General features: G+C 61.1%; 95 protein-coding genes, 5 tRNA genes, 5 pseudogenes, 1 CRISPR repeat array and 1 other annotated feature. Of the genes and pseudogenes, 51 read left to right on the forward strand and 54 right to left on the reverse strand.

Annotated features, from left to right (window positions below; genetic code table 11):
• Nucleotides 1–272, forward strand: a 272-nt coding sequence (locus ACN0SC_RS11340) for a tyrosine-type recombinase/integrase (RefSeq protein ID WP_417249799.1), incomplete at its 5' end; no start/stop codon positions are given.
• 94 nt (nt 273–366) lie between these two features.
• Here the strand turns inward: ACN0SC_RS11340 and ACN0SC_RS11345 are convergent.
• A pseudogene (locus ACN0SC_RS11345) lies at nt 367–534 on the reverse strand (integrase core domain-containing protein); the annotation flags it as partial.
• Between the two features lie 56 nt (nt 535–590).
• Between ACN0SC_RS11345 and ACN0SC_RS11350 the strand changes: the two are divergent.
• Nucleotides 591–836 (forward strand): annotated as a pseudogene (locus tag ACN0SC_RS11350) (transposase); the annotation flags it as partial.
• Nucleotides 837–875: 39 nt separating this feature from the next.
• On the opposite strand, the pseudogene ACN0SC_RS11355 reads toward ACN0SC_RS11350, so the two are convergent.
• Nucleotides 876–2,138 (reverse strand): annotated as a pseudogene (locus ACN0SC_RS11355) (IS3 family transposase).
• Nucleotides 1,704–1,821, reverse strand: a sequence feature (AL1L pseudoknot). (Overlaps the previous pseudogene by 118 nt.)
• 50 nt (nt 2,139–2,188) lie before the next feature.
• Here ACN0SC_RS11355 and ACN0SC_RS11360 point away from each other — a divergent pair.
• Together ACN0SC_RS11360 and ACN0SC_RS11365 are read left to right on the forward strand one after the other, a co-directional pair.
• Nucleotides 2,189–2,422, forward strand: a pseudogene (locus tag ACN0SC_RS11360) (integrase core domain-containing protein); the annotation flags it as partial.
• Between the two features lie 103 nt (nt 2,423–2,525).
• Nucleotides 2,526–4,646, forward strand: coding sequence for a hypothetical protein (locus ACN0SC_RS11365; RefSeq protein WP_417249800.1), 2,121 nt, complete (start codon nt 2,526–2,528; stop codon nt 4,644–4,646).
• A 54-nt stretch (nt 4,647–4,700) separates the two neighbouring features.
• Here the strand turns inward: ACN0SC_RS11365 and ACN0SC_RS11370 are convergent, their stop codons facing one another.
• From ACN0SC_RS11370 to ACN0SC_RS11420, 11 genes are all read right to left on the reverse strand, one after another.
• Nucleotides 4,701–5,267, reverse strand: a complete 567-nt coding sequence (locus tag ACN0SC_RS11370; RefSeq protein ID WP_417249801.1) for a hypothetical protein — start codon at nt 5,265–5,267, stop codon at nt 4,701–4,703.
• Between the two features lie 355 nt (nt 5,268–5,622).
• Nucleotides 5,623–7,542: direct repeats of the CRISPR family, unit length 29 nt; unit sequence CGGTTCATCCCCGCGTGTGCGGGGAACGG.
• 93 nt (nt 7,543–7,635) lie between these two features.
• Nucleotides 7,636–7,911, reverse strand: a complete 276-nt coding sequence (gene cas2e, locus ACN0SC_RS11375) for a type I-E CRISPR-associated endoribonuclease Cas2e (protein ID WP_417249802.1) — start codon at nt 7,909–7,911, stop codon at nt 7,636–7,638.
• On the reverse strand, nt 7,908–8,849 hold the full coding sequence (gene cas1e / locus ACN0SC_RS11380; protein ID WP_417249803.1) for a type I-E CRISPR-associated endonuclease Cas1e: 942 nt from the start codon (nt 8,847–8,849) through the stop codon (nt 7,908–7,910). Before cas1e ends, cas2e begins: the two co-directional genes overlap by 4 nt.
• Nucleotides 8,846–9,517, reverse strand: a complete 672-nt coding sequence (cas6e, locus tag ACN0SC_RS11385; RefSeq protein WP_417249804.1) for a type I-E CRISPR-associated protein Cas6/Cse3/CasE — start codon at nt 9,515–9,517, stop codon at nt 8,846–8,848. The genes cas1e and cas6e overlap by 4 nt, the downstream gene beginning before the upstream one ends.
• Nucleotides 9,514–10,194, reverse strand: coding sequence for a type I-E CRISPR-associated protein Cas5/CasD (gene cas5e / locus ACN0SC_RS11390; RefSeq protein WP_417249805.1), 681 nt, complete (start codon nt 10,192–10,194; stop codon nt 9,514–9,516). The genes cas6e and cas5e overlap by 4 nt, the downstream gene beginning before the upstream one ends.
• Nucleotides 10,194–11,258: a type I-E CRISPR-associated protein Cas7/Cse4/CasC gene (cas7e, locus tag ACN0SC_RS11395; protein WP_417249806.1), complete on the reverse strand. Its 1,065-nt coding sequence runs from the start codon at nt 11,256–11,258 to the stop codon at nt 10,194–10,196. Before cas7e ends, cas5e begins: the two co-directional genes overlap by 1 nt.
• Complete coding sequence (gene casB / locus ACN0SC_RS11400; RefSeq protein WP_417249807.1) at nt 11,255–11,758, reverse strand: type I-E CRISPR-associated protein Cse2/CasB; 504 nt, start codon at nt 11,756–11,758, stop codon at nt 11,255–11,257. The genes cas7e and casB overlap by 4 nt, the downstream gene beginning before the upstream one ends.
• Nucleotides 11,755–13,209 carry a type I-E CRISPR-associated protein Cse1/CasA gene (casA, locus tag ACN0SC_RS11405; protein WP_417249808.1) on the reverse strand — a complete coding sequence of 485 codons (1,455 nt, stop codon included), beginning with the start codon at nt 13,207–13,209 and terminating at the stop codon, nt 11,755–11,757. Before casA ends, casB begins: the two co-directional genes overlap by 4 nt.
• A 68-nt stretch (nt 13,210–13,277) precedes the next feature.
• The gene (cas3, locus tag ACN0SC_RS11410; protein WP_417249809.1) at nt 13,278–15,812 is read right to left on the reverse strand and encodes a CRISPR-associated helicase Cas3'; all 2,535 of its coding nucleotides are present in this window, start codon (nt 15,810–15,812) and stop codon (nt 13,278–13,280) included.
• A 375-nt stretch (nt 15,813–16,187) separates the two neighbouring features.
• A complete protein-coding gene (locus ACN0SC_RS11415; protein ID WP_417249810.1) occupies nt 16,188–17,801 on the reverse strand; it encodes a tyrosine-type recombinase/integrase in 1,614 nt (537 codons plus the stop codon).
• A 632-nt stretch (nt 17,802–18,433) separates the two neighbouring features.
• Nucleotides 18,434–18,523 (reverse strand) — tRNA-Ser (locus ACN0SC_RS11420).
• 243 nt (nt 18,524–18,766) lie between these two features.
• Here ACN0SC_RS11420 and ACN0SC_RS11425 point away from each other — a divergent pair.
• The 8 genes from ACN0SC_RS11425 (at nt 18,767) to ACN0SC_RS11460 (ending at nt 28,256) form a co-directional block, all read left to right on the forward strand.
• A complete protein-coding gene (locus tag ACN0SC_RS11425; protein ID WP_417249811.1) occupies nt 18,767–19,684 on the forward strand; it encodes an SPOR domain-containing protein in 918 nt (305 codons plus the stop codon).
• A gap of 99 nt (nt 19,685–19,783) precedes the next feature.
• Nucleotides 19,784–20,983 carry a D-alanyl-D-alanine carboxypeptidase family protein gene (locus tag ACN0SC_RS11430; RefSeq protein WP_417249812.1) on the forward strand — a complete coding sequence of 400 codons (1,200 nt, stop codon included), beginning with the start codon at nt 19,784–19,786 and terminating at the stop codon, nt 20,981–20,983.
• A gap of 25 nt (nt 20,984–21,008) precedes the next feature.
• On the forward strand, nt 21,009–21,629 hold the full coding sequence (gene tmk / locus ACN0SC_RS11435) for a dTMP kinase (protein WP_417250052.1): 621 nt from the start codon (nt 21,009–21,011) through the stop codon (nt 21,627–21,629).
• On the forward strand, nt 21,626–22,786 hold the full coding sequence (locus ACN0SC_RS11440; RefSeq protein WP_417249813.1) for a DNA polymerase III subunit delta': 1,161 nt from the start codon (nt 21,626–21,628) through the stop codon (nt 22,784–22,786). The genes tmk and ACN0SC_RS11440 overlap by 4 nt, the downstream gene beginning before the upstream one ends.
• 51 nt (nt 22,787–22,837) lie before the next feature.
• Nucleotides 22,838–23,647: a TatD family hydrolase gene (locus tag ACN0SC_RS11445; protein ID WP_417249814.1), complete on the forward strand. Its 810-nt coding sequence runs from the start codon at nt 22,838–22,840 to the stop codon at nt 23,645–23,647.
• Nucleotides 23,644–24,441, forward strand: coding sequence for an MBL fold metallo-hydrolase (locus tag ACN0SC_RS11450; RefSeq protein ID WP_417249815.1), 798 nt, complete (start codon nt 23,644–23,646; stop codon nt 24,439–24,441). Before ACN0SC_RS11445 ends, ACN0SC_RS11450 begins: the two co-directional genes overlap by 4 nt.
• Before the next feature lie 3 nt (nt 24,442–24,444).
• Nucleotides 24,445–25,383 (forward strand): AEC family transporter, encoded by a 939-nt coding sequence (locus tag ACN0SC_RS11455; RefSeq protein WP_417249816.1) that lies wholly within the window; start codon nt 24,445–24,447, stop codon nt 25,381–25,383.
• A 329-nt stretch (nt 25,384–25,712) separates the two neighbouring features.
• Nucleotides 25,713–28,256, forward strand: a complete 2,544-nt coding sequence (locus ACN0SC_RS11460; RefSeq protein ID WP_417249817.1) for a Hint domain-containing protein — start codon at nt 25,713–25,715, stop codon at nt 28,254–28,256.
• Between the two features lie 99 nt (nt 28,257–28,355).
• On the opposite strand, the gene ACN0SC_RS11465 is transcribed toward ACN0SC_RS11460, so the two are convergent.
• Complete coding sequence (locus ACN0SC_RS11465) at nt 28,356–29,282, reverse strand: LysR substrate-binding domain-containing protein (protein WP_417250053.1); 927 nt, start codon at nt 29,280–29,282, stop codon at nt 28,356–28,358.
• A gap of 133 nt (nt 29,283–29,415) precedes the next feature.
• Here ACN0SC_RS11465 and katG point away from each other — a divergent pair, with 133 nt between their 5' ends.
• Nucleotides 29,416–31,584 carry a catalase/peroxidase HPI gene (gene katG, locus ACN0SC_RS11470; RefSeq protein WP_417249818.1) on the forward strand — a complete coding sequence of 723 codons (2,169 nt, stop codon included), beginning with the start codon at nt 29,416–29,418 and terminating at the stop codon, nt 31,582–31,584.
• A 415-nt stretch (nt 31,585–31,999) separates the two neighbouring features.
• Here the strand turns inward: katG and ACN0SC_RS11475 are convergent.
• Together ACN0SC_RS11475 and ACN0SC_RS11480 are read right to left on the reverse strand one after the other, a co-directional pair.
• A tRNA-Leu gene (locus tag ACN0SC_RS11475) sits at nt 32,000–32,086 on the reverse strand.
• Between the two features lie 135 nt (nt 32,087–32,221).
• Complete coding sequence (locus ACN0SC_RS11480) at nt 32,222–33,541, reverse strand: peptidoglycan-binding domain-containing protein (RefSeq protein ID WP_417249819.1); 1,320 nt, start codon at nt 33,539–33,541, stop codon at nt 32,222–32,224.
• A 323-nt stretch (nt 33,542–33,864) separates the two neighbouring features.
• Here ACN0SC_RS11480 and lipB point away from each other — a divergent pair, with 323 nt between their 5' ends.
• The 5 genes from lipB to ACN0SC_RS11505 all read left to right on the forward strand — a co-directional run bounded on the left by lipB (nt 33,865) and on the right by ACN0SC_RS11505 (nt 38,327).
• Nucleotides 33,865–34,512, forward strand: coding sequence for a lipoyl(octanoyl) transferase LipB (lipB, locus tag ACN0SC_RS11485; RefSeq protein ID WP_417249820.1), 648 nt, complete (start codon nt 33,865–33,867; stop codon nt 34,510–34,512).
• A gap of 130 nt (nt 34,513–34,642) precedes the next feature.
• Complete coding sequence (locus ACN0SC_RS11490; protein ID WP_417249821.1) at nt 34,643–35,047, forward strand: c-type cytochrome; 405 nt, start codon at nt 34,643–34,645, stop codon at nt 35,045–35,047.
• Between the two features lie 328 nt (nt 35,048–35,375).
• On the forward strand, nt 35,376–37,034 hold the full coding sequence (locus tag ACN0SC_RS11495; protein WP_417249822.1) for a cytochrome c oxidase subunit 1: 1,659 nt from the start codon (nt 35,376–35,378) through the stop codon (nt 37,032–37,034).
• A 273-nt stretch (nt 37,035–37,307) separates the two neighbouring features.
• The gene (locus ACN0SC_RS11500) at nt 37,308–37,664 is read left to right on the forward strand and encodes a hypothetical protein (protein WP_417249823.1); all 357 of its coding nucleotides are present in this window, start codon (nt 37,308–37,310) and stop codon (nt 37,662–37,664) included.
• A 102-nt stretch (nt 37,665–37,766) separates the two neighbouring features.
• Nucleotides 37,767–38,327, forward strand: coding sequence for a DUF2244 domain-containing protein (locus tag ACN0SC_RS11505; RefSeq protein WP_417249824.1), 561 nt, complete (start codon nt 37,767–37,769; stop codon nt 38,325–38,327).
• Between the two features lie 60 nt (nt 38,328–38,387).
• On the opposite strand, the gene ACN0SC_RS11510 is transcribed toward ACN0SC_RS11505, so the two are convergent.
• Complete coding sequence (locus tag ACN0SC_RS11510) at nt 38,388–38,846, reverse strand: GatB/YqeY domain-containing protein (protein ID WP_417249825.1); 459 nt, start codon at nt 38,844–38,846, stop codon at nt 38,388–38,390.
• Between the two features lie 216 nt (nt 38,847–39,062).
• Here ACN0SC_RS11510 and carA point away from each other — a divergent pair, with 216 nt between their 5' ends.
• Nucleotides 39,063–40,226, forward strand: coding sequence for a glutamine-hydrolyzing carbamoyl-phosphate synthase small subunit (carA, locus tag ACN0SC_RS11515; protein ID WP_417249826.1), 1,164 nt, complete (start codon nt 39,063–39,065; stop codon nt 40,224–40,226).
• 288 nt (nt 40,227–40,514) lie between these two features.
• Nucleotides 40,515–43,316, forward strand: a complete 2,802-nt coding sequence (locus tag ACN0SC_RS11520; RefSeq protein ID WP_417249827.1) for a glycosyltransferase family 2 protein — start codon at nt 40,515–40,517, stop codon at nt 43,314–43,316.
• A gap of 20 nt (nt 43,317–43,336) precedes the next feature.
• On the opposite strand, the gene ACN0SC_RS11525 is transcribed toward ACN0SC_RS11520, so the two are convergent.
• Nucleotides 43,337–43,981: a GntR family transcriptional regulator gene (locus ACN0SC_RS11525; protein WP_417249828.1), complete on the reverse strand. Its 645-nt coding sequence runs from the start codon at nt 43,979–43,981 to the stop codon at nt 43,337–43,339.
• Nucleotides 43,982–44,128: 147 nt separating this feature from the next.
• Between ACN0SC_RS11525 and ACN0SC_RS11530 the strand changes: the two genes are divergently transcribed.
• The 3 genes from ACN0SC_RS11530 (at nt 44,129) to ACN0SC_RS11540 (ending at nt 46,554) form a co-directional block, all read left to right on the forward strand.
• Nucleotides 44,129–44,782 (forward strand): pyrimidine 5'-nucleotidase, encoded by a 654-nt coding sequence (locus tag ACN0SC_RS11530; protein WP_417250054.1) that lies wholly within the window; start codon nt 44,129–44,131, stop codon nt 44,780–44,782.
• 192 nt (nt 44,783–44,974) lie between these two features.
• Nucleotides 44,975–45,214, forward strand: coding sequence for a hypothetical protein (locus ACN0SC_RS11535; RefSeq protein WP_417249829.1), 240 nt, complete (start codon nt 44,975–44,977; stop codon nt 45,212–45,214).
• 110 nt (nt 45,215–45,324) lie between these two features.
• Nucleotides 45,325–46,554: an FAD-dependent monooxygenase gene (locus tag ACN0SC_RS11540; RefSeq protein WP_417249830.1), complete on the forward strand. Its 1,230-nt coding sequence runs from the start codon at nt 45,325–45,327 to the stop codon at nt 46,552–46,554.
• 97 nt (nt 46,555–46,651) lie between these two features.
• On the opposite strand, the gene ACN0SC_RS11545 is transcribed toward ACN0SC_RS11540, so the two are convergent.
• Together ACN0SC_RS11545 and ACN0SC_RS11550 are read right to left on the reverse strand one after the other, a co-directional pair.
• Nucleotides 46,652–47,785 (reverse strand): aminotransferase class V-fold PLP-dependent enzyme, encoded by a 1,134-nt coding sequence (locus tag ACN0SC_RS11545; RefSeq protein ID WP_417249831.1) that lies wholly within the window; start codon nt 47,783–47,785, stop codon nt 46,652–46,654.
• A gap of 113 nt (nt 47,786–47,898) precedes the next feature.
• Nucleotides 47,899–48,606 (reverse strand): transglycosylase SLT domain-containing protein, encoded by a 708-nt coding sequence (locus ACN0SC_RS11550; RefSeq protein WP_417249832.1) that lies wholly within the window; start codon nt 48,604–48,606, stop codon nt 47,899–47,901.
• A gap of 146 nt (nt 48,607–48,752) precedes the next feature.
• On the opposite strand from ACN0SC_RS11550, the gene panD reads away from it, so the two are divergent.
• From panD to ACN0SC_RS11565, 3 genes are all read left to right on the forward strand, one after another.
• On the forward strand, nt 48,753–49,196 hold the full coding sequence (gene panD / locus ACN0SC_RS11555; RefSeq protein ID WP_417249833.1) for an aspartate 1-decarboxylase: 444 nt from the start codon (nt 48,753–48,755) through the stop codon (nt 49,194–49,196).
• A 105-nt stretch (nt 49,197–49,301) separates the two neighbouring features.
• Nucleotides 49,302–50,819, forward strand: coding sequence for an Asp-tRNA(Asn)/Glu-tRNA(Gln) amidotransferase subunit GatB (gene gatB, locus ACN0SC_RS11560; protein WP_417249834.1), 1,518 nt, complete (start codon nt 49,302–49,304; stop codon nt 50,817–50,819).
• 77 nt (nt 50,820–50,896) lie between these two features.
• Nucleotides 50,897–51,307 carry a DUF4177 domain-containing protein gene (locus ACN0SC_RS11565; protein WP_417249835.1) on the forward strand — a complete coding sequence of 137 codons (411 nt, stop codon included), beginning with the start codon at nt 50,897–50,899 and terminating at the stop codon, nt 51,305–51,307.
• Between the two features lie 74 nt (nt 51,308–51,381).
• Here the strand turns inward: ACN0SC_RS11565 and ACN0SC_RS11570 are convergent, their stop codons facing one another.
• Entirely contained in the window at nt 51,382–51,639 is a 258-nt protein-coding gene (locus tag ACN0SC_RS11570; protein ID WP_417249836.1) for a BolA family protein, read from the reverse strand.
• Nucleotides 51,640–51,710: 71 nt separating this feature from the next.
• Between ACN0SC_RS11570 and ACN0SC_RS11575 the strand changes: the two genes are divergently transcribed.
• Together ACN0SC_RS11575 and ACN0SC_RS11580 are read left to right on the forward strand one after the other, a co-directional pair.
• On the forward strand, nt 51,711–52,346 hold the full coding sequence (locus ACN0SC_RS11575) for a J domain-containing protein (RefSeq protein ID WP_417249837.1): 636 nt from the start codon (nt 51,711–51,713) through the stop codon (nt 52,344–52,346).
• A gap of 126 nt (nt 52,347–52,472) precedes the next feature.
• Complete coding sequence (locus ACN0SC_RS11580; RefSeq protein ID WP_417249838.1) at nt 52,473–53,057, forward strand: hypothetical protein; 585 nt, start codon at nt 52,473–52,475, stop codon at nt 53,055–53,057.
• A 69-nt stretch (nt 53,058–53,126) separates the two neighbouring features.
• Here the strand turns inward: ACN0SC_RS11580 and ACN0SC_RS11585 are convergent, their stop codons facing one another.
• Nucleotides 53,127–54,104 (reverse strand): DUF808 domain-containing protein, encoded by a 978-nt coding sequence (locus ACN0SC_RS11585; protein ID WP_417249839.1) that lies wholly within the window; start codon nt 54,102–54,104, stop codon nt 53,127–53,129.
• 186 nt (nt 54,105–54,290) lie between these two features.
• On the reverse strand, nt 54,291–54,848 hold the full coding sequence (locus tag ACN0SC_RS11590; RefSeq protein WP_417249840.1) for a fasciclin domain-containing protein: 558 nt from the start codon (nt 54,846–54,848) through the stop codon (nt 54,291–54,293).
• 205 nt (nt 54,849–55,053) lie between these two features.
• Here ACN0SC_RS11590 and cobS point away from each other — a divergent pair, with 205 nt between their 5' ends.
• Genes cobS through ACN0SC_RS11605 form a run of 3 tightly spaced genes read left to right on the forward strand, consistent with a single transcriptional unit; the run spans nt 55,054 to nt 57,019 of the window.
• The gene (gene cobS, locus ACN0SC_RS11595) at nt 55,054–56,025 is read left to right on the forward strand and encodes a cobaltochelatase subunit CobS (protein WP_417249841.1); all 972 of its coding nucleotides are present in this window, start codon (nt 55,054–55,056) and stop codon (nt 56,023–56,025) included.
• Nucleotides 56,026–56,070: 45 nt separating this feature from the next.
• Nucleotides 56,071–56,433, forward strand: a complete 363-nt coding sequence (locus ACN0SC_RS11600; RefSeq protein ID WP_417249842.1) for a hypothetical protein — start codon at nt 56,071–56,073, stop codon at nt 56,431–56,433.
• Entirely contained in the window at nt 56,402–57,019 is a 618-nt protein-coding gene (locus ACN0SC_RS11605; RefSeq protein WP_417249843.1) for a fused DSP-PTPase phosphatase/NAD kinase-like protein, read from the forward strand. Before ACN0SC_RS11600 ends, ACN0SC_RS11605 begins: the two co-directional genes overlap by 32 nt.
• Nucleotides 57,020–57,109: 90 nt before the next feature.
• Here the strand turns inward: ACN0SC_RS11605 and ACN0SC_RS11610 are convergent, their stop codons facing one another.
• Complete coding sequence (locus ACN0SC_RS11610) at nt 57,110–57,694, reverse strand: NADPH-dependent FMN reductase (protein ID WP_417249844.1); 585 nt, start codon at nt 57,692–57,694, stop codon at nt 57,110–57,112.
• 273 nt (nt 57,695–57,967) lie between these two features.
• Between ACN0SC_RS11610 and cobT the strand changes: the two genes are divergently transcribed.
• From cobT to ACN0SC_RS11625, 3 genes are all read left to right on the forward strand, one after another.
• Nucleotides 57,968–59,842: a cobaltochelatase subunit CobT gene (gene cobT, locus ACN0SC_RS11615; RefSeq protein ID WP_417249845.1), complete on the forward strand. Its 1,875-nt coding sequence runs from the start codon at nt 57,968–57,970 to the stop codon at nt 59,840–59,842.
• A gap of 92 nt (nt 59,843–59,934) precedes the next feature.
• The gene (locus ACN0SC_RS11620) at nt 59,935–61,725 is read left to right on the forward strand and encodes an aminopeptidase P family protein (RefSeq protein WP_417249846.1); all 1,791 of its coding nucleotides are present in this window, start codon (nt 59,935–59,937) and stop codon (nt 61,723–61,725) included.
• A gap of 66 nt (nt 61,726–61,791) precedes the next feature.
• Entirely contained in the window at nt 61,792–62,133 is a 342-nt protein-coding gene (locus ACN0SC_RS11625; protein ID WP_417249847.1) for a DUF427 domain-containing protein, read from the forward strand.
• Nucleotides 62,134–62,283: 150 nt separating this feature from the next.
• On the opposite strand, the gene ACN0SC_RS11630 is transcribed toward ACN0SC_RS11625, so the two are convergent.
• Nucleotides 62,284–63,969 carry a chloride channel protein gene (locus ACN0SC_RS11630; protein WP_417249848.1) on the reverse strand — a complete coding sequence of 562 codons (1,686 nt, stop codon included), beginning with the start codon at nt 63,967–63,969 and terminating at the stop codon, nt 62,284–62,286.
• 93 nt (nt 63,970–64,062) lie between these two features.
• On the opposite strand from ACN0SC_RS11630, the gene ACN0SC_RS11635 reads away from it, so the two are divergent.
• A complete protein-coding gene (locus ACN0SC_RS11635) occupies nt 64,063–65,430 on the forward strand; it encodes an FAD-binding oxidoreductase (RefSeq protein WP_417249849.1) in 1,368 nt (455 codons plus the stop codon).
• On the opposite strand, the gene recN is transcribed toward ACN0SC_RS11635, so the two are convergent.
• From recN to ACN0SC_RS11745, 22 genes are all read right to left on the reverse strand, one after another.
• On the reverse strand, nt 65,427–67,079 hold the full coding sequence (gene recN / locus ACN0SC_RS11640) for a DNA repair protein RecN (protein WP_417249850.1): 1,653 nt from the start codon (nt 67,077–67,079) through the stop codon (nt 65,427–65,429). The genes ACN0SC_RS11635 and recN overlap by 4 nt on opposite strands.
• Nucleotides 67,080–67,098: 19 nt before the next feature.
• Entirely contained in the window at nt 67,099–67,938 is an 840-nt protein-coding gene (locus tag ACN0SC_RS11645) for an outer membrane protein assembly factor BamD (protein WP_417249851.1), read from the reverse strand.
• Between the two features lie 143 nt (nt 67,939–68,081).
• Nucleotides 68,082–69,017, reverse strand: a complete 936-nt coding sequence (lpxC, locus tag ACN0SC_RS11650) for a UDP-3-O-acyl-N-acetylglucosamine deacetylase (RefSeq protein WP_417249852.1) — start codon at nt 69,015–69,017, stop codon at nt 68,082–68,084.
• Between the two features lie 308 nt (nt 69,018–69,325).
• The gene (gene ftsZ, locus ACN0SC_RS11655) at nt 69,326–70,969 is read right to left on the reverse strand and encodes a cell division protein FtsZ (RefSeq protein ID WP_417249853.1); all 1,644 of its coding nucleotides are present in this window, start codon (nt 70,967–70,969) and stop codon (nt 69,326–69,328) included.
• Between the two features lie 449 nt (nt 70,970–71,418).
• Nucleotides 71,419–72,750: a cell division protein FtsA gene (gene ftsA, locus ACN0SC_RS11660; protein WP_417249854.1), complete on the reverse strand. Its 1,332-nt coding sequence runs from the start codon at nt 72,748–72,750 to the stop codon at nt 71,419–71,421.
• Complete coding sequence (locus tag ACN0SC_RS11665) at nt 72,747–73,745, reverse strand: cell division protein FtsQ/DivIB (RefSeq protein ID WP_417249855.1); 999 nt, start codon at nt 73,743–73,745, stop codon at nt 72,747–72,749. The genes ftsA and ACN0SC_RS11665 overlap by 4 nt, the downstream gene beginning before the upstream one ends.
• Complete coding sequence (locus ACN0SC_RS11670; protein WP_417249856.1) at nt 73,733–74,659, reverse strand: D-alanine--D-alanine ligase; 927 nt, start codon at nt 74,657–74,659, stop codon at nt 73,733–73,735. Before ACN0SC_RS11670 ends, ACN0SC_RS11665 begins: the two co-directional genes overlap by 13 nt.
• 116 nt (nt 74,660–74,775) lie before the next feature.
• On the reverse strand, nt 74,776–75,759 hold the full coding sequence (gene murB / locus ACN0SC_RS11675; protein ID WP_417249857.1) for a UDP-N-acetylmuramate dehydrogenase: 984 nt from the start codon (nt 75,757–75,759) through the stop codon (nt 74,776–74,778).
• On the reverse strand, nt 75,756–76,016 hold the full coding sequence (locus ACN0SC_RS11680; protein ID WP_417249858.1) for a DUF2484 family protein: 261 nt from the start codon (nt 76,014–76,016) through the stop codon (nt 75,756–75,758). The genes murB and ACN0SC_RS11680 overlap by 4 nt, the downstream gene beginning before the upstream one ends.
• Nucleotides 76,017–76,033: 17 nt before the next feature.
• Entirely contained in the window at nt 76,034–76,279 is a 246-nt protein-coding gene (locus tag ACN0SC_RS11685; RefSeq protein ID WP_417249859.1) for a DUF2484 family protein, read from the reverse strand.
• Nucleotides 76,280–76,322: 43 nt separating this feature from the next.
• Nucleotides 76,323–77,726 (reverse strand): UDP-N-acetylmuramate--L-alanine ligase, encoded by a 1,404-nt coding sequence (gene murC, locus ACN0SC_RS11690; protein ID WP_417249860.1) that lies wholly within the window; start codon nt 77,724–77,726, stop codon nt 76,323–76,325.
• A gap of 63 nt (nt 77,727–77,789) precedes the next feature.
• Complete coding sequence (locus tag ACN0SC_RS11695; protein ID WP_417249861.1) at nt 77,790–78,884, reverse strand: UDP-N-acetylglucosamine--N-acetylmuramyl-(pentapeptide) pyrophosphoryl-undecaprenol N-acetylglucosamine transferase; 1,095 nt, start codon at nt 78,882–78,884, stop codon at nt 77,790–77,792.
• A 16-nt stretch (nt 78,885–78,900) separates the two neighbouring features.
• Nucleotides 78,901–80,067: a peptidoglycan glycosyltransferase FtsW gene (locus ACN0SC_RS11700; protein ID WP_417249862.1), complete on the reverse strand. Its 1,167-nt coding sequence runs from the start codon at nt 80,065–80,067 to the stop codon at nt 78,901–78,903.
• A gap of 126 nt (nt 80,068–80,193) precedes the next feature.
• Complete coding sequence (murD, locus tag ACN0SC_RS11705; protein WP_417249863.1) at nt 80,194–81,588, reverse strand: UDP-N-acetylmuramoyl-L-alanine--D-glutamate ligase; 1,395 nt, start codon at nt 81,586–81,588, stop codon at nt 80,194–80,196.
• 27 nt (nt 81,589–81,615) lie between these two features.
• On the reverse strand, nt 81,616–82,698 hold the full coding sequence (gene mraY, locus ACN0SC_RS11710) for a phospho-N-acetylmuramoyl-pentapeptide-transferase (protein WP_417249864.1): 1,083 nt from the start codon (nt 82,696–82,698) through the stop codon (nt 81,616–81,618).
• Between the two features lie 6 nt (nt 82,699–82,704).
• Complete coding sequence (locus ACN0SC_RS11715) at nt 82,705–84,141, reverse strand: UDP-N-acetylmuramoyl-tripeptide--D-alanyl-D-alanine ligase (protein ID WP_417249865.1); 1,437 nt, start codon at nt 84,139–84,141, stop codon at nt 82,705–82,707.
• Nucleotides 84,138–85,610: a UDP-N-acetylmuramoyl-L-alanyl-D-glutamate--2,6-diaminopimelate ligase gene (locus ACN0SC_RS11720; RefSeq protein WP_417249866.1), complete on the reverse strand. Its 1,473-nt coding sequence runs from the start codon at nt 85,608–85,610 to the stop codon at nt 84,138–84,140. The genes ACN0SC_RS11715 and ACN0SC_RS11720 overlap by 4 nt, the downstream gene beginning before the upstream one ends.
• A 30-nt stretch (nt 85,611–85,640) precedes the next feature.
• Nucleotides 85,641–87,446, reverse strand: coding sequence for a peptidoglycan D,D-transpeptidase FtsI family protein (locus ACN0SC_RS11725; protein ID WP_417249867.1), 1,806 nt, complete (start codon nt 87,444–87,446; stop codon nt 85,641–85,643).
• Nucleotides 87,446–87,805, reverse strand: a complete 360-nt coding sequence (gene ftsL / locus ACN0SC_RS11730) for a cell division protein FtsL (RefSeq protein ID WP_417249868.1) — start codon at nt 87,803–87,805, stop codon at nt 87,446–87,448. The genes ACN0SC_RS11725 and ftsL overlap by 1 nt, the downstream gene beginning before the upstream one ends.
• Nucleotides 87,805–88,812, reverse strand: a complete 1,008-nt coding sequence (rsmH, locus tag ACN0SC_RS11735; RefSeq protein WP_417249869.1) for a 16S rRNA (cytosine(1402)-N(4))-methyltransferase RsmH — start codon at nt 88,810–88,812, stop codon at nt 87,805–87,807. The genes ftsL and rsmH overlap by 1 nt, the downstream gene beginning before the upstream one ends.
• 3 nt (nt 88,813–88,815) lie before the next feature.
• Nucleotides 88,816–89,307 (reverse strand): division/cell wall cluster transcriptional repressor MraZ, encoded by a 492-nt coding sequence (gene mraZ / locus ACN0SC_RS11740; protein ID WP_417250055.1) that lies wholly within the window; start codon nt 89,305–89,307, stop codon nt 88,816–88,818.
• A gap of 804 nt (nt 89,308–90,111) precedes the next feature.
• Nucleotides 90,112–91,212, reverse strand: a complete 1,101-nt coding sequence (locus tag ACN0SC_RS11745; RefSeq protein ID WP_417249870.1) for a P-loop NTPase — start codon at nt 91,210–91,212, stop codon at nt 90,112–90,114.
• A gap of 435 nt (nt 91,213–91,647) precedes the next feature.
• On the opposite strand from ACN0SC_RS11745, the gene ACN0SC_RS11750 reads away from it, so the two are divergent.
• A complete protein-coding gene (locus ACN0SC_RS11750) occupies nt 91,648–91,857 on the forward strand; it encodes a DUF1127 domain-containing protein (protein WP_417249871.1) in 210 nt (69 codons plus the stop codon).
• A 392-nt stretch (nt 91,858–92,249) separates the two neighbouring features.
• Here the strand turns inward: ACN0SC_RS11750 and ACN0SC_RS11755 are convergent, their stop codons facing one another.
• Complete coding sequence (locus tag ACN0SC_RS11755) at nt 92,250–94,724, reverse strand: ATP-dependent helicase (protein WP_417249872.1); 2,475 nt, start codon at nt 94,722–94,724, stop codon at nt 92,250–92,252.
• A gap of 181 nt (nt 94,725–94,905) precedes the next feature.
• Here ACN0SC_RS11755 and ACN0SC_RS11760 point away from each other — a divergent pair, with 181 nt between their 5' ends.
• Together ACN0SC_RS11760 and ACN0SC_RS11765 are read left to right on the forward strand one after the other, a co-directional pair.
• Nucleotides 94,906–95,463 (forward strand): DJ-1/PfpI family protein, encoded by a 558-nt coding sequence (locus ACN0SC_RS11760; protein ID WP_417249873.1) that lies wholly within the window; start codon nt 94,906–94,908, stop codon nt 95,461–95,463.
• Nucleotides 95,464–95,525: 62 nt separating this feature from the next.
• Nucleotides 95,526–95,906, forward strand: coding sequence for a ribbon-helix-helix domain-containing protein (locus ACN0SC_RS11765; RefSeq protein ID WP_417249874.1), 381 nt, complete (start codon nt 95,526–95,528; stop codon nt 95,904–95,906).
• On the opposite strand, the gene ACN0SC_RS11770 is transcribed toward ACN0SC_RS11765, so the two are convergent.
• The gene (locus ACN0SC_RS11770; RefSeq protein ID WP_417249875.1) at nt 95,899–96,498 is read right to left on the reverse strand and encodes a MarR family winged helix-turn-helix transcriptional regulator; all 600 of its coding nucleotides are present in this window, start codon (nt 96,496–96,498) and stop codon (nt 95,899–95,901) included. The two genes, ACN0SC_RS11765 and ACN0SC_RS11770, sit on opposite strands and share 8 nt — an antisense overlap.
• A gap of 129 nt (nt 96,499–96,627) precedes the next feature.
• Between ACN0SC_RS11770 and ACN0SC_RS11775 the strand changes: the two genes are divergently transcribed.
• The 5 genes from ACN0SC_RS11775 to ACN0SC_RS11795 all read left to right on the forward strand — a co-directional run bounded on the left by ACN0SC_RS11775 (nt 96,628) and on the right by ACN0SC_RS11795 (nt 102,779).
• On the forward strand, nt 96,628–98,172 hold the full coding sequence (locus ACN0SC_RS11775; RefSeq protein WP_417249876.1) for an MDR family MFS transporter: 1,545 nt from the start codon (nt 96,628–96,630) through the stop codon (nt 98,170–98,172).
• Between the two features lie 226 nt (nt 98,173–98,398).
• Nucleotides 98,399–101,842: a pyruvate carboxylase gene (locus ACN0SC_RS11780; RefSeq protein ID WP_417249877.1), complete on the forward strand. Its 3,444-nt coding sequence runs from the start codon at nt 98,399–98,401 to the stop codon at nt 101,840–101,842.
• 220 nt (nt 101,843–102,062) lie between these two features.
• The gene (locus ACN0SC_RS11785; RefSeq protein ID WP_417249878.1) at nt 102,063–102,446 is read left to right on the forward strand and encodes an MAPEG family protein; all 384 of its coding nucleotides are present in this window, start codon (nt 102,063–102,065) and stop codon (nt 102,444–102,446) included.
• Between the two features lie 110 nt (nt 102,447–102,556).
• A tRNA-Gly gene (locus ACN0SC_RS11790) sits at nt 102,557–102,631 on the forward strand.
• A gap of 73 nt (nt 102,632–102,704) precedes the next feature.
• Nucleotides 102,705–102,779: transfer RNA gene (locus tag ACN0SC_RS11795), tRNA-Gly, on the forward strand.
• Nucleotides 102,780–102,875: 96 nt separating this feature from the next.
• On the opposite strand, the gene ACN0SC_RS11800 is transcribed toward ACN0SC_RS11795, so the two are convergent.
• Nucleotides 102,876–103,394, reverse strand: coding sequence for a hypothetical protein (locus tag ACN0SC_RS11800; protein ID WP_417249879.1), 519 nt, complete (start codon nt 103,392–103,394; stop codon nt 102,876–102,878).
• A gap of 290 nt (nt 103,395–103,684) precedes the next feature.
• Between ACN0SC_RS11800 and hisB the strand changes: the two genes are divergently transcribed.
• Both hisB and hisH read left to right on the forward strand, forming a co-directional pair.
• Nucleotides 103,685–104,272, forward strand: coding sequence for an imidazoleglycerol-phosphate dehydratase HisB (gene hisB, locus ACN0SC_RS11805; RefSeq protein ID WP_417249880.1), 588 nt, complete (start codon nt 103,685–103,687; stop codon nt 104,270–104,272).
• A 69-nt stretch (nt 104,273–104,341) separates the two neighbouring features.
• Nucleotides 104,342–104,980 carry an imidazole glycerol phosphate synthase subunit HisH gene (gene hisH / locus ACN0SC_RS11810; RefSeq protein WP_417249881.1) on the forward strand — a complete coding sequence of 213 codons (639 nt, stop codon included), beginning with the start codon at nt 104,342–104,344 and terminating at the stop codon, nt 104,978–104,980.
• A 73-nt stretch (nt 104,981–105,053) separates the two neighbouring features.
• Here hisH and ACN0SC_RS11815 read toward each other — a convergent pair whose 3' ends face one another.
• A complete protein-coding gene (locus tag ACN0SC_RS11815; RefSeq protein ID WP_417249882.1) occupies nt 105,054–105,443 on the reverse strand; it encodes a DUF2147 domain-containing protein in 390 nt (129 codons plus the stop codon).
• Between the two features lie 167 nt (nt 105,444–105,610).
• Between ACN0SC_RS11815 and hisA the strand changes: the two genes are divergently transcribed.
• The 3 genes from hisA (at nt 105,611) to ACN0SC_RS11830 (ending at nt 107,544) form a co-directional block, all read left to right on the forward strand.
• Nucleotides 105,611–106,333, forward strand: coding sequence for a 1-(5-phosphoribosyl)-5-[(5-phosphoribosylamino)methylideneamino]imidazole-4-carboxamide isomerase (gene hisA / locus ACN0SC_RS11820; protein ID WP_417249883.1), 723 nt, complete (start codon nt 105,611–105,613; stop codon nt 106,331–106,333).
• 88 nt (nt 106,334–106,421) lie between these two features.
• Entirely contained in the window at nt 106,422–107,219 is a 798-nt protein-coding gene (gene hisF, locus ACN0SC_RS11825; RefSeq protein WP_417249884.1) for an imidazole glycerol phosphate synthase subunit HisF, read from the forward strand.
• A gap of 13 nt (nt 107,220–107,232) precedes the next feature.
• Entirely contained in the window at nt 107,233–107,544 is a 312-nt protein-coding gene (locus tag ACN0SC_RS11830; protein ID WP_417249885.1) for a phosphoribosyl-ATP diphosphatase, read from the forward strand.
• Between the two features lie 53 nt (nt 107,545–107,597).
• Here ACN0SC_RS11830 and ACN0SC_RS11835 read toward each other — a convergent pair whose 3' ends face one another.
• Nucleotides 107,598–108,053, reverse strand: a complete 456-nt coding sequence (locus tag ACN0SC_RS11835) for a CoA-binding protein (RefSeq protein WP_417249886.1) — start codon at nt 108,051–108,053, stop codon at nt 107,598–107,600.
• A gap of 217 nt (nt 108,054–108,270) precedes the next feature.
• Nucleotides 108,271–109,050 (reverse strand): 23S rRNA (guanosine(2251)-2'-O)-methyltransferase RlmB, encoded by a 780-nt coding sequence (rlmB, locus tag ACN0SC_RS11840; RefSeq protein ID WP_417250056.1) that lies wholly within the window; start codon nt 109,048–109,050, stop codon nt 108,271–108,273.
• A gap of 133 nt (nt 109,051–109,183) precedes the next feature.
• On the opposite strand from rlmB, the gene ACN0SC_RS11845 reads away from it, so the two are divergent.
• Nucleotides 109,184–109,267, forward strand: a tRNA-Tyr gene (locus ACN0SC_RS11845).
• Between the two features lie 110 nt (nt 109,268–109,377).
• Here the strand turns inward: ACN0SC_RS11845 and ACN0SC_RS11850 are convergent.
• Complete coding sequence (locus tag ACN0SC_RS11850) at nt 109,378–109,824, reverse strand: hypothetical protein (protein ID WP_417249887.1); 447 nt, start codon at nt 109,822–109,824, stop codon at nt 109,378–109,380.
• Between the two features lie 127 nt (nt 109,825–109,951).
• Here ACN0SC_RS11850 and ACN0SC_RS11855 point away from each other — a divergent pair, with 127 nt between their 5' ends.
• Together ACN0SC_RS11855 and ACN0SC_RS11860 are read left to right on the forward strand one after the other, a co-directional pair.
• The gene (locus ACN0SC_RS11855; RefSeq protein WP_417249888.1) at nt 109,952–110,974 is read left to right on the forward strand and encodes a hypothetical protein; all 1,023 of its coding nucleotides are present in this window, start codon (nt 109,952–109,954) and stop codon (nt 110,972–110,974) included.
• Nucleotides 110,975–111,107: 133 nt separating this feature from the next.
• Nucleotides 111,108–111,989: pseudogene (locus ACN0SC_RS11860) on the forward strand (hypothetical protein); the annotation flags it as partial.

The raw sequence follows: 111,989 nt of genomic DNA on the forward strand, positions 1-111,989 counted from the left end.
GACCGTTGAGCGACATGACCATGTCCAAAATTCTCCGCGATGCGCAGGTCGAAAGCGACATTCCCGGACGGACGGCAACTGTACACGGTTTCCGCTCAAGCTTTCGGGATTGGGCCTCCGAGAACGGCTACGCGCGCGACCTTGCAGAACGGGCCCTTGCTCACAGCATCAAGAACGCCACCGAAGCCGCCTATCACCGCACCGACAAACTCGAGCAAAGGCGGCCTATGATGGAAGCTTGGGGCGAATTCGTTTTGCGCCCGTCCGGATAGAATGGCGTGGAAAGCTTGTTGGGCAATGTCTAGGCTGGATGGTTGCGAGAACCACTGAGCCACTCCCCATTTGCCGGACAGGATCTGGCGTAATTTAAGCTACTCTTTGCACCTGCTGATCGGGGTTGTTCGTTTCAATTCTCTGCCAATAGACCACGGCAGGTGGCTGTCCGCCAAGGGAAGAATGTGGTCGCTTGTGATTGTAGAACTCGATCCATTTTCTAACGCCAGCCTTGGCCTCAGTCCCGGTTTCCCATGCGTGTGATCCTCCCCCACTGAAGTGGTCCGCCCGTATAGTTAGGAAACGGAGGATCAAATATGGGAATCAAACGACACAAGCCGGAAGAGATTGTCACGAAGTTGCGGCGGGTTGAGGTGCTGTGCGGCCAGGGAATGCCGCGCATTGATGCAATCAGGCAGGTTCAGATAACGGAACAGACATTCTATCGCTGGCGTAAGCAATATGGTGGGATGGGAACCGACCAACTGAAGGAACTAAAGAGGCTTCAGAAAGAGAATGATCGGCTGCGTCGCGCCGTGTCGGACCTGACGCTGGACAAGCTTTGAACCGCGCTGGGTTTGCCGGAGGCTGATTTGTCTTAGTTACGCGGCCATGTCTGATCTTTCCAGAGCTGCATAGAAGTTTGCCTCTGCTTCGGCTGGCGGGATATTCCCGATGGGCTCTAGCAGACGGCGGTTGTTGAACCAATCGACCCACTCTAGGGTGGCATATTCGACGGCTTCAAAGCTGCGCCATGGGCCACGGCGGTGAATGACCTCGGCTTTGAACAGGCCGTTGATCGTTTCAGCCAAGGCGTTGTCATATGAATCCCCGACACTGCCGACAGAAGGCGCAATTTTGGCTTCTGCAAGCCGTTCGGTGTATTTGATCGACAAATATTGCGATCCGCGATCCGAGTGATGGACCAGTTGGTCCTGCGCTGGTCTACGTTGATGAATGGCTTGTTCCAAAGCATCTAGAACAAAGCCAGCATTGGCTGTGCGGCTTGCGCGCCAACCAACGATCCGCCGCGCGAACACATCGATGACGAAGGCGACGTAGACAAACCCCTGCCATGTGGCGACATATGTGAAGTCGCTGACCCAAAGGACGTTCGGCGCGGGAGCATGGAACTGCCGGTTCACACGATCCAGCGGACAGGGTAGCGCCTTGTCAGGTATCGTCGTTCTTGGTTTCTTGCCGCGAATGACGCCTTCGATGCCAATGTCCTTCATCAAACGTGCGACGGTGCAGCGTGCGATGTCAAAGCCTTCCCTGCGCATCTGGTGCCAAACTTTGCGAACGCCATAGACCTTCAGGTTCTCTTCAAAGACGCGTTCGATCTCAGGCTTGAGTTGCTCATCACGTTTGGCGCGATCCGACAAGTGCGAAGGATCAGCCTGCTTGGCCTTGTGATCGTAGAAAGTCGCTGGGGCAATCGGCAGAACCCTGCAAATCGGCTCGACCCCATGGTCAGCGCGGTGATCATCAATGAAGCGGATCATTTCTTGAACGGGCGGTCGAGCTCCGCCTGAGCAAAGTTGAGCCCGTCACGCCACTGGTTCAAGTGGCGGGTGAAACGCGGACGCTTTGCGAAGTATCTCGTTGGCCTGTTTCAACTCACGGTTCTCGCGCTCCAGCGCCTTCATCTTCTCAGCCATCTCTGTCGTGACACCCCCGCGCTGACCAGTGTCAATCTCGACCTTCTTCACCCATTCATTCAGCGTTTGCGGCGCACAGCCGATCTTCGAAGAAATCGACAGGATCGCAGACCAGCGACTGTCATGCTGCCCTTCGCCATTCAAAACCATCCGCACGGCACGTTCGCGCACTTCAGGTGTATATTTGTTCGTTGTCTTGTTCATGATGCTCCATCCTACTCATGAGTTGGAGCCTCCGGCAAACCCGGCGCGGTTCATACATCGAGCCGGGATCACCTTGGGAGAACGGATACTGCGAAAGCTTCAATGCAAGGCTTCGGGATGAATTGCTTAACGGCGAGGTCTTCTACTCGCTAAGGGAGGCGCAAATCCTGATCGAAGAATGGAGGAAACACTACAACACGAAACGACCACACAGTGCCTTGGGCTACCGCCCACCGGCCCCGGAAACCATCGTTCCGATGGAACCCAGGCCAATAAGGCACTAACATTCAAACTGGACCACTTAGGTGGGGCTGATCAAAGCTTCTATTGTTTTACAGAACATAAGATGTAGTCTAACTACATGTAAAATTGAAGAGTTCAGGCAGTATGACAATAAGAATTGTTTCTGATTCTGAGAACCAGGAGACGCACAACGCTAAGAGGCTAAGAGACTCCCTTCTGGCTAGCGCACCTGATCTCGACCATCCCGATATTTCAGCCGAAATACACAGCAACTTATGTTTGCCGGGGCGTGAGCTCGATTTGGTATTGATTTACCATGACACTCGCCCAAAAGAATTGCAGCTCAAAACATCAGATAATACGCCGATTCACTCCTTCGTTTTGATTGTCGAGGTTAAACAACATTCGCCCGATCTTATTCGATTTGTGGGCCCAAAGGTCGAGGTGCGGTATGATCAGAAATGGCATGATGCCACGAGCCAATGCAATGAACAGACTTTTGCCCTGAAGCGGTATCAGGAGCATCCATATCAAGGGCAGAGGCGGAGAAGCTCTACATTCGTGCAACGCGCGATATGGTTGGCTCGGGCGGATGAACAAAACTTCAATGGTATTCCAGCTGAAAGTAGCATTCCTGTTCACTTTGCCGACCTTACTTGGCAGCGGTTGGTGGACTGTTTTGAAGTGAACGCCAAGTACAAATCTATTAGAACTCTGGTTGATCATGAAGCGTCTGAGAGCAAACGCTATCATAGTCTTGAAACACTGCATGGTTTGCTTACGCACAAGGTGACACCAACTCGCCTTGACCTGCGCCGTATAAATTCTTTGACGCAAACACGTTTTGATGCTGAGAAAACAACCTATATTCAAAACTTGGGCAATGGATTGCTCTTATTGAGAGGACGTGGAGGAACTGGAAAGACTTTTGCGCTCGTTCAGGTCGCATTGCATCTCGCCCGGCAGGGCAAAAGTGCCATAATACTCACCTACAATCACGGTCTTATTGCGGATATAAACCGTTCTCTGCGGTTTATTTCAGAACAAAATCCAAACCTTAACCCGATTCCAAGATTAGAGACTCGATACACTTTCCTCCAATCTGTTTTCACAAGAGCATTCGGTAGTGTTTCGGAAGCCATTGTTAGAAAGCATGTGTCTGATATTTCAGAACGCGAAAATATCAGGCTTTGGGCAATCTCCAAGCCGCAGGATTTCCTTGCTTCTACCATTCCGGGAGAGTGCACTCCGTCAGAACGTTATCCCTGTCCAATCTGCAAAGCCAAAAGAAATGGTATAAATAATCACTTGGATGCGCACACGGTAAAAATATGGAGCGATGTGGCCGAATACTCTTCCAAGCCATCCAGTGTCTATGACTTCGTGCTAATTGACGAAGGGCAGGATTGGTCGGAAGAGCAGCGAGACTTATTCTTTCATCTTTTTGAGCCGGGGAAAGTAGTTGTTGCTGACGGCGTGGACCAATTCGTTGGTCTTGATAGGTGCAACTGGGATCGTGGAGACATTCCAATTAATCGTAGGCACAGGTTACGGTCTTCTAGGAGAACAAAGGCAGCAACTTGTCAGACAATAGCGGAAGTCGCTCGAGAATTGGCGGTTCCCGACTGGGATCTTGAGCCGGACCCAAACACGCATGGTGGGCGCTTTACGGTAATAGTCGAGCCGGATGCACCTCGGGCAGTCGAGCGTGGCCTGGAAATTATCGATGCAGACCAAAGAGAACAGCGAACACTTCGGGCGGTAGACAATTTGGTTTGTTTGCCTTCCAGCAGGATGACTGGAGGCAAGAACTTCGCGGCTTTATTTGATAAAGCTATTGAAAAATCAAATCGCGACAGTTGGCGTGGATTTGATGAAAGTGACCGCAGGGTCTATCCGGTCAGAGATAGTCAGCTCCGAGCAATCCAATATCATTCTTGCAGAGGCATGGAAGGTTGGACGACCCTTTGTCTGGGATTGGACTTATTTTACGATTACCAGACAGATCAACCGCGTATCGACATAAGTAGAATAGAGGAACATGTGAGGAAGAGAGAAGGATTTCTCTTCTCTAAGGAACTCTTGGAAAAAGCCCTCGCGCAGGAAGCAAATAATTTTGCGCTAAACTGGATTATGATCCCGCTCACAAGAAGCATTGATCACCTTGTCGTGCATATCAGCGATGAAGGCTCTCCGTTAGGGCGGGTCCTGAGAGCTGTAAGCGACAAACATCCGGGTTCTATTGAGTGGCTTAGCGCGGGTTGAGTCTAGGGGCAGAACTCGGTGCGCCCGCGATTGGCTAGACGTAGGCGCTGTTCTCTAATGCAATCTTCTTTCAAAATTCGAGAATGTAATGGGGAACTGGTCTTGAAGTGAGGCAACCAGAGAATTCGCAAACCCGATGGCTTCTTGGATTTTTTCCTTCATATCTGACAGATCTGATAGGGCAGACCGTATAGCAGCGTCCGTATCTGTGTTTGCGAAATGGCTCTTGAAAAATCCGTGGCAAAGGTGATTTCTCGCTTCCAAAGCACCCTGCAAAACCTCAATCGAAGCTGATGGTCCGCCAGGCGATACATGCAGTTTGGATTCGAGGGTACGTTTCAATTCCCCCATTGAACCGGTTTGCACGAGCAAATTCACCTGTCCCATCTGTGCTTGCAGGTTCTGTTGAAACTTTTTAGTCACGGGTTTTGAGGTAATTGGGATTTGGTCTCGCCTCGCCTCAACAATCATTTTTGAAATCTCTTCAGGCGTGAAGTCCTTCTGCATTCCCGCCTCTATTATGAAAAGCATAATAATTGATAAAGCGAGAGCTTCTTCTAGAAATTGAGCAAGCTCAAGAGTTTCGCCCGCGCATCTATAAACTTCTGCTCTGGCAGTCATCTTATTCGCCCCCTCCAAGTCCTTTCTTTAGTTAAAAGCAACCTTGGTGTGTTGGCTTTACGACCCCACAGTAACCGGGAAGCGATTCATAACTATCGAAAACCGAAAATTTACAAAAACCTAAAAGGAACTGAACCGAACAGCCAATTGCAACTGAGGCAGCGCCTACAGTCGCCCGCCCCCGTTGCCCCAAAACCACACCGCTCACATCGCCCTATTTGCTTCCACGGTGCTTCCAGCGCGCATTGCCCCAAACGCAAAAAGCCACCCGAGGGCGGCTAAGGTATTGTAATTACCGTATGATTTTGGTTGCGGGAGTAGGATTTGAACCTACGACCTTCAGGTTATGAGCTTGAGGTTCATCCCCGCGTGTGCGGGGAACGGCATCACCACGGCGGGCGATAACATCGCTGGCCCGGTTCATCCCCGCGTGTGCGGGGAACGGGGCGAGCCGAACACAACGGGGTGACGAGTGGACGGTTCATCCCCGCGTGTGCGGGGAACGGGGTAACAACTCAGGGTGCGTTGTCGACAGCAACGGTTCATCCCCGCGTGTGCGGGGAACGGAACTCGAAGCCCTGAGCGAAGCGCAAGAGATGCGGTTCATCCCCGCGTGTGCGGGGAACGGCCCTTCTCCTCGTCCGTCATCTCGCCCCATGTCGGTTCATCCCCGCGTGTGCGGGGAACGGTGGTTCATCTCCTGCTCGGAAAAGCCGTAGTCCGGTTCATCCCCGCGTGTGCGGGGAACGGCGCCTTCCGAGTGTCTGGAGTTGTCTATGACGCGGTTCATCCCCGCGTGTGCGGGGAACGGGCAAGCGCGGCACGGCGTCATACTTGGAAGGCCGGTTCATCCCCGCGTGTGCGGGGAACGGACCTGCAATGCGACGAAAATGCGAATGATATACGGTTCATCCCCGCGTGTGCGGGGAACGGGGGGGTTCTAAATGGTTCAGCCTATTAATTACCGGTTCATCCCCGCGTGTGCGGGGAACGGAAAATCCTTTGATCGCCATGTTATCCCCACGCCGGTTCATCCCCGCGTGTGCGGGGAACGGATTGAATGACCGAAGTTAAGGGGCCATACCCGCGGTTCATCCCCGCGTGTGCGGGGAACGGTCGGAAGCCTGCCGCTCCATGTCGCGGATGTCCGGTTCATCCCCGCGTGTGCGGGGAACGGTTGGCGGGTTTACGCGGCGGCAGGGCGCCTGCCGGTTCATCCCCGCGTGTGCGGGGAACGGCGAGCGCAAGGCGGTCGAGATCGGCGCCGAGCCGGTTCATCCCCGCGTGTGCGGGGAACGGCATGCGCGCGCCAAACCACGCGGCGTCGAAATCGGTTCATCCCCGCGTGTGCGGGGAACGGATATTCGGCGGGGGCGTGGACCTGACGGGCGGCGGTTCATCCCCGCGTGTGCGGGGAACGGACGGTTCCAATCCAGAAGTCTGCGAAGATGACCGGTTCATCCCCGCGTGTGCGGGGAACGGACCAAGTGGGTCACTGCGAGGATTTTCAACTGCGGTTCATCCCCGCGTGTGCGGGGAACGGTCAAGCATGTGCGATGCGACTGCATCGACAATCGGTTCATCCCCGCGTGTGCGGGGAACGGTCCACACGGGCCGCAAAGGGTGACGCGCCTATCGGTTCATCCCCGCGTGTGCGGGGAACGGCGATTGACGAGCCGCGTTTCACGCACGATCCGCGGTTCATCCCCGCGTGTGCGGGGAACGGCAGACATTTGTTACGTCACTGGCCTGTCTGGGCGGTTCATCCCCGCGTGTGCGGGGAACGGTCATCTCGTCTTGCGGGGCCAGACATATACCACGGTTCATCCCCGCGTGTGCGGGGAACGGATCTGACGGTATCACAAGATCACTCGGTATCTCGGTTCATCCCCGCGTGTGCGGGGAACGGGATTGGAGGCCGTTGTGCGCCGTGGATATGAACGGTTCATCCCCGCGTGTGCGGGGAACGGCCCCCGTCCGCGTACTTGCCCGCGCCGAAGTTCGGTTCATCCCCGCGTGTGCGGGGAACGGACCAACTCCCATCCATCGGAGGAGAACTTGATCGGTTCATCCCCGCGTGTGCGGGGAACGGTTGGATTGGTGGGCGTTAAATGACGGTAGAGTCGGTTCATCCCCGCGTGTGCGGGGAACGGGGAGTGCCATCGCCGAGGTGATCCCCGACCTCCGGTTCATCCCCGCGTGTGCGGGGAACGGTTTGAAAGGGCGCGAGACAGGCCAAGGTTGGACGGTTCATCCCCGCGTGTGCGGGGAACGGTCTTCCTGTAGAGTCTTGATCTACCGAAACTTTCACAATGTCAAAAAGCCTACCAAAGAGAGGCGAGAGGTTCCCCGTCCCACCAAATCTCTTTCAGTCACGAAAAGCGACCAGTTTCAATCCGTCGAAATCCACAGGCATACGGCGATTGTGTCCAGCCGTTCTAAAGTCATAGCCCTGATCTGTTGGCGCCTTCCAGACCATGATCGCATCGCCCTGTTCAAGCCCGCCGACTACCTGCTCCCAGATCATCTCACGGGTACGGGCCGAATAGTTGCCAACGTAAACGCCAGCTCGCAACTCAACCAGCCAGGCGGCGAGGCGACCGCGCAGACGTGGCGGGGCGTTTGTTACCACGACAACCATCATCCTCGATGCCCCCTATCGCCTGAACTGGACTCTTCGAAAGCCACCGGCTGTGCCTCGGCTGGCGGATCAGGACGCGGCAAGTCTCCCGCCGACAATACTTCTTCGATGGCCGGAATGATGCGGTTCAACAAGCCTGTCTTGCGGAAGGAATCGCGGCAGGCAAGTCGCACCGCGCGGTCCGGATGCATATCCAGCTTCCCCTTCGCCGCCAGTCCGGCAATGCGAAACGCCTCGGGCACCACGGTATCCAGCTTGAAAAGGTCAGCGATGTCATAGACGAAGGAGCGCGGCTTGCCGCTGTGCAGGAAACCGATAGCAGGTGCGTATCCTGCCGCGAGAACCGCCGCCTCGCTCAACCCGTGCAGGCAGGCAGTTGCAGCCGAGAGGCAACGATTGGGAATATCGCCCGCCTCCCAATCCTTCGGATCATAAGAACGGCGCTTCCAGTCCACCCCGTGCTGCCTGGCCAGAAGAGCATAGGTTTCCCGGACGCGCACACCCTCGATCCCGCGCAATTGGTCGATGGAGCGACGAGCGGGCGCTTCATCGCCGAAGCGCATTTCATACATTTTGCGCACAACGCGAAGGCGGGCGCTGTCATCCAGCGCGATGGCGGCCTGCCACAGCAGCCTGTCCGAGCGCGCACCACCCGGCTGGCCCGCGGAATAGAGCCGCACGCCGCCCTCGCCCACCCAGGTGATCAGTGTCCCGACCCGCGCCGCCAGCGCCACCGCCGCGTGGCTGATCCGCGCGCCGGGTTCCAGCATGATGCCAGCCAGTCCGCCCACCGGGATCTGCGTGCGTGTGCCGTCGGCGTTCACCGCCACGAAGGCCCCGTCGATCACGTCCAGCCGGGCGTGTTCGACGAAAACCAGCGAGGCCCGGTCCTTCAGCGGGATGGGCCGGGGCGGCGGCAGGCCGGGAAGCGCGCCGCTCATCCCGCGCGCCGGATCAGCATCAGCCCGCAGCCGAACGCCTTGGCCCGGCCGAAGCCCTGCGCCAGCCGCGCGACGAAGGCATCCGCGTCGGTGACTTCCAGCAGGCCCGAGGTTTCGAGGATGCCGAAGCGCGGGGCGCCCTTGCGGGGGCCGCGATACTCGGGCAGCGTTTCGGTGGTGTAGCCTTCGACCTCGCAATGCAGCAGGCGAAAGCCCGCCCCCTCGCCCTGCCGCGCCAGCCAGGCCGCGCCCTCGCGCTGCGCGATCTCGTTGCGCTTGGCGGCGCGCTCGTCCTTCGGGACGGAATGCAGCGCGTCCATCACCACGTCCACCCGCCCCGCCCCCTTGCGGCTGCGCGTGGCGTTGGCGCGCAGGCGGAAGGCCAGCCGGTCGCCCTGCGCCAGTTGCGGGGCAAAGGGCTTGACCTCGGGCCGGTCGAAAAGGTCGATCGGCTGGGGCGGCCGGGCCGAGAGGGCCAGGAACTCGCCGCGCTGTTCTTCGCGCCAGAGGAAATCGCGCTGCCGGTCGGGATGGTCGGCGAAGGCGGCCCAGATCAGCCGGTGGTGCGCCCCGCGCCGGGCGCCGGCGGCCTCGGGCGAGATCAGCCGCGACAGGGCGCTGGCCGAGGGGGTCGCCGCAATGCGCAGGCGGGAGAGATAGAGCGTCATGTCCGGGCCTCCGACGGGGCGATCTCGACAGCGTCCACCCGGACCGAGCGCGCGGCGAAGTGCCATTTGCGCCGGTCGAGCGGCACGTCATGCACCACCTCGCCAGCCTCCGCGTCCCGCACCAGCCGCAGCGCCCGCGCGTCCTTCCGCCAGCCAGGCAGCTTGAGATGTTGCAGCGCGTCCTCGGGCGTTTCCGCCTCGACCACCTGCGCGCCCAGGGGAGCGGCCAGCGGGCAGGACTTGCGGCCGAGATAGAGCGTGAAGGCGGGCCGGTGCAGCGCTTCGCAGAGCGGTTGTAGGTCATGTTCCGACCACAGCGCCACGCCATGGAGCGGTCCGCAGCGATAGTCGCGCAGGGTGATGGCGGTATTGCTGCGCAGCCCGGCGGCCCTCAACGCCTCGGGGCGGGAGTTGGGCGACCTGACCACCGCCGAGGGGACGGTCTGGAAGGTGTGGTAATCGCGCAGGGCGTGGCCCTCGTCGAAGATCGCCACGGCCATGGACAGTTCGTCCAGCCGCGAGAAATCGCCGTCGCGCCGGATGCCGCAGGCCGCCCCCAGCAGCCCGAGGATGGCCGAGCGGCCGGGCCAGAGGCCGGTGCCCCGCCTCTCGTGGCCCGCCAGTTCGCCCATGGAGCCGAGCGCCGCGGTCAGCGTGAAGATCAGGTAGGGCCGCATCACAGCCCCCGGATCGTGTCGCCCACGAATTGCGCGATCTCGCCCAGCGTGCCGCCCTTACCCACCTGCATCACCCGGCTGTCGTCGCAGCCCGGCCCATAGGCGGCGTCGAGATCGGCGCGGATTTTCTCCAGAACCTCGACCGAGGCATCCAGCCACGGCTGCCGCGTGACCGGGGCAAAGAAGGCGCCGGAGAGGTCGCGCGGCGCCTGCCCACCGGCCTCTGCCAGCAGGTATTCGGCGCGGGGGTGATGGGCAAAGCTGTTCTGCTTGCCGCCGGGCGTGGCCACGGCCAGCGCCTGCACCAGCGCCTCGCCCCCCTTGGCGGCAAGCTCCTTGTCGCCGGCGAGGTTCTCGACCAGCAGGTCGGCATTCACGCAGACATACTGGTAATAGATGCCCGAGCCGAAGCCGGTTTCGCCCAGGTGGCCCGCCCCGGTTTCCTCTTTCTTGTTCAGGTCATCGACGGCGGAATACCAGTCTTCCTGGATCTGCGCCGCGTGGGTGGTGAAGGCATGGGCCACCTGCACCGCCGCGTCGCGGTTGAAATCGGCATTGTCGGCCAGCATCCGCCCGAACATGGCGATATCCACCGCGCCATCCGCCTTGCGCAGGATCATCTTGGTCAGCGCCTTCTTGTCGGGCAGGGCCTCGCCCGCGGCGGCCTTGTCGGCCAGTTCCTCGGCCGTGGCCCATTCCTCGGGCGAGATGAAGGCCAGCGTGGTGGCGGTGCGGTGGTGTTGGCCCTTGGGCGCGTTGTCGAGCTTGCCGAAGACCTCGGCCACCTGCCCGGCGATCTCCGCGGCCTTCTCCACCGGGTGCCCGGCTGCGGTCAGGCGATCCAGCAGGCCGTCATGCAGGCGCTTGGTGCGGGTGCCCCGGTTGCCGGCGAGATCCAGCGCAAAGAAGGCGCTTTCGCGCAGCGCGCGCTTGATGGATTGCGAGGACATGCGCAACCGGGGGCTGCCGCCGATCATCGCCTGTTTCGGGCGGCCCTGGTCGTCGCGGTTTGGGTTGGACAGGCCGTAACGGGTGAGAATGTGGAACTGGATGAAAGTGCTCATTCAACGATCTCCCTGGACGTTTCGGAAGAGGCCTCGGCCCCGAAATACTGGAAGCACCAGCGCTGGCGCACGGCCTCGCCCCAATAGAGGACATCCCCTCCGAAGGCGGCGACATTGCATTTGCGGTCGGCCATCAGAATCGCGCGGCGCATCAGGTCTTCGAATTCCTCGCCCTCGCTGCGCAACAGCCGCTGGAACCGCAATTCCGACAGCACCGGGTCAGCGCCACCGATGTGACGGGCCAGAGAGGTGCCTTCGTGCGTGCGCAATTCGGCCAGCAGGCGCACCATGGTGATGAAGTGGGGCAGTCGCGCGCTATTTGCGCCAATCCCCAACCTTCCGGCCAGCTCGATCACCGCGCGTTCGCCCAGCACATCGACCGTTTCCGCCCGGCGCAAGCGGGCCGATAGGGCGCGGGCATGGGCGGCCTCGCGGTTGCCGATATTCTGGCTCCACCAGCCCAGCACCATGCTGCCGGTGGTCTGCTTTTCCTCGCTCATGCGGCTTTCCCCTTCTTGCGGGCAGGCAGCTCGAACTCCAGTGCGTTGAACATGTCCTTGCCCAACTTTCCGTAGCCCCGGAAACTGCCCTGCAGATTGCCATGGGCGGTCACGATGGCCTTGATTTCATCGGTGTGACGCCGATCCAGCCCCGGGAAGGCCAGCGCGCCGAACCGTCCCAGCGCCTTGTCGCGCAGGTCGGCCAGCCAGGCCTCGCGCGGATCTTCGCCGCGGGCCAGCGCCTGCACATGGCGCAGAAAGGCGGGTTCGGTATCGAGGAAGAACCCCTCACGCTCGGCCTCGCGGCTTTCGCCCTCGGCCAGAACCGGGGCAAGCGCCGCGCGCAGAGCGACGCCCGCCGCCTCGGCCGCCCCAATCATGCCGATCAGCCGGTGGATTGCCTCTAAGGTCAACTCGAACAGGGGTTCCTCGGACCACAGGAAATCACGCGGCTTCATGTTGTCCATCGACCAGCCGGCGACGAGCACGGCTTCGGCGGCCCCACGCGTCTTGGCGTCACGCAGGCTCAGCGACAGTTCGGTGATGTCATCCCCTTCCGCCTTGACCGTGACGCCGATCCAGTTGCGATAGCCGAAGCGCCCGGCGCGGGGATGTTTCGGCAACCACTCCTGCCCGGCCTTCTGCCGGTAGTAGGGGCTGAGCGGATGCTTCCACAGCACATAGTTCGTGCCCCACGGCTTCTGGATCACGCCGGTGATCGCGCCGCCCTCTTCCACCAGCCGCAACCGGCGCGGCATTCCGAAGAACGCCTCGACCGAGAACACCCGACCCTCGGGCGGCAGGGTCTCCTGTTTCTTGTCAGAGACACGCGTGGGGCGCATCCAGGGCAAGTCCTCGGCCCGGCCCGGCGTGCCTTCGGGCACGTTGGCCCAGATAAGTTGCCAGAGGCCATCCTGCGGATCGGCCAGTGTCACCAGCGGCCCGCCCCCGCGCATCGAGGTGCGGTTGCCCGCCCCACCCGAGGGCGCATGTGCTTGGAAGGTGAACAGAGCCATGGCCGCTGTGGGCAAATCCAACCTAATGTAGCGGTCGCGATGCACCATGAGGTCGGCATTATTCTTGGCAGTATTCCCCCCCGCACTGTCGATAAACAGCAGGTCGGGCGACGAAGGCTGCCCCTCCAGATTCTCCAAATCCTGCAAGAACCGCGGACCGTCCCCCAGTAGATCAAAAGCCGGAGCGTAAGGGGTGAGCTTTTCCCTCATCCTCTCAGGGTCACCTTCCAGTCGCGCATCCCAATCCTCTATATCGGAGGGTGGATCAGCAAGATAGACAAGACCGATCAGGAATTCGAGACAGCCAAGGTTCAGATCCGCCCTTGGCCAGTCGGGGCGCAGGATGTCCGACTCAGCCATCTGCCAAGGCGCAATCGTGCGGCGTGTGCCGTCATTGCATAGAACCGGAATCCATTCACTTTCAACGAGATTCAAACCAACGCACCACATCTATACACTACACGCCTAGATGAAATCCGAAATTTAGTAACCTGTAAACCCGTTCATTTTGCTTCTGTGGCAGCTTTGGTAGCGGTAAAGATCAGGCCAGTATTACGCGAATATCTTAGCCCCTCGCAAATTTCCCCATGTTCGCCAACCGGACAAAGCCTCATCTCCCGACGCTTCCATTCAGGCCAGTCCTCGATAACGGCTTGAATTTCCGGCGCTTCCTGATCTGGCAGATCCAGTTGATCCAGAAGGGAGCGACGCGCGCTGACCTCAGAGAGCGTCCAAGCCTCGATCCCATCGCCCTTGGCCCAAGGACGCAGCACACTACCCTCGCGGCGCGCCAATACCAAAACACGCTGCTCCTCACCCAGACGAGTAGGATAGTCCACATCATCGTCGCCTCGCCCGCCATCACGATAACCGCGCGAGAAGTCCACGATGTTTTGACCTGCAAGGCCACGCTTAGCCGCCCAATCGCCTATCTGCATCACCTCGTCCTCAACCAGCACATCGGGGAGGTCAATGGCTCCATCCCCATGCACCGCTTCAATCAGCGCTCGCAGCCCCGAAGGAGCGATGATGCGGCCCGTGTCGAAAAGTACCCGCGCGGTGCGCCAGCATGTGCTGACGGGATAAACGAAAGCTCCCTTGCCCATCACCCCATGCAACCAGTACAAATCCTGAACCTCAGCGGGATCAGGCGAGACAACATGCAATAAAGGCGCAGGCACGGGGCGCGTCTCAGCAGGACGACAATCCATGTGGCGCCACAACCGGCCAGCGCGCTGCACCAGCGCGGCCATCGGGGCGAGGTCGCTCACCATCACGTCAAAATCCAGATCCAGAGAGGATTCCAGCACCTGCGTACCCACCATCACCTGGCCCGCGCGCCCTCGCCCGTCCTTGCCGAATCGCGCGCGCATAGCGGCCTCTACCCGCTTGCGGTCACACAGCGCCATCCGAGCGTGCAACAAGGCCGCGTCAATTCCCACTGCCCGCAGCGCCTCGACCGCGGCAATGGCGTCATCCACCGCGTTGCGCACCCAGACACAGGCCGCCCCCTGACCGCAAGCTTCGACTAGCAGGTGTACAGCGTCCTCCGCCGTCCCCAGCCGAGCGACGCGCACTTCTCCCCGTACGCCGGTTTCTTGCGGCAGATCGGTCGCCACCGCGCCGCCTGCAATAGTCAGCGCAGGATACGCCGGATCGTCGGACGCGCCATCATAGGTGTCAAGAAGTCGCTTCCTCTGGTTCAAAGGCAGGGTCGCCGTCAACAGGATGGCCGAACCACCTTGCGCACGGTGCGCCCTCAACAGCGCCTCCAATTGCGCCGCCATGTAAGGTTCGCCGACCTCATGCACCTCGTCCACGATCAGGATCTTCGATGACAACCCCCAACCCCGCAGTGTCTGGAACCGCACGGGCAGCGCAGCCATCAGAGCTTGGTCGATTGTGCCGACACCCACATCCGCCAAAAGCGCCCGCCGTGTCCCATTGCGCAACCATTCAGTGCAGGTCGACGCATCAGGGCTCGAGGCAACATGCGCCGAAAGATCGGGCAATGCCAAAAAATCCTTCGAAATGCCCGCTCGACCATGGGCCAGCGTCAACGTCGGAGATTCATCAAACAAGCGACCGACGACTTCAGCACTCCGCGAAAACATCGCATCCGCCGTGACCATCGTCGGCAAGGCGAAGTAGAGTCCTTTACCCTTTCCTGCGAGCAACATCCGCTGCGCCAGCAACAATGCCGCCTCGGTCTTGCCCGCACCAGTTTCGTCTTCAATGACAGCAAGTATCGGACCACTTGGCAAGGGCAATTCAGCAGCTTTCTGCTGCATCGGCCGTAGGCTGAAGTCGAACAACGGGCCATCACACGCGCGAACCCCGCCCAGCCCCGCCTCGGCCACAGCGCGGACGGCTCGGCTGCGAGCCAGTACTAGATAGTTCGCCAGAGAATGCTCCGGCGGCTCCGTCGGAAACCAATTGGTATTCGAGCCGATCCAATCCGCCACCGTGCAAAGCCCAGCCAACCACCAACTGAGCCATTTTGTATCGGCGAGAGACAGCCCCTCAAGCGATGCCTCAGGCCAAAGTGCGGCCAGTGCCTTAATGTGCTGCCGTGCAGGCTCAGTACCGCTACCAACACAAGACAGGGCACGAAAAAGATCGTTGCGTGACCTAGAACGCACGGGCAACCGTCCAAGGTCGAGATCCGACGGCCGACCATGATGCCCCGCCACGGCGCCATAAAGAACTTGGCGTCGGCGTGGCTCGCTACCTAGGGCGCGGCCGAGAAGATCATCGTTCTGATAGAGAATCGCCTCGCTCAACATCCAGTGGCGATATTTCTGAGGCACACCCCTTTGTAGCATGTTCCAAAACTCGTCACTGACCTTTCCGATATCGTGCAACGCGATTAACAGTACCATCGCTTCTCGAAAGCCTCGCCCACCTGCGTAATCGCGCAAAAGCACCTCGGCTACGGCAGCAACGTCAATCATGTGATAGGCACAGCACTGCGCGACACCGGTGGGCTCCGATGGGCTTTTCGCTGGCCATTCCGAAAGGTCTTCCAAACGCAACATGCTTCCCCCCATAGCACTGGCGCCCCATGCTCCGACTTAACCAAAAATTGCCCCATCAATGCAACCGACCGTGGGGCACAGGTTAATAGCGAACTGGAAACCAAACACCCTAACCCTGCATACCTTGCGGGAACGCCAATTGGGAAAAACCGGTCGCGGGAGAAGATACCTGACAAGTCCGCCAAAACATTGGCTGACACCAGTACCACAAGACGATGATCTGGAGGATAAAGTGTACAACTTCGACGGCCCGCCCTACATATTTCAGGCGCTACTTAGTTCTGATTAGCAACCGTTGAATTCAGCTCGTACGAGACTTCTATCCATAATACCGGCCGGAACCTAGCCTCCTGCCTGGAAGGTTCGGGCAACTTCTCACTCAATCACCTCACCCTTCTTCGTTTCATCGTTAGAGTTCAGTCCTTGCTGAAATGACAGAAAAACGTCCCAGATTTCTTTCGCGAACTCTGCCTGCAAACCATCGTAGGGCTTTAGATCTGCCGCTCCGTCAGTTTGTCCCTGTCCCGTTTGGGCCTGCCCTACGGACTGCAGTGTTGCGCCGACCTTTTTTCTGTCCATCCGTCCATAGTAGCGCTCGGTGGTGACGATTTCGTCGTGGCCAAGGTTCTGCGACCATGCCTTGTGCTCCTCGTAAGTGGTGCAAAGCTCCCCACCTAGAGCAACGAGCATATCACGTGCCGAATGGGGCGTGTAGGCCGCCCCCACCGACTTACTGGCAATGGCAAAGGCCTCTGTCGCAACCCTGGGCGTTCGGCGCACACTGAATGCGGAGGCGGCGCGCGTGCCGTCGACCAGTTGCTTCAGGTCCGCATCGAGCGGGAAGAGCGCGTCCGAGGGGCGCAGACCATGCCCATCAAGTGATCGAACGAAGGTGCTCAGGCAATCCTCAAAGACATCGGGTATGTCAAACCAATAGACAACAAAGCTCTTGCCGTTCTTGGCGCGCATGTGGCCGGCGTCCTGTCGCACTGTCTTTCTGTCGATATCCAAGTCTCTGCGCAGCAAGGAGGTCACAGCCCCCGCACGCAACCCCGTCAGACAAATGAGCGCAAAAAGCGCCTTGCGAAGCGCCTCATGGGGCTCTGCGTCTGGCATGCCCGCCAGCATCTCGACCGCCTGCTCGATCGTCGGATAGGGGCGCTCACGCTCAATACCGCGCTGCGCAAACTTTTTTGGAAGTTGCAGGGCTTTTATAATGTTGCGATTGAGGTGCTTTCCTGCGGGCTCATCCAGAAGCCACGAGAGGAATTTGGCCACCTGTGACGCCCTGTGGCGCACGCTGGAGGTCGAAAGGCGCCCAGTTTCCTGAAGCCTTTTGAGATGCTCGCGAAAGGATGCGCAATCCTCGATCTCCAGATCTCCGAAGGGTTTGCCAGATAGGAAATCCTCGAAATTCCGAATTGCGTGCAGGTAGGCGTCCACTGTCGCGCTCTCCAGATGGCCTGCGCTCACCTGCCAATCGTAGATCAGACGATCATTAGGACTGGGAGCCTTGGCGCGCAATGCCTCAAGATTTTTCCCAATATCACCCCGCGTTCCTGCTTTACCTTCGTCTGGGTACTCTGGGGTGGTATTGTTTTTAAACGCCGCCGCTACAGTGTCGTATTCCGTCTCATCCAGTATCTTGGTGACAGGACGAGTGCAATCTGGACAGCGGGCTTTCGAAGGCGTCGAGCGGTCTTCGCCAAGCACGATCGTGGACATTTCGGGGCGAACGCGCGACTTGCACACCAGGCACAACATCTCGCCGGGTCGTAGGGGCTGCCGCGAGGCGGCGTGCCGTTCCTTATGGAAGCGAAGCAATTCACTCCCGCGGAAAACGTGGGGTGTGCCACAGGGTGAGGGACGCAGTCCGTCCTTGATCCAGTTGCTCAGCGTATTCGGGTGGATGTTATACAGCTGCCGTACCTCGCTGGAGGCGTAGACTTTGTTCTCGCGGACACGTGTCGTGTGAAAGGCACGTTGCATTATTCGCTCCCCTCATCGCCTGTATTAGCTTTGCCGTCCCAGCTAAGGCTTGTCTCATAGGCGATAAGATCCACCAGGGCCCAGCGCGTCGTGCCGGGAAATATCTTTATGGGAGAGGGAAATGGTGACCGCGCATCCGCCGCGTGGCGCCATACTGTCGGAACAGAGCAACCAAAACGCGCGGCCACTTCGCGAACGGTGAGATAGGCTTGACCTGCAGGTGGCTTCTTTCGCGTCGGATCGAGAGGTGAGGACGGTGTTTGGCGGGGCAAATCCCCGTCAAGACCTGCGTTGCCGTCCTTGGGGGGCGTGGCACTGCTCTCGAACAGGCTCAACTGATCAGAGCGCGTCGCCTTCTTGGCGGATGTAGCGGAGAGAGAACGTCTGCGTTGCATAGGTGCACCCTTCCTTTCTGGAAAGATTGCAGCACATCCTATGCCTGAATTTCGAAGAGGGTCCCGCAGGACCGAAGTGATATCGCCCACGTAAGACAAAGCGATACCGAACGATGTCACCTGATTTGAAACGTGTCAACCACTCAAAAGCAAAACAGAAATGTGGGGCTGAATGTGGGGCTGGCGTTTACCGAAATCAGGAAATGTAAGTAATAACAATACGCTAACAGGAGTTTATGGCGGAGGCTCAGGGATTCGAACCCTGGGGACGCTTTCACGCCCGTCGGTTTTCAAGACCGGTGCATTCGACCACTCTGCCAAGCCTCCGCTGGGCGACACCTTTAGCGACCCTGTTTCGATTCAGCAAGAGCGGTTGCGAGGTTCGTTGCATCTGGGGCGCTTTGCTGTGGTATTGCCGAAATTCGCCCATCATTTGCAGCAGGGCTTTCCAGCCGCGCCTGCTCTCGCTAGACTGCGCGCAAGGACCGTAGGGCACTATAAGCCCGCGGGCACGAGCAGTTGACCCGTCAGGCACGATTTGAACGGGAGAGGGATCAAGGGGCATAGGCAATGGCACGCACGGGCACGGGGCAAAAACTCGCCCTTTTACTGGCAGGGACCATCACGTTAACCGCATGTGAAAGCACCCAGTTGGGCGGCTTTTTCGACAATCTCAAACCGCAAGGCGGGGCAGCAGAAGGCGCAACCTCCGCGCCTGTGGGTTCCACATCTACCAAACTGGTCGAGCGTGACGTCGAGGCTCCCGAAGTCTTTCAGGTGACGGACAAAGGGCTTTGGGACGGGCGTCCGTCGCTGGGCGGTGTCTGGGTCGCACATGCCGATGTAACCGATCCCGAACGGGTCATTATCCGCAACACGGCCAACGGCAAATTCGTGATCGGCGCGCTGTTCAAGCGCGAAGTGACCGCCCCGGGCCCTGGCATTCAGGTGTCCTCTGACGCCGCCGAAGCGCTTGGGATGCTCGCTGGATCGCCCACCGAATTGAACGTCACCGCGCTGCGCCGCGAAGAGGTCGCGCCCGCCGTGGCTCCCACAGATGCGACCGCCGCCCCTGCGCAAGCCGAGGCACTTGCCTCCGAAGGGATTTCCGCGACCACGCTGGACGGCGACCCGATTGCCGAAGCCGCCGCAGCACTTGATGCGATCGACCGCGAAGGGGCCACATCCTCAAGCGCGATCGGCGCGCAGACGGCACCAGCGCCCAAACCCGCAAAGACCGCTTCCAGCTCTTCGCTGAACAAGCCCTACCTGCAAATCGGCATCTTCTCGGTGCAGGGCAATGCCAACCGCACCAAGGAAATGCTCGCCTCCCAAGGCGTGATCGCCACGATCAAGCAGGGCGAAAGCGCGGGCAAGAAATTCTGGCGCGTTGTCGCTGGCCCCGCCAACAACACATCCGAGCTCAAGGCACTTCTCGCGAAAGTGAAGAAGGCGGGCTTCACGGATGCCTATGCGGTAACGCACTAAGGGGTGTCGGACGGCGCTCGCCGTCCTGCGCTTCGCTTTGCATTATTTGATCTGCGGCCCCAGTGCCCGCAACAGGCCAAGAAAAGGACACACCGCCCGATGATCCGCTTCCTCGCCCGCCTCGCGCCCGTCGTGACCACGCTTATCGTGCTCGCCCTGCCCGCCAGCGCCTTTGAAACCCGCGCCCGCGCCGCATGGGTCTACGACCTGTCGACGGAAACCCTACTGATGTCGAAGGAGGCGCAAACCCCGTTGCCGCCTGCGTCGATGTCGAAACTGATGACGCTCAACATGCTTTTCGAGGCGCTGCGTGACGGGCGGGTAACGCTTGATACGCAATTCTCCGTCTCGACGCGGGCAAAGAACATGGGCGGCTCGACCATGTTCCTCAACGAGACCGATCGCCCAACGGTGGAGGAACTCATTCAAGGCATCATCGTTCTGTCAGGCAATGACGCTTGTGTGGTCGTGGCCGAGGGGCTGGCGGGCACAGAGGACAATTTCGCCCGCCTGATGAATGACCGTGCTGCCGCTCTAGGAATGGACAATTCCACCTTTGCCAATGCAAGCGGCTGGCCCAACCCGAACCAGCGCATGTCGATGGAAGATCTGGGCCTTCTCGCCACGCGGCTGATCACCGAATTCCCCGAATACTACGGCTATTTCGGGCAGCTTGAATTCCCCTATGACGGGCGCGCACCGCAAAACCGTTTCAACCGCAACCCGCTTCTGAAGCTCGGCATCGGCGCGGATGGTCTGAAAACAGGCCATACACAGGAGGCGGGCTACGGTCTTGTCGGCTCCGCCACCCAAGGCACGCGCCGCATCGTGTTTGTCATCACGGGGCTGGCCTCGGAAGCCGAGCGCGCACAAGAAGCAGAACGGATCGTTAACTGGGCCTTTCGCCAGTTCGCCGAAAAGACCGTGACCGAAGAGGGTCACGAATTCGCCCGCGCGCCTGTCTGGATGGGCACGCAAACGGATGTGGGTCTTGTAGCTGGCGAAGATGTGTCGCTGCTTCTGCCTGGCTCGCAACTGGGCACTCTTACGGCGGAAGTCGTCTACACTGGCCCCTTCGTGGCGCCGATCATGCAGGGCGACGTGCTGGCCGAACTGGTCGTGGCACGCGACGATCTGCCTGTGGCGCGTATCCCGCTTGTGGCCGACCGCACCATCGAGCGCGGCGGCATCGTTCCGCGCCTGCGTACGGCGGCGTCGGTTCTGGCCGAACAGTTCAAAAACGCCGAAGCCCTTGGTGGCGCCATGAGCGACGCCCCCGCCGAGACGGCAACCCAATGAGTGAGGACAGGCGTCAGTGACCGCGATGTTCATCACGCTCGAAGGAATCGACGGATCGGGCAAATCCACCCAAGCCAAGCTGCTCGCCGAGGCCCTGCGCACGCAGGGTCATGACGTGATCCTGACCCGCGAGCCTGGAGGCTCCAAGGGGGCCGAGGAAATTCGCGCGCTGGTGCTGGAGGGTGATCCTGACCGATGGTCGCCCGAGACTGAAATTCTACTGTTTACGGCGGCGCGACGCGACCACCTCGAAAAGACCATTCGCCCTGCCCTCGCCAATGGCCAGATCGTGATCTGCGACCGTTTCGCGGATTCCACCCGCGTGTTTCAAGGCGTCACGCGCGGCGACTTACAGGACAAGGTCAACCGCCTCCACGCGGAGATGATTGCGATCGAACCCGATCTGACGCTGCTGTTTGACATGGACCCCGCCGTTGGGCTGGCCCGCGCCAAAGGACGTCAGACCGCCGAGGAACGGTTCGAGGATTTCGGCGCAGAGTTTCAGGAGAAATGCCGCGCGGCCTTTCTGGACCTCGCACGCGACAACGCCCGTTTCACAGTGATCGACGCAAGCCGCGACATCGACGCCATCGCGACCGACGCGCTGGACGCCGTGACGGCCCGCCTTAGCAAGACGCGCCCATGAGCACAAAGGTCGATACCATGGAGGCTCCGCCCGAAGCTGACCGCGCCGCAGGTGCCCCACATCCGCGCGAGACGCTTCACCTTTTCGGCCAGTCACGCGCTGAAGCCGACTTTCTCGATGCTTTCAACGCAGGTCGCCTGCATCACGCATGGCTCATTTCGGGGCCGCGTGGGGTGGGCAAAGCCACCCTGGCATGGCGCATCGCGCGCTTCCTTCTCACCCAACCCATCGACAGCGAGGCAGTAGGCGGCGGGTTATTTGGCGAGGAGGCCGCACCTCCTGCCGCAGATCGCCTAGACATCGACCCCGACAGCCCCGTCTATCGCCGTTCCGCGCAACTCGCCGAGCCGCGCCTGTGCCTGATCCGCCGCGCATGGGATGCCAAGAAGGGCAAACACGCCGCGCAGATTTCGGTCGAGGAAGTGCGCAAGCTCAACACCTTCTTCCAGATGTCCGCCGCGGATGGTGGGCGTCGCGTGGTGATCGTGGATGCCGCCGACGAGATGAACCCGTCAGCCGCAAACGCCCTTCTCAAAACGCTCGAAGAGCCCCCCAAAGGCGCCACGCTTCTGCTGGTCTCGCATCAGCCTTCGCGCCTCTTGCCGACGATCCGATCACGTTGTCGCCCGCTTCGTCTCGCCCCGCTCGGCCCCGAAGACCTCTCCGCTGCCCTTGACGCCGCAGGCTTTGATGCCGCAGATCATTCCCACGCGCTCTCCGAACTGGCGGGCGGATCGGTGGGGGAGGCATTGCGATTGTCCAATCAAGGCGGCGTAGACACCTACGGCGAGATCGTCGCGCTCATGGCGACCATGCCCGATCTCGACCGCCCTCGCCTTCTGGCACTGGCCGAAAGCTGCATCGGCGCGGCCAATGTGGACCGCTATGACCTCGTGTGCCGCCTGATCGACCGCTTTCTCACCCGTCTGGCCCGCACGGGCGCAGGACGCCCGCCCCTAATCGAAGCCGCCAAAGGCGAGATCGAGCTTATGCGCAGGCTGGCCCCAGAGGGCCACGCGGCGAAGGCTTGGGCGGAATTGCAACAGACCCTTTCAGCCAGAGCGGCCCATGCACGGGCCGTCAATCTTGACCCTGCCGCGCTGATCCTTGATATGGTATTCGAGATCAACACAATTGCGTCCCGTGTTGCGGCCTGAGGTTCTGCCTGCTGCGCGCTCCAACGGCGGCCAGCATTCGGATAGGCTCTAATGACCACGCCCCCGCGCATCACCGACAGCCATTGCCACCTCGACTTCCCCGACTTTGACGACGACCGCGATGCCGTCATCGCGCGCGCCATGGAGGCGGGTGTGCACAGGATGGTCTCGATCTGCACGCGCCTGCGTCAGGCCGATCAGGTTCGCGCCATTGCCGAAAATTACGCGCCTGTGTTCTGGGCTGCGGGAACCCATCCCATGTCCGCCGCCGAAGAGCCGCTGGCCACGGTTGAGGAAATCACCGCGCTGGCCGAGCACCCGAAATTCGTGGCCATTGGCGAAACGGGGCTGGATTACCACTACACCGCCGAGAGCAAGGACATCCAGAAAGAGAGCTTGCGCATCCACATCGAGGCGGCGCGGCAAACGGGCCTGCCCTTGATCATCCACGCGCGCGATGCCGATGCCGACATGGCGCGAATCCTCACCGAGGAGCACCGCGCAGGGGCCTATAATTGTGTGATGCACTGCTTCTCGTCGTCGCGCGAACTGGCCGAGGCGGTGCTGGACCTCGATTTCTACCTGTCGATGTCAGGGATCACGGCCTTTCCGAAATCGGAAGAGTTGCGCGAGATTTTCCGCGACGTGCCGCAAGATCGCATTCTGGTCGAAACCGACAGCCCCTATCTCGCGCCCCCGCCCCACCGAGGCAAGCGCAACGAACCCGCTTATGTGGCCAAGACCGCCGAGAAGGCCGCCGAGACCTTCTGGATGGATTACACGGATCTGGCCGAACTGACCGAGATGAACTTCGACCGCCTCTTTGCCAAGGCCGCCCGCTATAAGGCTGCTGCCGAATGAGTGCGCGATTTACCATATTGGGCTGCGGCTCGTCTGGCGGGGTGCCGCGTATCGGAGGCATCTGGGGAGCCTGCGACCCGCAGAACCCGAAAAACGCCCGCCGACGCTGCTCCGCTCTCGTCGAAAAGCTCGGGCCCGAAGGGGTCACGACGGTGCTTATCGACACAGGCCCCGACATGCGCGCGCAGCTTATCGACGCGGGTGTGACGAAACTTGACGGGGTGGTCTATACCCATTCGCACGCCGACCACGTCCACGGGATCGACGACCTGCGCCAGATCGTGCACCTGACCAAATCCCGCGTGGATGTCTGGGCCGACAAGGTCACGCAGAATGATCTGATCTCGCGCTTTGGCTATGTCTTCGTGCAGCCTGACGGGTCGAATTATCCGCCCATTCTCAACCTCCACGGGATCACGGGCCCCGTCACAGTCGAAGGTGCAGGTGGGCCATTAACGCTGACGCCTGTGGAAGTGGAACACGGCCAGATCAACGCCCTCGGCTTCCGCATTGGCGATCTGCTCTACCTGCCCGATGTCTCCGATATTCCAGACAGCGCCGCGCCGCATTTTGCGGATCTCGGCACCTTTGTGATCGACGCGCTGCGCTACGACCCGCATCCGAGCCACGCCCATCTCGACCGCGCGCTGGAATGGATCGACCGTTTCGCCCCGGCGCGCGCCGTGCTCACCAATATGCACATCGACCTCGACTACGTGACGTTGGACAACGAGACCCCCGCCCATGTCACCCCCGCCCACGACGGGATGGTGATCGAAATCGGCGGAGCCTAGAGAATGCAGGCGCTCTTCGAGGTTATCCTTCCCGTTTTTCTGGTGATCGGCTTCGGCTATCTCGCCGCATGGAGGAAGTGGATATCCGAGAACGCCATAGACGGTGTCATGCACTTTGCGCAGAACTTCGCCGTGCCCACGTTGTTATTCACGGGCATCGCAGGGATTGATCTGGGCGAGACCTTCCACCCGCCGCTTTTGCTGTCCTTCTACGCAGGCGCGTTCAGCGGGGGGCTTTTTGCCTTTCTGGGCGCGCGTTACGTGTTCAAACGCACCGCCACCGACAGTATCGCCATCGGCTTTGTCGGCCTGTTTTCCAACGGCGTCCTGCTCGGCGTCCCGATCACCGAACGGGCCTTTGGTACGGATGCGCTGGCGTGGAACTTCGCAATCATCTCGCTCCATGCACCGATACTCTACGCAGTCGGGATCACGCTGATGGAAGTGGTCCGCTCCACGGGGCAAGGGCTCTCCGCCCTCTCGCTTATCCGCCAGATCACCACCTCCGTCCTACGCAATCCGCTCATCCTCGGGATCACTGCAGGCTGGTTCGTCAATGTCACGGATACGAGCCTGCCGACAACCGTTTGGGACGCGGTGCACATGATGAACAGTGCCGCCATCCCCGCCGCGCTTTTCGGACTTGGCGGTGTGCTGCGTCGATATCGGCCCGAAGGGGATATGCGCATGATCGTCTGGGCGATTACCGCCTCTCTGATCGTGCATCCGCTGGTGACATTCAGCCTTGCGAAGTGGGTCTTCGCACTCGACACGAACGCGATGCGCTCGGCGACGGTGATGGCCGCGATGGCCCCTGGCGTCAATGCCTACCTCTTCGCCAGCATGTATGGGGTGGCCAAACGGGTCGCGGCCTCTGCTGTATTGCTTGGCACGGCGATGGCCATGGTCACGGGCTGGTTCTGGCTCAGCGTCCTGCCCTGACATAGCCCGCCACGGCGCGCCCAACCCCTCGGATAGACCAACGCCGAGGTGGGTTGCAATCTGGCGTGGCGCAATGCGCATATCGGCAGAATGCCCGCTAGGACACTTGCTTGTGCGAAACGGCTTCACACGCGGCCCGCATGCGCGCCACGTCGCAAGAAATTGCATCAGCTTTAGACCGTTTGGACAGAAATCATCTGGCAAGCGTGGATATTCCACAAAATGAACATAATTGGACGGGACAAGGCGGCCCCGCCCAGATGCGCAGAACGCGTCGAAAGGGGACCAGCAACATTCCCCGTGCTTAAGAGCAGAAGAGAGAGCAGCCCATGGCAACCCGTGTTGTCCAATTTTACAATTTCAACCCCGCAACATTCTTCGGAACAAGCGGGTCGGGCACCTATGTCTACAACGAGGAACGCAGCCCCTCGGGTGTTGCGACCATCAATGACACGGGCACGGGTGTAGACTACGACGCATTCGACGACGATAACGCGGGCGAAAACTCCACCACGGGAACGGTCACGGTGGGCGGCTCGACGTCGACCAATGTCAAGGTCGACAACGAAGCACAATGGACCATCCGCGACACGGTAACGGGCGAGACCTTTCAGGTCGCCCAACTCGACGTCGAAAGTGGCGGCGCATCTGGTCAATATGCGCTTTCCGAACGCCCCCTGATCGAAGGCCGATCCTATGAGGTTGTCGAATACGACAGCTTCGTGGTTGCTTCGAGCGGCGACACCTCCTTCACATGGTCCGATTACAGCGGCGTTTTCGACGGCACCTCGGACGATGACACAATGGCCCCTGGTGATACGGATGCGCAGGGGGACGTGCTTGACGGCACCTCGCCAACACCTTCCGTACTGAGCTGGGAAGACGTTCTCGGCTCAAGTGACATTATGGGCGGCGGTGGCTCGACAACCATTAACGGCGTCAAGGTCGATTACGCCGTGATCGACCATGGCCCCGGCCTCTACGCGGTTGAAACCTCGGAAACCGCATACGAGTCGAATATCTACACCGCCACGAACGAAGACTTCGACCCCACCAGTTCGCTCTTCCTATTGGGTGACAATACGGTCGGACAAGGCACTGGCTCGGACACTGCAACACTCACGCTCGACTTCTCCGCGGACGATCCATCAAGCGGCACCTCGGATTCGGTCCAGAACGTCTCCTTCCGCATCGCCGACATCGACGAGGCGGCCTTTACCGACGTTATCACCATCACCGCCTACGGGCCTGATGGCGTCACCGAAATTTCCGTGACCCTCACCCCCGGTTCGGCCATGTCGCAATCGGGCAATACGGTCGTAGCGGATTCAGGCGGCACTGCCCCTACGCAAGCCGCGGGCTCGCTTCTGGTCGAGATCGACGGCCCCGTTTCGCGTATCGAAGTCTACTACGGCAACCTCGCGACATCCCAACAGGGCGTGCTGATCTCCGACATCCACTTCGACGCGATCACCGAAGGTGCCGCCGATGTCGTCGAGGCAGGCGATGGCGACGATATCATTGATACGGGCCTTCAGGACGATATCGTCTACGCAGGCGCGGGCAACGACACGATCACGGGCGGCGCGGGCGACGATACGCTCTACGGCGAGGAGGGCGACGACACCTTCATCGGTGGCGAAGGCGCGGATACCCATTTCGGCTCATCGGGTCAGGACACCATCGACTATTCCGATTCCGATGCCGCCGTGAACGTGGATCTCACCAACGGCACCTATTCGGGTGGCCACGCCGAGGGCGACAGCGGCTCGGGCATCGACGGAATCATTGGCTCGGACTACGACGACACGCTGATCGGTTACGATGGTCAGGGTGAAGGTGCAGACGCCTTTACCAACGTCCTCGACGGGGGCGCGGGTGACGACTACATCGACGGGCGCGACGGCGACGACATCCTCTATGGCGGCGACGGAAACGACACCATTCTGGGTGGCGGCGGCGATGACCAGATCGACGGCGGCGCGGGCGACGACACAATCTACGGTGGCGCAGGCGCAGATAGCATCCAGGGCGGTGCTGGCGACGACACCATCTACGTCGGTGGCGGTGACAGGGCCGATGGCGGCAACGGCAACGACACCTTCATTTTCGATCCGTCGGAAATCAACGGCGACATGATCACCATCAATGGATCGGAAACCGACGACAGCGATACGGGTGACACGCTCGACCTCAACAGCCTCGGTGATCTCTTTACCCCTGGCTCGATCACCTATTACACGCCCGACCAAGAAAACGGCACGCTCACACTGACCAATGGCACGGTCGTCAACTTCTCCAATATCGAGACGATCATCTGCTTCGGACGCGGCACGCGGATCGAAACCCCCTATGGGCCCCGCAAAATCGAAGACCTACGCGCGGGTGATCTGATCCTGACCTTGGACCACGGCCCGCAACCGCTGCGCTGGATCGGCTCGCGCGAAGTGCCCGCCGAAGGCCGTTTCGCCCCCATCGAAATCGGCGCGGGTGCAATCGGAAACGATGCCGCCCTCACCGTCTCACCCCAGCACCGTATGCTTCTGAACGGGTGGCGCGCGGAAATCCTGTTCGACACGGACGAGGTCTTTGCCCCCGCGAAGTATCTGGTCAACGACAGCACGATCCGCCGCCGCACAAGGGGCACGGTCGAGTATTTCCACATGATGTTCGACACGCATGAAGTGGTCTTCTCGGAAGGCGCGCCCTCCGAAAGCCTCTACCCCTCCGAGCAGTCGCTTGGGGCGTTGACCGAAAGGGCGCGCGAGGAAATCTTCGCCCTCTTCCCCGAGTTGCGCGCCCTGCCCTATACCAACGTCCCGACCGCACGCCGCTGCCTCAAGGAACACGAGACACAGCTCCTGATAGCTTAAGAGAGCGGCGCGGGGATCTGACCAAGCGCGATGGCATCAAAAGACCGCCCGTTTGAACGGCCTGTCTCGAACGCCCGTTGGGATGGACGGGCCCGTCCATTAAGTCTCCACCATACGCGCCTCCCCCGCCGCGATTGCGGCGGCGGTGGCTTCGCGCACCAGTGGCACGATCTCGGCCAAGCGCGCGCCAAGCGGATTGGTTTTTCGCCAGACCATACCGATGGTTCGCGTGGGCCGCGGGTCCGAGAGGTGGGCGACACTGACTGGGGCCGCGCGGGTCTCGGTCGCAACGGCCATCTGCGGCACCAGCGTCACACCGATCCCCGCGCCGACCATCTGCACAAGCGTCGAAAGCGACGAGCCCTCCATCATGTCGCGCGGGCCACGGCCCCCCTTGGCGCAATAGGACAGTGCCTGATCGCGGAAACAATGCCCCTCCTCCAGTAGCAGCAACCGCATTTGGCGCAGGGTCTCGGGATTGGGTACGGCGCGGTCGGCATCGCGGGCGTGGCGCACCAGAACGAACTCCTCCTCGACAATCTCCACCTCGTGCAGCGCAGGTTCCGACACAGGCAAGGCCATAAGCGCGCAGTCGAGCCGCCCGTCGACCAGCTCCGCAATCAGGCTTTGCGTCACCGTCTCGCGCGGACGGGGATCAAGGTCGGGATAGCGCGCCGCCAGATCCGTGATCAGACGCGGCAGGATATAGGGCGCAATCGTCGGGATCACACCGATCCTGAGCGGCCCCGCAAACCCCTCACGCGCCCCGCGCACCATATCGCCCAATGCATCGACATCGCGCAGGATTGCCTCCGCCGCCTCGGCAAACCGCGCCCCCAGATCGGTGAGCCGTATCTGCCGCGCACCACGCTCGACCAGAGGCGCACCGATCAGCGCCTCCAACTCGCGGATTTGCACCGACATGGCAGGTTGCGAAATCGACACCTCGTCGGCGGCACGGCCGAAATGGCGTTGGCGGGCAAGCGCCGCAAAATAGCGCAGGTGTTTTAGGGTAAGTGCGTTCAGAACATTTCCTGTCATAACCTATGGTTATCATAGCAATTAGGTCTTTTCAATTTTCATAATGATGCACTTCCCTTACTCTCCCAGCATCAAGTCATTGCGCGGGCACGGCCCTGCGTCACACAGGAGAGATACGATGGACGGCAACGATATGGGTGGCAAATGCCCCGTCATGCACGGCGCGAACACGATGAATAAGGCCACGAACACGTCATGGTGGCCCAATGCGCTCAACCTCGACATTCTGGCCCAACACGACACACGCACGAATCCGATGGATGCGGACTTCGACTACCGCGAAGCGGTGAAAGACCTCGATTTCGACGCGCTCAAAGCCGATATGCACAAGCTCCTAACCGACAGTCAGGACTGGTGGCCTGCCGACTGGGGTCACTACGGCGGCTTGATGATCCGACTGTCTTGGCACTCGGCAGGGTCTTACCGTCTGGCCGACGGGCGCGGTGGCGGCGGCACGGGCAACATCCGTTTCGCCCCTCTGAACTCATGGCCCGACAACGCCAGCCTCGACAAGGCGCGGCGCCTGCTCTGGCCGCTCAAGAAGAAATACGGCAACAAGGTCAGCTGGGCCGACCTGATCGTTCTGGCGGGCACCATCGCCTATGAGAACATGGGGCTGAAAACCTATGGTTTCTCCTTTGGCCGCACGGACATCTGGCACCCTGAAAAGGACACTTACTGGGGCGCGGAGAAGGAATGGCTGGCCCCTTCCGACGAGCGTTACGCTGATGTGGACAAGCCCTCCACCATGGAAAACCCGCTGGCCGCCGTGCAGATGGGGCTGATCTACGTGAACCCCGAGGGCGTCAACGGCAAACCCGACCCCGCGAAAACCGCCCTGCAAGTGCGCGAGACCTTTGCGCGCATGGCGATGAACGACGAAGAAACGGCCGCACTCACGGCGGGTGGTCACACTGTGGGCAAGACCCACGGCAACGGCGATGCGGGTGCGCTGACCGCCGAACCCGAAGCCGCTGGGTTGCACGAACAAGGCTTTGGCTGGACCAACCCCGCAATGGAAGGGAAAGCAGCCAATGCGGTGACATCGGGCCTTGAGGGCGCATGGACGACCGAGCCGACGAAATTCGACATGGGCTTCTTCGAGATGCTCTTCGGCCACGAATGGGAATTGCGCAAATCGCCCGCAGGCGCGTGGCAGTGGGAACCCGTCGACATCGCTGAAGAGGACAAACCCCGCGATGCCTCCGACCCGTCAAAACGCCACAACCCGATGATGACGGACGCCGATATGGCAATGAAGGTCGACCCGATCTACAACGAGATTTGCCAGAAGTTCATGGCCGATCCCGAGTATTTCAAGGAAACCTTCGCCCGCGCGTGGTTCAAACTGACCCACCGTGATCTCGGCCCGAACACGCGCTACATCGGCCCCGATGCCCCCAAAGAGGATCTGATCTGGCAAGACCCGATTCCCGAAGGCAGCACAGGCTATGACGTGGACGCGCTGAAGGCGAAGATCGCCGCAAGCGGGTTGAGCGTGGCCGAAATGGTCGCAACCGCATGGGACAGTGCGCGGACCTTCCGCGGCTCGGACTACCGTGGCGGCGCGAATGGTGCACGTATCCGTCTGGCCCCGCAAAAGGACTGGGAAGGCAACGAGCCCGACCGTCTGGCCAAGGTGCTCTCCGTTCTGGAACCGCTGGCCGCCGAGGCGGGTGCGTCGATTGCGGACACCATCGTGCTTGCAGGCACGGTCGGTCTGGAACAGGCGCTCAAGGCGGCGGGTCATAGCATCGACGTGCCCTTCACACCTGGTCGCGGGGATGCCACCGATGAGATGACGGACGCGGAGAGCTTCGCCGCGCTGGAACCTCTGGCCGATGGCTTCCGCAACTGGTCGAAAAAGGACTACGTGGTCTCACCCGAAGAGATGATGCTCGACCGTGCGCAGCTGCTCGACCTGACCGCCCCCGAAATGACCGTTCTGGTCGGCGGGATGCGCGTGCTGGGCACCAACCACGGCGGCTCAGCGCATGGGGTCTTCACCGACCGCGTTGGTGCCCTGACGACAGACTTCTTCGTCAACCTCACCGACATGGACTACAGCTGGCATCCGCTCGACGATGGCACCTATGAAATCCGTGACCGCAAGACGGGCGCGGTGAAATGGACCGCGACCAGCGCCGATCTGGTCTTCGGCTCCAACTCGGTGCTGCGCGCCTATGCAGAGGTCTATGCCCAAGACGACAACGCGGAGAAATTCGCCCGCGATTTCGTCGCCGCATGGACCAAGGTGATGGAGGCCGACCGCTTCGACCTGCACTGATCCAAGCTGTCAGGCAAAACGATCCCGCTGGCCACGCGCTGGCGGGATTTTTCGTATGTCGGTGTTGACGACTTAACGTGCTACCGAACTGCTAAGAGAGTCTGGATCGAAAACTTCCCGATCTTCCTCGTCTGCGGAAACGCCGACGAAAGCAAAGATGATCTACCCTTATATCTGGAGGTCTACGCCCTCGTGGACACCTTCACCGCCGAGCAATTCGTGCGATGGAACGGGCTGAACGCAGTGATTTATGACTTCGGCATGGGCATTACAGGCGTAGGGTGCTTTAGCTGGGGAAAATAGGACGGCCTTTGCAACCTGCTGCCCGAGACTTTGAACACAACGACGCCCACGCAGATTTTCCCGTCAGTTGTGACGAGACATAGGGCAACCAGTGATTTCTCTAGGGAGTAAATGGTGCGGTCGAGAAGACTCGAACTTCCACGGGTGTTACCCCACAGCGACCTCAACGCTGCGCGTCTACCAATTCCGCCACGACCGCACTGTCTAGGCTTGGTGAGGGGCTATCTAACGAAGCAGTTGAGGGAAGTGAAGAGGAAAATGAAAAGAGAGGCGGTTTTTTTTCGCCTCTCTCAAGCGCCCACTAAAACGGGCGGGATCGGGACCGTGGATCAGGTCACTCGGTCACGGAAAACGCGGGCAGCGCCGTTCCCGATGCCGGCACCACGGGTGTGGGCGCAGCTTGCACTCCGCTCAGCGACATGGACGCCTTGCGCAAAAGCCCCTGACGTTCGGGCTGACCAGGTGCGAAGACCGCAGGCAGGCCCGCCTCGATGGCCTGAAGGCTGTCCTCATACCATGCCTGTGCCAGATCGGGGCGCTGCGTGGCGCCGACGCCTTGGCTCAGGTGGTGACCCAGCAACTCGCCATAGGCCCGCTCGCCAAGCGCCACCAGAAGCAGCGAGGAGGCCAGCGCGACATCCATATTGTCGGTGCGGTAGCCGACCGAAAGACAGATCTTCGCCGTGCCCGCAAGCTGCGCGGGGGACATGCCAGAACCCAGGACGAAGGCCGAGGTATCGGTCAGCACTTCCGCGCGCGGTTTGATTGACAAGGCAGCGACCTGCGCGGTCATGGTAGGCGCAAGCCCCTCACATTGCGCGGCGATCTGTTGCGGGGTGAATCCCTGCACCTTGGAGATCAACTCCTCGCCCTGCGAAATCGCGTAGGTGCGCGCGAGGCAGAATTGCTCGTTAAGCGCCTGATTGGGATCGCTCATCGATGCCTCGGTGACAAATCCGCCGTTGGTATTGGTCAGCAGCGACACCTTGTTGCAATGGGAGGCGAGCGAAATAGCCGCGCCACCGCCAAGGAAGTTCGGCATCGCCTCACCCTGTGCCGCCGCAAAGGACGGCATCGTGCCCTGCCCGCTTTCGGGCGTTGCGGCGACGGTGGTGGTTGTCGCGGTGCCTGTCGCGGGTGCGGCGGGATTGACGACGACGGTGGTTGTCGAACCGACAGCCCCCGCAGGAGAACTTGCCGCCATTTCAGCGCGGAAGGTCTTGAGCAACCCGCGCGTTCCGTCAGGGCTCGCCGCGACCAGTTGCACGGTCTGCGACCCGCCCGCCTGCGCGCGGTTATAGGACGAGATCAACAGTTCCTGCTCAAACGGCGTCAACTGCCCCGTCACAGGGTAGCCAAGGTAGGCCTGATAGGAAGAGATGGCGGTGCGGGACTTGGCTCCGAGCTGTCCGTCCACCGTGCCCGCATTGAACCCGAAGTAGTTCAGCGAGGCCTGAATTTCCTTGCCTTCCTGCGTCGAGGGCAAGCGCGGTCGGTAGGTCCGCGTGGTTTTCTTGTTCTGGTTGGCGGCCGCACCAAGCAGCCCACCGATAATGGCACCGGCAACAAAATCATTTCCCGCGTCCACCCGTGCGGTGGTTCCCATCAACATGGCTGCGGCCAAACCGGCGGAGATAAAGTGTTTCAAACGCATAGCGTCCCCCGTTTACTGTTAATGGCAAAATCCTAGCATGGGTCCGCTTACCTCCGAGCAAAAACTGCCAATATGGCAAATTTTGCGCTAACATCTGTGCCATCAAGCACAAAGGCAGCGGATCAATTATGACCCTCCATGATTACGCACAAAACACCCCGCGAATCCCCCGCGTCGCATCAGGGCGGCAGCGCTAGACAAATGCGCCCTGCCCGTGCCATGTGCTCTGCGTGAAAACGAAAGGCTGTCGATCCTCGCGCCCTTTCGATCCGCGCCAAAGTGAAGAAACGCAAGGAGGCGGGCCTTTTGCCCGCGTGACGCCCATGGTCGAGTGGAAAAATTCCGAAGGTCTCACCGATTACGACACGGCGGTTGCCACGATGGAAGCGCGCGCCGAGGCCATTGCCAAGGGTGAAGCCGAGGAGCTGATCTGGCTCGTAGAACACCCGCCGCTCTACACCGCAGGCACCTCCGCAAAGATCGCAGACCTCGTCGACCCCGACCGCTTCCCCGTCTATGAGAGCAAACGCGGCGGACAATATACCTACCACGGACCAGGTCAGCGCGTGGCCTACGCCATGCTCGACGTGGGCAAGCGCGGCAAGGACGTGCGCAAATTCGTGGCCGACATGGAAGCATGGGTCATTGCCGCTCTGGCCGAATTCAATGTGCAGGGCGAGATTCGCGAAGGCCGCGTGGGCGTCTGGGTCGTGCGCGACGACAAACCGCTCACCGCAACAGGCGCGAAGGCGGAGGACAAAATCGCCGCCATCGGATTGCGCATCCGTAAATGGGTGTCTTTTCACGGATTGTCGATCAACGTTGAGCCCGACCTGAGCCATTTCGACGGCATTGTCCCCTGTGGCATCACCGAACACGGCGTAACATCGCTTGTCGATCTTGGCCTGCCTGTGACAATGGATGACGTAGATGTTGCCCTAAAACGCGCATTTTACGAGGTTTTCGACTGATTCCTGCGGGCGCGCCGAGCCATGCATCTGGCTAAAGGCAGGTTTGCCCCTGCGACAATCCTGACCTATAAACCAACCCGAAAACCTGTATGTTCACCGCCACGAAAACAAAAGCACACGGAGACACATAATGAATAAACTTTTCGCACTGACTGCCGCAGCTCTTCTCGCCACCTCCGCAGCCGCCTCTGCGGGCGATGCAGCTGCCGGCGAGAAAGATTTCCGCAAGTGCAAAGCCTGCCACACCATCGCCTCGGCTGACGAGACCATCATCAAGGGCGGCAAGACCGGCCCCAACCTCTACGGCGTGATCGGCCGCACCGCAGGCACCGTCGAAGATTTCCGCTACGGCGACAGCATCGTAGCCGCTGGCGAAGCAGGTCTCGTGTGGACCGAGGAAAACCTCACCGAATATGTCGCCGACCCCAAGAAATTCCTCTCCGACTACCTCGGCGAGAGCGCAAAGTCGAAAATGACTTTCAAGCTGAAAAAAGGCGAGAACATCGCAACCTACCTCGCCTCCGTAGCCGAGTAAGCGACAAAACATACCCCAAAGAAACGCCGCTCCCCCGTCGGGCGGCGTTTTGCTTTTGAGGACGCTGTCTCGGATTTACGCACAGCGTTCCCCACATCTTGCCCTCCTGTCTCGGCAAAAGCGCATAGCCCACCCCCTCACACACCATTTTTCTTGCGCGTGAGACGCGTTGACACATTGCGCGGGCGCGCGGGAGCCTCTAAGACGTATTCCAATTCCGCCATCTGGACTTGGAATCCGTTCGGGTTTTTGGGAAAGATAGGGGGAGAAACGCTGATACGCACTGAACTTCGCACCACTACAACGCACTGAAAATCGGGAGGACCGCATGGCAGACGCAGCCATTCACGGCCACGAGCACGAGGATAACCGGAGCTTTTTCCAGCGCTGGTTCATGTCCACGAACCACAAGGATATCGGTATCCTCTATCTGTTCACGGCGGCTGCCGTGGGCTTTATCTCTGTTTGCTTCACCGTCTTCATGCGCCTCGAGCTCATGGAACCGGGTGTCCAATACATGTGTATGGAAGGCCTCATGGCCAACCCCTGCACGCCCAACGGCCACCTGTGGAACGTGATGATCACCTATCATGGCGTGCTGATGATGTTCTTCGTCGTCATTCCCGCGCTCTTCGGGGGTTTCGGCAACTACTTCATGCCGCTGCAAATCGGCGCGCCCGATATGGCCTTCCCGCGCCTCAACAACCTCTCCTACTGGCTCTTTGTCACGGGTGTGGCGCTTGGCGTGGCTTCGATGCTCGCCCCGGGTGGTAACGGCCAGCTTGGCTCTGGTGTTGGCTGGGTGCTCTATCCACCGCTATCGACCAATGAGGGCGGCTATTCGATGGACCTTGCGATCTTCGCGGTTCACGTCTCGGGTGCCTCCTCGATCCTCGGTGCGATCAACATGATCACCACCTTCCTCAACATGCGCGCACCGGGAATGACGCTGTTCAAAGTGCCGCTGTTTGCATGGTCGGTTTTTGTCACCTCGTGGCTGATCCTTCTGTCCCTGCCCGTTCTGGCAGGCGCGATCACCATGCTGCTGACCGACCGTAACTTCGACACGCAGTTCTTCCAGCCGGGTGGCGGTGGCGACCCGATCCTCTACCAGCACATCCTGTGGTTCTTCGGTCACCCCGAAGTCTACATCGTGATCCTGCCGGGCTTCGGTCTTGTGTCCCACATCATTGCCACCTTCTCGCGCAAACCCATCTTCGGCTACCTGCCGATGGTCTGGGCACTGATCGCGATCGGGGCTCTTGGCTTCGTCGTCTGGGCGCACCACATGTACACCGTTGGCCTGTCGCTTTCGCAGCAGTCCTACTTCATGCTGGCCACCATGGTCATCGCCGTGCCCACAGGGGTTAAGATCTTCTCGTGGATTGCGACGATGTGGGGCGGCTCCATCGAGTTCAAGACGCCGATGCTCTTCGCCTTCGGCTTCCTGATCCTCTTCACCATCGGCGGCGTGACAGGCATCGTTCTGTCGCAGGCTGGTGTGGACCGCGCTTATCACGACACCTACTACGTTGTGGCGCACTTCCACTACACCATGTCCATGGGTGCGGCCTTCACCATCTTCGCCGGTATCTACTTCTACATGGGCAAGATGTCTGGTCGCCAATACCCCGAATGGGCAGGCAAGCTGCACTTCTGGATGTTCTTCGTGGGCGTCAACCTGACCTTCTTCCCGCAGCACTTCCTGGGTCGTCAGGGTATGCCGCGTCGTTACATCGACTACCCCGAAGCCTTCGCGCACTGGAACTACGTTTCCAGCTGGGGTGCGATGCTCTCCTTCGCGTCCTTCGTGTTCTTCATCGGTGTCGTGTTCTACACGCTGATCGCAGGTAAGCGCGTGACCGAGAACAACTACTGGAACGAATATGCCGACACGCTGGAGTGGACACTGCCCTCCCCGCCGCCCGAGCATACGTTTGAAACGCTGCCCAAGCGTGAGGACTGGGACAAGGAACACGCGCACTAAGCGTCCCTACCCCATCGAGATACTGGAAAGGCCCTGCACCCGCGGGGCCTTTTCTTTTGCACCTTCGCGCATTTCATACCCCGCCTTTCGCGCCTGTTAAGACTTGCGACGCCAAAGCCCCGCGCAGGTCATTTTTTGTGCGCAATCATGTTTTAGGCTGGCGTCATAGACAGAAGCACGAGCACGGAAATGTTTGAAATCGTCGGCAGACTCTTTGACCGCGGGCAACGCCCAAAATGGCCCACCACATGGCATGACCCACAGTTTTCGCCCATGTTCGACGCCAATACAGGGCGCGATAGCGTGGCAATGCTGATCGCCGTGCGCGAACCTCTGTTCGATTTCTCTGGCCCCAAGCCGAAGGAGATCCTCGCCCACGCTCAAGCCATCGCTCACGTGGTGCGTGCAAGCTGGACAAGTCAGGAGGCGCACAGAGCGGCCAACTTCCTCAAACACACAAAAGCCGACTGGTTTCTCGCCATCCTCGAACATTCGGGGACAGGCGCCTATGCCACCCGCACCCAACAGATCCGCGCGACCTATGCCTTCGACGGAACACGGATCGGGTTGCTCCACTCGGCGGGCCACAAGTTCGAGGATCAGACCGTCTTTCAATGCGTGTCGATCTAAGAGCCCCCGCTTCCCCCCACAAGCCTGCGACCCCCTGACCCTTTCGCGCAGGCAGGTGACGCGTTAGGTTTGCGCTAAACGCACAACCACACAATGCCCTAGATGCCCTACCTATGGACCCCCGCGCATACCGCGCCCATGCCCGAGGTCGCGCCGCCCGATGGTGCGCCGCTGCTGCGCCTTGAGGTCTGGCCGCACCGTTCCCTGCCGTCAAAAGGGTTTTCGGCCACGATCCTCGGCATGTTCTTTCTCGGCCTGATCCCCGTCGTGCCCTTTATCGGGACAACGGCTTTCTGGATTCTACTGCTGTGCATGATGGGGGCGCTCGCCGCGCTCTGGGTCGCGCTGCGGCGCTCGGACCGCGACCTGCTGCACGAAGAGGTGTCCATCTGGCGCGACCGCTTGGAACTGACCCACTGGAGCGCGAAGGGCGAGCGCTTTGACTGGAAGACCAATCCTTACTGGCTGCGCCTGACCCTGCACCCCAAGGGCAAGGTCGAGCAGTACCTCACGCTCAAGGGCGGCGGCGCAGGCGAAACACGGGAGGTCGAGCTTGGCTCATTCCTGAGCCCCGAAGAGCGACAGGATTTGCACGACGAACTCGCGCAGGTCTTGCAACGGTTGCGCGAGACACCTGCGCCCAAACCGCCCCCCGCGCCATGAAAAACGCCGCGCCCTTACGGGAGCGCGGCGTGTATTCTCACGGATCAATTCCGCAGCGTGTCAGGCGAGCTTGTCTTTCACCATGCCGCCAACTTTTCCGAAATCGAGCTGACCTGTGTATTTTTCCTTGAGCGCGCCCATGACTTTGCCCATGTCGCGGATCGAGGAGGCCCCCGTCGCAGCAATGGCAGCATCAATCGCAGCGGAAGTCTCGTCGGCAGATAGCTGACGCGGCAGAAACTCCTCGATCACGTTGATCTCGGCACGTTCCTTTTCGGCCAGTTCAAGGCGTCCGCCCTCTTCGAAAGCCTTCGCGCTTTCCTGACGTTGCTTGACCATTTTGCCAAGGATCGCAAGGACTTCGGCATCGCTGATCTCGGTCTCGACGCCATTTGACCGACCAGCAATTTCGCGGTCCTTGATGGCAGCGTTAACCAGTCGAAGCGTCGCCAGACGGCTCGCTTCCTTCTCTTTCATCGCCGTTTTCAGGGCGCTGTTGATGCGGGTGCGCATATCCATAAAGTCATCATCCCATTGCTATCGCAAGCCTGCACCATAGCGAAACGGGCAGCCAAGCTCAACATGGATATAAATCGCTAAACCATTGAATTCGTTACGTTACCCAATCCTTGCCGATTCCCTCGCTTTTCATGCTGCACCTGCGGCGATCGTCCTTGACCACGGCGGTCACTTTCCATAGGTTCCCGACAATTTTGGGCACATGGGAGTCGGGTCATGACAACGGCTGAAACGTCGCAAAAACCAACCGCGTGTCTCGTTCTCGCGGACGGGACCGTTTTCTACGGGAAAGGCTTTGGCGCGACAGGCGTCACCACCGCCGAGCTGTGCTTCAACACCGCTATGACGGGCTATCAGGAAATCATGACGGACCCCTCTTACGCAGGTCAGGTCGTCACCTTCACTTTCCCGCATATCGGCAACACGGGCACCAACGCCGAGGACGACGAGACCTCCGAGCCAGTGGCCGAAGGCATGATCGTCAAATGGGATCCCACGGAGCCGTCGAACTGGCGCACCGAGATGGAGCTCTCCCCGTGGCTGGCCAAGCGCGGCCGCATCGGCATGGGCGGCGTCGATACCCGCCGCCTCACCCGCGCGATCCGTCAGCAAGGCGCGCCGCATGTAGCGCTGGCCCACGATCCCGAGGGCAACTTCGACCTTGAGGAACTGGTTGCCAAGGCCCGCGCCTTTAGCGGTCTTGTCGGCGTCGATCTGGCCAAGGACGTGACCTGCGCCCAGTCCTACAAGTGGGACGAAATGCGTTGGGCATGGCCTGACGGATACCCCAAGCGCGAAGGCAAGGGCCACAAGGTCGTCGCCATCGACTTTGGCGCGAAACGCAACATCCTGCGTTGTCTTGCCTCTGCAGGCTGTGATGTGACCGTGCTTCCCGCAACGGCCACCGCCGAAGAGGTGCTGGCACATAATCCCGACGGGGTGTTTCTCTCCAACGGTCCGGGCGATCCCGCGGCCACGGGCGAATATGCCGTTCCGATGATCAAAAGCGTGCTGGAGAAAGACCTGCCTGTCTTTGGCATTTGCCTCGGCCACCAGATGCTCGCGCTCGCCCTTGGCGGCAAGACGATCAAGATGAACCACGGCCACCACGGCGCCAACCACCCCGTCAAGGACAAGGACACGGGCAAGGTCGAGATCACCTCGATGAACCACGGTTTCGCCGTGGATGCCCAAACCCTTCCCGAAGGTGTGGTGGAGACCCATGTCTCCCTCTTCGACGGTTCCAACTGTGGTATCAAGGTCGAAGGCAAACCCGTCTTCTCGGTGCAATACCACCCCGAAGCAAGCCCGGGGCCGATGGACAGCTACTACCTCTTCGAGCGTTTCGCCGCCGCTATGGCCGAACGCGAAGTCGCCTGAGCGCACACACTCAAAGAGATTTGAAACGGGGCCACGCAGGATGCGTCGGCCCCGTTTTCATGTCCGCATGACGACTTCGCCAGACCTCTCCTGCGGAGCGCCACACACATTCCCACGCCCTCACGAACCCCCTTCGACCATGCAAGGGGTCGGCAACTTTCACCCCGTGCGTCCGCCCTATTAACCATTTTTTAACCATGCCCCTGTCCTGTGGAGAGGTGCTTTCAACCAGAGCGCGAAACGGGCGAGCAGCCCTCACCCGTGCGGCCAGTCGGCCGCGCCACTCACATGAACGCAGACCACATGGCGGAGCATTGGGATATGGATTTCGGACAGCACAAGATAGTGCTCGGTGGCGCGGATCCCGCGCCCGTCCCCGTGCCCGATCTCGACAAGGCCGCCAATTCCGTTGACCATCCCCACCCGCGCCTGCTGCCTGAACCAAAACGGCGCAAACCCGTGGGACAGGTGCTCCACGAAATGGGCGCAGTCAGCGCCGCCGACATTGCCAAAGCCGCGGCCATGCGCAAACGCGAAGATGCGCGGATCGGGGACATCCTGCTGGCGCACGGCATGGTGGACGAGGAAACGCTTTATACCGCGATTGCCACGCAATACGGCGCCTGCGTGGCCGATTTCAAAACCTACCCCGCCGATGTGCGGCTGATCGAGAAACTGGGAGCCGAACGCTGCCTGCGCGACGGGATATTGCCGTGGCGGCGCGCGGGCGGGGCGGTGCTTGTCGCCTCCTGCCGCCCCGAAGAATTCGAGAAACACCGCGCCGAATTGACCAAGCATTTCGGCGTGATGCGCATGGCCGTGGCCTCCGAAACCGCCGTCCACGATGCTCTGCTGCGCGCGCGCCAACGCAAGCTCGCCGCCTCCGCCGAAACCCGCGTCGCCGCCTCCGAAAGCTGCCGCGAGATGGATATAAAACGCCTGACGCGCCTGATCTCGGTGGTGGGCACGGTGGCGCTGGCCGCCGCTGTCTTCGCCCCGCGGATGACTTTCATCGTTCTGACACTCTGGGCAATCGTGACGCTCGTCATCAACTCGGGCCTCAAGATCGCCGCCGCCTTTGCGCAGGCGGGACGTCGCCGCGAAATCGGGCAGACCTTCGCCACCGCGCACGCGGACATGGCCATGCCGATCGTATCGGTCATGGTACCTCTCTTCCGCGAACGCGAGATCGCGGCGCGGCTCATAAAACGACTGTCGCGAATCGACTACCCGCGCGAGTTGCTCGATATCTGCCTTGTGGTTGAAGAAGACGATCAGGTCACCCAGTTTGCCATCCACAACACCAATCTGCCGCGCTGGATGCGCATGATCGTCGTGCCGCGCGGCGGGGTGAAGACCAAACCCCGCGCCCTCAACTTCGCCCTCGATTTCTGTCGCGGGTCGATCATCGGTATCTGGGACGCGGAAGACGCGCCAGAAAAGGACCAGATCAAAAAGGTCGTGCGCCACTTCGACAGCGCCGCACCCGACGTGGCCTGCCTGCAAGGGGTGCTGGATTTCTACAATTCGCGCACCAACTGGCTGGCGCGCTGTTTCACCGTCGAATACGCCTCGTGGTTCCGTGTGATCCTGCCTGGATACGAGCGCATGGGGCTGATGGTTCCCTTGGGCGGCACTACGCTGTTTTTCCGCCGCAAGGCTATCGAGGAATTGGGCGGGTGGGATGCGCATAACGTCACCGAGGACGCCGATCTGGGCATCCGTCTGGCGCGTCACGGCTACCGCACGGAGTTGATTTCCACCGTCACCGACGAGGAGGCCAACTGCCGCGCGTGGCCGTGGATCAAGCAACGCTCGCGCTGGCTCAAGGGCTATGCGATGACATGGGCGGTGCATATGCGCAGCCCGCGCAAACTGCTGAATGATCTCGGCCCGTGGCGCTTTTTTGGCGTGCAGGCGCTCTTTCTGGGCACATTGAGTCAGTTCGTCCTCGCGCCCTTCTTGTGGAGCTTCTGGGCGCTGCTCTTCGGCCTACCGCATCCGCTCAAGGGCATTCTGCCGCAAGAGGCGTTCATCGCTCTCGGCGCACTGTTTCTGGCCTCCGAGGTGATCACGGTAACGGTCGGGATGTTTGCCACCGCAACGAGCAAGCACAAGTGGCTCTGGCCGTGGGTGCCGACCCTGCACGCCTACTACCCGCTTGCCACCGCCGCCGCGATCAAGGGGCTGTGGGAAATTGTCGTGCGGCCCTATTACTGGGACAAGACCGCCCACGGCGTTGCCGATACAAGCAAAGCTAAGGCAACCGCGCTTCGCGCCAAAGGCCCCCGCCGCAAGCCCGTCAAACCCGTCGAAAAACCCGCCGCCAAAATCGGCAAGGATGGCGTGGTCGAGCTCGGGCGCGGTGTCTTCGTGGGAGACCGCACGCCGCAGCCTCGTCCGCCACAGCGCACTCCGATCCCTGTTAACGCCGCCCTTGAACAATCCCCCGAAACCGCCAGCGCCGCTGCATGGGATGACCACGACGCGGAGATGGAGGGCGGGACAGGTATCCTCACCCTCGCGCCCGCCATGCGTGTCACACCGCCCAGCGAGGCCGCCACACAGTCCGACGATCCGATTCAGGCCTTGCGGGAACTCTTAGACCACCCCCAGCCGCTATTGCCGCCCGCCCCCGACGACGAGACGCAGGACACCCCGAAGCCACCGAGCGCACGCAAGCGTATCCGCTTCAACTACTACGCCCCCGAGTGCAAAACGCCGCGCGGGATCGGCAGGGTGTTGGAAAAGATGGCACAGACGCTAACCGACCTCCCCTTCTCGAAGGCCAAGAAAGAACCGCCGCTCTTCATCTCATCGCGCGGCGCGGGCGCGCAGGCGCAGACGACCAGTTCAGTGACAGACCCCGCGCCGCAGTGCGAAGCGTTGACCTATGGACAGAACACGCCGCCCCTCGCACCACTCAAGCTCACAGGTTTCTCCGAGGCCCCAGTCGCCACGCCTCTCACCCCGCATCATGCGCCGCCGCTGAACCCTGACAGGCTCTACCTGCCCTTCGTGCCGCGAAGTACGCGCGCGCGCCTGTCGCCCTTGCTCGATCTGGCAAGGCCGAAACGGATACTCGACTGACGGCGAGACGGCAGAACGGCTTAGCGCTCCTTGCCAGCGTCGATCTTGAGCCGTGTGACAAAGGCCTTGGAAATATGCTCGCTGAGCGCGCGGTGCGCCGTGTCGCCATCCCCCGCCTCAATCGCGGTGACAATGGCATCATGCTCGGCAACGGCCTCATCCCCGCGCCCCTCCACTGCCAGCGAGGTGGTCGCCAGAAGCGCCATCGAGCGATGCACGAGGTCGAGTTGCTGCACGAGATAGCGGTTGTGCGAGGCGAGGTGGATCTGCTTGTGGAAGCGGCGGTTGGCACGCGCCAGCGCCTCGGGATCACTGACGAGCTTGCGATCCTCCTCCACCATATCACGCAACACGCGGGCCTCTTCGGGCGTGGCATGGCGGGCGGCAAGGCGCGCGGCCAGCCCCTCAAGCTCGGTGCGCACGACATAGAGATCGGCCATCTGGTTGTGATCCAGCGAGGCCACGATCAGCGACCGCCCGTCGCGTGTCAGCATGGATTGGGTCTCAAGTCGTTGCAGCGCTTCACGGATCGGCGTGCGCGAGAAACCGAACCTCTCGGCCAGTTCACTTTCCACAAGCCGGTCGCCCGGACGGTAAACGCCCGTATCAATCGCCTCCAAAATGAGTTCGTAGGCGTCTTTGTGCCCGCTGCGTTGCTCGGTCATCGGCGCATCCTTTGCAATATCCCGCGCACCTTACAGAGCGAGGCTCCGCGCGATCAAGCAACAATCCGCCGCACGGGTGGCCCGAAAGGACGAAGACGCCGTACCACCATGCTTGCCCCGACCCACAACCTCCCCTATCAACGCCCCATGGTAGCCGATGATTTCACACATGTGACGACGTGGATCTTTGATCTCGACAACACGCTCTATCCGCCCTCGGCGGGGCTGTTTGCACAGATCGAGCCGCGCATGACCGCATGGGTGGCGAAGGAATTGGGCGTCGACACGCAAGAGGCCAACCGCCTGCGCGACACCTATTGGAAGGACTACGGCACAACGCTTTCGGGCCTGATGAAACTCCACGGCACCGACCCCGCGCCCTACCTCACCTATGTCCACGACATCGACTTCACGGTGCTGGCGCGGGACGCGGAACTGCACGCAGCCATCACCGCGCTTCCCGGGCGCAAGATCGTCTATACCAACGGCTCGGAGCCCTATGCCCAACGGGTTCTTGATGCGCGCGGTCTGGCGGGGATTTTCGACGCGGTCTACGGGATCGAACACGCGGACTTTCACCCCAAACCGATGGCCGAAGCCTTTGACACGGTGGTGCGGCGCGACGGGATCGACACTGGAAAAGCGGCGATGTTCGAGGATGACCCGCGCAATCTCGAAGTGCCCCACGCGCTCGGCATGAAGACTGTGCATGTTTCCCCGATCGAGGCCCGCGCCATAGCGCCGCACATCCACCACCACACCGACGACCTCGCGCCCTTCTTGCGCCAGTTCTCCCGCTAGAGACGCGCAAAATCAACGCCTTACCCCGTGCGCGATTTTGCCGCTGCGCGCGGAGGTCGCGCGTCAAAGCGCCGCCCTGACGGGGGCGCTGTGCGTGCATAGATAAGGGCCAGATCAAACGCACATCCGCAAGTGTCGCGCGCGCCCGCGCGGGCTGACCGCGACACAGATGCTCCGAAAAGGACAACGCACATGAACGATACCACCCTGACCCAAGACATCCCCGCCGCCGAAGCACCCGTCGATGCGCATGACGAGGAAGCCTCCATCTCCCCCAAAGGCGTGGCCGCCGTCCTCGCCGTAATCGTCCTCGTTATCGCCGCCGTGGCCGTCGGGATCGCGACCTTCGGCTGGCCCGTACTCGGCCTGACCGCACTGGCCGCCGTGCCTGTGATCTACCTCTGCCTGATCCTGCTGACGGTCGGAAAATAAAGGCACAGCGCGCGGGCGGGTTGTGACCGCCTGTCGCTTGGACATTTGCCGCGCGCGGGGCTATCTGTTGTCACACGACGATTGCGCCCGCGTCCTGACCGGAGAGCCAAATGACCACAGCCGCCCGCCCCCCCTTTGAAACCGTCGATGTCCTCGTCTCGGGCGGCGGCATTGCGGGGATGATCACCGCCGCAGCTTTCGGCGCAAGCGGGTTTAAGACGGTGATGGTCGATCCGACCCCGCCCGTGACGGTGGGCGATGATGCGGGCAGCGATCTGCGCTCCACCGCCTTCCTGCGACCCGCGCGCGACCTCTTCCAACGTATCGGCATCTGGGAGGCGCTCGCGCCCCATGCCACGCCGCTGGATGCACTGCGGGTGGTGGATACAGTGACGGGGGAGACAGGCGCGCCCGAAATCCGCTCCGAGCGCCAGTTCGAAGGCGCGGAGACCGCCGACGAGCCGTTCGGCTGGAACTTCCTCAACTGGGTGATCCGCCGCGAGCTTTTCGCCATCCTGCCCTCCATTCCCAATTGCGAGATGCGTTATGGCACGGGGGTGAAATCCCTGCTCACGCGCACGGGCGAGGCCATTGTCACGCTCACCGACAAAAGCCAGATTCGCGCGAAGCTGGTGATCGCCGCTGACGGGCGAAACAGCCCCGTGCGCGAGGCGGCGGGCATCGGTGTGACGACCACGCGCTACGGTCAGAAGTCGCTCGCCTTCACCGCCTTCCACGAGGCACCGCACCACAATGTCTCCACCGAGATCTACCGCGAGGGTGGCCCCTTCACCATGGTGCCGCTGGCCGACATCGACGGGCGGCACGCCTCTGCCGTTGTCTGGATGAACCGCGGGCCACGGGCGCAGGAGCTTCTGACCATGGAGCCAGAGGCGTTCAATGCGGCGATGACCGACCGTTCGGCGGGGCTTTACGGCGCGCTCGAACTGGCCTCCCATCGTGCGGCCTTCCCGATCATCACGCAACTGGCCGACCGCCTGAGCGCCGAGCGGGTTGCACTGGTTGCCGAGGCCGCCCACGTGCTGCCACCCATCGGCGCGCAGGGGTTGAACACGTCTCTTAACGACGTCGCGCAACTTCTTGATCTTGCGCTTGAAAACCCCGCCTCTATCGGCGAACCTGCGATGCTCGAAACCTACGCTCGCGCCCGCCACCGCGACATTTCCACCCGCGCTTTCGTGGTCGATAAATTCAACCGCGTGGTGCGCAATCCCGATGGGATGCTGGGGCAAATCCGCCAGATGGGTCTGAAGGCCGTGCATGATGTCACACCGCTTCGGCGCGGGGTAATGCGGGCAGGTCTTGGGCCTCTGACCTGACCGACCAGACCTGACCTATTTTTTCCGCCCCCAGATATGCAAACGGCGCGCCCCGTAATCAGGACGCGCCGTTTCGAATATTTTGCAGCGAAGCGCCTTACGCGGGCATGACTTCATCAAGGGCCGCTTCCAGACGCGCCACCGAGGCGTCCACGTCATAGAGCTTGTCGAGGCCGAAGAGGCCGAGGCGGAAGGTCGAATAGTCTGGCCCTTCGTCACATTGCAACGGCACACCCGCCGCGATCTGCATCCCCAGCGCGCCGAAGGCACGGCCCGACTGGACCTCGGGATCGGAGGTATAGGCGACCACCACACCGGGGGCTTCGAAACCCTCGGCGGCGACAGACTTCACGCCGCGCGACTTGAGAAGGGCGCGGACGCGGTTGCCCTGCTCCCATTGTGCCTCGCAGAGTTTGGCAAAGCCATATTCCTTTGTCTCCAGCATCGTGTCGCGGAAGGCGCGCAGGGCGTCGGTGGGCATGGTGGCGTGATAGGCATGTCCCCCACCCGTATAGGCCTCCATGATCGTGAGCCACTTGCCAAGGTCCACCGCAAAGGAGGTGGACTGGCGCGCTTTTACCACTTCGACTGCGGCCTCCGAGAGCATGACCAGACCCGCCGAAGGCTGCGCCGACCACCCCTTTTGCGGGGCCGAGATCAGCACATCGACGCCCGTGGCTTTCATATCCACCCATGCGCAGCCAGAGGCGATACAGTCGAGCACCATCAAGCCACCGACCTCATGCACAGCGTCAGAGAGCGCGCGGATATAGTCGTCGGGAAGGATCATGCCCGAAGAGGTTTCGACGTGGGGGACAAAGACGACCTTGGGCTTTTCGGCCTTGATCCGCGCGACCGCTTCCTCGATGGGCGCAGGTGCGAAAGGGGCGTCCACGGCATTGCCCGTGCGCCGCGCCTTGAGCACAGTCTCGTTTGCGGGGATTTGCCCTGCCTCGAATATCTGCGTCCAGCGGTAGGAGAACCAACCGTTGCGGATGACCAGCACATCCTCACCCGTCGCCAGTTGCCGCGCCACCGCTTCCATCGCGTATGTCCCGCCACCAGGCACAACGGCTGCGGTGTCGGCGTTATAGACTTCGCAAAGCGTCGCATGGATGTCGCGCATCACGCCTTGGAAAGCGGCGGACATATGGTTGAGCGAGCGGTCGGTGAAGACGACCGAAAATTCGAGCAGGCCATCGGGATCGATATCGGGGCGCAAAGCAGGCATGGGCGGTTCCTTTGTCATAGCTGATCGTTTGGTCAAACGGCTATCACGGGTCGAGCGCGCGGCAAAGGTGGTTTGGCGCGCAAGGCCAGTGCATTTTGGCGCCCTTGTGCGCCCTAAGGTCGCGTGGAGGGGCGCGCAGGCGGCAACACCGCCTCACGCAGCATCGCTTGCGGGCGCAGGATAGGAAAGGGCGAACGTGTCATCCGCGCCTTGCAAAAGGGCTGCTTGCTGATCCAGCGCCGCATGTCCGCGCGTTTGGTGTCGGAATGAAACGGCCCCCAATCGGCAGCCACCCCCTTCATCCCCGCCGCGACCACCTGATCGCGCGGCACGGTCACGGACATGATCCGCACGGCACACGACAGGTTCGCCGCGCCGTTCTTCAACGCCTCCCCCGTCTGGGCACGGCATCTGCGCCAACGCGCGGTAGGAGGGGCGATCTGTGTCAGGCCATACCATTGCCCACCCCCTCCCACAGCATCCGCCCGCCACGTGCTTTCGTGATAGGAAAGCGCCGAGAGCAACCCCGCCCAAAAGGCCGCACGGTCGGATTTGTCCGCCTGCGCATAGCCCGGACACCACGCATCAATATCGCGCGGCACGGTATTCAAAAGCCGCGCGCCATGGGTCTGCACCGCCTCCATCGTCGCACGCGTCCACGCCTCCCCCTTGGGCTGGCTGTGCCAACGCAATTCGGGCATCCGAAGCACATAGGGACGCGGCACAGGCAGCGGGCTGCGCTCCATCGCATGAGCCTGCCCCGTCAGGAGGGCAAGGAGCAACAGGCCAAAGGCCAGATATTTCAGGTAGCAAAACGGCATGGGGGCGTGCAGCGCTCTCTCTATCGACCCCCATATAATGCGCCATCCGCGGGCGGTTGCAAAGCACCCCCCTTGCGCAATGCGGCCCTGAGCGCCATAGAGTCGCGCAAATCGCCAATCCGACACGAGAACCAAAGCCGCTATCCATGAAACAATTCGTCGCTGCCAAGTTGCATGGCATCACCGTTACCGAGGCCGATCTCGACTATCACGGCTCCATCACCCTCGACCCCGACCATTGCGAGGCCGTGGGCATCCTGCCGATGGAATTCGTGGATATCTGGAACAAACAGTCGGGCGCACGCATCTCCACCTATGTCATCTACGGCGAGCGCGGCGCGCGTCAGTGTATCCTCAACGGCGCGGCGGCACGCACCTGTCAGGTCGGCGACCAGTTGATCATCTGCTCCAGCGAATTGCGCCCCGCCGCAGATGTGACGGAAATCGCCCCGAAAGTGCTGACCTTCACCGCCGACAACGAAGCCGACGAATTGCTCACCTACAAGGCGGGCCGCGACGCGGACGGGCGGCTGACCTTCGACATTCTCAAAGAGGGCGCGCCGCAATCCATCCCCTATAAGGCAAGTTGAAACACGCCCCTCTTGCCCCGCCTCCCGCCCTGCCCTAGAAGGCTTGGGCAAGGCCAGACAGATGCCCAAATGGCCGACCAACGGCACGCGTAAGGACAAGACACCATGCTCGACCATCTCGAATACACCACCCCCAAAGTCAAAACCATCGCAGGTGCGAAGGAAGACTGGGAACTTGTGATCGGCATGGAAATCCACGCACAGGTGGCCTCGAAGGCGAAACTCTTTTCTGGCGCGTCGACTCAATTCGGCAACGAGCCGAACTCGAACGTGTCTTTCGTGGATGCGGCCATGCCGGGCATGTTGCCCGTGATCAACGAATATTGCGTCGAGCAGGCGGTGCGCACGGGGTTGGGTCTGAAGGCCGATATCAACCTCTTCTCCGCCTTCGACCGCAAGAACTACTTCTACCCCGACCTGCCGCAGGGCTACCAGATTTCGCAGCTTTACCACCCGATCGTGGGCGAAGGTGAAGTGCTTGTGGACATGGAACCCGGTGTGGCGCGTCTCGTGCGGATCGAACGCATCCACCTTGAGCAGGACGCGGGCAAGTCGATTCACGACATGGACCCCAATATGTCCTTCGTCGATCTCAACCGCACCGGTGTCGCGCTAATGGAAATCGTCTCGCGCCCCGACATCCGCGGGCCTGAAGAAGCCGCTGCCTATGTCCTCAAACTGCGCCAGATTCTGCGTTACTTGGGCACTTGCGACGGCAACATGCAAAACGGCAACCTGCGCGCGGACGTGAACGTGTCGGTCTGCCGCCCCGGTCAATACGAGAAATATCAGGAAACGCAGGACTTCTCCCATCTCGGCACGCGCTGCGAGATCAAGAACATGAACTCCACGCGCTTCATCCAGATGGCCATCGACTATGAAGCCCGCCGCCAGATCGCGATTCTGGAAGACGGTGGCGAGGTGGATCAGGAAACCCGCCTCTATGACGCGGCCAAGAACGAAACCCGCTCCATGCGCTCGAAAGAAGAGGCGCATGACTACCGCTACTTCCCCTGCCCCGACCTTCTCCCGCTGGAGATCGAACAGGAATGGGTGGACGAGATCGGCAAGACACTTCCCGAACTGCCCGACGAGAAAAAGGCACGCTTCGTGAAGGAATTCGGCCTGTCCGAATATGACGCGGGCGTGCTAACCGCCGAGACCGAGAACGCCGACTTCTTCGAGAAGGTTCAGGCCACGGGCGGCGACGGCAAACTCTCGGCCAACTGGGTGATCAACGAACTTTTCGGCCGTCTGAAGAAAGACGACAAGGAGATCACCAATAGCCCCGTTTCCCCCGAACAGCTCGGCGGTATCGTCAAGCTGATCAAGGCGGGTGACATTTCGGGCAAGATCGCCAAGGAACTCTTCGAGATCGTCTATACCGAGGGCGGTGATCCCGCGCAGATCGTCGAGGACCGCGGGATGAAGCAGGTCACGGACACGGGCGCCATCGAGGCCGCCGTGGACGAGGTGATCGCCGCCAACCCCGCACAGGTCGAGAAGGCCAAGGCCAACCCCAAACTCGCGGGCTGGTTCGTCGGTCAGGTGATGAAGGCCACGGGTGGCAAGGCCAACCCCGCCGCAGTCAACAAGATGGTGACGGAAAAACTCGGTCTGTAAGGTGCCACGGGCACGCGGGCTTGACCTGCGCGCCCGCTCAGGGACACATTGCTCGATGGACCCAAGGGAGAAAGCTCATGCCGCGCTACGAATACCTGTCTGTCCCCGCCCCCAAAAAGGGCGAGAAAGCCAAGGGCGTCAAAGGCGCGGATGGCCGCATGGCGCAAGCCCTGATGTCCCTGCTCAACAGCTACGGGGCCGACGGGTGGGAATACCTGCGCTCCGACACGCTGCCGCTTGAGCAGCGTTCGGGCCTGACCTCGAAAACCATGAGCTACTACACGGTTCTGGTCTTCCGCCGCGAATTGGAAGAGGAAGGCGCGCCTGTTCTCGGCGCCTATCCGACCGAAGAGATCGATGCCGCCGTGGCCGAAGCGGAAGCCCGCGCCGATGCCGCTGCTGCCGCGCAGGAGGCGGCAGAAGAGCCCGTCACCCCCCGTATTGAGCCCCGACTAACGGGTGAGAGCGAAGAGGCACCGCGCAGCTGAAAACGGGGGATTCCCCTCCTCCCGCACCACCTTGGGATATTTCCAAACAGGTGAAGGCAGATGCGCCGCAGCCCCTATGCGTCGAGATCAAGCGACAGCGCGTGGATTTGAGGCACCAGATCGCCAAGGGCCGTATGCACCGCACGGTGACGCGCAACACGCGACAGACCCGCCATGGCATCGGCGCGCATTTGCACATGGAAATGCGTCTCGCCATCCCCGCCAGGGTTGCCCGCATGCCCCGCATGTTTGGCACTTTCGTCAATCACCACCAGTTCACGCGGAGAAAACGCCGCCTTGAGCCGATCTTCTATCGCTTTAACCATTTTCATCGTCCGCGCCCCTTTTCCATTTCCTGTTCCTCCTCTAAAGTCTTGCGTCCGAGTCGAAAAGGTTGATGCAGATGGATAAGAACGATCCCTTCGGTTTCGATATGTCCGCAGCGAAGGACAAGAAGCGTCGTCGTGGCGGCCGTCGTGGCATGTCCGGCGCATTCGAAACATCGAAACGCAAGTGTGAGTGGGAAGGCTGTGAAGAGCTGGGCCAGTATCGTGCGCCGCGCTCTCCCGATCACCTCGACGAGTACAAGTGGTTCTGTAAGGACCACGTGCGCGAGTACAATCTCAAGTGGAACTATTTCGACAACGCCACGCCCGAAGAGATGGAAGAGCAAATCAAGGCCTCCCAAACGGGCGAGCGTCCGACAAAGCCCTTTGGCAAGAAGTCGGTGGAGCAACGCGCGTGGGAGCGTCTGGGGATTGATGATGCCCATGAGGTGCTTGGCGAGAATGCCACGCGCAACCCCGGCAAATCCGACCCCAGCGCGCCGACACGCAAGCTGCCTCCGACCGAGCGCCGCGCCGTGGAGATTCTGGAAGCCAAGGATCACTGGACCAAGGCCGAGATCAAGAAGCAGTATCGCTCCCTGATCAAAGTGCTGCACCCTGATGTCAACGGCGGTGACCGCTCGCAAGAAGAGCAGTTGCAGGAAGTTGTCTGGGCGTGGGACCAACTCAAAGAAAGCCGCTGGTTCAAGTAACGGCGGGGTATCGGCGCGTGAGGGCGTCGGGCGCGTAGCAATCAACCATTTGGTAACACTTGCACCCTAGTCTTCCGACTTGTCCGTGCATTTGTTTGCTATCCGATTGAGTTGTTCGCGCCCGCTATGTCTCTGGTTTCCCACATACCCGCCCCGCGCCCGCTGCTGCCCATGCGGCTGGCGCTTGTGGCGTTTACCGTGGGCGCGATGCTGCCGTCCTTTTTCCACACCATTGTGCGCGAAGCAGGGCTTGGAACGGCGATCTGCCTGACCGCCGCTGCGGCGGGAAGTAGCGCGTTTTTCGGGCCGATTTTTCTGCGGTGGTGGGCGGGGTCGGCGGTTGCGATGCTCACCTCGGGCTTTCTCACCATGCTGCTCAGCGCGGGCATGACCTGTCTTCTGGCTCTGGCCGCCTCGGTGCTTCTTGTGGAAGAGCCGATCACGACACTGGCCAGCGCCCCGTTGATCTTTGTCTCTGGCGCGCTCGTTGCGCCGCTGGCGGTGATTTCCGCCCCCGCCTCGATCATCCTGTGGCTGCTAGGCGTCTTGCTGGTGGGTTGCGCGGCCCGCAGGGCCGTGCGCCAGCAAAGCGGGGATGCCGGCACCCTGACGGACGGACCGTATGACAGATGTCCGACGGATCACCTGCACGAATTACGCCTCCGCAAAATCAGGCGCGCGCCGCCTCGTTCGGATGACGAGACAGGCTGACATACCGCTAGGCTTGAGCGGGACAGAGGCCTGTGGGGCTAAGCTATTGCGCGTCGAGCGCAGGGAGCCTTAGTGATGCCCCCCCGCCTCCTTGCCCGTACCCAGACGGATAAGAGGGTCGATAATCCGCGCCACGATCGGGATCAGGATCAACCCGTAGATCAATCCGAACACCCCGTCGAAGAAGGCCGTGACACCCCATGTCACCGCCGCTTCCGCCTGCATCACCGCATGGCCTGCGGCATGGGCGAGGTCGTGAATGCCCTGATAGGGTTGATGCACCCCGAACTCGTGCAGCCCGTGGATCACGATGGACCCGCCGACCCAGATCATCGCGGCGGTGCCAACCACCATCAAGACCTTCATCAGCCACGGCATCACCTTGACGATGCCCCGCCCCAGCGCGCGCGTGAATGACAGCCTGCCGACCCGCGCGAGCCAAAGCCCCACATCATCGGCCTTCACGATCAGCGCCACGGCACCATAGACCGCAACGGTGATCAAAACGCCCGCAATGGCCAGCGCCCCCGCCGTGAACCAGATGTTCGCGGTCGGATCGAGTGCGGCAAGAATGATGGTCATAATCTCGGCAGAGAGAATGAAATCCGTCTTCACCGCCCCGCGGACCTTCTCTTCTTCGAGGTGGCGCGGATCGCCCGCCCCCGTCGCCTGACCGTCGGCATAGGGTTCATGCGGTTTGAACAGGTGATAGATCTTTTCGGCACCCTCGAAACACAGATACGACCCGCCCAGCATCAGCAAAGGCGTGATCAGCCATGGCGCGAAACTCGACATCAGGAGTGCGGCAGGCAGGAGGATCAGCAGCTTGTTGCGGATGGAGCCGAAGGCGATCTTGCCCACGATGGGCAATTCACGCGCGGGCTGGAACCCTTGCACATATTTCGGCGTCACCGCCGCGTCATCAATCACCGCGCCCGCCGCCTTGGCCGAAGCCTTGACCGCTTGGCCCGCGATATCATCGACATTGGCCGCCGCGATTTTGGCGATGCCCGCCACGTCGTCGAGAAGTGCCAGAAGTCCGCTCATATCACACCCTGCGTTTGGTTTTGTCCCGACCAGATGTAGGCGGCGCGTCCGCCCGTGTCCATGCGCGAATGGAAGGACACCCTCCCTACCCCACATAGGAAAAGGTGCGCCCGAAAGCGCACCTTCCATGCCCTGCGTGCCGCACGGCGGAGCGGTCTAACCCATCCGCGCGGGCCGCAAGTGGCATTACATTGCGGGCAGAAGAACCTTGTCCACCACATGAATCACGCCGTTCGACTGTTTCACATCGGCGATGGTGACGGTGGCGGCATTGCCTTGCTCGTCCTCGATCATCACCATGCCATCGGACACGGACCCTTTGAGCGTGCATCCGCCCACGGTGGGAATATCGTGCACACCCCCGTCAGCCTCGATCATGCCGACAAGCGCCTCAGACATCACATCGGCAGCAACCACGTGGCAGGTCAGGATTTTGGTGAGCTGGTCCTTGTTCTCTTCCATCAAAAGCGTCTCGACGGTGCCATCGGGAAGGGCAGCGAAAGCGTCATTGGTCGGTGCGAAGACTGTAAACGGACCCTCGCTCGAAAGCGTCTCCACCAGACCTGCGGCCTGCACAGCCGCCACCAGCGTGGTGTGATCGGCAGAGTTTACGGCGTTTTCGACGATGGTTTTATCAGCCATCATCTCGGCACCACCCACCATCGGGTTGTCCATGTGATGGTCGGCAAATGCCGCCCCGGTGAGAAGTGCGGTTGCGGCGGCGGTTGCGAGAATGCGTTTCATGGTATGTATCCCTGTTTAGCACTCCGACACTGCGTCGAAGTTACAAGGGTTACGGGGCGGGGCGGGGTTTGGATCTTTTACCACAGATCACGCCTGATCACGCCAGCGCGAGGTGCCTGTGCGCATTTACCCCCCACCGCCCCTTGCACCCGAGCGCGCATTGGGGCACGAAGACACTCAAGCAATTCCGAGAAGGGCACGAACGATGGACGCGAACCTCAAACCAACCGAAACGATCTCTGTGCGTGATGTTTTTGGCATCGACACCGACATGACGGTAAAGGGTTTTGCCGAAGCCACCGACCGCGTTCCCGCCCTCGACCCGACCTATAAATTCGACCCCGACACCACGCTGGCGATCCTCGCGGGCTTTTCCCACAACCGCCGCGTCATGATCCAAGGCTACCACGGCACGGGCAAATCGACCCACATCGAACAGGTCGCCGCCCGCCTCAACTGGCCCTCCGTGCGCGTCAACCTCGACAGCCACATCTCCCGTATCGACCTGATCGGGAAAGACGCGATCAAATTGCGCGACGGCAAGCAGGTCACGGAATTCCACGAAGGCATCCTGCCTTGGGCGCTGCGCAATCCCGTCGCCATCGTCTTTGACGAGTATGACGCAGGCCGCGCGGACGTGATGTTCGTGATCCAGCGGGTGCTGGAGCATGACGGTAAACTCACGCTGCTTGATCAAAACGAGATCATCACGCCGAACCCCTACTTCCGCCTCTTCGCCACGGCCAACACCGTGGGCCTTGGCGACACAACGGGCCTCTACCACGGCACGCAGCAGATCAACCAAGCGCAGATGGACCGTTGGTCGCTCGTGGCAACGCTGAACTATCTCAGCCACGACGCCGAGGCCAATATCGTCCTATCCAAATGCCCGCACTACAATTCCGAGAAGGGCCGCAAGAACATCAGCCAGATGGTGACAGTGGCCGAACTGACCCGCACAGCCTTCATGAACGGCGAGCTTTCCACCGTCATGAGCCCGCGTACGGTGATCACTTGGGCCGAGAACGCCGAAATCTTCCGCGACATCGGCTATGCCTTCCGCCTCACCTTCCTCAACAAATGTGATGAGCTGGAGCGCCAGACGGTCGCCGAATTCTACCAGCGCTGCTTTGACGAAGAACTTCCCGAAAGCGCCGTAAGTGTTGCGCTGAGCTGAATTGATGCTCTAGGGTAACGCAGGGGCATCTTCGGGAGAAGAACCATGCGTTATCAAGGGGGACGCCATCGCGGCGCTGTTCGTTACAGCGCCGGGGTGGATCAAAAATATACGACAATCTGCAATCGCGACGATTGCAGACAACGCGACGGTGTATTTTCCGTCGCGTTTTTTGTGTCTTACTCCCTTCAAAATTTTCATAACGACCTGACGGAATATCGTTTTAAACCCAATACCATGGAGCATTTCTTCCGCTCCATCTCCGACTTGGAGTCTTCTGCGCGAGGCACAATGCGCAACGGGACAAAAACGATCACCGTTCACCCGTGCTGCCTCGACATTCTCAAAATGACTGCACTCCAAACGAGAGACTTGAATGACCCACCACACCGACCCACCACGCACTGAAAACCCCCCGCGCCGTCGCCGCGTCTGGCGCATCATCGGCCGCCTTGCGCTCGTGAGTGTAGTGCTTTTCTCCTCCCTGATCGGCTATCTGGCCTACCTGCAACTGAGCGGCAACTACCACGCGATTGTGGAGGGCGAAGTTTATCGCTCGGCCCAGCCCGACTACGAAATGCTGGAGCGTTTCGCGGTGGAGGATGGCGGCAAAACCGTGCTGAACCTGCGCGGCATCGCTCCTGGTTCGGATTGGTATGACACCGAACGCGCGGCCGCCGACGAGCTTGGCCTGATCCACATCGACTTCCCCATGTCCGACCGCAAGGTGATCTCGCCCGAAGTGGCCGAAGAGTTGATCGCCATCATGCGCGACGCGCCTAAACCGCTTCTGGTTCATTGCAAGGCGGGCGCTGATCGCACGGGGCTGGCGGGAGCCCTCTACCTCATCGCACACGCCGGAGCGTCCGAGGCACATGCGGAACGGCATCTTTCACTGCTTTACGGCCACGTCGGTGTGCCTATTTCCGCAGCATGGCCGATGGATCTTAGCTGGCACGCCTATGAGGCACATATCGGGCTGAACGAAGGTTAACCGCCGCCGCCTTCCGCGTCACGATGCAATACGAAAAGGCCCGCAGATGCGGGCCTTTCCTTTGTGAAATCGCCTGAGCGAGCGGAGCATTCACCCCCGCGCGGCCTTCGTGGCTTTCGCCCACCACGCCACATCCTCAAGCGTTCCTTTGAGGGAGGGCAGAATATGATCCTCGATATCGGAGATCGGACCATCGCCGCCCATCGGATGCACGGCCATGAAATCTCCGCCGCCGATATGCACAGCGTTGCGCACGGGGACCATTTGCAATTCGACCGCAATAGTGCGCAGGTGCTCAACGGCCCGCGCGGCACCAACGCCACCGTAGCCCAGAGCCGCCATCGGTTTGCGGGTCCACTCGACATAGGCCTGATCGAGCGCATTTTTCAGCGCGCCCGTGATCGAGTGATTGTATTCGGCGACGACGAAGATATAGCCGTCAAATTCCGCGATTTTCTTCTGCCACGCGACGGCGGCGGGGTCTTGCGACGGGGCAAAGAGGTTGGATGCCGCCTCGTTGAAAAGCGGCAGGTCAAAATCGCGCAGATCAACCAGTTCAAATTCCAGATCATCGCGCAGGGATTTGGCTGTCTCCAACAGCCATTGCGCGGGCTTGTCGGCAAATCGGGCGTCGCGGATGGAACCGATGATGATTGCGATACGTGGCGTGGACATATGTCTCTCCTTGTTGGTGTCACTTCAGGTCTGGGTGCGAAATGCACGGGGCTTTGGGTGATGCGAGGGACGTGCTGCTGCCCGTCCACTCGGCCGTTCCACCTATAGGTATTCGCACATGAAAACATCTCAACCCCATGAAAGGTGCGTAATTGCGCAAAACCTGTGCAAAGGCTTCCCCGCGCGGAACGCGCATTTTTGCAAGGGTTCCCGCGCTGCTGCGCGGATGCGCTTTCACTGGACGCGCGTCGCGCACGGTGGTTTAACGAGGCCATGACCAAGCCAAGCGACAACCCCGCCGATCCGTTCAAGAAAGCGCTCTCAGATGCCACGAGAGTGCTGGCCCACGACCCTGACCTGACGGTGACATTCTCGATGGACCCTGCGGGGCTGACCAACGACACCCTGCGCCTGCCGCAGGTGTCGCGCCGCATGACGAGCGAGGAAGTGTTGATCGCGCGTGGCACGGCGGATGCGTTGGCCTTGCGCCACCGCTACCACGACAACGCCACCTTCAACCGCTACGCGCCGCAAGGGCAGATGGCCTACGACATCTACGACGCACTAGAAACCGCGCGCTGCGAAGCCGTGGGGGCGCGTCACATGCCAGGCACGGCGGGCAACATCGACGCCAAGATCGCCAATGACGCCATGCGCCGTGGCTATGACGATATCACACGGCAGGAGGACGCCCCGCTGGCCGCCGCCCTCGGCTACCACCTGCGCAAAACGGCCACGGGACGCGATCTGCCGCCCGCTGCCGAAAACATTACGGGCCTGTGGCGCGACTTCATCGAAGGTCAGGCAGGCGATGCGCTGGCCGATGTCGATAGCTTCCTCGAAGACCAGAAAGCCTTCGCCCGCCTCGCCCGCCGCGTGATCGAAGACCTCGGCTACGGCGACCAGTTGGGCGACGATCCCGACGAGGTTGATCCCGAAGACGACCAGAACGCCGAGAGCCAAGAGGACGAGGAATCGCTCGAAAACGAGGGCGAGGACGAACAACAGGAAGACGAGAACGAGGCCGCCCCCGAAAGCGAGCAGGAAGAACAGCAGGACCAACAGGAGGCCTCCGTGTCCTCCGACGACATGGCCAGCGAGGAATTCACCGAGGAGATGGAACTGCCCGACGACGAGGCAGAGATCACCCCGCCGCAGCCCCAGCCTGTCTCCGAGGCCGACCCCAACTACGAGGTGTTCTCGGAAGCCAACGACGAGGAAATCCGTGCCGAAGACCTCGCGGAACCTGCCGAACTCGAACGCCTGCGCACCTATCTCGACCAGCAACTCGAACCGCTCAAAGGCGCGGTCTCGCGGCTGGCCAACAAATTGCAACGCCGCCTTCAGGCGCAGCAGAACCGCTCGTGGGAATTTGATCTCGAAGAGGGCATCCTCGACGCAGGCCGCCTTGCCCGCGTGGTGGCCAACCCGACAACACCGCTGAGCTTCAAGATCGAGAAAGACACAGAATTCCGCGACACGGTTGTGACCCTGCTGCTCGACAATTCGGGCTCCATGCGTGGCCGCCCCATCTCCATCGCCGCGATCTGTGCCGATATCCTCGCGCGCACCCTTGAGCGTTGCAGCGTGAAGGTCGAAATCCTCGGCTTCACCACCCGCGCGTGGAAAGGCGGGCTGGCCCGCGAGGAATGGCTCAACGCCGGACGCCCGCAAACCCCCGGTCGCCTTAACGACCTGCGCCATATCATCTACAAATCCGCCGATGCACCCATGCGCCGCACGCGCCAGAACCTCGGCTTGATGATGAAAGAGGGCCTGCTCAAGGAGAACATCGACGGCGAGGCGCTCGAATGGGCACACCGCCGCATGACCGCCCGCCCCGAGGCGCGCAAGATCCTGATGGTCATCTCCGACGGCGCGCCCGTCGATGACAGCACCCTTTCGGTCAACCCCGCCAACTACCTCGAAAAGCACCTGCGCGATGTGATCGCAATGGTGGAGAAACGCCGACAGGTCGAACTTCTCGCCATCGGGATTGGCCACGATGTGACCCGCTATTATGATCGCGCGGTGACGATCACCGATGTCGAGCAACTGGCGGGCGCAATTACCGAACAACTGGCCGCGCTGTTTGACAGCGATCCGCGCGCCCGCGCCCGCGTCATGGGCATCCGCAAAGCGTCATAGGACTGCACATGGGCTGGCGGCGGACGGACACCAAATGTGGTCCCCCGCGCCCTGCCCTGCCCGAATGACCCGACTGCAAGAAGGACTAGATTATGTTCCAGAGTTTTGAGGTCGCATCCCGCCCCGAACAAGCCGCACCGCGGATCACGCAGCTGCGCACGCAGATGCGCGAAACGGGTCTCGACGCCTTTCTCGTGCCGCGTGCCGACGCCCATCAGGGCGAATATGTCGCTGACTGCGATGCGCGCCTGTCTTGGCTGACGGGCTTCACAGGCTCGGCAGGCAGCGCCGCCATCCTGCACGACCGCGCCGCCCTTTTCGTGGACGGGCGCTACCGCGTCCAAGTGCGTTCACAATGCGATGCAGAGGTTTTCGACTTCATCGACTGGCCCGAAACCACCGTCGCGGCATGGTTCAAAGGCACGGAGGCCGAGAAGATCGGCTTTGACCCATGGCTGCATACCGTGACCGAGGTTCGCAAACTGCGCGAAGACCTGACACCCGTGGGCAAAACGCTGGTCGCCTCGCCCAACCTTGTCGACCGTATCTGGACCGACCGTCCCGCGCGGCCCGAAGCGCCCGTTTCCGCCCAGCCCATCGAATTGACGGGCCGTAGCTCCACCGAGAAAGTCGATGCGCTTTGCGAGGACATCAAGGCGGCGGGCGCGGATGCGCATGTGATGACCCTGCCCGACAGCATCTCGTGGCTGCTCAACATTCGCGGAGCCGACATTGCGCATAACCCCGTGGTGCAGGCCTTCGCCGTGGTCCACGCAAACGGCACAATCGCGCTTTTCGATGCGCCCGAGAAATATGCCTCCCTTGGCCCCGACCCGCGCATCACCATTGCCCCGCGCAGCGAGTTTTCAAATTATCTCAAAGGCTTGTCTGGAAAAGTCCTGATCTCTCCCACCGACGCGCCACATGCGGTGCTCTCGCTGATGCGCGATGGCGAGGCCGCCGAGATCATCGAGGGCGACGATCCCTGCGCCCTGCCGAAAGCCTGCAAGACGCAGGCCGAGATCGCAGGCTCGCGCGAGGCGCATCTGCGCGACGGGGCGGCGATGGTGGAATTTCTCGCATGGCTCGCAAGCAACGACCCTGACGGGCTGACCGAGATCGACGTGGTGAAGAAACTCGAGGGTTTCCGCGCCGCGACCAACCACCTCAAGGACATCTCCTTCGAGACCATCGCGGGCGCTGGCCCCAACGGCGCAATCGTGCATTACCGCGTGAGCGAGGACAGCAACCGCGCACTCAAAGAAGGCGAACTTCTCCTCGTGGATAGCGGCGGACAATATGTCGATGGCACCACCGATATCACCCGCACCGTCGCGCTTGGCGATGTGGCGGGCGATGCGCGGCGGGCTTTCACCGCCGTGCTGCAAGGGATGATCGCGCTTTCCACCGCCCGTTTCCCGCGTGGCGTGTCGGGCGCGCATCTCGACTCTCTGGCGCGTGCGCCTCTGTGGCGGATGGGGCGCGACTATGACCACGGCACGGGCCACGGTGTCGGTGCCTATCTCAGCGTCCACGAAGGCCCGCAACGCATCTCGCGCATCTCGCAGCTGCCTTTGCAGGAGGGCATGATCCTCTCCAACGAGCCCGGATATTATCGCACGGGCGAATATGGCATCCGCATCGAGAACCTGATCACCGTGCGTGCGGCCCCGCCCATCGGGGATGGTGACGACCGCGACCACCTTGATTTCGAGACGCTCACCTTCGTGCCCATCGACCGTTCGCTCATTCTGGCCGACGAACTGGCCCCGTGGGAACGCGACTGGCTCGACGACTACCATCAGGAGGTCTGGGAAAAGATCGCCCCGCGCGTAAGTGACGCAGCGAAAGAATGGTTGCGTCAGGCCGTTGCGCCTCTGTAAATTAGCCCCTCAACCAAATGCTTGTTATTACTCGGCCTTAACACCCTGACAAAGAGGAGACGGCCCATGGATGATCATATTACCGTCCGCGAATTGCCTGGAACCTATGTTGTGCGTGCTGGCGGCGCAGTGCTCGGGGAGACCACCCGCGCTCTCGAACTCAACGAAGGCGATCTGCCGCCCGTGATTTACTTCCCACGCGACGATCTCGCGATGGCCTTTCTCGAACAATCGCAAACCACCTCTTCCTGCCCTTTCAAAGGTGAGGCGACATATTATTCGATTCACACAAAATCGGTGGTGATCGAGAATGCGGGCTGGTCCTACGAGGACCCCAAAGAGAATGTGGCCGCGCTCAAGGGCTACCTCGCCTTCTACCCGCAGAAGGTCGCCGTGGAGCAGCTCTAAGCCGCCCCTGCGTACCTTGCCTGCCTGACAGGTGCCCGACAGTTTGCCCGACGGATGTCCGACACAAGTCCGACGCAAAGCAGACAGCCCGAAATGACAAAACGCGGACCCAATCGGGCCCGCGTTTTTCGTATCCGTTGAGGGCGCGTTTCAGGAGTGTTCTTCGGCCGCCGTGGCGGCGAGCTTCTTGTTGAAGGCGCGCAGGGCATCGACCTGAAACATCGCGCCATGCACCTCTGGAGGCTGATCCTCGCGCAGCGTCACAACGGGGATAAAGATCAGGTTGTGCTGATCAAAGAGCGGCATCACCTTCTCCAAAGTCTCGTTAGGCGTGACGTAAATTCCCTTTTGGATCAATTCCTTGCAAGCTTCCTCGGAAGCCGCGCGCGGAGCGTCGGGTGCGCGGTAGCATTGGTGAACGCGCACCGTGGACAGCAGGTAAGCCTGCGGCCCCGCCGCCAGATGGATGCCCCGCCGCTCTAGGATCGTGAGGAAATAGGAGTGGTCCACAAGCCGCGAGGCAATGGCGGTGGAGAGCGACACAGTGACCATCACCGCCAACCCCGTCTGCCAGTCGCCCGTGAGTTCAAAAACGATAAGCGTGGTGGAAATCGGCGCCCCCAGCACCGCCGCCGCCACCCCCCCCATCCCCGCCAACGCATAGAGCGTCGCAGTGCCCGAAACGGTAGGAAAAACAGCCGTTGCGATCAGTCCGAAAGACAGGCCCGTTAGCGCGCCCACCATGAGCGCAGGCGAGAACATCCCGCCGCCCATACGACCTGCTGTCGTGATGGCCACCGCAACCACCTTGATAAAGGCGTAGACGATGCCCTGCCAGATCAGTAACTCGCCCGTGAGTGCAGCAGATGTGGTCTCGTACCCCACGCCGATAATATGCGGGAAAACAATGGCCATCCCGCCGAGCATAGCCCCCGCCACCATCGGGCGGAAAACAGGCGGAAGTCCGATCCGCCCCTGCACCCACGTCCCGAAATCATCCGCCATGAAAATAGCGCGCATCATCAGGACCGCCACCACACCGCACACGAGGCCGAGCAACAGGAACGCGGGCAGTTCGACGTAGAAGGACAGCACCCCTTCCGCCACCAGAGAAAACTCGGTCACGCCGCCAAATTCGAGGCGGTTGATCACCGTGCCAGCCGCCGCCGCGATGACAATCGGCGCGAAGGCATGGACCGCGAAATGGCGCAGCACGACTTCGAGAGCAAAGAGCGCCCCCGCAATCGGCGCGTTGAAGGAGGCGGAGACAGCGGCGGCCACGGCACACCCCAACAGATCGCGCCCCGTGATTCCATCGGCATGCAGACGGTTCGAGACCCATGTCGAGATTACGCCAGCAAGGTGAACGACAGGCCCCTCGCGCCCCGTCGATCCGCCCGTCGACAATGTGACCATCGAGGCCGCCGCCGAGGCGAGACCCGCGCGCTTTTCCATGCGGCCATCGTTGAGCGCGGCCCCCTCAATCACATCGGCAACAGACCGCACCTGCCCGTCTGGCGTGAACCAGTTGAGGATGACGCCCACGACCAACCCGCCAAGAATGGGCACCAGAAGCACCCAATACCACGGCAGCCCATCAAGGTAACTGTGCAGTTGCCGCACGTCATCCGTGCCGTAGATCGTGCTTTGTAACCAGTTGATTCCTTTTCGGAAAAATAGCGCAGCCACGCCTGACGCCACACCGATCATAAGAGCGATGAACCAGAACTGGACCTGACTGGGACCGCGACGGCGCATCAGGTCAAGCGTCTCCACCAGCCCTTGGCGGATATCCACCAACAGCTTTCGCGGGTATGTTACATTTTCATTATTCATGAGACTGACATGCGCCCTTTCCGAGCCGTGACCTTTCACAGCACATTAGCATCCAGTAAGGTTCTCTGAACAAAGCAGCATTTAGGTTAACCTATGATCCCAGAGACCGCATTTGACGCGCTTTCCTCCGTTCTAGAAGGTCGCGTGTCACGTTCCAAGTCCGATCTTGATCTTCATGGTCGCTCGGAGACATGGTTTCCTCACACCCCGCCTGATGCCGTGGTCTATCCCGAGAGCACGCAAGAGGTGTCACAGATCATGGGGATCTGCCATGCCCACCACATTCCCGTCACCGCGTGGGGAGCGGGCACCTCGCTGGAAGGGCAGACCCTTGCCACATCGGGCGGGATCGTTGTCGATTTCGCACATATGAACCGCATCCTTCGGGTCAATGACGCCGATATGGATTGCCGCGTGCAGCCAGGGGTGACGCGCGAACAGCTCAACACCGAATTGCGCGCGAGCGGGCTGATGTTCCCCGTCGATCCGGGCGCGAATGCGAGCATCGGCGGGATGACCATGACACGCGCCTCGGGGACCACGGCGGTGCGTTACGGCACGATGCGTGACAATGTGATCGGTCTGACGGTCGTGCTTGCTGACGGACGGGTAATCGAGACTGGATCGCGGGCACGAAAGTCGTCGGCAGGCTATGACCTGACCGCGCTGATGGTCGGCTCGGAAGGAACGCTAGGGCTGGTCACGGAAGTGGGCCTGCGCCTGCACGGGCAACCTGAAGCCATCTCGGCGGGTGTCTGTGCCTTTGACACGATCGAAGCCGCCGTCTCCACCGTGATTGCCACGATCCAATACGGCATCCCCATGGCGCGGATCGAGTTTCTCGACACGAAAAGCGTAGAGGCGGTGAACAAATATTCGGGCGCGGACTTCCCGCTCAAACCCCATCTCTTTGTCGAATTTCACGGCTCGGACGCGGGTGTTGTGGAACAGTCGGAAGCCTTTGGCGAGTTGGTCTCCGACTTCGGCGGCTCGCCCTTCCAATGGGCGACCAAACCCGAAGACCGCACCGCCCTTTGGACCATGCGCCACAACGCCTATTACGCCTGCCTCGCGCTCAAGAAGGGGTGCAAGGGGCTGGTCACGGACATCTGCGTGCCGATCTCGAAACTGGCCGAAGCGGTCGAGGAAACGGCGGCGGATATTGCCGCCTCGACACTGGAGGGGCCGATTCTGGGCCATGTCGGTGACGGGAATTTCCACGCGATCCTGCTGCTTGATCCCGAGCAACCCGCCGATCTTGTCGAGGCGAAACGGCTAGGCGAACGCATGGCCGAACGCGCATTGGCACTTGGCGGGACGATTACAGGGGAGCACGGCATCGGCATGGGTAAACGCAGCCTGATGGCGCGTGAACACGGGGAAGGCTGGGAGGTGATGGGCGCGCTCAAAGCGGCGCTTGACCCAACCAATATCCTCAATCCGGGAAAACTGGTGCCCTAACCATCGAGTAGCGCACGGGCGGCGTCACGCGCTGCATCGGTGATCGTGTCACCCGAGAGCATCCGCGCCACCTCGTCGATCCGTGCGTCCGCGTCCAGCGTCGAGACATCCGAGAGCGTCATCCCGTCCACGACCCGCTTGGCAACGCGCCAATGATGCGCACCGCGGGCGGCGACCTGAGGCGAATGGGTGACGACGAGGATCTGCCCCTCTTGAGCCAGCGCCTGAAGGCGGCGCCCCACGGCATCGGCGGTGGCCCCGCCCACACCACGGTCAATCTCGTCAAAGATCATCGTCACGCCCGTCTGGTCGCGCGTGAGGCAGACCTTGAGCGCCAGCAGGAAGCGCGACAGCTCCCCGCCCGAGGCGATCTTGGCCAGCGGCCCTGCGGGTGCGCCAGGGTTGGTGGCAACCGTAAAGGCCACCGTATCGCGGCCATCTGGTCCCGCCTCGCCCTCATTGATTTCCGTTGTGAAAACAGCGCGTTCCATCTTGAGCGGTGCCAATTCGGCGGCCATCATCTTGTCGAGTTCGCAGGCTGCCTTCAGACGTTTTTCCGAGAGCGCCTTCGCCGCGGCGTCGTAGGTGGCAAGAGCGGCATCGCGCGCCTTGGTCAGCCCGTCGATCTGTGCTCCCGAATTGTCGATCCGCTCCAGTTTCTCGCGCAGGCCCTCGGCAAAGCTGCCCAACTCGTCGGCCAGAACGCCATGCTTGCGCGCCAGACCGCGAATGGCAAAGAGTCGCTCCTCAACCTGTTCCAATTCATGCGGATTGAAGCGCAGCGCCTCGATTGTGTCCTCGACGCCACTTTGCGCCTCGGCCAACTCGTTGAGCGCACGGTCCAAAGCATCAATGGCGGGATCAAGCTTGCCCTCAGCCTGCTCAGCGGCCCCTTCGAGCCATTTGAGCGCATCGGTCAGCATCCCCTCACCGCCATCATAAGACATGGCCTGATGGGCTTTGGCGACATCGGCGGCGATCTTTTCAGCGGCCTGCATTCGGCGGCGCTCGGCATCAAGCTGCGCCTCCTCTCCCGCTTGGGGATCAAGCGCATCCAACTCGCCAACGGCGTGGCGCAGGAATTCCTCCTCGGCAGCCAGCGCATCACGCGCGGCCTCGGCCTCGGCAAGCGCCTTACGAGCGGCAGACAGGTCTTTCCACGCGGATCGGGTCGCGGCCAAAGGTTTCGCCAGCCCGCCAAAAGCGTCGAGCATATCGCGGTGGCCGCGCGGGTTGAGCAAGCCACGATCATCATGCTGGCCGTGCAATTCCACGAGATGTTCGGACAGGCGACGCAGCACTTCCCCCGACACGCGGCGGTCGTTGACCCATGCGGTCTTGCGCCCGTCGGCTCCGTTCACACGACGCAGGATCAACTCCCCGTCCTCGGCAACGATATCAAGATCGGCCAGAACCGATTGTGCAGCATGATCATGGGGAAGATCAAATACGGCGGTCACTTCGCCCTGCTCGGCGCCCGCACGCACGAGATCCGCCCGTCCGCGCCAACCGAGAACAAACCCGAGACTGTCGAGCAGGATGGATTTTCCCGCCCCTGTCTCGCCCGTGAGCACATTGAGCCCCGCGTGGAATTCCAGCGCGAGGTGATCAATGATCAACATGTCCCGAATGTCGAGACTTCTCAGCATGGGATGGGTGCCCCGCCCCTCAGAGCCATTCGCCGCGGATCATCTGACGATAGACCGCACCGAGCCAGTTGCTGTTGAAGGCTTTTGCCTCCAGCCCCTGCCCAGTCAAAAGCGCGTAGCTGTCCTCATACCACTCGGTCGAGCGATAGTTGTGGCCGAGAATAGCGGCAGCGGTCTGCGCCTCTTCCACCAGTCCGAGCGACAGGTAGCTCTCGACCAAACGGTGCAGCGCCTCAGGCGTATGCTGGGTCGTCTGGAATTGCTCGACGACAACGCGGAAACGGTTGACGGCGGCGGAATAATGCTTGCGCTTGAGATAGTAACGCCCGATTTCCATCTCCTTGGCAGCAAGGTGATCGAAGGCGAGGTCGAATTTCAGGACCGCCGAACGCGCATATTCGCTGTCGGGGTACTTCTCGATGACGACGCGCAGGGCCTGCAACGCTTGAAAGGTCAGACCTTGATCGCGGCCAACGTCGTCGATCTGGTCATAGTAGGACAGAGCGAGGAGATACTGCGCATAGGCCGCATCCTCGTCGGTCGGGTAGAAATCAAGGAATCGCTGTGCAGCGGCACGCGCGGGCACATAGTCGCCGTCGCGGTGATAGGAGAACGCCTGCATGATCAAGGCGCGCTTGGCCCAGTCTGAATAGGGATAGAGGCGCTCGACCTCCGAGAAGTAATGCGCCGCGTCATCGAAGTCGTTCTGGCTGATCTCGTATTCCGCACGCTCGTATATCTCGGCGGCAGGATAGCCCTCGAGGTCTCGTGTCGGTGCATTGTCACCGCAGGCCACGAGGAGCAATGCCATGGACATGCCCATACCAACTTTCAATCCGCGATAGGTCTTTGCCGCCATGAAAGGTCCACCCTTTGCCAGTCTTCGGACCCTTTTAACAGGGCCTTCGGGAGGTTCCTAGCACAGAAAAATCCTGCGCAAAATGTCTTTGCACTCAATTCTCGCATTGTCGGGATCGAAGACGTGAAAAACTGCGCGTCTTATCAGGCGCAAACAGCCAGATCACGCTGCGAAACACCCGCACCAGGAAGGCGCGCGGCGGTCTCGTGATCGACCGTGACATAGGCCCACGCCCCGCGCGTCGCGAACAATTTGCGCAAAAGTTTGTTGGTGAGCGCATGGCCAGCCTTCTCGCCCGTGTAGCGCCCGAGGATGGGCGCACCCGCAAGGTAGAGATCACCAAGCGCGTCGAGCATTTTATGGCGCACGGGCTCGTCGTCGTGACGTAGACCACCTGGCGAAAGCACCGCATCGCCGTCCACGACAACCGCATTGTCATAGGTGCCACCGAGAGCCAGACCGTTTTCGCGCATCGCGTCCACGTCGGACTTGCGGCAGAAGGTGCGGCAATCGGAAAGCTCACGCACGAAAGCGCCATTGGCCATTTTAAGATGTTTGTCCTGCACCCCGATCGCCTCGTCGGCGAAATCGATGTGAAAGTTGATTTCGAGCGTATCGGCGGGATCAAGGCGCGCTTTCGCACCGTTCACATCAACCGAAACAGGCTTGAGAATTTTCAGCGCACGGGTCGGGCCGTCCTGCGTTGCGATCCCCGCATCGAGAAGCCCGCGCACGAAAGGTGCGGCAGACCCATCGAGGATCGGCACTTCTGGACCATCTACCGCGACCACTGCGTTATCAATGCCAAGACCCGCGAGGGCGGCCATGATATGTTCGACGGTCGAGATTTCCACGCCATCACCGTTGCGCATCAGGGTGCACAATTGCGAAGGAACAACGTGATCCCAGCGAGCGGGAATGTCGGCGTTTCGCGGGTCAGCGGCATCAGAGGCAATATCGGAACGACGGAAGGACACACCCGAAGAGGCGCGTGCGGGGGCGACCGTCATGTGCACGGGCGCACCAGAGTGCAGACCCACCCCGTTGAATGTCACCGTTTTTGCAACTGTTCTTTGCACGTCGTCCTAGACCCTTCAGAGGCTTGTCGCCTCCCTTGATTTGACAGCCAAGCCCGTATCGAACGGGCCTTATGGCTTGGTTGTCAGTTAGTTAAGCATCGCCTAGCAATAGCTCAACTCAATCTTTGTAACCGTTTGTAACACTGGGCAGGACGGACGGGCAGAAAACTGCGCAAATTACCGCCGCATCGCAGCAAGTCCTTCATAAAACAAGGAAAAGGCGCCCCAACGGGACGCCTCATCTCATGTTTCACTTCGTGTAAACGTGACAGGGAAAGCGCGCGGACGCGGCCCTAAATCACCCGCGATCAGTTGGCCTGACGGCGCAGGAAGGCGGGAATTTCGATCTTTTCACGTTCGGGATCGAGTTCTTGATCCTCGTCGTAAGCCTGATGCACCTGCGGCCGCGCGGCGGGCGCGGGCTGCGGTGCTGCGCCAAAGCGCGGCTGGGCTTGCTGCGGTTGCGGCGGCACAGCGCGGCCTGTCTCCTCACCCCCGTGCCCCGTCATGCGACCGATCAAAGAGTTGATGCCGAAACGGCCTTGCTTCTGCTCGGCTTCAGGTGCGGGTGCACGCTGCGGCGCGGAGGGTTGCTTGGCCACGGCTGCTTGCAGGCGTGCAAGCGTCTCGGGTGCAGGAGCACCAGGGGTTTGCGGCTGCGGAGCAACATAGGCTTCGGGTTCAGGCTCGTGCATCGTGGGCTGCGCGTGGTTCTGCGGTTGATACGCAGGCGGCGGCAGGTCGTCAGCGGCGGTCTGGCGCGGCGCGGGAGCGGCGTCGCCACCGTAGTGCTGCGGATCAAACACGTCGAGACTCGGCTGTTCGGGCTCGGCGGGAGCTTCGGCCTGTGCCTGCGGTTGCTGCTGCGCGGCAGGAGCCTGAGCGGCGGGTTGCTGCTCTTCGGCCACTTCCTCGGCGACCTCATGCGAAGCCGCGAGCGGCTCGGCCAGACGACGACGCGGCACGGGCGTTTCGGCCACATTGCCTTCCACGTCGATACCCGTGGCAACCACGGAGACGCGCATATTGCCTTCGAGGGACGGATCCATGGTGGAACCAACGATGATGTTGGCGTCAGGATCGACTTCCTCACGGATACGGTTGGCCGCCTCGTCCAGTTCGAACAGGGTCAGGTCGTCGCCACCCGTGATGTTGATAAGAACGCCTTTGGCGCCTTTGAGCGAAATCTCGTCGAGGAGCGGGTTGGCAATCGCCTTCTCGGCAGCCTGGATCGCACGATCCTCGCCTGCGGCCTCGCCCGTGCCCATCATGGCTTTGCCCATCTCGTCCATCACCGCACGCACGTCGGCGAAGTCGAGGTTGATGAGACCCGGACGCACCATAAGATCGGTCACGCCCTTCACACCTTGGTAGAGCACATCGTCGGCAAGCGAGAAGGCTTCGGTGAAGGTGGTCTTTTCATTGGCCAGACGGAACAGGTTCTGGTTGGGGATGATGATGAGCGTATCGACCATCTTTTGCAGTTGCTCAACGCCATCTTCGGCCTGCCGCATCCGCTTGGCACCTTCAAACTGGAAGGGCTTGGTCACAACGCCAACGGTCAGAACGCCAAGCTCACGCGCGGCCTGCGCGATGATCGGCGCCGCACCTGTACCCGTGCCGCCGCCCATACCCGCGGTGATGAAGCACATGTGTGCGCCCGCAAGATGATCAACGATGGTCTCGATGCTTTCTTCAGCAGCCGCGGCACCAACACTGGCTCGCGCACCTGCGCCCAGACCTTCGGTGACTTTCACACCCATCTGGATTTTCGCACCCGCCTTGGAATGCTGGAGTGCTTGTGCATCGGTATTTGCAACGACGAAGTCGACGCCCTCAAGCGCCTTTTCGATCATGTTATTGACCGCGTTGCCGCCTGCACCACCAACGCCGAAGACCGTGATCTTCGGTTTCAACTCTTCCCGCTCGGGCATTGTCAGATTCAAAGCCATAATCTACCGCCTGCTGTTTGTCCGATCGGGCGTTGTGCCTCGTGTCGGATACGTTCGTCCCCACCCCTGAATCGGAGCGCAATTTACCAGTTCCCCCTAAATCCTAAGGAATTTGAGCCGCTACGTCACCCATAAAACACAATATTGCCACAAAATGTGGGGACGAGGTTGCCCTATTTGAGCGGGATTTTGCGCAATCTGCGATATTTAGGCGCTCTCGCGCCGCACACCACAAGACAAGGCGACATATCTCACAGGCCCGCAAATCGCTATTTGCGCGCAGCCCCGTGGGGCGAATCTTGTCATTCGGTGGCACTGCTCGGTGCCTTTCGCGCGGGGTATGCCCTGCGTCGGAAACTTGATCGGTGATTGATTCACCTGCCTGTCGAGGAGTTTAGCACGGGCGCGGCGGGAGGGGAACCGTCGGGACGGCCCCGCCGCATTCCTCGTTACCAGTTCTCCTTGAACCACCGCACGGCGCGCTTGAGCGAGCGGGCGGGATAGCTGTCGACGGGCACTTCGAAATCCCAGAATTCGTCTTGTGGGTTGGCGGCAAAGACGCACAGGCCCACGGCGGAGGCGAATGCAGCACCCGTTGCGGCCTGCGGCAGACCCTGCACACGCAAGGGACGTCCGATGCGGACCTGCTGGCCGAGGATTTTCGGGGCCAGCGTGTCGAGGCCGGGGATCTGGCTGCCGCCACCCGTGAGGACGATTTGCTGGCTCGGCATATATTCGAAACCTGCGGCATCGAGGCACTCACGCACGCCTTCGAGGATTTCTTCGACGCGCGGACGCATAATGCCAATGAGTTCCGAGCGCGACACGGTGCGACGGTCTTTCTCCCAGTCACCACTGTCGCCGCCCACTTCAATCATCTCGCGGTCATCCATCCCAGTGGCTACAACACCACCGTAAAAAGTCTTGATCCGTTCGGCGGTCGCCGTTGGGATTTGCAGGCCCATTGCGATATCGGAGGTGACATGCTCGCCACCCATCCGCACGCTATCGGCATAGATCATATGTTTACGCATGAAGATCGACACATCCGTCGCCCCGCCGCCCAAATCAACACAGGCCGCGCCAAGCTCTTGCTCGTCTTCAACCAGCGCGGAGACGCCAGACGCATAGGCCGCAGAGGCAAGCCCGGCCACTTCGAGGTCACAACGCTTGATGCAGTAGAGAAGGTTCTGGATCGTCGCACTGTCGACCGTCAGCATATGGATATCGCAGGCCAGAGTCTGACCGATCTGGCCGCGCGGATCGCCAAGGCCGGAACGGTGGTCGAGCGCGAAATTGACGGGCTGGGCATGGAGAACCTCGCGGTGCGCGCCATAGTCGGGCACATCGCAAGCGGCGAGAACACGCGCCACATCCTGCTCGGAAACGGTTTGCCCCTCAATATCCACCTGCCCGTCAAGTCCGTAGCTGCGCGGCGAGCCACCCGAGAAACAGGCGATGACGTGATCTACACGGGTCTGCGCCATTTTCTGCGCGGCCTGCACGGCGGTGCGGATGGCCCGCTCGGTCTCGGCCATGGCATCGATCTCGCCGAACTTCACGCCGCGCGAACGGGTCGTGGCGGCACCGATCACGCGGAAGGCGGATTGCCCCGCCATCGTGCCCACGCCTTCGGCACCCGAAAACCTCTCGCCGTCGAACCGAAGGATGAGACAGCCGATCTTCGACGTGCCCACATCAAGAATGGCAATCACCCCGCGTTGCAGGGCAGCATTGCGCATGTTTCGCATTGCACGTTGGGTCGCATACAGGTCAGTCATCGAAACGACACTCCGAGTTCCAGTCCTTTGATGCGGCGCAATTCCTCATGCGCCGCTTCAGACAAACGAATGGTGGGCCGGCCAGGATGGCGCATGTCCACATGGGTGATGTCACGGTCGAGAAGATCTTGCGCCTGATTGAGGGCAATGACCTGCGCAACCGCGCCAAGGGGGTTCTTTTCGGGCAGCATGACGGTCTGCCCGCGATCCAGAACGAGATTCCAACGGCGCTCGCCGATGCGCACCAAACCACGCACGCGGGTTACGATGGGCTGCGCCTGTTTGAAGATCGCCAGCGCCTCGCCCACGACCTTGTCCGCGCCCTCACCCGCGATCAGCGGCAGGTCGGCGCGGCTCAGACGGCTGTCGAGCGCCCCGACGCGATGCCCTTTCGGGTCGAGCATTTCAAGCCCGTGCGGCCCGCGCCACACAACGGCGGGGGTACGTTCGGTGATATCAACCTGCAAGATCCCCCCTGCCCGCACGCGCAGACCCGCCTTTTCCACGGCATCAAGGCTTTCGATCTCGGCAAGCATTCCGTTGAGATCGAGGTCAAACGATGAGATCGGGAAATCCACGGGAACGATCTCACGGATGTCGAGAGCGACTTCTTCGGAGGCTCCGTCGATGGCCATGAGTTTGACCATGAATTCAGGGCGGTTTTGAATCTCGCGCTTCAGCTCGGCATAGGTGTCCGTCACGGCCAGACGGTTCTCGTCATCGGCGAACCAGATCGCCACCAGCCCCGCAATGAACAGAGCCGGCGCAACGCGACGCATGAAGAAACGGAAAGACGGCGTGAGCCACAGACGGTTCATGCGGTAGGCCGCACGGGAAGGAGCGGGATCGCGCGGCGCGGCGTTCTCGGCGGTCTGCTTGCGTGCACCGATGGCGCGGGCGACGGCCTCCGACACACGAGCAGAACCACCCGTTACGGGCGCACGCGGCGTGGGTGGTGGTGCGGCGCGAAACTGGCTCGGGCTTACCGGTTGCATGAGGCATCCTCCACCAAGGCTGCACAAAGCGCGCCGAAGCTCAGACCCGCATGGGCGGCTTGTTCAGGAGCAAGAGACGTCGGCGTCATGCCCGGCTGGGTGTTGGTCTCCAGAAGGATCAACCCTTCCAGCCCGCGAGCCTCATCCCAGCGGAAATCGGTGCGGCTCAACCCGCGGCACCCTAGAGCCGCATGGGCGCGGATCGCAAAATCCTCACAGGCGGCCGCAATCTCGGCGGGCACCTCGGCGGGGATCACATGGCGCGACCCGCCCTCGACGTATTTCGCGTCATAATCATACCACCCGTCGGTCAGAATATCGGTCACGGCCAGCGCACGCGGCCCCTCGGCAGTATCCAGCACAGCAGTCGTCAACTCGCGGCCAGGTGCGAAGGCTTCAACCATCACCACATCGGGCGTCTCGCGCGCCAGTTTCGGCGGGCCATTGGCGGCTTCCGAGACGATGTAGACGCCAACGGAGGAACCTTCGTTATGGGGTTTGACGACATAGGGAGGCGCCATCACGTGACGCGCCTCGACCTCTTCACGCGCAGCCAGAACGCTTTCGACAAAAGGCAGACCGTGGGCGGCATAGACCTCTTTGGTCTTTTGCTTGTCCATCGCAAGGGCGGAGGCCAGAACGCCAGAATGGGTGTAGGGAATGCGGAGCCATTCGAGAATGCCTTGGACGCAGCCATCCTCGCCCCAACGGCCATGCAGCGCATTGAACACCACATCAGGCGCACAGGCATGCAACCGCGACACGAGGTCATCCCCCGCGTCGATTTCGACAACCTCAAAGTTTTCGTCCCTCAGCGCGGCAGCGCATTCACGCCCCGACGACAGCGACACCTCGCGCTCAGCGCTCGGGCCACCCATCAATACCGCCACTTTCGGGGATTGCCTGCTCGACATACCCTCTAGCGCCTCATATGCGGGGCCTTATTGTCTGGCCCTTTGCCACCCTTTTGCGGGTGATTATCTGTCCATTTTGGACTTATCTGCCCGTTTCGGGCAAATTTCGCCCCATTTCAAGGGGCTTTCGCGCCGTGCTCGTCCTGTTCTTGTGGAACACCTGACGGGATCGCTTCCCCGTCGAACGCACCGACGCGTTTGATTTCCCATTGTAACGTCAGCCCAGCGTTTTGAAACACTTTTTTTCGAACAGTTTCGCCAAGAGTTTCAAGATCGCGTGCGGTGGCGTCGCCCGTGTTGATCATGAAGTTGGAATGCTTCTCGCTCATCTGCGCGCCGCCAATGGAAAAGCCGCGCAAACCCGCATCATCAATCACCTTCCACGCCTTGAGATCATGCACGTCATCGGCGCGCCCCGTCGAGGAGAACCCCGCAGGATTGCGGAAGGTCGATCCCGCGCTGCGATCCTTAACGGGCTGGGTCGCATCGCGTTTGGCAAGTTGATCCGCCATCCGCGCTTCTAGCTCGGCTGGATCGCCCTGCTCGGCTTTAAGCGTTGCGGACACGACCACCCATCCATCGGGCAGCTCAGATTGGCGGTAGGCAAATTTCAAATCGTCGCTCGACAGGGTTTTGACCTCCCCTGCCCGCGTCACGACCCGTGCAGAGACGAAATGATCGGCCACGTAGGAGCCGTAGCACCCCGCGTTCATCCTCACCGCGCCACCAATCGCTCCGGGGATGGTGCGCAGGAAGGTGAGGTCCAGACCTGCAGCGGCGGCCTTGCGTGCGACATGTGCGTCCAGTGCGGCAGCGCCCGCCGTGACCGTGCCCGCGTCTGCGTCAATCTCGATGCCGTTGAACCCGCGCCCCATGCGGATCACGACAGCCCGCAAGCCCCCGTCACGCACGATCAGGTTGGAGCCCACGCCCATCGGGAAGACCGCGACATCTTCATGGAGTGCCGCGAGAAAGTCGCACAGGTCCGCCTCATCGGCGGGCATGAACAGCGCATCCGCAGGTCCTCCAACGCGCAACCAAGTCAGATCGGCAAGCGGTCGGTTCTCCACCAAAGTGCCACGCACGGGCGGGTAAGTCATTTCGCAACATCTCCAATGGTCATACGTTTGAGCCAACGGCCCAAATAGACAAGCGGCCAGCGCAGGACCGAAATCCCCGCGGCCAGAACAACCAGCCCGATCCACGGACCGTTTTCATAGGTGACATACCCCACGAGCGGCACCCCAAGCGCAAAGAGCACATAGGCCTGCGGCCAGTGATTGCGTTTGGACGGAAACAGCGCCAGCACATTTGCCAAGATCGCCCAAAGGCAGGCAAGGATAAGAGAGTTAGACATGGCGTTCTCCTGTCAGATCAGATCGAAGTGATCCGGCCCAACACCGCACGTCCCAGTGCGGCGAGTGGTTTTCGAAACAACGACACGGCAGCGGCGAGACAAACAACAACTGGCAGGGTTCCGAAATCGCGACCGAGCCAGACCAGAAGCGGCGGCAGGGTGACGAGCGAAATCGGCCCCAGACGCATCTGATAGCGCATTGGTAGCGGGGCAAGCGCCATCGTGGCAAGCGCCCAGATGCAGATTGCGGCGAGCGAGTTCATTGAAACGCTCCCTCAAACAAACGACCACGCCCCACGCGCGACATCAGTCTTTCGCGGCAAGGCGCGCAGGAAGCGCCTGTGCCCATGCGGAAATCGTCCCTGCCCCGAGGCAGACGACCATATCACCATCGCGCGCCTGTTCGCGCACGAGGCGTTCCAAATCTTCCTCCGAAGTCACAGCGCGCGCATGGCGGTGGCCGTGGCGGATCAGGCCAGCGACAAGATCATCACGGCTCGCCCCCTCAATCGGCTCTTCGCCTGCGGCGTAGATATCGGCAATGCCCACCACATCGGCTTCGTTGAAACAGGTGCAGAAATCCTCGAACAGGGAATGCAGACGCGAATAGCGATGCGGCTGGTGCACGGCGATCACACGGCCGTCACAAGCCTGCCGCGCGGCCTTGAGCACGGCGGCGATCTCGACGGGATGGTGGCCGTAGTCGTCAATGATGGTCACACCACCAACTTCGCCCACACGGGTAAAGCGGCGGTTAACACCACCGAACTCTGCCAGCGCCTGTTTGATCTGGTCGGGCGACATGCCGAGGTGACGCGCGACAGCCACAGCGGAAAGCGCGTTGGAGACGTTGTGATCCCCGGGCATCGGCAGGGTGCAGCCCTCGATGGTGATCCCGTCGGCGGCCAGCACGATATCGAAATGCGCCACGCCCTTCTTATAGGTCAAGTTTACCGCGCGCACATCTGCCTGCGCGTTGAAACCGTAGGTGACAACACGGCGGTCGGTGATCTTGCCCACGAGGCTTTGCACTTCGGGATGGTCGGTGCAGCATACGGCAAGGCCATAGAAGGGGATGTTGGACACGAAGTCGTAGAACCCCTGACGCAGCTTGTCGAAATCGCCCCAATGTTCCATGTGCTCGGGGTCGATGTTGGTCACGATCGCAATGGTCGCGGGCAAGCGATTGAAGGTGCCGTCGCTCTCGTCGGCCTCCACCACCATCCAGTCGCTCTCACCCACTCGCGCATTCGAGCCGTAAGCATGGATAATTCCGCCGTTGATCACGGTCGGGTCAATCCCGCCCTGATCGAGCAGAGCAGCCACCATCGTGGTTGTGGTCGTCTTGCCGTGCGTGCCGCCGATTGCGATATTCGACTTAAGCCGCATGAGTTCCGCCAACATCTCCGCGCGGCGCACGACAGGCAGACCTTTGGCCCGCGCAGCGTCCAACTCGGGGTTGCCCGGTTTGATCGCCGAGGAGATCACGACAACTTCCGCGTCCTCAAGGTTCTCGGCCTTCTGGCCCACGAAAATCTTGGCACCAAGATCCGCCAGACGGTCGGTGATTTTTGACGCTTTCAGGTCAGAGCCCTGCACCGTGTAACCGAAGTTGAGCAGCACCTCCGCGATCCCAGACATGCCGATACCGCCGATACCGACAAAATGGATCGGTCCGATTTCGGTGGGGAGTTTGGTGGCTGCGCTCATCGTCGTCTCTTTCTATATTCTCTTACTGGGCCATCCATGACCCGCACCGTTAACCGCGCCCTCTTAGCGCCCTGCGAGCTGCTCCACCAGCCCTGCCAATTCTGCCGCCGCGTGGGGCTTGCCGAGGGCAAGCGCGGCATGCGCCATTTGCACCGCCCCTTGGGGATTGGACAGCACCAACATGATCTGTTCGGTCAGGGATTGCGACGTCAACTGGCTTTCAGGGACCATAATCGCAGCACCTCCATCGACCAACCCACGCGCATTTGCGGTTTGGTGGTCGCCCGTGGCTGCCGCGTAGGGCACAAGGATCGAGGGCCGTCCAATCACCGAGATATCCGCAACCGTCGAAGCACCCGCACGGGCGATCACCAGTTGCGCCTCAGACATGCGCTTGGGCACATCGTTGAAGAAGGTTTTGACCTCCGCAGCGATGCCTGCCTGTTCATAGAACATCTCGACGCGGGCGACGTCTTCGGGGCGGGCCTGCTGGCTCACCCGCAAGTGGGACTTGATCGCATCGGGAAGGCCAGCCACTGCTTGCGGCACTACGTCGGAGGTGATCCGCGCGCCCTGCGAGCCCCCCAGAACCAAAAGCTCCATCGGATAATCACCTGGCGCGATATAGGGCGCGGCGGCTTTTTCCAGAACGGCGGCGCGGACAGGATTGCCGACATGCACCCCCTCCACCCCTTCGGGCAAGGTCGTCGGCCATGTGCCACAGGCGACAAGGCCCACACGGGAGGCAAAGACCTCATTGACGCGCCCCAGCACGCCATTTTGTTCATGGATCATTCGCGGCAGTTTCATCAGGGTGGCCGCCGCCACAGCGGGGATCGCGGGATAGCCGCCGAACCCCACAACGACAGCAGGACGATCACGGCGGAACTTGCGCATCGCGGCAAAGACACCACCCGCAATTTTGAACGGCACGGCGAGTTTGGCCAGCACGCCACCGCGCGCGAAGGTCGCCGAAGGAATTTCCTCGATCTCCACCGCCATCGGGAAACCGCCCGTATAGCGCGCACCGCGTGCGTCGGTGGAAAGTTTCACCCGCCAGCCACGCGAAAGCATGACCTCGGCCAAGGACTGCGCGGGGAACATATGCCCGCCCGTGCCGCCTGCTGCGATGACAAGAAGGGGTGCTGTTTCGGACATATCCGTCCTCCTTCCTCTATCGCTTGTTACGGATCAGGATGTCGCCGATCTCGCCCTGCGGACGTGACCGCGTGAAGGCAAGGAGCGCGCCGAGCGCGATGCCCGAGGCAATCACCGAGGACCCGCCATAAGACACGAACGGCAACGTCATCCCCTTTGCGGGCAAGAGGCGCACGGCCACGCCCATATTGATGAACGCCTGAACACCGAAGGCACAGGCCAGCCCCGTTCCCGCAAGGCGGATAAACGGATCGCGCTCTTTCAGCAGGCGCCAAAGAGAGCGCACGGTAATGAGCGCGTAGAGCGAGAGGATGACCAGCACGAGGACAAGCCCGTATTCTTCCGCCGCAACCGCGATGATGAAATCGGTATGCGCGTCGGGCAGCGACCATTTCACCGTGCCCTCACCCACACCAACACCGAAGAAACCACCCTCGCGGATCGCGTTGGTGGCGTAGCCGATCTGGGTTGTGGGGTCGATGTCGGGGCTCAGAAACCCGTCGATGCGCCGCGCGAAGTGTTCGGAATTGTGATAGGCCAGCGAGCCGCCTGCCACCACAAGCCCCACCACGCCAAGCAGGATCACAATCGGCGCGCCGCCGACAAAATACATCACGCACCAGCTGAACAGCAGCAGTGAGGCCTGACCAAAATCAGGTTGCAGCGCGAGAAGCACCACCAGAATGCAGGCCATGAAAAAGGAATAGAGCCGCCCTGGAGGGCCACCAATTTCATGCGCGGCGGCCATCATCCATGCGGCGGTGATGACGAAAGCGGGTTTGAGAAACTCGGAGGGCTGGAAGGAGCCGAAGCCCAGCGAATACCACCGCGTCGCGCCCTTGCCGAAATCAGTGCCGAAAAACGGCAACAGCGCCAGCGCGATAAAGGTGGCGATAAAGGCCAGAACACCCAAACGGCGCACGCGATGCGGATCCATCATCGTGACAAGCACCATCGTGATCAGTGCGGTTCCGCCGAAAACGGCCTGTCTCTGAACGTAGTAGAAATCCGCGAAATTGTTCTTTTGCGCAAGCGGCGGAGAGGCCGCCAGCCCGAGCAGAAGCCCGATCCCGAACAGGACAAACACGCTCGACAACGACCACTTGTCGATCGTGCGCCACCAACGCGGAAGAATCGGCTCGCCGTCCCGCCTCGGGATGGAGCCATACACCATTTCTGTCATGGGACCGCCTACTGCCTCATCTGCGATTGCCCGATTTTTCGGGTCTATGTGATGAATCTAGCGGGTTTTGTCAGGCAAATCCACCACAGATTCCCTGCGCCACACGCCCACGCGGAAACGCGCCGCTTACAGGAGAGCTTCGACCTGAGCGGTGAAGTCCTCGCCGCGCTTCTCGAAATTGGGATACTGATCGAAAGAAGCGGCGGCGGGCGCCAGAAGCACCGTATCACCCGCCTGCGCCTCGGATGCCGCTTTGGTCACGGCCGCCTCCATCGTCTCGCAAATCTCATAGGGTGTGTCGCCCAGTTGCAGAGCGAAATCACGCGCCGAGAAGCCGATCAGATAGGCCTTGGCCACAGAGCCGAGATGGGGCGCGAGGTCGGCGATACCGCCATCCTTGCCCATGCCGCCCGCAATCCAGCGGATCGACTTGAAGGCCTGAAGCGCCTTGGCGGCGGCGTCCACATTGGTTGCCTTGCTGTCGTTGACGAAACGCACGCCGTCCTTCTCACCCACCAGTTGCGAGCGGTGCGGCAGGCCCGCGAAGGTTTCAAACGCCGCGCCGATGACCTTGGGCGGGATGTTGATCGCGCGACACGCAGCATAAGCGGCGCAGGCGTTCTGATGGTTGTGCGCACCAGGAAGCCCCGCGATCTCGCGCAGGTCGAAAGATGCCATCTGACGCCCTTTGCGCCATTCGGACAGAAACCCCTTACGCGCAAAAACAGACCAACCGTCGGTGAGTTTGCGATCTACGGAGACGCGGATCAGGCGTGTATCGCTCAAACCCTCGACCAATTGGTTGGCCAGATACTGCCCTTCTGCTTCATCCACCCCAATCACCGCGCGGTCGGGACCACCCTCCGAAAACAGGCGCCGCTTGGCCGCGAAATAGCCGCCCATCCCGCCGTGACGGTCGAGATGATCGGGTGAGAGGTTGGTAAAGACAGCCACGTCAGGTGTGAGCGCACGGGCCAGATCGGTCTGGTAGCTCGACAGTTCCAGCACCACGACTTCGCCATCTTCAGGCGGTTCGATATCCAGCACCCCGCGCCCGATGTTACCCGCCAACTGACTCGGCGTGCCGTTCTCGGTCAGGATATGGTGGATCAGCGCGGACGTTGTCGATTTCCCATTCGATCCTGTAACCGCGATCACGCGCGGAGGAGTGTCATGGTCCATCCATTCCCCCTGCCCCAGCGAGCGGAAAAACAGACCGATGTCATTGTCCACGGGCACGCCTGCGTCCCACGCCGCCGCAATCACCTTGTTCGGTTCGGGATAGAGATGGGGGATGCCAGGAGACACAACCAGACAGGCCACATCCTCGAAGGCCCCCTGCTTGGTAAGATCGTGGATGGTGAAACCTTCCGCCTCCGCCGCCGCACGAGCCTCAACACTGTCGTCCCAGCATAGGGCCTGCGCCCCGCCCGCCTTCAGACTGCGCGCCGTGGCAAGCCCCGAACGCCCAAGCCCCAGAACGGCCACCTTGCGATCTTCATATCCGAGAACGGGGATCATGTGCGGCCTCCTTGGCCAAAGGGGAAGTTAGCGCAGCTTCAGTGTCGCCAGACCGATAAGCGCCAACACCAGCGAGATGATCCAGAAGCGGATCACGATGGTGGGTTCGGCCCAGCCTTTCTTCTCGTAGTGGTGGTGTATCGGCGCCATCAGGAAGACGCGCTTTCCTGTGCGCTTAAAGTAGAGAACTTGAATGATGACCGAGAGCGCCTCGACCACAAAGAGCCCGCCGACGATGCCCAGCACCAGCTCGTGCTTGGTCGCCACAGCAATCGCGCCCAGAGCGCCGCCCAGAGCCAAAGACCCTGTGTCGCCCATGAACACCGCCGCAGGCGGCGCGTTGTACCAAAGAAAGCCCAAACCTCCGCCGATGAGCGCGGCCACGAAGATGAGCAATTCCCCCGTGCCAGGCACGTAGTGAAGGCCGAGGTAGTCGGTGAAGTCGACGCGCCCCACCACATAGGCAATCGCACCCAGCGTGCCCGCCGCAATCATCACGGGCATGATCGCCAGCCCGTCGAGACCATCGGTGAGGTTCACCGCATTGGCCGCGCCCACGATTACGAACATCGCAAAAGGCAGGAAGAACCAGCCGAAATCGATCAGCACATCCTTGAAAATCGGCATGGCAAGCTGGTTGGACAATTCTGGCGGATGCACGAGAGCGGCCCAAGTGGCGGCAATCGCGGCAATGATGAAGCCCAAAAGCAGCCGCATCCGTCCCGACACGCCCGCCGTATTGGCCTTGGACACCTTGGCATAGTCATCAGCAAAACCAATCGCGCCATAAGCAAAGGTCACGAACATCACGATCCAGACGTAGTGATTATCCCACCGTGCCCACAAGAGCGTTGAGGTCAACAGCGCCGTAAGGATGAGAAGCCCGCCCATGGTCGGCGTGCCAGCCTTGGCGAAATGCCCCTCAGGTCCGTCCTCGCGGATGGGTTGCCCCTTCCCCTGACGACGGCGCAGCGCATTGATCAAGGGACGTCCAAAGATGAAGCCGAAGATCAGGGCGGTAAAAAACGCCCCGCCTGCGCGCATCGTGATGTAGCGGAACAGGTTGAACACCCCGCCCCCGTCCGACAACTCCGATAACCAGAAAAACATCGCGCGTTACCCCTTTGCGTCTTCGGTGGGCAGCGGATGCCCCAACTTGCGGATCGCGTCAACCAGCAGGCTGACTTTTGATCCCTTCGATCCTTTGACAAGCACCACGTCGCCCGCGTCATAGAGCGACGTGATTTCGTCGCGCGCGGCCTCTGCTGTCTCGTATAGACGCCCCCGCTTTTGCAGCGGCAAAGCCTCGTAAAGCGCAGCCATCAAGGGGCCGATGCAATGAACAAGGTCGATCGCCTCTATATATTCCAATTCGGCCAGCGCGGCGTGATCCTCACGCTCGGTCGCGCCCAATTCGAGCATATCACCCAAAACCGCGACACGGCGCCCCTTTTCAACCCGCCCCAAACCATCGCGCGGTTGGGCGGCGGCCAGAACTTCGAGGCTGGCGGCAATGGAGGTCGGGTTGGCGTTGAAGGCATCGTCAAGAAGCACGATGGATTGCTCTGTCTCGATGGGGTCAAGCGCGATGATCTCGCGTGCGCCGCGTCCCAAGGGGGGCGCCCAGCGGGACAGATCAGCCGCACCAAGCGTGACATCAAGGCCAAGCGCATCCAGCACGGCAAGGCAGCCAACCGCATTGGTCGCAAAATGTCGCCCCGCGCTGGACAGGCGGAAAAGCACCGAACTTCCGTCGACCTCGGCCTCGGCCACGGTCACATCATCCATCAGGCGCAAGGCGGTCAAACGCGCATCACAGGCCTCGCTTTCCCCGAAATGGAGAACCCTGCCGTCCCAAGCGGCGTCGAGGACGGGCGTGACCGAGAGATCACCGTTAAACACCGCGACACCGCCCACAACCAGCCCCGCGCAGATCGACGCCTTTTCGCGCGCAATCGCTTCCAGAGAGGTAAACGCCGCCATATGCGCGGCAGCAACGGTGGTGATCATTGCCACATGCGGGCGCGCCATTTCGGCCAGCGGGGCGATCTCGCCTGGATGGTTCATGCCGATCTCGATCACGGCGAAATCCGCATCACGCGGCATCCGCGCGAGCGTCAGAGGCACACCCCAATGGTTGTTATAAGAGGCTTCAGCGGCATGGACCGTACCCTGCCCGCGCAAAATCGTGCGGAGCATTTCCTTGGTCGAGGTCTTGCCCACCGAGCCAGTGACCGCCACGACCCGTCCCGTAAACCGCTCGCGGGCGGCTTCACCGAGCCGCTCCAATCCGCCAAGCACATCATCAACGATCAACAGCGGCGCATCTTCACCCACCCCGTCGGGCACGCGCGACACGAGCGCCGCCGCGGCCCCCTTTTCAAGAGCCTGCGCCACGAAGTGATGCCCGTCGCGCGCCGCCGTGAGGGCGACGAAGAGATCGCCCTCTTGAATGGTGCGCGTGTCAATGGAAACGCCCGTGACCTCGAAGCCCTGTGTCGCGCGACCACCCGTAGCCGCAATCGCCTCCGCCGCCGCCCAAAGCACGCTCACAGCGCACCATCCAGCGCGGCCACGGCCATTGAGGCCTGCTCCACGTCATCGAAAGGAAAAACATCCTCGCCCACGATCTGCCCCGTCTCGTGCCCCTTGCCGCAAATCAGCAGCGCATCACCAGGTTGCAAGGCATCCACCCCGCGCAGGATCGCCTCGGCACGGTCGGCCACCTCAATAGCCTCGCCCGCCCCCAGCATCACTTCGGCACGGATCGCGGCGGGATCTTCGGAGCGCGGATTGTCATCGGTGACGATCACAACATCCGCATGATCCGCCGCCGCCTTGCCCATCAGGGGCCGCTTTGTCTTGTCCCGATCTCCGCCCGCGCCGATCACTGCGATCACGCGGCCCATCACGTGCGGACGCAGCGCCTGAATGGCGGTGGCCACGGCGTCGGGCGTATGGGCGTAATCGACAAAGACCGCGGCACCATTCTCGCGCGTCGCGGCATGTTCCATCCGCCCGCGCACGCCAGACAGCTCGCTCAGACAGGAGAAGACCTCGTCAGGCTCGCCGCCCGCCGCGATCACCAGACCAGCGGCCACAACGACATTCTCGGCCTGAAACCCGCCGATCAGATCAAGGCGCACCTGAGAGATATTGCCCAGAAAATCGAGACGCAAATCCTGCCCCGTGGCATCAAACCTCTGCCCCATCACGCGCAGGTCGGCGGCATCCGATTGCCCTACGCGCATCACGTCAATGCCCCGCTCGGCGCACAGGCCCTCAAGTTCGACACCTTTCGGGTCATCAATATTAAGAACAGCCACCGCATCCTCAGGCAAAACCCGCGTGAACAGCCCCGCCTTAGCGGCGAAATAGGCCTCGAAGGTCTCGTGGTAATCGAGATGGTCCTGCGTGAAATTTGTGAATGCCGCCGCAACAAGCCGCACACCATCCAGACGGCGCTGCGCCAAGCCATGTGAGGAAGCCTCCATCGCGGCGTAATCCACCCCCGCCTGCGCGGCCTCCGACAAAATCCTGTGCAGGGTGATCGGCTCTGGCGTCGTGTGTCCGCTCTCGCCCTGCCAGTCGCCTTCGACACCCGTAGTGCCGATGTTGATCGCGCGCTGGCCCATGAGTTGCCAGATGTTGCGCGTGAAGCTGGCCACGGAGGTTTTGCCATTGGTCCCCGTCACCGCGACCATGCGTTCGGGCTGGCGGCCATAGAAGAGCGCCGCAGCATAGGCCAGTGCCTGCCTCGGATCTTCGGCCACGATCACGGCGGGGTTGTGCTCGGCAATGGCGTCGGCGGCAATCTTGACCCCCTCGCGGTCAGTCAGGATCGCACCCGCCCCCATCCTGAGTGCATAGGTGACAAACTCGGCGCCGTGGCTTCGCGTACCGGGAAGCGCGGCAAAGAGATGACCCTCTTGCGTCAGGCGACTGTCCACCGACAACCCCGTGACATTGGCCTCGCGACCTCCTAGCGCGGTCAACCCCAACTCGGAAAGTGCTCTTACCATGCCGCGCCTGCCTCTTGCTCTTCTGGTTATCTACTGCGTTGCGGTAAGTGTTACCCTAGCTTGCTCGGCGGATTCAATCTCTGGTCTCAACCCGAGAAGCGGTGCCGTGCGACGGATGATTTCCGCAGCAACAGGCACGGCTGTCCAACCCGCCGTGCGGCGTGGCTTCGGCCCCGAAGTCTCCACGGCCTCGTCAAGCGCGACGACCAACACGTATTTCGGGTCATCCGCTGGGAAAACCGAAGCAAATGTCGTGATGGTCTTGTCGTCGTAGTAGCCACGCCCATTCTCGCGCGGTTTATCAGCGGTGCCTGTCTTGCCCGCCACTTTGTAACCTGCAACCTGTGCAAAGCTCGCTGTGCCTTTGGGATCATGAACCACCCCGTAGAGCATCGAACGCGCCGCCGCCGAGACTTCCTCACGCGCCACGCGGGGGCCTTTAGCGACCACGCCATCCTTCTTGATCAGCGTCGGCGTCACCCGCGTCCCGCCATTGAGTAGCGAAGCATAGGCCGTTGCCAGATGCAGCGGCGAGGCCGAAAGCCCGTGACCGAAGGAAATTGTCAGCGTTGAAAGCTCCGACCATTTGGGCGGCAGGAGCGGCTTGGCCGATTTCGCCTCCGACAACTCAACGGGGGTGGCCTCGAAAAAGCCGAGCGATTTCAGGAACGCCTGCTGGCGCGTCACGCCGATTTCCTTGGCCACATGAGCGGTGGCCACATTCGACGATTTCACGATCATATCACGCAGAGAAAGCGTCGGACCGTAGTTATGACCCTCGAATTCGCCGATCCTGTGCTTGCCCCAGCGGAACGGTGGCGTCGCGGGAATTTGGGTGTTGGGATTGGCCAGCCCCAACTCCATCGCCTGCGCGGCGGCAAAAATCTTGAAGGTCGAGCCAAGCTCGTAAACGCCCTGCACCGCGCGGTTGAACCGCGGGTTGTCCTCCTGCTTGCGACCCTCGACATAATCGGGACGCGAGTTGGGATCGAAATCGGGAAGCGACGCCATGGCGACGATCTCGCCAGTATGCGCATCCATCATCACCGCAGCCGCGCCTTTGGCGTCGAGCATCCGCATCCCGCCGTAGAGCACTTCGCGCACGGTGGATTGCACGGTCAGGTCAATCGACAATTGCAGCGGCGCATCGCCATTGGCGGGATCGCGCAGGTAGTCATCGGCATATTTCTCGATCCCCGACTGGCCCACGATCTCCGCGCTCATCACGCCTTCGCGGCCGAATTTCGTGCCGCCGAGCACATGCGCGGCGAGTTTGCCGTTAGGATAAAGACGCTCCTCGCGCGGCCCGAATAGCAGCCCCGGCTCGCCAATGTCATGCACGGCCTGCTGCTGCTCGGGTGCGATTTTCTTTTTGATCCACAGGAATTTACGCTTTCCCGTGAATTTCTTGATCAGATCTTCTTCATCCAGATCGGGAAAAATGCGCACCAATTCCTTTGCAGCGTGGAGCGGATCAACCATCTGGTGCGGTTGGGCATAGAGCGAATGGGTCGTGCGGTTGGTCGCCAGAATGCGCCCGTTGCGATCCACGATATCAGCACGCTGCGCGAGGATCGGTGTGCCCGATGTCACCGCACGCGGCTCTTCGGGAACCGTGGCGGCGACCTGCCCCATGCGCAGGCCGACAACCGCGAAAGCCGACAGAAAGCCAAGCCCGAGGATCAGTAACCGCCCTTCCGCGCGCAGGCGCGAACGGTCGTTCATCTCTTCGTGGCGCAGGCGCAGGTTCTCGCGTTCAATGGCGTCGGGGTTTTCCCCCGCCTGACGCGCGCGCAGGATGCGGGCAAGCGGGCGTAGCGGCGTGCGTCCAGCCATTATTCGCCCTCCCCGTCAATGCGTCCGACCACGTCGATGGCCCCTTCGATTTCGAACAAGATGCTGGTGTCGTCGGAAGGGAACGCGACCTGATCCACCCGCCCGAATTGCTCGGGCAGGAAGGGCAGAAGGCCCAAACGGTCGAAGTTGATCGTAGCAAGATCGCGCAGCCGCTCGGGGCGGTTGAGATAGGCCCATTCGGCTTTCAACACGGCAAGCTCTTCACGCTGATGGCCTATTTGACGTTGCAGGCTCGACATCTCGCGCAGCACCTCTTGAGTGCGGTAGTTTTCTCTATAGGCCCAGAAGGCCAATCCCATAACCATCGCAGCGGAAACGAAAAAGTAGAATGCCCGCATTATCCTGCCCCTCGTGACACTTGCCTCAAAACAGGTTTCGGCAGACCAAGTGCGGCGCGATCAGCAGGAGCGGCGGGCGCATCCGTGCGCCGCCCGACCCGCAGGCGCGAGGATCGCGCGCGGGGGTTTCGCTCCAGCTCGTCCTCATCGGGACCAATGGCTTTGCTGAGCTGCTCGAAGCCGGGTGTTTTCACCTCTTGCACAGGAGCGTAGCGCGATCCGCCGCCACCTGTCGAGGCCCGTTGTTGAAAGAACCGTTTAACCACACGGTCTTCCAGCGAATGAAAGGTCACAACCGACAACTGCCCGCCCGGCTTCAGCGCGCGCTCGGCGGCCTCAAGCCCTGCGACCAACTCGCCGAACTCGTCGTTGATATGAATGCGAATGGCCTGAAAAGTGCGTGTCGCGGGATGGCTCTGACCTGGCTTCTTGCGCGGCAGGAGCCGCTCGATCAGGCCTGCCAGTTGCAAGGTTGTCTCAAAGGGCGCTTTCTTCTCGCGATCCATCACGATGGCGGCGGCAATTTTGCGTGACTGGCGCTCCTCGCCGTAGTGGAACAGCACATCCGCGATCTCATCGGCGGAAGCCGTGTTGACGAAATCGGCGGCCGTCGGCCCGTCCTGCCCCATCCGCATATCGAGCGGCCCGTCGCGCATGAAGGAAAAACCGCGCTCGGCCAGATCAAGTTGCATGGAGGATACGCCGAGATCGAGCACGACCCCGTCGAGATCGCTTGCATAGTCGTCGAGTTTGGAAAACGTGCCTTCAACCAACGAAATACGTCCGTCGAAATCCGCCACCCATTCGGCGGCCATCTCATGAGCCAGCGGATCGCGATCAACGCCCGTGACGTGTTCCGCGCCAGCCTCGATCAGCCCACGCGTATAGCCGCCCGCGCCAAAAGTGCCGTCAAGCCAGCGCCCCATGATCGGTGCGCACTCGCGCAAAAGCGGACGCAGAAGAACGGGAATGTGGGGCGCATCGGGAGAGGTGGCAGCCTCGGACATGGATCAAGACCCCATATCGTCGAGCAAGGACAGCGGATCGAAATCCTCGCCCTGATCAGCCAGAAGATCGCCCGTAATCTTGGCGTCCTCGATCTCGAAGGTTTCGGGCTTCCAAATTTCGAAGGTCTCACCCATGCCCGCGAAATAGGCCGTGCCATCAAGGCCGATCTTGTCACGCAAAAGCTGCGGCAGGACCAGACGGCCATCGTTATCGACTTCTGTGGGGCGGGCGCGATTGAGGATCATGCGCTGCATGATCTTGCGGCGCTCGGAGCCACGCGGAAGGGCGGCGATGTCAGCAGCCAACGCCTTGTAGCCCTCATATGTATGGACGATCAGTTGTTTCTGGGCGTCGTGACCGTAGACGATCACCATGCGGGGGCGGCCTGTTTGGGAGGCGAGCGGATCGCCCTCTTCGAGTTCACGACGAAAATCGGCAGGGATCGACACGCGTCCCTTCCCGTCCACCTTAAAGGTGTGTTCGCCTATGAACATGCCGGCCAAATCGCGGCTCCCGTTCCTGTCCCAAGGCCCTGCGGCCCCAAATTCGCGCACCTCACGGCGCGCACTCATCTCTTCGGATCGCGTCCGATCCCTGAATTCTCGCGCCGCCTTGCGGCACCCGCCGGGGGCATTTCGCCCCCCTAAGAAGGGAAACGGCGGACCGAGCCGCTGCCACTGCTCAATCCGCCGCCCTCGTCCCATTTCTGGGGTGTCCGACTGCGCGCGCCACCTGGGGGGATGTCTGCTCGCTCGCGCGCCGGATCTCGTTGTTCTGGTGAGAGAGGCGCCTGTATGAAACCTGACTTAATGGTTCTTTGTTCGCGGTTCTTAATGTGCCGCTCATTCCCGTCTCACCGGATGCCTTAAGATGTCACGGGATTTCATGGTAATCAATGGTGAATTTACCCACAGGCCACGAAATAAGGGATTTCCACCCCTTCGAAAACAAGATGTAGTATCGAGGAGTCACTGAAAATTTACCACAAATTGACATACCTGCAAACAGACACACAACATATAGATAAATCTAAACACCCCATCTAGAGAACCATGAACTCCCAGAAAGTCCATCAATCGCGTCAAATTTCAGAGAAATCCACCAAGTTATCCACAGGAAGTGATTCGCATTCAGGGCATTTGAGGCCTCAACTCCCACAAATTCCCACCAGTCCCGTGAATTCCCGTAAGCACTCCCATAAAGTCCCATACACCCCTCATCCACACAATCGCGCCGTATCAAAACGCGAAAAGCGCCCACATCGGGGCGCTTTCCTTAGGAGAGATGGAGGTGGCGGTTTAGGCGATACCGCCCTTTATCAACCGGTCGGCCAGTTGCAGGAACGGCTCGGCAAGCGGGCTGTCGGTCGCGGCAATCGGCGTGCCCCCGTCGCCGCTGGTGCGCGTTTCCAGCGCCAGCGGCAGCGATGCGAGGAAAGGCACATCAATGCGCGCAGCCTCCTCCGCCACACCACCATGGCCGAAGAGATGCGCCTCATGCCCACAGTTGGGGCAGACATAGGTGGACATGTTCTCGATCAACCCCAGCACGGGGACGTTCAACTTCTCGAACATTGAAATCCCACGCCGCGCGTCGATCAGCGCCACATCCTGCGGCGTGGAAACCACAATCGCACCTGTCAGCGCCGTTTTCTGGCCCAAAGTAAGCTGCACATCACCCGTACCTGGCGGCATATCAATAAGCAGAACGTCCAATTCGCCCCACGCGACCTGACCCAACATCTGCTGCATCGCGCCCATAAGCATCGGCCCGCGCCAGACCACGGCCTCACCATCCTTGATCATCAGACCGATGGACATCATCGTGACGCCATGCGCGTGCAGCGGCTCGATGGTCTCCCCATCGGGGCTGGCGGGACGCTTGGTCACGCCCATCATGCGAGGCTGGCTCGGCCCGTAGATATCCGCGTCCAGAAGACCGACCTTGCGCCCCTGTCGCGCAAGAGCCACGGCGAGGTTGGCGGAGACAGTGGACTTCCCCACCCCGCCCTTGCCCGAGGCGATCGCGATAATGCTTTTGACCCCCGCGGGCTTGGTCTTGCCCTGCTGCGGCGTCGGGTGGCGTCCGATCTTGAGCGCAGGCGGCTCTCCCCCTTGGGCTGCGGGCGCGGGGCGTGCGGGTTGAGGGTTGCCCGAATGCGCAGTCATGACGATAGAGACACCCGTCACCCCATCGAGCGCCTCGATCCGCGCCTGCGCCGCGTCGCGTGCGCCACCCCATGCCTGAGCCGCGGCGGCATCGGGCGCTTCGATCACGAAACGCACCATACCACCCTCGATGGTCAACGCGCGCAAGCAGTCGGCCTTGGTCAGCGCCCTGCCATCGGGAAGGGTCACGTCAGCGAGCGCAGCCATAATATCGTCGCGGGTCAAACTCATTGGGGCACCTGTCTGTTGCGGGATCAATTCCTGTCCTCCGACATAAGACGTCACGCGCCCCTTGGCCACCACCCGATCTCAGTCGATTGCGCGCACCCCGCTGTGCCATCTCTATAAGGGAGATAGGCACGGGCCGTGCCTACAACCCGAGCCGCACACCTCCATCCCAAATGCTGCGCCGCAGCACCCTCACATCAACCACTGAAAAAGCCGCGGGGATAGCGCAACCGTTAGCGCAATCCAAAGCGCCTTAAAATTATGTCAGTATGTGACATGCATTTTCTGCATGGCGGCATTGTCGATCTGTCCATTGTGCAAATGCAGCAATTGCACCATCTTGAGGTCAACAAGGCAGCGACAGAGCAAAACGCCTCCGCAGCCAAACCGAAACGCACGGCTCCGCGCCGACAACCGAATAGACCAAGGTAGAGCAAAATGGCTTATGTAAACAACATCTCCACGACCGCACACGGCGCTGGCTTCTCGGGCCTCTTTGCACGCATCGCCGAGCGCGTTGCACGCTACCGCGTTTACCGTGAGACACAGCTTGAGCTGAACCAACTCACAGACCGCGAACTGGCCGATCTGGGCATCTCGCGCTCCACCATCCCCGCAGTGGCTCACGAAGCCGCCTACGGCGTATAAGAATTCGATATCAGACCCTTCTCCTCCTCCCTAGGGTCCTGATCGAAGCGGCAACGTCTCTCCTCCTCCCTGGCGTTGCCGCGCTAATTCCGGAATTCGGGGCTTCCTCCTCCCTTTGGCCCCGGAGACCAGAGCAGCGGTGCTCTCCTCCTCCCTGCACCGCTGCACATATCGGCCCCTCCCTCCTCCTCCCTGAGGGTCCGTACCAAAGAAGCGGTGATGTCTCTCCTCCTCCCTGACATCACCGCTTTTTCTTTGTCTGGCGCATCGCCACTCCACACCCACGCAAAATACCCGCGCCCCGCTATGCGGCACGCGCCAAAAGGCCACCCGCGCGGCGGATGGCCTTTCAGATTCGTTTTCCAGAGATCTAGAAGGGAACGTCGCCCGCGTTATTCGCCCGCTTTATCGGCAGCCATGACGAAACTCGCCACAAGACGCTTCTCACCCGAATGATCGAAGTTAATGGTGAGCTTGTCGCCTTCAGTGTCGACCACATTTCCGTAGCCGAATTTCTTGTGGAACACGCGCTCCCCTACCCCGAAGACAGGCGTGGCGGTCGAATCAACCACCATATTGCGCGCCTTTTTAGGTTGTCGCAGATTGGTTTTCGCCGTTCCGAGTCGTTGGCTGCGCTCTTGCAGCCGTTTCCAGCCAGGCGAATTGTAGGCATCCGCCTTCGACACAGCATCAGAGAAGGATGCCTCTCTGCCGCTTCCGAAAGCATCGCCTCCGAATCCCCCTGCCGCGCCGCCGCCACCATAGAGGCCAGGCGGGGTCAGGATATCGACGTGTTCGGGAGCCAGTTCGTCGATGAAGCGCGAAGGCAGTTGCGATTGCCACTGTCCATAGACGCGACGGTTGCCCGCAAAGGAGATCGTGCACACCTCTTCGGCGCGGGTGATTCCCACATAGGCCAGCCGCCGCTCCTCTTCGAGCCCCTTCAGGCCGCTCTCATCCATTGATCGTTGCGAGGGAAAAAGCCCCTCTTCCCAACCAGGCAGGAACACCACGGGGAACTCCAGCCCCTTGGCGCCGTGGAGCGTCATGATGGTGACTTTCTCCTCCTGCTCGTCGCTCTCATTGTCCATGATCAGCGCGACGTGTTCGAGAAAGCCGCCGAGATTGTCGAACTGTTCCAGTGCCTTGATAAGCTCTTTGAGGTTTTCAAGCCGACCTGGCGCCTCGGGCGTCTTGTCGTTCTGCCACATCGTTGTGTAGCCGCTCTCGTCGAGAATCATCTCGGCCAGTTCGATATGGCTGATCTCGGCGGGATCGTGGTCGGGGCGTTCGACCACCTCATCCTCGTCGGCCACACCGTCGTAACGGATTTGCTGTATGGCGAGCGAGGACCAGCGGTCGAGTTGCTCAATCAACTGCGCCACCGCGCCCCGCGCCTTGCCTTTGAGAATCCCCTCCTGCGCCGCGATCCGCGCACCCTCTTTGAGCGCCACACCGTTTTCACGGGCCACCGACTGGATGTCCTGCATGGCCTTATTACCCACGCCGCGCTTGGGCGTATTCACGATCCGCTCGAAGGCGAGATCGTCCTCGGGCGAGATCACCACGCGGAAATAGGCCATCGCGTCGCGAATCTCCAACCGCTCGTAAAAGCGCGGGCCGCCGATGACGCGATAGGGCAAACCGATGGTCAGGAAGCGATCCTCGAAGGCACGCATCTGATGCGAGGCACGCACGAGAATCGCCTGCTCTTCGAGCGAATAGCGCCGCAGACGTGCGCGCGACCCGCTGGCCATCGCCTCGATTTCCTCGCCGACCCAACGTGCCTCTTCCTCGCCGTCCCAATGACCGATGAGACGCACCAATTCGCCCTCGGTCTCCTCGGTCCAAAGCTCCTTGCCAAGGCGGTCACGGTTCCCCGCAATCACGGAACTTGCAGCGGCAAGAATATGGGGGGTGGAGCGGTAGTTCTGCTCCAGACGCACGACCTTCGCGCCAGGAAAATCCTTTTCAAACCGTAGGATATTACCCACTTCCGCACCGCGCCAACCGTAGATCGACTGGTCGTCATCGCCCACGCAGCAAATGTTGCGATGCCCCTGTGCAAGCAGACGCAGCCACATATATTGCGCCACGTTCGTGTCCTGATACTCGTCCACGAGGATATATTTGTAGCGGCTCTGATATTGCTCCAAAAGGTCGGGATGGTTCTGGAATATCGTGACCATATGGAGCAGCAAATCCCCGAAGTCACAGGCATTGAGGTCTTTGAGGCGCGCCTGATACTGCGCGTATAGCACCTTGCCGCGATCGTTGAACGCAGCCTCATCCGCCGCGCCGAGTTTCGCGGGCGTCAGCGCCTTATTCTTCCAATTATCGATCAGCCCCGCCAGTTGTCGCGCAGGCCAACGTTTCTCGTCGATTCCTGCCGCATTGATTAGCTGTTTGAGCAACCTGATCTGGTCGTCGGTATCGAGAATAGTGAAGTTCGACTTCAACCCGACCAGTTCCGCGTGGCGCCGCAACTGCTTGACACAGATCGCGTGGAAAGTGCCAAGCCACGGCATCCCGACGCCATGGCCGCCAACCAAGCCCTCGACGCGGTTTTTCATCTCGCGGGCGGCCTTGTTGGTGAAGGTTACGGCGAGGATGTCATTGGGCCGCGCGTTGCCAGTGTTCACCAGATGCGCAATGCGGGCGGTCAGCGCCTTCGTCTTCCCCGTGCCCGCGCCCGCGAGCATCAGAACGGGACCGTCAAGCGTCTCGACCGCTTCGCGCTGCGCAGGGTTCAACCCGTCAAGATAGTCCGCGCCGCGCGCGGAGGCGGCGGCGCTCATGGCCATCTGGCTCAGGGAAGGTCGCGCGGCGGCGGCCTCAAATGCATCATCGTCGGAATAACTGCTCATGACGGCCACGTTACTCAAATGCGGTCAGGAGGAAAAGTGTGTTCTGCAATTGTTCACACAAATCAGGCAAACACTTCGCCACCCCCATTAGGGACGTTTGTGGACGTAGTATCTGGCTAACACCCGCAATGCCCCGCCTGACGCTAGGCTCGTCCCCACCATTGCGACAAGGGAGGAAACAATGGCGAAAATTCTGATGATCACAGGTGACTTCACCGAGGATTACGAAACCATGGTGCCGTTCCAGTGCCTCTTGGCCTGCGGACATAGCGTCGATGCGGTCTGCCCCGAGAAGGCCGCGGGCGATACGGTCAAAACGGCGATCCACGATTTCGAGGGCGACCAAACCTATTCCGAAAAACCCGGCCACAACTTCGCGCTCACGGGCACCTTCGCCGACACCGATCCCGCCGCCTATGACGCGCTAGTTATCCCTGGTGGACGTGCGCCCGAATACCTGCGCCTCAACGCCGATGTGCTTGCCATGGTGCGCCATTTCTTCGACGCGGACAAACCTGTGGCCGCGATCTGTCACGGAGCGCAACTACTTGCTGCGGCTGGCGTTCTGGAGGGCAAGACATGCTCGGCCTACCCTGCATGTGCGCCCGAAGTGACCGCAGCGGGCGGCAGTTTCGCCGACATCGAGGTGACTGACGCCGTGACCGATGGCAAACTCGTCACCGCCCCCGCATGGCCCGCACACCCCGCATGGCTCGCACAATTCATGGAATTGCTGTAAGCCTACACTAACGGCAGCGGGCGCCTTGACGTCCCCTGCCCTCATATCGGAGGGAGACCCCCATGTGTGAACTCTTTATCAAGGCCGACCCACATCTTTGGGAAAGCCGTACGCGCAGTTTGCGCATCGACGGTGTGGTGACATCTATTCGTATCGAAAACCACTTCTGGGTCACTCTGGAGGAAATCGGCGCGCGTGACGGGATGTCGGTGGCACAACTGGTCACGCGACTTTGGCACGAAGCAATGGATGCCAACCACGATCTAGGCAATTTCACTTCGTTTCTACGCGTGTGCTGCACCCGATATCATGCACTCATCGCAAGCGGTGACATATCGCACGACCTAGAACGCCCGATCGCCAGTCATCCGGCCCGCGACATCCTGCGCGCGGAAACAGAACGACGGGAAAAGGCAAAACGGAGCAGCGCGACCGTTAACTAGGTGTGTCTGTTTTTCCGCCCGCGGGCTGCGCGGAGACTTGCGAGGAAAGCGCGGTGACGTAGCGGACGAACAGCCGCGAGAACACCACGACTTCCTCCTCGTCCCATCCGTCGAAAACCTGCGAAATCAACTGCCATTTCTTGGCCGTAAAATCTCCCAGCAACTTGTAGGCTTTCGGCGTAAGCGCGAGCACGGATTTGCGCGCGTCCTCCTGCACGGCGCGGCGCTCGACGAAGCCACGCTCCACCAGTCCCGACACGATCCGCGAAGCCCGCGACGGGTCCACCGACATCGCTTCCGCCACCAAACCGATAGTCGGCTCCTGAGGTTCGCGGCGCCCGACACCCGCCGTGATCTGCGCCACAGACAACAATCCCTGCAACAGAGCTGGCTCAATTTTTTCCTCAAGGCTCGCGAGCATCTTGCCCTTGAATTCGCCTTTCTCGGAAATGCGCCGCCACTGGAACAGCGAGAGGTCGAACCCTAAGAGAGCCTCGATGGACTCCTGAGAAAAACCTTTTTCCTCAAGGAGTTCAGGTACCCCCTTATGGATGCGCGAGTGTAGGTTTTTGGCAGCGTCATTTTCTTTCATGCGCCCTGTTATGCAAAGATTTGTGCCACTGTCAACAATATGCGAAAGACAAATACATGCTATTGACACATATTTACAGACACCCTAAATCCACGCAACGCACATCTCCGCACAATCAGGATTCGACATATGACCGACCCGAAAAATCACCCCGCCACCGCGTCGGATGATCCCGAAGCCAGAAGCGCTGTACGCCTCGTGATTGCCTCGGTCGGTGTGCTCTTGTTGTTGGCTTCACTCGATCAGACCATCGTCTCGACCGCCCTGCCGACCATCGTGGCGGACCTTGGCGGGCTGGAGCATCTGTCGTGGGTCGTCACCGCCTATATCCTCGCCTCGACCATCGTCGCCCCGCTCTATGGCAAGATCGGCGACCTTTACGGGCGTCGAAACACTGTCTTCTTCGCCGTTACCGTCTTCCTGCTCGGATCGGCGCTTTGCGGCATGGCCAATTCGATGACCTTCCTGATCGCCGCCCGAGCACTGCAAGGGCTCGGCGGCGGCGGACTGTTCGTGCTGGCGCTGTCGATCATCGCCGACGTGATCCCGCCACAGGAACGCGGCAAGATCCAGGGCGTCTTCGCTGGCGTCTTCGGCATCTCCTCCGTCGCAGGTCCACTTCTGGGCGGGTGGTTCGTCGATGCTTTTAGCTGGCACTGGATCTTTTACGTGAACCTGCCCTTCGGCCTTCTCGCGCTTGCAGGGTTCTTCTACGGCTTCAAAGCCAATCCCGAACGCGTGTCCCACAAGATCGACTACGCAGGCGCGGTGACGCTGACGCTGGCCTTGGGCGCGACGGTTCTCGTGACTTCTCTGGGCGGGCGCGAGTTTGCATGGACCGACCCGCGCGCACTGGCTCTGATCACGCTGTCCGTTGCGGCCCTCGCAGGTTTCATCGCAATCGAGCGCCGCGCCGCCGAACCGATTATCCCGCTAGACCTGTTCAAAATGAATGTGTTTTGGACCACCTCTCTGGTCTCTTTCGTCTCGGGCGCGATGATGTTCGGGTCGCTCACATTTATGCCTGCTTTTCTGCAACTCGCCAAAGGTGCCTCCGCTACAGGGTCAGGGCTACAACTCATCCCGATGACCATCGGCATTCTGTCCACATCCACGCTGTCTGGCCGCTACATGGCGCGCACAGGGCGCTACCGCCACCTTCCAGTCATGGGGCTTTCGGTGGCGGCGGTCGGCATGTTGATCCTGTCTCGCCTGTCGCCCGACTTGCCTTCGGTGGCGATCTGGGCCGCATTGATCATGGTCGGCGCTGGCATGGGGACAGTGTTCCCCGTCGTGACCACCGCCGTGCAAAACGCCGTCCCGCGCACGCAGATCGGCACTGCGACAGCAGCGGGCCTGATGTTCCGACAGGTGGGCGGCTCGATCGCCGTCGCTCTTTTCGGCGCCATCTTCGCCGCACGTCTGGGATCTTTGATGGTTGGGGTGGACCTTGAGGGCGTGGCATCGGTCGCCGAACTCGGACCGCAAACCCTCGCGCACCTGCCGCAAGAAACGCAAGCCATGGTGGGGCAATCCGTCGGCCATGCGCTCCAACCCGTCTACCTGATCGCGGCAGGTCTTGCGATTAGCGGGGTTCTGTTTTCGCTGCTGCTCAAGGAAGTGCCTCTGAGCGCGCACAGAGCCGACGAAGTTCGCGAAACAGCCGCGTCATAACCGCATCTTGAGCGAGATTTTCACTCCACTTAAGGGGCGCAGTTTTTCCACTGTGCCCCTTTTTCATGCGTTTCGTGGTCAAACAGGGGATTTACACACCCCGCTTCCCTTTCGTTTGCGCCAACAGTATGAAGCTGGCATATCAGGCCGAATGGGGATTTACTGCAGTGCAGAAAAACCACTAACCTGATGCAAATTTAAGCAGCCTGAAGGGGAGACTGCCACTATGCCCGAATTCAAAAAGGTTCTAATCGCCAACCGCGGCGAGATTGCCATTCGTATCATGCGCGCGGCCAACGAACTCGGGAAACGCACAGTCGCGATCTACGCGGAAGAGGACAAGCTGTCGCTGCACCGCTTCAAGGCGGACGAGGCTTACAAGATCGGCGAGGGCATGGGGCCGGTTGCGGCTTACCTTTCGATCGACGAGATCATCCGCGTGGCCAAGTCCTGTGGCGCCGATGCGATCCACCCCGGTTACGGCCTTCTGTCGGAGAACCCCGACTTCGTCGACGCCTGCACCGAAAACGGCATCACCTTTATCGGGCCGAAAGCTGAGACCATGCGCCAGTTGGGCGACAAGGCCTCCGCGCGCCGTGTGGCCATTGAGGCTGGCGTCCCCGTCGTGCCCGCCACCGAAGTCCTGGCCGACGATTTCGACAAGATCCGCGAAGAGGCCGAGGAAGTCGGCTTCCCGCTCATGCTCAAGGCGAGCTGGGGCGGTGGCGGCCGCGGCATGCGTCCGATCATGAATGCCGAGGAGTTGGAAGAAAAGGTCAAGGAAGGTCGCCGCGAGGCCGAAGCTGCCTTCGGCAACGGCGAGGGCTACCTTGAGAAGATGATCATCAAGGCGCGCCACGTCGAGGTGCAGATCCTTGGTGACAGCCACGGCAACATTTACCACCTCTACGAGCGCGACTGCTCGGTCCAGCGCCGCAACCAGAAAGTTGTCGAGCGCGCGCCTGCCCCCTTCCTGTCCTCCGCGCAACGCGAAGAGCTTTGCGCGCTTGGCAAGCGTATCTGCGAGCACGTGAATTACGAATGCGCGGGTACCGTCGAATTCCTCATGGATATGGAAACGGGCAAGTTCTACTTCATCGAGGTGAACCCCCGCGTTCAGGTGGAGCATACCGTCACCGAGGAAGTCACGGGCATCGACATCGTGCGCGCGCAAATCCTGATCGCCGAGGGCAAGAGCCTTATGGAAGCGACAGGTGTTGCCAGCCAGTATGACGTGAAACTCGACGGCCACGCGCTGCAAACCCGCGTGACGACGGAAGACCCGTCCAACAACTTCATCCCCGATTATGGCCGCATCACCACATACCGTTCGGCCACGGGCATGGGCATCCGTCTCGATGGCGGGACGGCCTATTCGGGCGCGGTGATCACGCGCTATTACGACAGCCTTCTGACGAAGGTGACGGCATGGGCGCGCACACCAGAGGCTGCGATCAAGCGGATGGACCGAGCGCTCCGCGAATTCCGTATTCGCGGCGTGTCGACCAACATCGACTTTGTGATCAACCTGCTCAAACACCCTGTGTTCCTGTCGAATGAATACACCACGAAATTCATCGACACGACGCCTGACCTGTTCAACTTCAAGCCCCGCCGCGACCGCGCGACGAAGCTTCTGACCTATCTCGCCGACATCACGGTGAACGGCCACCCCGAAACCGCAGGCCGCCCCAAACCCGCCGCCGATGCACGCAAGCCCGTGCCACCCAAGCTCCACACCGAAACGCCCCCAGCAGGGACGCGGCAGCTTTTGGAGGAAAAAGGTGCGCAGGCCGTGGCCGACTGGATGCTGGCGCAAAAGCAGCTTCTGATCACCGACACCACCATGCGTGACGGGCACCAGTCGCTTCTGGCGACGCGGATGCGGTCGTTCGACATGATCAACGCCGCGCCGGCCTATGCTCACAACCTCTCGCCACTCTTCTCCGTGGAGTGCTGGGGCGGTGCGACCTTTGATGTGGCCTATCGCTTCTTGCAGGAATGCCCGTGGCAGCGCCTGCGTGACATTCGCGAGAAGATGCCCAACATCATGACGCAGATGCTCCTGCGCGCCTCCAACGGGGTGGGCTACACCAACTACCCCGACAACGTGGTGCAAAGCTTCGTGGCGCAGGCCGCCGAGACGGGCGTCGATGTGTTCCGTGTCTTCGACAGTCTCAACTGGGTCGAGAACATGCGCGTGGCTATGGATGCGGTCATCGAGAGTGGCAAGGTCTGCGAAGGCACGATCTGCTACACGGGCGACCTGCTCGATCCCACGCGGCCCAAGTATGACCTGAAGTATTACGTCCGGATGGGCAAAGACCTGAAGGCCGCAGGCGCGCATGTGCTGGGCCTCAAGGACATGGCGGGCCTGCTCAAGCCGACACAGGCGGCCATGCTGATCAAGGCGCTCAAGGAAGAGGTCGGCCTGCCGATCCACTTCCACACCCATGACACCAGCGGCATCGCAGGGGCGACGATCCTTGCCGCTGCCGAGGCTGGCGTGGATGCTGTGGACGCGGCGATGGATGCCTTCTCTGGTGGCACCTCGCAGCCCTGCCTCGGCTCCATCGTTGAGTCCCTGCGCTTCACCGACCGCAACCCTGGCCTCGATATCGCCGCGATCCGCGAGATGTCGAACTACTGGGAGGCTGTGCGCCACCAATACGCCGCCTTCGAAGCGGGCCTCGAAGCGCCCGCCTCCGAGGTCTATCTCCACGAGATGCCCGGCGGTCAGTTCACCAACCTCAAGGCACAGGCACGCTCGCTCGGTCTGGAAGAGCGCTGGCACGAAGTGGCGCAAGCCTATGCCGATGTGAACATGATGTTCGGCGATATCGTCAAGGTGACGCCTTCCTCCAAGGTTGTAGGCGACATGGCCCTGATGATGGTGTCGCAAAACCTCACCCGCGAAGAGGTGGAAGACCCGAAATCAGAGGTCTCCTTCCCCGACAGCGTCATCGACATGATGCGCGGCAACCTCGGCCAGCCTCCGGGTGGCTTCCCCACCGGCATCGTCAAGAAGGTGCTCAAAGGCGAAAAACCCAACACCGAGCGTCCGGGCAAGCATCTGGATCCGGTCGATCTCGAAGCAACCCGCGCCGAGATCGCCGAGAAACTGCCCTTGCAGGCGGTCGATAACGAGGATCTCAACGGCTACCTGATGTACCCCAAGGTCTTCACCGACTACATCACACGCCACGAGAAATACGGCCCCGTGCGCGCCCTTCCGACGCCGAACTTCTTCTACGGCATGGACGCGGGTGACGAGGTCTCCGTCTCGATCGACGAGGGTGTCACGCTTGAAATCCGTTGTCAGGCCATTGGCGAGACCAACGAGGAAGGCGAGGCCAAGGTCTTCTTCGAACTCAACGGCCAGCCGCGCACCGTGCGTATCGCCGACCGTTCCGCCACCGCCACCATCGCCGCGCGCCCCAAGGCCGAAGCGGGCAACGCCGCCCATGTCGGCGCACCGATGCCTGGCGTCGTGGCAACAGTGGCGATCGCGGCGGGCCAAGAGGTCAAACAGGGTGACGTTCTGCTCACCATCGAGGCGATGAAAATGGAAACCTCGATCAACGCCGAACGGGATGGCACGATCAAGGCGCTCCATGTCGGACCAGGCAGCCAGATCGACGCAAAAGACCTCCTCGTCGAGTTCGAGTAAGCACCCGAGGCACGCGCCACATGCGTGCCCGTTCAGATCATCAAAAGACGGCCGCGCGACCCTCGCGTGGCCGTTTTCTTTGCCGCAACACTGCGGAATGTCTAGCGCGAACAGCGGGTAAACCAATCGGTTTACTTACGTGAAGACCTCGGGCAGGTTGCGGCGTAATGCGCCGCCCGACACCGGGCTCGGATCACACGCCGCACAGAGAGGTTGACCAATGTTCGAAATCACTGCCCTTTACGTGGGGCTGGCGGGGATCGCCTATGCCGCACTCTCACTCTACGTCTCGCTCGGCCGCAAGGCGCGGAACCAATACAAGGGGGATGGCGGCGATACTGTGATGCAGACACGCATCCGCCAGCACGGCAATTTCATCGAATACACGCCGATCACTCTCCTCCTCATCGCAATGCTAGAAAGTCAGGGGGCAACCGCGGGTGTGATCCATGCTGCGGGGATCATGCTTCTCGCCACACGCGCGGGCCATTTCTTCGGCTTCGGGCATCCAACAGGCTACCGAATGCGCTGTTGGTCTATGGTGGGATGCTACGCGCTTTTGCTGCTTCTGGGCGTGAGTGTTGTGGTGCGGGCGTTACTCTAGGGCGCGTCATCGGGCAACTATCGGCTCGCGGTAAAGAAAATCCGCATTTCGACGAATTTTCCACTTGCAGCGACCCCGATGATTGCCTATTTCACGCCTCACCCAAGGAAGCGGGCGTAGCTCAGGGGTAGAGCATAACCTTGCCAAGGTTAGGGTCGGGCGTTCGAATCGCCTCGCCCGCTCCAATTTTCCCGCTGACCGCAAGGTCAGACACCCCACGGGAGACGTAAGACACCAACGTTACAGGTGACACGCCGAGCGGGCGTAGCTCAGGGGTAGAGCATAACCTTGCCAAGGTTAGGGTCGGGCGTTCGAATCGCCTCGCCCGCTCCATTTTCCTCCACTTTCGGAAATCAGCTTCTCTCCGCGTCCGCGGATTGAGTCGCATTATGCCGAGGCAAGCCGTCGCCACTTCGTGCCCCTTTCGTCTCAGACCTTATGGGCCAGCGCCGTCCCCTCATGAACCAACTCAGGAAGATAGGCGCGCTCACACGCTTCAGAGACTTGCGCCTCGGGGCAGATGTCATTGATCGTGCATGTGTCGCAGATGTTAGGCACCTGTTCACGCATCGTGGCGCAAGATGTGCTGTTAGGGTTCACAACGCTTTCGGCAATCGCGACGAGATCCTCGGGCGTGGTCGATGCCCCCTGCACCGCGCGCAGATTACCCAGCCGTGAAAAAAGGTCATGCTGCATGACGGGATCATGCTCGGAAACAAGGATGGCCACCGCTTGCGGCTGATGAAACTCCGCCAGCAACGCCACAGCCAAGCCACTCTCGCCGCCCACAACCAGATCGAAAATCAACAGATCAAAGGGCTCGGAGCGCAAAAGCTCCATCGCTTCCTCTTCGCTGCGCGCGCGACGGACATAATGCCCGCGCGTGCCAAAGGCGGTCTGCCATCGCGTCGAGATCTCTACAGAGCCATGCCACATCAAAAGGCGCATTCAAGTATCCATGGAGGGTTGTCAAAGGCACGCACCGGGCGCGCAGGTTTACGGTTTCGTAAGAATATGCCGTCGAAGAAATTAATTTCTTGTTAATGCCCGGCTAAACAATCGCCCCTTCGCGCAGGAAATCCGCGCGGAAGGTCGCGGCCTGTCTCTTATTTTTGCCCCTCGCCCCTACCCTTTTGGGCGCGGTGCGAAAGCCACAGGGCGGAAGCCTTGCACAAAGCCCCATTGGCAAGCCTGCCTCCCCCTCGCTATAAGCGGCGCGAAACCAAGAGGATACGCCGATGCGCACAGCCAAGGTCACGCGAAAAACCGCCGAAACCGCTATTTCTGTCGAGATCAATCTCGACGGGACGGGGCGGTATGACAACGCCACGGGTGTGGGCTTCTTCGATCACATGCTCGATCAACTGGCCCGCCACGCGCTCATCGACATGACAATCCGCGCCGAGGGTGATCTGCACATCGACGACCACCACACGGTCGAAGACACGGGCATCGCAATCGGTCAGGCGCTCACGCAGGCCGTGGGCGACAAGAAGGGCATCAACCGCTACGGTCATTTCGCGCTGGCCATGGACGACACGCAGGTGGCCTGCGCGCTGGATCTTTCCGCGCGCCCCTTCCTCGTTTGGAACGTCGACTTCCCGACGGCCAAGATAGGCACTTTCGACACCGAGCTGGTGCGTGAGTTCTTTCAGGCGCTCTCGACCCACGGCGGCATCACCCTGCACGTCGATTTGGTCCACGGGATCAACTCCCACCACATCGCCGAGGCTGCCTTCAAATCCGTAGCGCGTGCGCTGCGGATGGCGGTGGAGACCGATCCGCGCATGGCCGACAGCCTGCCATCGACCAAGGGTGCGCTCTAGGCGCCCCTTGGCAAGCGCGCCCATCTCGCCTAATCCACGGCTGACAGCACAAAGCGCGAGGACCATGCGATGCTCACGGCATTGGTAGACTACGACAGCGGCAACCTGCACTCGGCACAAAAAGCGTTCGAGCGGATGGCCCGCGAGCGCGGCGAAGGCACCATCGTGGTCACATCCGAACCCGATGTCGTGGCCAAGGCCGACCGCATTGTGCTTCCTGGTGACGGAGCTTTCCCCGCCTGCAAACGCCACCTCTTCGACCACACGGGGCTTTTCGAGGCCATCGAGGAAGCTGTGACCAACCGTGCGCGTCCCTTCATGGGGATTTGCATCGGGATGCAGATGATGGCCACACGTGGTCTGGAATACGAAGAAACCGCGGGCTTTGACTGGATCGGCGGCGAGGTGGACCTGATCCGTCCCTCCGATCCTACCCTGAAGGTGCCGCACATGGGCTGGAACGATCTGGTCGTGGAACAGGCGCACCCCGTGCTTGAGGGCATCGAGACGGGCGATCACGCCTATTTCGTCCACAGCTACCACGTCAAAGTCACCGATCCCGCGCACCGTCTGGCATATGTCGACTACGGCGAGGACGTCACCGCGATCATCGCGCGTGATAATATGATCGGCTGCCAATTCCACCCTGAGAAGAGCCAGCGCGCGGGCCTGCGCATCATCTCCAACTTTCTCGGCTGGGCGCCCTGAGCGGACGGCACCACCGGCCAGACACGAAAAGGGGCCCCGCGGGGCCCCTATTGCTTTGCGATCGGCTCTAAAATCAGTTGATACGCGCCCAGATTTGCGACGAACAGATCAACCCGCCCGCAACACAACCTTTGAGCGTAAGTCTGTCGCCGTTCATCTCCATCTTGCCGATGTAGATCTTGTTATTGGACGGACGCCAGACCTTGCCCTCGTATGCGCCGCCACCCTTGGGCGCCATGTCGATGACAAGCGCCTTTCCGATGTTGGGCGACTTATACTCTCCCTCGGCATTGAAGGTGCGGGTGATATTCCCGCAAATTGCCGGCCCACACGGCGCAAGTTTGACATAGGCATAGGAGCCATCGTCCACCTGTGTCTGCCACGTGCCCTCAACGGGATCAGCAGCGAATGCAGGGGTGGCAAGACCGAGCGCAAGCACGGCGGTAGCAATTAACGACTTCATGGATTTCTCCTCCCTCTTAACTGCCCACATCCTGACGCCGCACGCCCGAACGGGGCAAGAATTACGTTGGGGCACGGGCCTCATGCGGGGCAAGAGCGCGCGCGTCTTGCCATTGCGCGCAGTTCCATGCCAAAGGAAGCGGGACTTTTGACGAAAGGGCCGCTGCCATGATCCTCTACCCCGCCATCGACCTCAAAGACGGCAACGCCGTGCGCCTCTACAAAGGCGAGATGGAGAAGGCCACGGTCTTCAACGACAACCCCGCCGCGCAGGCGCTGGAATTTGTCGAAGCGGGTTGCGAATGGCTGCACCTTGTTGATCTGAACGGCGCTTTCGCGGGTGAGCCCGTCAACGCCGCCCCCGTCGAGGAAATCCTCAAACAGTGCAAAGTCCCCGCCCAGCTTGGTGGCGGCATCCGCGATATGGCCACCATCGAGCGCTGGCTGGAGCGCGGCCTTGCCCGCGTGATCCTCGGCACGGTCGCAGTGGAAAACCCCGATCTGGTGCGCGAGGCGGCGAAAGCCTTCCCTGGGCAGGTCGCTGTGGGCATCGACGCACGCAAAGGGATGGTCGCCACCAAGGGCTGGGCCGAAGAAACCGATGTGACCGCCACCGACCTTGCCCGCTCCTTCGAGGACGCTGGCGTGGCCGCGATCATCTACACCGACATCAACCGTGACGGCGCGATGCAGGGACCGAACATCGAGGAAACCGCCGCGCTGGCCAATGCTGTCTCGATCCCCGTGATCGCATCGGGTGGGGTCTCCTCCATCGCCGACCTGCAAGCCCTCAAGGACTGCGGCGCGCCGCTCAACGGCGCAATCTCCGGCCGTGCGCTTTATGACGGGGCGATTGATTTGGCCGAAGCACTCAAGGTGATGAAGGCATAAGCCGCGCCTCCGAGCCAAGACCAGCCCGATTGCATCACAAGCGCTGGCGCAGTAAAGCCTAAGGGAACGCGTATCCGAGGGAGCCACCATGCTCAAAACCCGCATCATTCCCTGCCTCGACGTGGCCGAGGGCCGCACCGTCAAGGGCGTCAATTTCGTCGATCTGGTAGACGCAGGCGACCCCGTGGAACAGGCCCGCGCCTATGACGCGGCGGGGGCCGACGAGCTGTGCTTCCTCGACATTAAGGCCACGCACGAGAACCGTGGCACCATGTATGATCTGGCGACCCGCACGGCGGAGCAATGCTTCATGCCCCTGACCATCGGTGGCGGGGTGCGGACCACCGAGGATGTGCGCAACCTGCTGCTCGCAGGGGCCGACAAGGTCTCCTTCAACTCCGCTGCGGTCGCCGACCCAGACGTGATTTCCCGTGCCGCCGACCGTTTCGGCAGCCAGTGCATTGTCTGCGCCATCGACGCGAAAACCATCGAAACGGATGAGAACGGCACCCCGACCAAATGGGCGATCTTTACCCACGGCGGGCGCAAGGCGGCGCTCGACAAGGACGGCAACCCCATCGACGCGGTGGAATTTGCCAAGCTGATCGCCTCCAAGGGCGCGGGAGAAATTCTACTCACCTCCATGGACCGTGACGGCACACGGGCGGGTTTCAATCTCGCCATGACCCGCGCAATCGCCGATGCAGTCTCCATTCCCGTGATCGCGAGCGGAGGCGTGGGCAATCTTGACCACCTCGTCGAAGGCGTCACCGAAGGTCATGCCTCCGCCGTGCTTGCCGCTTCCATCTTCCACTTCGGGGACTACTCCATTCAGGAAGCCAAGGAATACATGGCCTCCAAAGGCATCCCCATGCGGCTCAACTGAGGAGCAACCGCCCATGTCCGACATTCTCAAAGAGCTCGCCGCCACCATCGAGGCCCGCAAATCCGCCGATCCCGAAAGCTCGTGGACCGCGAAACTGCTCTCCAAAGGCCCCGAGAAATGCGCCGAGAAATTTGGCGAAGAGGCCGTGGAAGCAATCATCGCCTGCGCCAAAGATGACCGCGAGAACCTCACCTACGAGGCTGCGGACGTGCTCTATCACCTCACGGTGATGCTCGCCTCGCGGGACGTGGCGCTCGACGATGTTCTGACCGAGCTCGCACGGCGTCAGGGCGTGTCGGGGATTGCCGAAAAGGCAGCGCGTTAAGCCCGACCATCGCGCATCACAGCGCACCAATCATCTTGAAGAGCCCAGATGGCTCACGACACAGGGGCAATCCCAAGGCGTGGGATCTCGATCTTCGGACAGCGATCCATGGCCACTTCAGCACCATGCGCAACCGCGAGAGCTGCGGCTTTCTCGTTAACCACGCCGATCTGCATCCAGACATATTTGAGGTTTTTCAGTTCCCTGAGGGCTTCCTCGACCACGGGCTCCACCGCTTCTGAGCGGCGAAAGATATCCACCATGTCCACGGGCTCGTCGATCTCGGAGAGCGAAGCCACGACCCTCTGGCCGAAAAGCTCCTTGCCCGCCTGGCCCGGGTTCACGGGGATGACCTTATAGCCCTGTTGTGCGAGGAAATGCCCAACCTGGTTTGAGGGGCGATCCGCGCGCGGCGATGCACCCACCATGGCAATGACACGAGTGTCGGTGAGGATGCGGGTGATATCTTCGTCAGTCAGTCGATCAAGCATGATGTGAGTGTAGCGCATCTGTGTAACAAAAAAAGCCCGGACACGATGGCCCGGGCTTAAGTGTCGGAACGAGGGACAGTGAGAGTGACGCGCGGGTTCCGTCCGCGGCGTCTTGTTAAAGAGATAGGATTGCCCCCTGCCTGCGAAAAGGGCAGGCACGGTAAAGGTTTCGTGACCGCAGCGCGGGGAACCATTTTCGTGGGCGGCACCTAGGCACGCTCGGATGGCAGGTGCCTTAGCGCTTTGCAGCGGCGTAAAGAGCGACAGCGGCTGCGTTCGAGACATTGAGCGAGCCGAAATCGCGCGCAAAGGGGATTTTGACCAGCGCGTCGACAGTCTCCTTGGTTTTCTCGCGCAGCCCCGGCCCCTCGGCCCCGCACACAAGTGCGACCGCACGGCCCGCGCAGCCCTCAAGCGCGCCATCCAAGGTCTGCTCCGCCTCGCCATCAAGGCCGAAGACGAGGAAGCCCATCTGTTGCAACTCGGTGATCGTATCGGCCAGATTGCGCACCTTGAGATAAGGCTGACGCTCCAACGCGCCTGATGCGGTTTTGGCCAGCGCCCCTGTTTCGGGCGCGGAATTGCGGGCGGTGGCAATCACAGCCTCGGCACCAAATACCTCCGCCGAGCGTAGAATCGCGCCGACGTTATGCGGATCCGTCACACGGTCCAGAAGCACGACCAGCGGCGCACCTTCGCCCGCCCCCAAACAGACATCGCGCACCGATCCCCATTCGAGCGGTTTGACCTCAAGGGCAGCCCCCTGATGCACCGACTGCGGATCAATCGGCACGTTGAATTTGCGCGGATCGACCAGTTCGGGTTCGATTCCCGCAGCAGCAATATCGCTTTCAAGTTTGTTGAAGGCGTTCTGCGTCACCACGAGGCGCAACTTTTCACGCGCGGGGTTGGCCAGCGCATCGCGCACCGCGTGAAGGCCGAAAAGCCAAACGGTCTGGGCCGCAGCTTTGCGCTTGGCCTGTTCTTTTTCGACAACCCATTTCGGCTTTTTCATCGCGTCGGTCTTCCTCGTAATACGGCTTGCGTTCTCCATGCCGAAGGCTTTGAGCGCGCGCAAGTCATTTTCCTGTTGACGCCCCCGCTCGTCTTTCGTATCCCCCGCTCCACACGAGGTTTTACACCTCTGTGGGCGACGGGCTGCAAGGTGCGGCAGCGGACTGTAACTCCGCCGAGGAGACTCATGCCTGGTTCGATTCCAGGGTCGCCCACCACTTCCTTCCCTTTTCAATCTCGCTTATTCGCTTCCTGAAACGGGCGCAGTGCATTCGGATGCGGCGCGCATGGTGTCACCAATGTACGCGCCGCTCCTGTTCGAAATGGTCTAGTTGATCTGGATCGCCGCGCGTTCGTAGTTGACGGTGTCCTCGGTGTCATCGTCATAGACGATCCGCACATCGACCGTCTGAACACTATCGAGTTCGAACGGCACCAGAATTGCATCGAGGCTCTCGGCCTTAAGTGCATTGGGCTGCGCAGTGTCCTCGTAGCAAGGCTCGGCGACAAACTCCGCCTCTTCCCCGCCGTTCACGCTGTAATAGATGTGATCCAACCCGCAGCGCCACGACAGAAGATTGGTGAAATAGAGAAGGTCACGCCCTTCGTAGGGACGCACCGCCACCCATTGCGCCTTGGTCACAGTGAGGATGGGCTTGATCTCCGCTGCCGTGGTCATGGATTGCGCCCATGCGCCTGCTGTGCCCGCGCCAAATGCGGCCGCCAGTGCCAAAACGCGCAGGCCAGTCCTGACACGGTCCTTCGTCGGTTGCATGATATTTCGTCTCCCCGATATCCACGCGATCCCGTCGCGCACGCTCGGTCGCAATCATCGCTGCCCTTTCCTCTTTCGACCCCTGCGCATCCGCCCTATAGTGGCGGAAAAGCAAAGCCTCGAAGGCATGGATAAGCCGACCCATATGACGAGTAAGCCCGAAAACCCGCAACCGTTCAACGTTGTAATCGTCGGCCAGAACGGGCGGTTGATGTATGAAGCACTGCTTTTTGTTGCCTCGCTGCGGTTGAGCGACCCCGATTTCGCAAGCCGAATCCTGATTGCCGAACCGCAAGCAGGTCCGCTTTGGAAGAACGATCCCACCATGCGCCACCCCGAGCTTCTCGCGGCGCTGGCGCGATTGGGGGCGGAGATTATCCCCTTCGAGAGCAAGCACTTCGGCCAGAGCTATCCTTACGGCAACAAGATCGAAGCTCTTTTGGCGATGCCAGAGGGCGAACCCTTTGTCTTCTTCGACACCGACACGCTGATCACGGGAAAGCTGAGCACCGTTCCCTTTGACTTCGACCGCCCCTGCGCCTCACGCAAAGTCGAGGGGACATGGCCGAAACTGGAACTCTACGGACCTGGCTACACTGAAATCTGGAAGTCGCTCTACGACATGTTCGACCTCGATTTCGAAAGCTCGCTCGATCTGAGCCAGCCCGACGAATACTGGAAACGCTATCTCTACTTCAACGCAGGCTTCTTCTTCTACAAATGCCCGCGTGCCTTCGGCGAACGCTTCCTCGACTATGCGCTACAAATCCGTGACAATCCGCCACGGGCGGCGGAACTTCAGGTGTTCGACCCTTGGCTCGATCAGGTGGCACTGCCGCTTGTCATCCACAGCTTCGGCGGCGCACGACGCACCATCCCCGAGGACACGCTGGACGGTGCCGTTTCGTGCCATTACCGTACATTCCCGCTTCTCTTCGCGCGTGAGAACGATCACACCGTCGAGGTGCTTCGCGAGGCGGCGGCCCCCAACTGGGTCAAGAAGGTGCTCAAGGAATATGAGCCGATGAAGCGGATGATCTTCCAAAACAAGGGCGACAAGGTCCGAAACATGTTTGATCGCAACGCCCTGCCACGGCGCGAGGCGAAGATCAGAAACCAGATAAAGCGCGCCAATTTGTGGATGCGTTAGAGCGCGCACGGATTGCTTTGTGCGCGCCCCCGCCGATTACGCGTATCACCCTTTGCATATTGTCGCGAACAGGTTACGTTTCAGGCGGTTATAATGACGGGGCGGCGTGAGAATGCGTCGGTAGATTGCAGGAATGAAACCTGATTTTGCGCTGAACCTGAGCCACGATGGCATCAAGTTGCTCCACCGCGCGCCTGCGGGGTGGCATGTCATGGGCGAGGTCGCGCTCGACGATCCCGACATGGAGACCGAACTGGCACGCCTGCGTTCGCTGGCCACCGCGATCTCGCGGGGCGGTTTGGCGACGAAGCTGGTGATCCCCAACAGCCAGATTCTCTACCGAACGATCAAAGACCCTGCCACGGACCCCGCGCGATCCGCACTGACCCGTGATGCGGCGATCCGTCAGGCGCTTGACGGGGCGACGCCATACGGTCTGGATGAACTGGTTTGGGATGCACAGGCAGATGACGGGTGGATCTATCTCGCCGTTGTCGCCCGCGAAACTCTCGATGAGGCCGAGACCTTCGCCTCCGAACACCGATTCAACCCCGTCGCCCATGTCGCCATTCCCGATGCGCGGGCCTTTATTGGCGAGCCGTTCTTCGGCCCGACCAGCATGGCCGCGGAGCTCCTTGGCCCCGATGCTGTGGTCGAGCGCGACACTGCGGCGATTGAACTGAGCGGCACCGCCATTCCCAAACCTCCCCCCCTTGTCATGCCCGACCCGCTCCCTGAGAACGCTGCCGCGCGTGAGGGCGCGCGCGAAGTGGAAAGCGATCCCACTCCAGATGTGCAGGTCGAAGCCGAACCAGAACCGCATACTGAAGCGGAAAGCACCACCGAGGCCGCTACCGGACCGAAAAGCTCCGACGATGCGCCTAGCCCGACGGAAGCGCTCAAGGAGAGTGCCGAAGCCGCGGAGACAACGGAAGACGCAACGGACGCCACCACAACCGAAGCCGCCGATACGAGCAAATCGGAAGAAACCGAACCGACCGATGCGTCTGCGGAC

Origin of the sequence: Celeribacter sp., from assembly GCF_048261515.1 — a bacterium.
Lineage (GTDB): Bacteria > Pseudomonadota > Alphaproteobacteria > Rhodobacterales > Rhodobacteraceae > Celeribacter.

Excerpts from the sequence above, each read along its gene's own strand:
- ACN0SC_RS11365 (WP_417249800.1), top strand. The coding sequence starts at position 2,526 with ATGACAATAAGAATTGTTTCTGATTCTGAGAACCAGGAGACGCACAAC.
- ACN0SC_RS11370 (WP_417249801.1), bottom strand. The coding sequence starts at position 5,267 with ATGACTGCCAGAGCAGAAGTTTATAGATGCGCGGGCGAAACTCTTGAG.
- cas2e (WP_417249802.1), bottom strand. The coding sequence starts at position 7,911 with ATGATGGTTGTCGTGGTAACAAACGCCCCGCCACGTCTGCGCGGTCGC.
- cas1e (WP_417249803.1), bottom strand. The coding sequence starts at position 8,849 with ATGAGCGGCGCGCTTCCCGGCCTGCCGCCGCCCCGGCCCATCCCGCTG.
- cas6e (WP_417249804.1), bottom strand. The coding sequence starts at position 9,517 with ATGACGCTCTATCTCTCCCGCCTGCGCATTGCGGCGACCCCCTCGGCC.
- cas5e (WP_417249805.1), bottom strand. The coding sequence starts at position 10,194 with ATGCGGCCCTACCTGATCTTCACGCTGACCGCGGCGCTCGGCTCCATG.
- cas7e (WP_417249806.1), bottom strand. The coding sequence starts at position 11,258 with ATGAGCACTTTCATCCAGTTCCACATTCTCACCCGTTACGGCCTGTCC.
- casB (WP_417249807.1), bottom strand. The coding sequence starts at position 11,758 with ATGAGCGAGGAAAAGCAGACCACCGGCAGCATGGTGCTGGGCTGGTGG.
- cas3 (WP_417249809.1), bottom strand. The coding sequence starts at position 15,812 with ATGTTGCGTTTGGAAGACCTTTCGGAATGGCCAGCGAAAAGCCCATCG.
- ACN0SC_RS11415 (WP_417249810.1), bottom strand. The coding sequence starts at position 17,801 with ATGCAACGTGCCTTTCACACGACACGTGTCCGCGAGAACAAAGTCTAC.
- ACN0SC_RS11425 (WP_417249811.1), top strand. The coding sequence starts at position 18,767 with ATGGCACGCACGGGCACGGGGCAAAAACTCGCCCTTTTACTGGCAGGG.
- ACN0SC_RS11430 (WP_417249812.1), top strand. The coding sequence starts at position 19,784 with ATGATCCGCTTCCTCGCCCGCCTCGCGCCCGTCGTGACCACGCTTATC.
- tmk (WP_417250052.1), top strand. The coding sequence starts at position 21,009 with ATGTTCATCACGCTCGAAGGAATCGACGGATCGGGCAAATCCACCCAA.
- ACN0SC_RS11440 (WP_417249813.1), top strand. The coding sequence starts at position 21,626 with ATGAGCACAAAGGTCGATACCATGGAGGCTCCGCCCGAAGCTGACCGC.
- ACN0SC_RS11445 (WP_417249814.1), top strand. The coding sequence starts at position 22,838 with ATGACCACGCCCCCGCGCATCACCGACAGCCATTGCCACCTCGACTTC.
- ACN0SC_RS11450 (WP_417249815.1), top strand. The coding sequence starts at position 23,644 with ATGAGTGCGCGATTTACCATATTGGGCTGCGGCTCGTCTGGCGGGGTG.
- ACN0SC_RS11455 (WP_417249816.1), top strand. The coding sequence starts at position 24,445 with ATGCAGGCGCTCTTCGAGGTTATCCTTCCCGTTTTTCTGGTGATCGGC.
- ACN0SC_RS11460 (WP_417249817.1), top strand. The coding sequence starts at position 25,713 with ATGGCAACCCGTGTTGTCCAATTTTACAATTTCAACCCCGCAACATTC.
- katG (WP_417249818.1), top strand. The coding sequence starts at position 29,416 with ATGGACGGCAACGATATGGGTGGCAAATGCCCCGTCATGCACGGCGCG.
- ACN0SC_RS11480 (WP_417249819.1), bottom strand. The coding sequence starts at position 33,541 with ATGCGTTTGAAACACTTTATCTCCGCCGGTTTGGCCGCAGCCATGTTG.
- lipB (WP_417249820.1), top strand. The coding sequence starts at position 33,865 with ATGGTCGAGTGGAAAAATTCCGAAGGTCTCACCGATTACGACACGGCG.
- ACN0SC_RS11490 (WP_417249821.1), top strand. The coding sequence starts at position 34,643 with ATGAATAAACTTTTCGCACTGACTGCCGCAGCTCTTCTCGCCACCTCC.
- ACN0SC_RS11495 (WP_417249822.1), top strand. The coding sequence starts at position 35,376 with ATGGCAGACGCAGCCATTCACGGCCACGAGCACGAGGATAACCGGAGC.
- ACN0SC_RS11500 (WP_417249823.1), top strand. The coding sequence starts at position 37,308 with ATGTTCGACGCCAATACAGGGCGCGATAGCGTGGCAATGCTGATCGCC.
- ACN0SC_RS11505 (WP_417249824.1), top strand. The coding sequence starts at position 37,767 with ATGCCCTACCTATGGACCCCCGCGCATACCGCGCCCATGCCCGAGGTC.
- ACN0SC_RS11510 (WP_417249825.1), bottom strand. The coding sequence starts at position 38,846 with ATGGATATGCGCACCCGCATCAACAGCGCCCTGAAAACGGCGATGAAA.
- carA (WP_417249826.1), top strand. The coding sequence starts at position 39,063 with ATGACAACGGCTGAAACGTCGCAAAAACCAACCGCGTGTCTCGTTCTC.
- ACN0SC_RS11520 (WP_417249827.1), top strand. The coding sequence starts at position 40,515 with ATGAACGCAGACCACATGGCGGAGCATTGGGATATGGATTTCGGACAG.
- ACN0SC_RS11525 (WP_417249828.1), bottom strand. The coding sequence starts at position 43,981 with ATGACCGAGCAACGCAGCGGGCACAAAGACGCCTACGAACTCATTTTG.
- ACN0SC_RS11530 (WP_417250054.1), top strand. The coding sequence starts at position 44,129 with ATGGTAGCCGATGATTTCACACATGTGACGACGTGGATCTTTGATCTC.
- ACN0SC_RS11535 (WP_417249829.1), top strand. The coding sequence starts at position 44,975 with ATGAACGATACCACCCTGACCCAAGACATCCCCGCCGCCGAAGCACCC.
- ACN0SC_RS11540 (WP_417249830.1), top strand. The coding sequence starts at position 45,325 with ATGACCACAGCCGCCCGCCCCCCCTTTGAAACCGTCGATGTCCTCGTC.
- ACN0SC_RS11545 (WP_417249831.1), bottom strand. The coding sequence starts at position 47,785 with ATGCCTGCTTTGCGCCCCGATATCGATCCCGATGGCCTGCTCGAATTT.
- ACN0SC_RS11550 (WP_417249832.1), bottom strand. The coding sequence starts at position 48,606 with ATGCCGTTTTGCTACCTGAAATATCTGGCCTTTGGCCTGTTGCTCCTT.
- panD (WP_417249833.1), top strand. The coding sequence starts at position 48,753 with ATGAAACAATTCGTCGCTGCCAAGTTGCATGGCATCACCGTTACCGAG.
- gatB (WP_417249834.1), top strand. The coding sequence starts at position 49,302 with ATGCTCGACCATCTCGAATACACCACCCCCAAAGTCAAAACCATCGCA.
- ACN0SC_RS11565 (WP_417249835.1), top strand. The coding sequence starts at position 50,897 with ATGCCGCGCTACGAATACCTGTCTGTCCCCGCCCCCAAAAAGGGCGAG.
- ACN0SC_RS11570 (WP_417249836.1), bottom strand. The coding sequence starts at position 51,639 with ATGAAAATGGTTAAAGCGATAGAAGATCGGCTCAAGGCGGCGTTTTCT.
- ACN0SC_RS11575 (WP_417249837.1), top strand. The coding sequence starts at position 51,711 with ATGGATAAGAACGATCCCTTCGGTTTCGATATGTCCGCAGCGAAGGAC.
- ACN0SC_RS11580 (WP_417249838.1), top strand. The coding sequence starts at position 52,473 with ATGTCTCTGGTTTCCCACATACCCGCCCCGCGCCCGCTGCTGCCCATG.
- ACN0SC_RS11585 (WP_417249839.1), bottom strand. The coding sequence starts at position 54,104 with ATGAGCGGACTTCTGGCACTTCTCGACGACGTGGCGGGCATCGCCAAA.
- ACN0SC_RS11590 (WP_417249840.1), bottom strand. The coding sequence starts at position 54,848 with ATGAAACGCATTCTCGCAACCGCCGCCGCAACCGCACTTCTCACCGGG.
- cobS (WP_417249841.1), top strand. The coding sequence starts at position 55,054 with ATGGACGCGAACCTCAAACCAACCGAAACGATCTCTGTGCGTGATGTT.
- ACN0SC_RS11600 (WP_417249842.1), top strand. The coding sequence starts at position 56,071 with ATGCGTTATCAAGGGGGACGCCATCGCGGCGCTGTTCGTTACAGCGCC.
- ACN0SC_RS11605 (WP_417249843.1), top strand. The coding sequence starts at position 56,402 with ATGACCCACCACACCGACCCACCACGCACTGAAAACCCCCCGCGCCGT.
- ACN0SC_RS11610 (WP_417249844.1), bottom strand. The coding sequence starts at position 57,694 with ATGTCCACGCCACGTATCGCAATCATCATCGGTTCCATCCGCGACGCC.
- cobT (WP_417249845.1), top strand. The coding sequence starts at position 57,968 with ATGACCAAGCCAAGCGACAACCCCGCCGATCCGTTCAAGAAAGCGCTC.
- ACN0SC_RS11620 (WP_417249846.1), top strand. The coding sequence starts at position 59,935 with ATGTTCCAGAGTTTTGAGGTCGCATCCCGCCCCGAACAAGCCGCACCG.
- ACN0SC_RS11625 (WP_417249847.1), top strand. The coding sequence starts at position 61,792 with ATGGATGATCATATTACCGTCCGCGAATTGCCTGGAACCTATGTTGTG.
- ACN0SC_RS11630 (WP_417249848.1), bottom strand. The coding sequence starts at position 63,969 with ATGAATAATGAAAATGTAACATACCCGCGAAAGCTGTTGGTGGATATC.
- ACN0SC_RS11635 (WP_417249849.1), top strand. The coding sequence starts at position 64,063 with ATGATCCCAGAGACCGCATTTGACGCGCTTTCCTCCGTTCTAGAAGGT.
- recN (WP_417249850.1), bottom strand. The coding sequence starts at position 67,079 with ATGCTGAGAAGTCTCGACATTCGGGACATGTTGATCATTGATCACCTC.
- ACN0SC_RS11645 (WP_417249851.1), bottom strand. The coding sequence starts at position 67,938 with ATGGCGGCAAAGACCTATCGCGGATTGAAAGTTGGTATGGGCATGTCC.
- ftsZ (WP_417249853.1), bottom strand. The coding sequence starts at position 70,969 with ATGGCTTTGAATCTGACAATGCCCGAGCGGGAAGAGTTGAAACCGAAG.
- ftsA (WP_417249854.1), bottom strand. The coding sequence starts at position 72,750 with ATGACTGACCTGTATGCGACCCAACGTGCAATGCGAAACATGCGCAAT.
- ACN0SC_RS11665 (WP_417249855.1), bottom strand. The coding sequence starts at position 73,745 with ATGCAACCGGTAAGCCCGAGCCAGTTTCGCGCCGCACCACCACCCACG.
- ACN0SC_RS11670 (WP_417249856.1), bottom strand. The coding sequence starts at position 74,659 with ATGTCGAGCAGGCAATCCCCGAAAGTGGCGGTATTGATGGGTGGCCCG.
- murB (WP_417249857.1), bottom strand. The coding sequence starts at position 75,759 with ATGACTTACCCGCCCGTGCGTGGCACTTTGGTGGAGAACCGACCGCTT.
- ACN0SC_RS11680 (WP_417249858.1), bottom strand. The coding sequence starts at position 76,016 with ATGTCTAACTCTCTTATCCTTGCCTGCCTTTGGGCGATCTTGGCAAAT.
- ACN0SC_RS11685 (WP_417249859.1), bottom strand. The coding sequence starts at position 76,279 with ATGAACTCGCTCGCCGCAATCTGCATCTGGGCGCTTGCCACGATGGCG.
- murC (WP_417249860.1), bottom strand. The coding sequence starts at position 77,726 with ATGAGCGCAGCCACCAAACTCCCCACCGAAATCGGACCGATCCATTTT.
- ACN0SC_RS11695 (WP_417249861.1), bottom strand. The coding sequence starts at position 78,884 with ATGTCCGAAACAGCACCCCTTCTTGTCATCGCAGCAGGCGGCACGGGC.
- ACN0SC_RS11700 (WP_417249862.1), bottom strand. The coding sequence starts at position 80,067 with ATGACAGAAATGGTGTATGGCTCCATCCCGAGGCGGGACGGCGAGCCG.
- murD (WP_417249863.1), bottom strand. The coding sequence starts at position 81,588 with ATGATCCCCGTTCTCGGATATGAAGATCGCAAGGTGGCCGTTCTGGGG.
- mraY (WP_417249864.1), bottom strand. The coding sequence starts at position 82,698 with ATGTTTTTCTGGTTATCGGAGTTGTCGGACGGGGGCGGGGTGTTCAAC.
- ACN0SC_RS11720 (WP_417249866.1), bottom strand. The coding sequence starts at position 85,610 with ATGGTAAGAGCACTTTCCGAGTTGGGGTTGACCGCGCTAGGAGGTCGC.
- ACN0SC_RS11725 (WP_417249867.1), bottom strand. The coding sequence starts at position 87,446 with ATGGCTGGACGCACGCCGCTACGCCCGCTTGCCCGCATCCTGCGCGCG.
- ftsL (WP_417249868.1), bottom strand. The coding sequence starts at position 87,805 with ATGCGGGCATTCTACTTTTTCGTTTCCGCTGCGATGGTTATGGGATTG.
- rsmH (WP_417249869.1), bottom strand. The coding sequence starts at position 88,812 with ATGTCCGAGGCTGCCACCTCTCCCGATGCGCCCCACATTCCCGTTCTT.
- mraZ (WP_417250055.1), bottom strand. The coding sequence starts at position 89,307 with ATGTTCATAGGCGAACACACCTTTAAGGTGGACGGGAAGGGACGCGTG.
- ACN0SC_RS11745 (WP_417249870.1), bottom strand. The coding sequence starts at position 91,212 with ATGAGTTTGACCCGCGACGATATTATGGCTGCGCTCGCTGACGTGACC.
- ACN0SC_RS11750 (WP_417249871.1), top strand. The coding sequence starts at position 91,648 with ATGGCTTATGTAAACAACATCTCCACGACCGCACACGGCGCTGGCTTC.
- ACN0SC_RS11755 (WP_417249872.1), bottom strand. The coding sequence starts at position 94,724 with ATGAGCAGTTATTCCGACGATGATGCATTTGAGGCCGCCGCCGCGCGA.
- ACN0SC_RS11760 (WP_417249873.1), top strand. The coding sequence starts at position 94,906 with ATGGCGAAAATTCTGATGATCACAGGTGACTTCACCGAGGATTACGAA.
- ACN0SC_RS11765 (WP_417249874.1), top strand. The coding sequence starts at position 95,526 with ATGTGTGAACTCTTTATCAAGGCCGACCCACATCTTTGGGAAAGCCGT.
- ACN0SC_RS11770 (WP_417249875.1), bottom strand. The coding sequence starts at position 96,498 with ATGAAAGAAAATGACGCTGCCAAAAACCTACACTCGCGCATCCATAAG.
- ACN0SC_RS11775 (WP_417249876.1), top strand. The coding sequence starts at position 96,628 with ATGACCGACCCGAAAAATCACCCCGCCACCGCGTCGGATGATCCCGAA.
- ACN0SC_RS11780 (WP_417249877.1), top strand. The coding sequence starts at position 98,399 with ATGCCCGAATTCAAAAAGGTTCTAATCGCCAACCGCGGCGAGATTGCC.
- ACN0SC_RS11785 (WP_417249878.1), top strand. The coding sequence starts at position 102,063 with ATGTTCGAAATCACTGCCCTTTACGTGGGGCTGGCGGGGATCGCCTAT.
- ACN0SC_RS11800 (WP_417249879.1), bottom strand. The coding sequence starts at position 103,394 with ATGCGCCTTTTGATGTGGCATGGCTCTGTAGAGATCTCGACGCGATGG.
- hisB (WP_417249880.1), top strand. The coding sequence starts at position 103,685 with ATGCGCACAGCCAAGGTCACGCGAAAAACCGCCGAAACCGCTATTTCT.
- hisH (WP_417249881.1), top strand. The coding sequence starts at position 104,342 with ATGCTCACGGCATTGGTAGACTACGACAGCGGCAACCTGCACTCGGCA.
- ACN0SC_RS11815 (WP_417249882.1), bottom strand. The coding sequence starts at position 105,443 with ATGAAGTCGTTAATTGCTACCGCCGTGCTTGCGCTCGGTCTTGCCACC.
- hisA (WP_417249883.1), top strand. The coding sequence starts at position 105,611 with ATGATCCTCTACCCCGCCATCGACCTCAAAGACGGCAACGCCGTGCGC.
- hisF (WP_417249884.1), top strand. The coding sequence starts at position 106,422 with ATGCTCAAAACCCGCATCATTCCCTGCCTCGACGTGGCCGAGGGCCGC.
- ACN0SC_RS11830 (WP_417249885.1), top strand. The coding sequence starts at position 107,233 with ATGTCCGACATTCTCAAAGAGCTCGCCGCCACCATCGAGGCCCGCAAA.
- ACN0SC_RS11835 (WP_417249886.1), bottom strand. The coding sequence starts at position 108,053 with ATGCGCTACACTCACATCATGCTTGATCGACTGACTGACGAAGATATC.
- rlmB (WP_417250056.1), bottom strand. The coding sequence starts at position 109,050 with ATGAAAAAGCCGAAATGGGTTGTCGAAAAAGAACAGGCCAAGCGCAAA.
- ACN0SC_RS11850 (WP_417249887.1), bottom strand. The coding sequence starts at position 109,824 with ATGCAACCGACGAAGGACCGTGTCAGGACTGGCCTGCGCGTTTTGGCA.
- ACN0SC_RS11855 (WP_417249888.1), top strand. The coding sequence starts at position 109,952 with ATGGATAAGCCGACCCATATGACGAGTAAGCCCGAAAACCCGCAACCG.